We start from the raw sequence: 80771 nt of genomic DNA on the forward strand, positions 1-80771 counted from the left end.
CCGGCCACGACCACGCCTCCGGTACCCGCGACGACCGTCCCGTCCGCGACGACCGTCCCGACCACGACGACCGCCCCGTCCGCGACGACCGTCGCGACCACGGCGCGCTGACCGGGCGAAGGCGGAGACCAGCACGCGGTGACCGACCTGACCTGGGACGCCGAGTTCAGCGACCACTTCGCCCGGAGAGCCGACGCGATGCGCTTCACCGCGTACCTGCTGTGCGGCAACTGGTCCGAAGCCGAGGACGTGATGCAGGCGGCGTTCCTGAAGCTCTACCTGGCCGGACCCCGGATGGCGAACAGGGAGGGGCTCGACGCCTACCTGCGCCAGATCGTGGTCCGCACCTTCCTCGCCGAACGGCGCCGGGTCCGCTGGCGCAGGGAACGGCTGACCGACTCCCCGCCGGAGCTGCCGCAGACGGGGCCGTCGAGCGAGGTCAAGATCGTGCTCTGGCAGGCGCTCGGATCGGTGCCGGCCCGGCAGCGCGCCGTGCTCGTGCTGCGCTTCTGGCACGACCTGAGCGTGGAGGAGACGGCCGAGGCGCTGCGGTGCTCGGTGGGCACGGTCAAGAGCCAGGCCAGCCGCGGCCTCGCTGCGCTGCGGCGACGGCTGGGACCGAACTTCGCCGATCTGCGGATGGAGGTGTGAGGTGGTTCGGGAGGAGGACCTGAGGGAGACCTTCAGCGCGCTGCGCGCGGGGAGGGCGCCCGAGCTGGGGGTCACCGCCGCCGACGTCGTCCGCGCCGGGGGGCGGGTGCGCCGGCGCCGGCGTGCCGCGGCCGTCGCGGGCAGCGGGGTGCTCACGGCCGCTGCGGTGGCCGTCGCGGTGTTCCTCCTGCCGCTCGGGCGCGGAGGGGCGCCGGACACGGTGGGTCCCGCGGGGCCGACGACGGAGACCGGGACCACCACCACGGCTCCGGTCACCACCACTCCGGCCACCACGGCTCCGGCCACCTCAGGTCCGGCCACCACGGCTCCGGCCACCACAGCTCCGGCCACCACGTCGCCGCCCGTGCCGACGAGTTCCGTCGTCCCGCTGAACCCGGTGCCGACCGCGCCCACGACCGCCGGGCCCCCGCCCCGCACGGCTCCCGGCGTCGAGACCTCCGCGGCCAGGACGCCGGTGAACACCACCTCCGGAGACCGCGGTGGCGACCACGACCCGGTGACGACCGGGTGACGACCGCGAGCGTTCGGCCGTTCGAGTGACGTGAGGCGCTCGTTCGAGGTCGTGTCGGGTGGACTTCTACCCTGGTGGGGGACCCGGACGACCGCGAGGTGCTCATGGCGAAGAACGGCGGTGCGCTCGCGCTCGTCGTCGTGGCCGGGGTGGCGTTCGCGGTGGCCGGCACCGACGGCGATCCCGCCCGGCGGGGCGCGGGAGCCGAGGTGGGGGACGCGCGCACCACGGCGTGGCAGGCGGGCGGGACGGCGTTCCGGCGGCAGGCGTCGACGCGGGTGATGACCTGCTTCGACCACTCGTTCGGGCAAGTCCAGCAGTTCTTCGCGTCCACCGAGTGCCGCTCGCTCCACCGGGTGCTGCTGGAGAGCGACGACGAGCACGGCAACACGGCGGTGATCCTGCTGTCCTGGATCGAGATGCCCGACCGGGACGGGGCCGAGGACCTGAAGGCGCTCGTCGACGTCTACGGCACGGGCGACATCACGCCGCCGGACGAGGAGGTCCTGCGGTCCAGCGGCGTGCGGTTCAGCGGCAGGTACTACGGCTCGCGGCTCGACGGGCGGGTGCTCGTCGTCGCCGAGGCCGAGGCGTCGGACGGACCCGTGTCCGGTGAGGCGCTCGACCGCATGGCGGAGACGGCCGCCGAGTTCCCCGCGGGCTGACGGTCGCGCTCAGCGGTTGAACGAGTACCCGAGCACGCCGACGGTGATGACCGCGATGCCGAGCCACGCCAGCGGCCCCGGCGACGCGGTCGCGAGCACGAGCGGCTCGGCGACGGCGACGAACACGACCTCGCCGGCCTGGGTGGCCTCCACGGCCGCGAGGTGCAGCGGGTCGTCGCGCACGCGCCTGGTGGCGGCGAAGAACAGCGCGGTCGCGATCACCCCCGAGCACACGGCGACCACGGCGGTGCTGGCGAGCTGGCCGCCGTCCGGCGGACCGGCCCGCACCCCGCCGACGACCGCCAGCAGCAGCCAGCAGGGCAGGCTCGCGATCGACATGGCGAGCAGGCGCTGGAACGTGTCGAGTCCCTCGCCCGCCAGGTCCATCGTCGCGCGGTTGCCGACCGGGTAGGCCACCGCGGCGACGAGCACGGCCGCGACGCCTCCGGCGACGCTCCAGGTGATCCCGCCGGGGGCCTCCAGGACGGTCAGCGCCACGCCCGCGAGCACGACGCACGACAGCAGCAGGGCGATCCGGGGCACGCGCCGCCGCTCGTCGCGGTACAGCAGCGGAGCCAGGAGCATCCCGCAGACGATCGTCACCTGCCACGCGGACGCCACGACCCAGCCCGGCGCCGACCGCGCCGCGAAGCAGATCGGCGCGTAGAACAGTCCGAAGCCGACCGTGCTCCACAGCACCCACCGGCCCGGTGCCGCGCGCAGCGCGGCGAGCACGGGCCGCACCCCGCCGCGCAGGCCCACGACCACCGCGACGATCGGCAGCGAGATCAGGAACCGCAGCGACGCGCTCCACTCCCACGCGCCGCCGCCGAGCGCCATCCCGTGGTTGACGACGAAGGACACCGAGAAGAACAGCGCCGACAGCACGCCGAGGCCCATCGCCGCCGGGAGCCCGGCGAACGCGGCGGCCACCCGGCGGGGGCCGCGGAGCGCGCCGCGCGGCGCGTCGAGGGCGAACGCGGTCGTCAGGGGGACGGTCATCAGCGCATTCTGCTCGGCGAGGTGCGCCGTGCCACCGGTTGTGTCAGCAGCCCCACACGGTCGCCCTCCAGCTCCTCCTCGCCCGGCGGCGTGCCGGGGCCGGTGCCGGGGTGCCGCTCGCGTCCGGGGAGCCGTGCGGGTGTCTGTCCCGCCACACGTCCCGCGTTCCGGCGGGTACCGCGTGCACACTGTTGTGCTTTGCCGGAGACCGGGGGAGGAGTGGTCGAGTGACGCCGCTGGAAGCGATCGCCGTCGTCGTGGCCGGTGTGTTCGCCGGTGGGATCAACACCGTCGTCGGGTCGGGGACGCTCGTGACGTTCCCCGTGCTGCTCGCCGTCGGCTACCCGCCCGTCGTCGCGAACGTCTCCAACAGCCTGGGGCTCGTGCCCGGCTCCCTCAGCGGCGCCGTCGGCTACCGCGAGGAGCTCAAGGGGCAGGGGCCGCGGATCAAGCGCCTGCTCCCGGCGTCGGTCCTCGGCGCGGTCGTGGGCGCGATCCTGCTGGTCACGCTGCCCGAGGACGCGTTCTCCACGATCGTCCCCATCCTGATCGCGGTCGCGCTGGTGCTGGTGGTCGCCCAGCCGTGGCTCAACCGGAAGCTGTCCGAGCGCCAGGTGCGGCGGCACGAGCACGGCGGTGCGGCGCTGTGGGTCGGCGTGTTCGTCGCCGGGATCTACGGCGGCTACTTCGGCGCGGCGCAGGGCGTGCTCGTGATGGGCCTGATGGGCGTGCTGGTCGTGGAGCAGCTCCAGCGGATGAACGCGCTGAAGAACGTGCTGACCGCGTTCGTGAACCTCGTCGCCGGTGTGCTGTTCATCTTCATCGCCGACGTGGCGTGGCTGGCCGTGCTGCTGCTCGCCGTCGGCTCGGTCGTGGGCGGTCAGCTCGGCGCGAAGGTCGGCCGCAAGCTGCCGCCCGCCGTGCTGCGCGGCGTGATCGTCGTCGTCGGCGTCGCCGCCGTCGTCACGCTGCTGACGGACTGACCGGCCGTCCGGGAGGGGCGGTGGCGTCCCCTCCCGGACGACCCGTCACCTCGCGAAGGACTTCGCGGCGGCGAGGAACGCGTCGTTCTCCGCCGGCTCGCCGACCGTCACCCGCACCCCGTCGCCGGAGAACGCCCGCACCACGACCTTCTGCGCCAGGCAGTGCTCGGTGAACGCGTCGGTCAGCTCGCCCAGCGGCAGCCAGACGAAGTTCGCCTGCGACTCGGGCACGTCGAACCCGGCGGTCAGCAGCTCGCCGCGCACCCGCGTCCGCTCCGCGACGATCGCCCGGCAGCGCGTCATCAGCTCGTCCTCGGCGTCCAGCGACGCCAGCGCGGCGACCTGGGCCAGGGCGTTCACGCTGAACGGCACGTAGACCTTGCGCAGCGCCTCGGCGACCGGGGGCGGCGCGACCGCGTAGCCGACGCGCAGCCCGGCCAGCCCGTACGCCTTGGAGAACGTGCGCAGCACGGCCACGTTGTCGCGGCCCCGCGCCCACTGCGCCTTGGCCAGCTCCACGCCGTCCGGCACGTGCGGGTCGTCGACGAACTCCTTGTACGCCTCGTCGACCACCACGAGCACGTGCGACGGCACGCAGTCGATGAAGCGCTCCAGCTCGTCGGTCCGCACCGCCGTGCCGGTCGGGTTGTTCGGGTTGCACACGAAGACCACGCCCGTGCGCGGGGTGATCGCCGCGGCCATCGCGTCCAGGTCCAGCGCGTGCCCCGCGGTGATCGGCACGCGGACCTGACCCGCGCCCACGACCTGCGTGATGATCGGGTACGCCTCGAAGGAGCGCCAGGGGAACACCACCTGCTCGGCCTCGGTGCAGGTGGCCTGGATGATCTGCTGGCACAGCGTCACCGAGCCGCAGCCGATCGCCAGGTGCTCCGCGGGCACGCCCAGCTTCTCCGCCAGGCGCGCGACCAGCTCGGTCGCACCGGTGTCGGGGTAGCGGTTCATCGTCGTCGCCGCCTCCGCGACGGCGCGCACCACGCTCGGCAGCGGTCCCGCCGACACCTCGTTGCTGGCGAGCTTGATCGCGCCCGTGATGCTCCTGCCCGGAACGTAGGCCGGCAGCGCCTGCAGGTCTGCCCGGGTGCGGACGGTCATCGAGAACTCCTTCCGGCCGGCTCCCTCGCCGGTTCCACCCGCACCGTAGCCGCCGCCGCGTCCCGGCCCCAGCCCCTCGCGGCCACGTCCACTCCCGTTCACGTGGGCGTGCGAGGGTGTGCGCATGACTCCCACCAGGACCGAAACGCTGTCGCTGACCGACGGCCGCGAGCTGCGGTTCACCGTCGCCGAGCCGGAGAACGCGGTCCGCGGCGGGATCGTCGTGCTGCACGAGGCCCGCGGTGTGACCGACACGGTCAGGGGACTGGTCAGCGGGCTGGCCGACGAGGGCTGGCTGGCCGTGGCGCCGCACCTCTACCACGACGCCGACGAGCTGGACAGCGGTGACGGCGACGGCGTGCGGGAGCGGGTCAGCGCGCTGTCCGGCGACGCCGTGCTGGCCGACACCGACGTGGCGTTCGTGTGGCTGGGCCAGCGGGGCGTGCACGGCGACCACATGGGGGTCGTGGGCTTCGACCTCGGCGGCACCGTCGCGATGGTCGTCGCCGCCAGCCGCACGATCGGCGCGGCCGTCAGCATCGGGGCCCCCGGCGTCCTGGAGCCGCTGTCGGACGGGCTGCCCGCGCTGGTGGACATCGCCGAGGAGCTGGCCTGTCCGTGGCTCGGCCTCTACCGGGCCGGCGCGGAGGTCTCCGAGTCCGACGTGGAGAAGCTGCACGACGTCGCCTCCGACGCCTCCGTCGCGACCGACGTCGTCACCGTCGGCGACACCCCCGAGGCGAGCGCGCAGGCGTGGCAGAGGGCGCTGAGCTGGTTCGACTCGCACCTGCGCTGACGATCGTTCGGCGGTTGGAACCGGCTGCGGGGGTAGGTACATCTAAGGGGCTGAGCCGACGCAGCAGGGGGTTCGTGATGCCTGACAACTCGTCCACGTCCAGCGCTGGAGCGCCGCCGGGGACGGCCGTTCCCGCCGACCCGGCGTTCTCCGCGTCCGCCGGGACGGAACTGGTCGCCACCGCGCAGGCCGTGCAGGCCGTCGACGCGGACGTCCGCGACGGCACCGTGCAGCTCGACGAGGGGTCGGCCGAGGCGCTGATCCGGTCGATCGCCGACGCGCAGGCGCTGGTGTGGGAGATGCACGACCAGGTGGCCCCGCAGCTGGAGACCGAGCTGAAGCTCGGCGACAACTGGGTCGCCAGGTCCATCAGCCGCAGGCTCCGCGAGGTCGGCGTCGGCGACGACGGCTCCGCCGTGCACGTCATCCGCGAGTTCCTGCACGTCCTGAAGGACGTGGAGGACGTCGTCCGCCAGGCGGCCGAGCAGATCAGGGACACCGATCAGAACTCCGCGGCGTCCATCTCCGCGGCGGGCAGGGGGCACTGATGAGCGACGAGGCTCCGCCGAGCCCGTACCCGGCGCCGCAGGTGCGGGAGCCGTCCCAGCTCGACGAGAAGGTCGACTGGATGGCCTACACGCACCAGCAGCTCTACGACATGGTCCACACCGGCGTCGACCTGACCACCGCGGCGACCGTCAAGGACAGCTGGAACACCCTCGCCACGACGCTCGCCGAGGTGCGCGAGAACCTGACGCAGGCGATCGAGGCGTCCACCGGCGGCTGGGAGGGCGAGTCCGCGCAGAAGACCCGCGACGCGCTGCTGACCGTCACGAACTGGGCCGACAGCACCAGCGAGCACGCCGAGAACGTCGCCACCTGCATCAACGTCGAGATCGAGCACGTCGAGACCGCGCGCAAGACCATGCCGCCACCCCCGGCCGCCGCGCCGGTGCCGGTGGCCGTGGACCCCGCGGTCGCCGCGCCGCCCGCGGTCGGGGACGCCTTCGGGGTCCGGTCCGAGGACGCCGGGCTCGTCCCGGTCACCGGGAACCCGACGTTCGCCGGGGTCGACACGGTCGCGGCGCCCGCCGTGGACACCGTCGCCGCGGCCGACGCGGGCCACCAGCAGGCCGCCGCCGTCATGGCGATGTTCCAGCAGAGCTCGCTGGCCGTGGACCAGACCGTGCCGCAGTTCGCGCCGCCCACCAACCCGGTGGTCGCGCCCGTGCTGCCCGGCGCCACGCCCACGCCGACCCCCGTGCCCACGCCCGACCCCGGTGCTCCCGTCGTGACGGCGAGCGCCGCGCCCTCCACCACCACGACCGGCCGCGGCACGGGCGTCTCCTCGCCCGCGGCGACTCGCGCCACCGGTGGCCGCGGCGGGTCCACCGGCGGCGGCGACACGGGCGGCACGTTCGCGCACGTGCCCCTCAGCGGTGGCGGCGGTGGCGGCGGCGGTACCGGCGGCGGTGGCGCGTTCGGCGGTGGCGGCGGCTCGTCGCCCGGCCTGCCGGCCGCGGGCGGCTCCAGCGGCGTCGTCGGCTCCCCGGACAACTCCCGTTCCGGCACCCAGTCCCCCGGTGCCGCAGCCGCCGCGCAGTCGGGCAGGTCCGGCGCACCGCACGGCGGCGTGCTGGGCGCGGCCCCGATGGCCGCGCCGATGGGCGCGACCGCCTCCAGCGCCGACGAGCGCGGCCACCAGCGGGCCGGTTACCTGGAGGACGAGGACGACATCTTCGCCCTGGACCGCAAGGCCGCACCGCCGGTGATCGGCCAGTGACCGCGCCGGAGACGACCTTCCGGCTGGCCGCGCCGGAGTTCTTCGTCCTGTGGCAGGCGGTCAACGGCGAGGAGCACCCCGTTCCCCTCGGCACGCCGCACGTCGGCGCGACGCGGGCGGAACGGGCGGAGCTGATCGCCACCTGCTCCCGCACGCTGTCCGCGCGCGGCCTCGGCACGGTGGAGCGTCCCGACGCCGAGCTGGAGGCGCTCGTGCGCGGGCTGCGCCAGCACGAGCGGTGCCTCGACCTGGTGTTCTCCCACCGCGGCGAGACCGCGCGCGCCGTCGCGGCGGCCGGGTGGGGCGGCGTGTTCGCGGCCCGCGTCGGCGCGGAGGTGCACCTGCGGTCGTTCCGCTCCACCGCGCTCGCCTCGGCCACCGTCGAGACCCTGCCGGTCAGCCCGGCCGGGTCCGGCCGGGCGGCCAACGTCCGCTGGGACGACTTCGTGGCGGCCGGTGCGGCGGGGGAGCGCGACGGCGCGCAGGGCTTCCTGGAGGTGCTGCGCGCCGCGGGCGTCCGCGAGCCGGAGGCGAACACGCTGCTGCGCGCCGTGACCACGCGGCGCGGCGGCGGGCAGGTCGGCCTGACCGAGCGCAACCGCGACGGACACCTGCGGCCCACCGGGCGGACCGTGTCGTGGATCGACACCGGAGAGGGCCGCTACCTCGCGCAGCGCTCCGGCGGGTGGCTCGTCCTCGCGCCCACCGACCGGGCGAGGCTGACCGCCGCCGTGGAGGACCTGGTCGTCGGCGCCGGGCGGCGCTGACGACGCGTTCGTCGCGCGGCTGTGGTTCTGCGGCCCGACTTCGGCTAGGAACCACCTATGACCGACACCCCCGCCGGCACCGTCGCCGACGAGCCGGAACTGATCTGGAGCCCCGACCCCGCCGCGGTCGCGAGCAGCCGCACGACCGCCTTCCGCGACTGGCTGCGAGCCGGGCGCGGGCTCGAACTGGACGACTACGACGCACTGTGGTCGTGGTCCACGACGGACCTGGAGGGCTTCTGGAGCGCCGTCGCCGAGTTCTTCGACGTCGCGTTCCACACCGCTCCCACCGCGGTGCTGCCGGAGGAGGTCATGCCGGGCGCGCGCTGGTTCCCCGGCGCGACGCTCAACTACGCCGAGCACGCCCTGCGCCCCGGTCCGGGCAGGGCGGACCACGACGTCGCCGTGGTGTTCCACCGCGAGGACGGCCTGGTCGAGGAGATCGACCACGCGACGCTGCGCCGCCGCGTCGCCGCGATCCGCGCCGGTCTGGTCGAACTGGGCGTCGGACGCGGTGACCGGGTCGTGGCGCTGGTGCCGAACTCGCCGGAGGCGCTGATCGCGTTCCTCGCCGCGGCCAGCCTCGGGGCCACCTGGTCGTCGTGCTCCCCGGACTTCGGCGTCCGCGCCGTCGCCGACCGCTTCACCCAGATCGAGCCGGTCGTGCTCGTCGCGGTCAACGGCTACGGCTACAACGGGCGCACGTTCGACGTGCGGCCCACCGTCGAGCAGCTGCGCGCGGCCACGCCGTCGCTGCGCGGCACCGTGCTCGTGGACCACCTGGGCACCGGCGCGACCCTGCCCGGCGCGGTGGAGTGGGACGCGCTGCTGACCCGGCACGACGGCGCGGAGCCGGCGTTCGAGCCGGTGCCGTTCGACCACCCGCTGTGGATCCTCTACTCCTCCGGCACCACCGGGCTGCCCAAGGGCATCGTGCAGGGCCACGGCGGCATCCTGCTGGAGCACCTGAAGGCGCTGGCGCTGCACTGCGACCTCGGGCCGGGCGACCGGTTCTTCTGGTTCACCACGACCGGCTGGATGATGTGGAACTTCCTCGTCTCCGGCCTGCTCACGGGCAGCACCGTCGTGCTGTACGACGGCAGTCCAGCGCACCCCGACCTGACCGTGCTGTGGCGGCTGGCCGAGCGGCACCGGGTCACCTACTTCGGCACGTCGGCCCCCTACGTGCAGTCCTGCCTGAAGGCGGGGCTGGCGCCGTCCGCGGAGTTCGACCTCTCCGCGCTGCGGGTCGTGGGCTCGACCGGCGCACCGCTGTCGCCGGAGGGCTTCCGCTGGATCGCCTCGGCCGTCGGCGACGTGCAGATCGCCTCGGTGTCCGGCGGCACGGACCTGTGCACGGCGTTCGTCGGCGCGTCGCCCGACGTGCCGGTGTGGCTGGGCGAGCTGTCCTGCCGCGCCCTGGGGGCCGCCGTGGCGGCCTACGACGACGCCGGGCGGCCCGTGGTCGACCAGGTGGGCGAACTGGTGATCACCAGGCCCATGCCGTCGATGCCGGTGTCGTTCTGGAACGACCCGGACGGCAGCCGGCTGCGCGAGGCGTACTTCGAGACCTACGAGGGCGTGTGGCGGCACGGCGACTGGCTCCGGATCACCCCGCGCGGGTCGGCCGTGATCCACGGCCGCAGCGACTCGACGCTGAACCGCGGCGGCGTCCGCATGGGCACCGCCGAGTTCTACCGCGTCGTGGAGGCGCTGCCCGGCGTGGCCGACTCGCTGGTGATCGACACCTCCGGCGCGGCCGATGCCGCCGAGGGCGAACTGCTGTGCTTCCTGGTGCTGGAGCCGGGCGTGGCGCTGTCCGACGTGGAGCCCGCGCTGCGCGCCGAGCTGAGGACGGCCCTGTCGCCGCGGCACGTGCCGAACCGGTTCGCGGAGGTCGAGGAGATCCCCCGGACGCTCAACGGCAAGAAGTGCGAGGTGCCCGTGAAGAAGATCCTCGGAGGCACTCCGCCGGACCGCGCCGTGAGCCGCGACGCCCTGCGGAATCCGGACTCGCTGACCCCGTTCGTGCAGTGGGCGAGATGAAGATCACCCCTGACCCGTCCCGACCCGTTCTTCGGGCGGGTCGGGGGTGTGTGACCTGCGGAAACCCGGTGGAGGGGGGCCGTTTTGCTTCTCGACTGCGGGTGTGTGTAATCTATGCGTCGTAGCCGAGGGGCTCCAGGAGGCTTCGCCTAGTCTGGTCTATGGCGCCGCACTGCTAATGCGGTTTGGGTTTATCGCCCATCCCGGGTTCAAATCCCGGAGCCTCCGCAACACCCCGCCCCGGCGAGGTGATAACTTAATACCGAGCGCTCATAGCTCAACGGATAGAGCACTTGACTACGGATCAAGAGGTTGCAGGTTCGAATCCTGCTGAGCGCACAGAGCCGGAAGCCCCCTCTCGCCAGGGGGTTTCCGGCTTTTTGCGTGTCCGGGCAGGCGTCCCCGGACGCCCGGAGGGGAGCGGACCTCCGGGGAGCGGCGGTCAGGATCATCCGTTCGACGCTGTCACCGGTCGGCCGCTCGTCGTTACGTTCGTCCCATGGCAGCTCTCCGACGTCGTGACGTCCTCGCGGGCACGGCCGCACTGGCGGGCGTCGCCGCCGTCGGGCTCAACCCCGCGTCCGCGCTCGCGGCGACCGCGCCGCGCACCGGCGCGTCCCGCGCCCCGCACCTCCTGTGGAGCGATCTCGCCGTCGCGACCAGGGTGCGGACGCACCGCGCGATGGAGCACCTGCGGGTGCTCAGCGACGACATCGGGCCCCGCGTCGGCGGCACCGGGGCCGAGCACCGCGCCCGCGACCACATCGCCCGCGTCCTGCGCGACCTGCGCTACGACGTGACGCTCCAGCCGTTCCCGGTGGCGGACAAGCACCTGGGCGAGATCCGGACCGGCCGCGCGCGCTGGCAGACCGGCGCGGCCCCGCTGGGCGCGCGCGACGCCTCCGCGCGGGGCGAGGTCGTCGACCTGGGCGCGGGGGAGACGCTGCCGGACGACCTGACGGGCAGGGTCGCGCTGTTCGTCGGCGCCGCCACGTCGGCCGCGGTCGCCGCCGCGGCGCGGGGCGCGGCGGCCGTGCTGCTCGGCCGGATCTCCACGACGGCCACCAGGGCGTCCGCGTTCAGCCCGGTCCTCCCCGAGGCGGTGGCCGTGCCGGTGCTGGGCATCGCGCAGGTCCACGTGGAACGCCTGCGCGCGTCGGCCGCACCGGTTCGGCTCGCGCTGTCCACCACGCACCACGCGAACCTCACGTCCTACAACGTGATCGCGGACCGCCGGGCGACGTTCCCCGGTCCGGACCGGGGTGTGGTGGTGGTGAGCGCCCACTACGACAGCGTGCCCGGCTCGCCCGGCGCGAACGACGACGGCAGCGGCACCGTGCTGTGCCTGGAGCTGGCCCGCGTCCTGCGCCACCTGCCGACCCAGAAGGCGGTCCGCTTCGCCCTGTGGGGCTCGGAGGAGCAGGGCCTCGTCGGGTCGCGGCACTACGTGAACCAGCTCGCGGACGCCGAGGCGGCGCGCATCGCCGGGTGCTTCCAGAACGACATGGTGGCCACCAGCCACGACCCGGCCACGGCCTACTGGCTGCTGTCCGTCGACGGCGGCGACAACACGACGACCTCGGCCGTGGCCGCCGCGGCGGAGCGCTTCGGCTACGCGCCGCGGGTGAAGGGACCGACCGCGCGCGGGTCGAGCGACCACGTGCCGTTCCACGAACGGGGCATCGCGGCGGCGAACTTCAGCTGGCGCGGCGAGGCGGGACCGGCGTCCCTCGAACCGATCTACCACACGCCGGAGGACACGATCGCGGCCAACGTGAGCACCGAGCGGCTGAAGGTCTCGATGGAACTCGTCGGCGCCGCCGCCTACGGAGTCGCGTGCCGCGCGTAGCCGACGTGGCATCGTGATCGCATGGAGAACGACGAGATCATGCAGCGGGCCATCGGCGTGCTCACGCTGATGCACGGCGCCGCGTCGGGCGGGCCCGCCGGCGAGGGCGACGACCTGCGCGTGGCGCTGAAGATGCTCCAGGAGGACGTCTTCAGCTACTCGGTGCCGCTGCCGCAGGGCGAGGACGTGGACCCGGCGGAGTTCCTGCGCCAGGCGCTGGAGCAGATCATGGCGCGCTTCGCGACGTTCACCGCCGGGCTCGCGCTGGGCTTCCAGGCCGTCGCGCACGCCTACGAGGAGGAGTGCCCCGACGCGGACGTGTCGGCCGTCCTGCAGGAGCTGTCGATCCGCATCACGACGCGCGAGAGCTGAGCTCCGCGAGCACGGCGTCGCTGAACGGCGTCCACGCCTCCACCGCCCACGGCCCGAAGCGCCGGTCGGTCAGGGCGACGCAGGCCGCACCGGCCTCCGGGTCGACCCACAGGAACGTGCCGCTCTGGCCGAAGTGGCCGAACGTGCGGGGGGAGTTGCCGGTGCCCGTCCAGTGCGGACTCTTGTGGTCGCGCAGCTCGAAGCCGAGCCCCCAGTCGTTGGGCCTCTGCTGCCCGTAGCCGGGGAGCACGCCGTTGCGACCGGGGAACACCACGGACGTCGCCTCGGCCACCAGCCCGGCCGAGACCAGGCGCGGGGCCTGGAGCTCGGCGGCGAAGCGGGCCAGGTCGGCGCACGTCGACACCGCGCCGGAGCCCGCCGGTCCCCGCAGAGCCGTGCCGCTCATGCCGAGCGGCGTCAGCACGGCCTCGTCCAGGTAGTCGGGGAACGCGATGCCCGACGCCTCCTGCACGGCGTCGGCGAGCACGCCGAACCCGGTGTTGGAGTAGACGCGGCGGTCGCCGGGCGCGGCCTGCACGGTGTCGTCGGAGAACGCCAGCCCCGACGTGTGCGCGATCAGGTGCCGCAGCGTCGAGCCCTCCGGCCCGGCGGGCAGGTCCCACTCGACCGCGCCCTCCTCGACGGCGATCAGCACCGCGTACGCCGTGAGCAGCTTCGTCACCGACGCCAGCTCGTAGGGCCGCTCCTGGTCGCCCGAGGTGCCCAGCACCCGTCCGTCGGCGGCGACCACGGCCACCGACGCGTTGTCCACCGGCCACTGCTCCGCACCGCGCACGCTCTCCACGCCCCAGACGGTAGAGCCGCGTTCCCGAGCCGCGGCGGGGTGGGGCGGGTTACCGTCTGCCGGTGTCGATCCGAGAGCTGGTCGTGCTGGGAACCGCCAGTCAGGTGCCCACCCGGACCCGCAGTCACAACGGGTACCTGCTGCGGTGGGACGACCAGGGGTTCCTGTTCGACCCCGGCGAGGGCTGCCAGCGGCAGATGCTGTTCGCCGGGGTGCCGGTGAGCGACGTGACGCGGGTGTTCGTCACGCACTTCCACGGCGACCACTGCCTCGGCCTGCCCGGCGTCGTGCAGCGCGTCTCGCTCGACCGCGTGCCGCACCCCGTGCACGTCCACTACCCGCGGTCCGGGCAGGAGTTCTACGAGCGGCTGCGGAACGCCAGCTCGTTCCACGACCTGGCCGACGTGCGGGCGGAGCCGGTCGACGCGGACGGGCCGTTCGCCAGCGGGGACTTCGGCGTGCTCGACGCGCGCCGGCTGGACCACTCGCTGGACTGCTTCGGGTACCGGCTCACCGAGCCGGACGGCCGCCGGATGCTGCCCGACGCCCTGCGCCACCACGGGATCAGCGGTCCCGACGTGCGGCGGGTGCAGGCCGAGGGGTCGTGGAACGGCGTCGGCCTGGAGCAGGTGAGCGTGCCCAGGCCGGGGCAGAGCTTCGCCTTCGTCATGGACACCCGGCTCTGCGACGGCGTGTTCGCGCTCGCCGACGGCGTCGACGTGCTGGTGATCGAGTCGACGTTCCTCGCCGAGGACACCGACCTGGCCGTGCGGTTCGGGCACCTCACCGCGGCGCAGGCCGCGCGGGTCGCGGCGGACAGCGGCGTGCGGACGCTGGTCCTCACGCACTTCTCCCAGCGCTACGGCGATCCGGAGCGCTTCCGCGCCGAGGCGGCGGAGGTCTTCGACGGCGAGATCGTCGTGGCGGCGGACCTGGACCGCGTCCCCGTGCCCCCGCGCCGCTAGCGGGTCAGCTCGAACGCCCACTGGTCGGCGACGATCCGGTCCAGGTCCGAGTGCTCCGGCCGCCAGCCGAGGACCTCGCGCAGACGGGTCGTGCCGGCCCGCAGCTCCGGGGCCTCCGCCGGGTTCGCGGGCCGGTGCTCCAGCCGCACCGCCCTGTCGGTGACGCGCTCGGTGGCCGCCACGACGTCGCGCACGGCGGCGGGGGTGGCGCCGACGTTGAACACCTCCTGCTCGCCGGTCCGGCAGTGCTCCAGCGCCAGCACGGCGGCGCTCGCCACGTCGCGGACGTGCACGAAGTCCCGCACGGCCGAGCCGTCGCCGAAGACGCTCATCGACTCCAGCCGCCCCGACGCCACGCCCACGGCCCTGGTGACGACGCGGGAGTCGTCGACGTCGCCCCGCCCGGCCAGCGCGCCCGCGGCGTTGAACACCCGCAGCACGGCCGCGCCGATCCGCCCGGCGTCCGCCGCTTCCCGGACCGCGTCCTCCGCGGCGACCTTCGAGGCGGCGTAGGGGGTGCCCGGCGCGCGCGGGGCGTCCTCGCGGACGGGCTGCGCGGCGGGCGAGCCGTAGACGGCGGCGGTGGAGAAGAGGACCAGCCGCGGCGCGGACGGGGTCGCGGCGAGCGCGTCGAGCAGGTTCAGCGTGCCGCCGGCGTTGACCCGGTGGTACAGCAGCGGTTGCTCCAGCGACGCCCTGATCCCGGTCAGCGCCGCGAGGTGCACGACCCCGTCGACGCCCGCGACGGCCGGGACGAGGCTCGCCGCGTCCAGCACGTCCCCCCGGACCACCTCGACGCCGTCGAGGCCGGTGAACTCGGTCCTGTGCACCAGGACCACGGGCCGGTGCCCGTCGTCGAGCAGTCGCCGGGCGACCGCGAGACCCAGGCAGCCCGCCGCGCCGGTGAGGAGAACTCGCACGGACACATCCCAGCAGAAAGTGCCGAGCAGGTCTCAAGGTGCTCCGCGGGCGGGCCGATAACACCCACGTGAGCTACTCCAGTCGACCCGTGCGCAGAAGCATTTCCGGTGCTCTCGCGGAGCACGCCCGGCAGGAGACCCAGCGCAAGGTCTTCCTGACCAGGGCAGCCGCCCTCGTGGCCGTGGCCACGGTCCCCGCCCTCGTCCTGGACGAGCTGGCCGCTCCGATGACCGGTCTCTCGGGCCCCGAGGGGTTCCTCGCCCGTGCTGACCAGGTGCTGCGCGACGCCGCTCACTGAGCGCCGGCACCACCAGAACCTCCCCGACCGACCCCGTCCACGCGGTTCTCCCCACCCTTCACCGGGCCGTTGCCGGACCGTGCTTCGTCCTGTCCACCGGGTGCATCTACGCTTCGCGTCACCCGGCGCTCGCCGGACTCATTCCGCTTCTCACCAAAGCGAGTTCCCGGTGATGGATACTGTCCTTTCCACGCTCCACGAGCGTCTCGGAAAGCTGTTCGGCAACCGGCCGGTCGTCCTGGCCGGTGGCACGCGGTTGAGCAAGCGCGTCGCGGAGCTGCACCAGCTCGGCGCGCGCCGGTCGCTGGTGCTGACCACCGACGACCACGCCCCCCTGCACGACTCGGAGGTGGCCCGCTGGGTCCCGCTGGGGTTCACGGGCGGGCTGACCGCGTCGGAGCAGCGCAGACTGACGCGCGTGCTCGTCGACCCCGACCGGCGGACGCGCGACCTGCTCGACGACTTCGACCCGGCGGGCGAGGCGCTGGTGATCAGCACGCCGTACGTCGAGACACCGGAGTTCGCCGGGCGGCCGATCCTCAACCACCGCCGTCCGGCGTGGGTCGCGCTGGAGAACAAGACCACCGTGGACGCGCTGTGGGACGACCTGTCCGCGCGCCGCGCGCCCGCCGTCGTCGCGGGCGTCGACGAGGCAGAGCTGTGGCGTGCCACGGAGATGCTCGACCGCGGTGCCGGTGTGGTCTGGTCCGGTGACGGGCCGTCGATCAACGGCGGAGCCAACTTCGTCCGCCGCGTGCGGTCCCGCGAGGAGGCCGACGCCGCGTTCGCCGTGCTCGCCCCGAAGTGCGACTTCATCCGGGTGATGCCGTTCCTGGAGGGCATCCCGGTCAGCGTCCACGGCGTCGTGTTCCCCGACGGCACCGCGGTCCTGCGCCCGGTCGAGATGGTCGTGCCGCGCCGCGCGGGCGCGGCGCGCTTCCTCTACGCGGGGTGCGCCTCCTACTACGACCCGCCCGCGCGGATTCGCGACGAGATGCGCAACCTCGCGCGCCGCGTCGGCGAGGAGCTGCGCGGATCGGTCGGCTACCGCGGCGTGTTCACCCTCGACGGCATCGCCACGGAGGACGGCTTCCTGCCCACCGAGATCAACACCCGCTACGGCGGGGCGATGGTGCTGTTCGAGGACGCGCTGCCGACGCTGCCGATCTCGCTGGTGCAGGCCGCGCTGGTGGCCGGGCACGACGTCGGCGTCTCCTCCCTGGACTTCGAGGCGCTGGTCCTCTCGGCGTCCGACGAGTTCCGCTCCACGTCGGTGGGCGCGAACGTGCGGGCCGTGCGGCAGACGGAGACGTGGGAGCGGGGTGTCGTGTTCACGGAGTGGTCCTGCCGCTGGGCGCACCCCGACGAGGTGGCCCACGGCCTGCTGCGGCTGCGGCCGGCTCCTCTCGGCGGACGCCTGGAGCTGGAGCTGGACCGGACGGTCGTGCCGCCGGGCCGGGCGGTGGTGCCGCTGACGGTCTCCGCGTTCGCGCTCGCCGACCAGGACTGGGGCACCGGCCTCGGTCCGCTGGAACCGGCGGTCCCGGTCGCCGAGCACACCCGCTCCGTCGACGAGGTGGCCGTCACCGCCTGACCGGTCGCGCGAGGGGGGTGCCGCCGCGGCGGCACCCCCCTCACGCGCCGTGGAAGGCGCGGCGGGCGAACGTCATGCCCATGTGCGCGAGCGTCACGTCGTGCGGCTGGTTCTGCGGGCGCGGGGAGTTCTCCAGCCAGTCGAGCACCTGCTCGTCCTCGTGGCCCACGCCGAGCAGCGTGTACTCGCACACCTCGTAGGCCGACACGAGGTGGTCCGCCACCTCGGCGGCGGCGCGCAGCATCCTGGCCGCCGTGTCGCCCGGGTCGAGGTGGTACTCGTTCGTCATCGTGTGCAGGGCGGTCGCCGCGAACGGCGGGACCGTCTCGGGCACGGCGATGGCGAGCGCGACCGTGCAGGCGACCTCCTCGCGCGCCAGCACCTCGAAGATCTTCTGCGCGCTGCGGGCCACGGCGTGCCGCGTCTGCGAGATCCAGTCGGGGGCGAGCCGCGGCAGCTCCCGGCCCGCCGCGTTCCACCTGCGGCGCGTGCGCTTGCCGTCCTCGGTCAGTCCCCAGTCGGCGGCGGCCATCTCCGCCATCAGGAAGATCACCCGGTCCCGCGTGTCGGCGGGAACGCGGTAGCTGGCGCCGAGTTCGGCGAGGAAGCGCACGGAGTGGGCGCTGGCCTCGCACACCGTGCCGTCGGAGAACAGCCGCTTCTCCAGCTCGTCCAGCGCCGACGACCTGACCAGGGGGTCGGGTTCGGTGGCGCACCGCAGCAGCTCGTCCAGACCGGCCCCGCAACCCCGGTGGTCGGTCAGGTCGTCCCACGGCACGTCCTCCAGACCGCGCAAGGGGTCCGGCCGTCGCCACGTACGCGGCAGCTCCATGTCGCGGACGCTACGGGATCGCCGAGCGGGTCGTCCTTCTGAGCGCGGCGTGTTCGCCCGTACGATCATCCCCGTGTCCGCGCCCTCCCTCGTTCGTGGCTCCACCTTCACGGTGGCCGACGTGTTCTCGGGGGCCGGTGGCATGAGCTACGGGTTCCACGCGCACCCGTCGTTCACCGTCGTGGGCGCGGCCGACGCGCAGATCGGCAAGCCGTCGTCCCGGCTGGGGTCGTTGCGCTGCAACGGGACCTACCGCGCCAACATCGGCGTGGACCCGGTCGAGGCCGATCTCGGTCTGGTCGATCCGGCCGACCTGCGCGTGGCGTGGGGGCTGCGGCGCGGCGAGCTGGACGTGCTGGTGGCGTGCCCGCCGTGCACGGGGTTCAGCCGCACCACCGCCGCGAACCACCTGCGCGACGACCCGCGCAACTCCCTCGTGGGCCGGGTCGCGGCGTTCGCCGCCGAGCTGCGGCCGCGGGTGGTGCTCCTGGAGAACGCGCGGGAGCTCGTCAAGGGCAGGCACCGGCACCACCTGGACGGGCTGGCCGAGCGGCTGATCGCCCTGGGCTACCGGGTCCACGCCGACAGCCACCTGCTGTCCCGCTTCGGCCTGCCGCAGCTGCGCGAGCGCGCCGTGGTCGTCGCCGTGGACGCGGGGCTGCCGCTGCTGACCCCGGACGACCTGTGGCGGGGACTGGAGATCCGGCCGTCGGCCATCACCGTGCGCCGCGCGATCGGCCGCCTGCCGGCGGTGCCGGCGGGCCAGGCGCACCCGAAGGACCCCACGCACGTGTCGCCGTCGTTCCGCCGCGACCGGACGCTGCTGCGGATGCGGGCGATCCCGGCCAACGGCGGGTCGTGGGCGGACCTGCTCGGCTCGCAGGAGACCGAGCTGCTGCTCAACCCCGCACAGATCAAGATCATCGAGGCGGGCCGCTGGGGGTCCCACCCGGACGTCTACGGTCGCATGTGGTGGGACGAGCCGGCGCGCACGATCAAGCGCGAGTGCGCGCACGTGGGCAACGGCCGGTACGCCCACCCGCAGCAGGACCGGCTGTGCACGGTCCGGGAGATGGCGCTGCTCCAGGGTTTTCCGCGCACGTTCCGGTTCGACGTGTCCATCCTGGGCAACGCCTACCGGCACGTCGGCGACGCGGTGCCGCCGCTGATCTCCTACCAGCTCGCGAGCCTGGTCGGCTGGATCCTGACCGGTCGCCGCCCCGGCGCGCGCGAGCTGTGCCTGCCGGGGACCTCGCTGCGGGCGGGCGACGTCCGCGCGGTCGCGAGGACCCCCGAACTGGTCGCCTGATCACAGTTCGGTAACAGTGCGTCGTTCTGCGTTTGGCTTGTTGAACTCAGAATCATCTCCGTCGTCCTCTGAGCTGGGGAAACGGCTTGTCCGGTGATGGTCGACACGTCACGCCGACGCCGGAGCGGACACTCCTTCTTCTTTGCAAACGCCCCTCTCCCGCCTCGGTAACCGTCCACCTTTCGTCCACTGTGGATGATCCTTGGGTGTTGTCGCAGGTGGGGCACCGTGTGGCGGTCCGTCGCACCCGTCACTGTTCGGGGGTAACTCGATCGGATAGTGTGCGGTCGCTTCCTGTCGGTTTCCTCTCGAAAATCGGACCCTTTAGTCCGATCGAGCCAACAGGAATCCCCGCCTTTGCCCCATTTGGGCTAATTTTTGCGAGCTTGAAGGAGACCCATGGCATCCCGGATGAACTCGGCGCGCATCGGCGCGGCGATTCTCGGAGCCTCCGTCGCTCTCATGGCCACGGCTGTGCCGGCCTCTGCGGACACGAAGGCGAAGCTCGACCAGTCCGGTGACGAGGCTGGTCTGCACGTCAACCTGAAGAAGGAGGGCGTCACCTACACCGGCCTCATCGGTCTCGGCATCGAGGGCGCCGACACCGTCGCGCACACCTACTGCGTCGAGCTGCCGGAGCCCGTCAAGGGCGATGCGGGCATGGTCGAGGTGCCGTGGGACGCGCACCCGCGTCCCGAGTCCGGTTTCCACCAGAACCGCGACAAGGTCAACTGGATCCTCGCGCACTCCTACCCGTCGATCGAGGTCGACGCGCTGCGCGCCGCCGTGAAGATCGACGACCTGACGGTGCGCGAGGCCATCGCCGGCACCCAGGCGGCGATCTGGCACTTCAGCGACAACGACGAGCTGGACCTCGCCAACCCCCTGCGCGGTGGTGAGACCGACGAGGACGACAAGCCGGTCGACCAGGACCCCGCCGACGTCGTCGCGCTCTACCAGTACCTCACCAGCGACGCGAACACCGGTCTCGGCGAGACCAAGCCGTCCCTGGACGTCGCGCCGCTGCTGCAGAAGGGCAAGGCCGGCGACAAGATCGGTCCCTTCACGATCACCACGACCGCCGGTGAGATCGCCGTCGAGGGCGAGATGCCCGTCGGCGTGCTGCTGACCGACGCCGAGGGCAAGCCGTTCACGCCCGCCGAGGACGGCAGGTTCACCGTCGCGGACGCCAGCGCCAAGACCGTCGACGTCTACGTCACGGTGCCCGCCGACGCCGCCGCCGGTTCGGCCAAGTTCTCCGTCCACGCCGACTCCCGCGTCGACGCCGGTCGCCTGTTCATCCGCGGCGACGAGAACAAGAAGACCCAGTCGCTGATCGTCGCCTCGCCGGTCGACGTGGAGCTCGACGCCGCCGCCGCCGCCGAGTGGGAGGGCGCGCAGGTCGAGGTGCCGCCGACCACCACCACGCCGGTCAGCACGACGCCCGCGCCGGAGACGTCCACCACCACCTCCGCGCCGTCCTCCAGCGACGTCCCCTCCTCCACCACCACCCCGGCTCCGGTCGCCGGTGGCGGCAGCAACGACGACGACGAGCTGGCCAGCACCGGCGCGTCGATCTTCCTGCCGCTGACCATCGGTGTCCTGCTCCTGGCCGCCGGTGCCGCCGCTCTGGTCCTGGTGCGTCGCCGCAAGGCCTCCGCCTGATCGAGTCGGTCGTCCGATCCGGAACGCCCCCGCGAGTCCGCTCGCGGGGGCGTTTCGTCGATACGCAGCGTGTTCGTCACGGTGCACCGATGAGTTGATCACTGGGGCGGCGGAGTCCCTTCCGGTACTCTGCGCACGCGTCACAGTGAAGTGCGGAGGGCGACCATGGACTGCGAGAACCTCGCCGGCAGGGCTGGCGATCTGCTGAACCAGCACGGCGACCGGGTCGGGTTCGTCGTGGAGAAGGCGGGCGCGTGAACTCCTCCAACTCGACCGAGCGCGTCGTCTCCTCCGCGGAGAGCCGCTCGGCCCCGGCACCCCGCCGCCCCGAGATGCTCACCTGGCAGGGCTACGACACCCCCCGGCTGGAGCAGGTCCGCCTGCTGCTGTCCGACCGGCGCCTGCGGGCGTCCGGCCGCCTCGTCGCGGCGGCGGGGGAGACGGAGTCGTTCAGCGCCTCGTTCGAGCTGTCCGCGGGTGAGACGGGAGCCGTGACGCGCCTGCTGCTGCGCACCGCGACCGTCGAGGAGGAGCGGCAGATCTCGCTCAGCCGCACCGAGGACGGCGCGTGGCTGGTCGACCTGGGCCAGGGCGTGGAGCGCACGGACTTCGAGGGCGCGGTGGACGTGGACGTCCAGTTCGTCAGCCTGTTCAACGCGATCCCGATCCGCCGCCTCGGCCTGCACCGCGAGGCGTCCGAGCACGACCTGCCGGTCGTGCGGGTGTCGCTGCCGGACCTGACCGTGCGCGTGGTCCGGCAGAAGTACCGGACCGTGTCGGTCGGCGCCGAGGAGTCCGTCGTGAACTTCAGCAGCGAGGACTTCAGCCAGGACATCACCGTGGACTCCAGGGGCCTCGTCCTGGACTACCCGCGCATCGCGCGCCGCATCTGACCCGTCCGGGCGGTTGTGGCCACCGGTCACGACCGCCCGGACGCTCGTCGGCGACGGCCCCGGCGCCAGCTCCTCCGGACCCGGCTGGTTCGGGGTGCGCGGCGTCGAGTCCCCGCCCGCGGCCCGCGCCCCGCAGGACCGGGGATCACACGCGGACGGCGACGGCGAGGCCCTGGCCGACGCCCACCCCGCTCGCCGCCACCCCCAGGCCACCGCCGCGAGCGCGCAGGTGGCGGCACAGGTCCACGATCACCCGCGGCATCGACGCGCTCAGCGGGTGACCGTAGGCGATGGCCCCGCCGTGCACGTTGACCTGCTCCCGCTGCACCTCCGGCAGGTGGTGCAGCACGGACAGCGCCGTCGCCGCGAACGTCTCGTGGACCTCCCACAGGTCCACGTCCTCCGCCTCCACCCGCAGCCTCCGCAGCAGCTTCCGGATCGCGGTGACCGCGGCGAGCGAGAAGCGGTGCGGCTCGTCGGCCGTCACCGCGCTGCCCAGCACCTCGCCCAGCGGTCGCAGGCCCAGTTCCTCGGCGAGCGTCTCGGTGCCCATCAGCACCGCCACCGCGCCGTCGCTCAGCGGCGAGGAGTTGCCCGCCGTCACCGGGCCGTCCTCGGAGAACGACGAGCGCAGCCTCGCCAGCTTCTCCTCGCTCGTCTCCGGCCGCACCGTCTCGTCGCGCCGCATCGACGAGCCGTCGGCGCGCAGCACGGGGAACGCGAACCCGTCGTGCACGCCCGCGTCCCACGCCGCCGACGCCCTGCGGTGCGAGCGCAGCGCGTAGAGGTCCATCCGCTCGCGGGTGATGCCCAGCTCCACGGCGACCTGCTCGGCCGCGCGCCCCAGCGGCACGGTCCACTCGCCGGGCATCCGCGGGTTCACCAGCCGCCAGCCCAGCGCCGTGCCCGCCGTTTCCACCCGGTCGGGGAACGCCCGATCGGGACGGGCCAGCACGAACGGGGCGCGGCTCGGGCCCTCGACCCCACCGGCCACCAGCAGGTCGGCGTCCCCGGCGGACAGGGCGCGCGCCGCCTGCACGACGGCCTCACCGCCCGAGGCGCACAGCCGGTTCAGCGTCACCCCCGGCACGGTCGGCGGCAGACCGGCGAGCAGCGTCGCCATCCGCGCCACGTTCCGGTTCTCCTCACCGGCGCCGTTGGTGTTGCCGAGGAGCACGTCGTCGACGCGGGCGGGGTCGAGCCGGTCGGCGTGCCGGCGCAGGAGCTCGCGGATCGGCAGGACCGCGAGGTCGTCGACCCTGATGCCGGACAGGCCGCCCCGGTAACGGCCGAACGGCGTGCGGGCGGCGTCGAGGAGCAGTGGACGTGGCATGCGGGTCATCTAACCGCGAGGTCCCCGGTCTCACGCCCTGAGCTGGAACGGCACGAACACGGTGCGCGACAGGGCCGCCGGATCGGTGCTGTGGGCGCGTATCTCGATCGAGTGCGGTCCGGCGGACAGCTGCGACGTGGTCAGCGCGAACCGCCAGCGGCCACCGGCGGCCGGCCCGTCGAGGTCGGTGGGAACGGCGGCGACGCGCTCCTCGTCGATCAGCACCTCGAAGCCCGCGAGCCCGGCCAGCGGCGTCGTCTCGCGCAGCCCGTCGGCGCTGACGTCCAGCACGAGCCGCCCGCGGGTCAGGCCGGAGCCGGGGGGCGGTTCCCCGCCCGAGGCGTCCAGCAGGACGCCCACGGGCTCTCCCAGCGCGGCCCGGCTGCCGTTCAGCGGCTCCAGCGACCGCGCGGGCGGTGGCGGCGCGTCGTGGCCCGGCGCGGGCGTCAGCTCCAGGTCGGCCGCGGTGACCCGCACGCGCGCCGAGGACACCACGGTCGCCTGGAACACCCCGTCGTCGCCGAGCACGACCAGCGTCTCGCCGGACAGGTCGGCGACGTAGGAGTACTCCACGTCCGGCTCCCGCGCGCCGCCCTCGACGGCCGGGCGCAGCGGCACGGCCACACCCCCGACGACGAGGTGCGCGTCCGGGTCCACCGACCCGGCAGAGACGAGGTTGAGCCGGAGCTGCCCCGACTCGGCTCCCGGAACCGGGCGCAGCCCGGCGGTGGACACCTGACCGCCGACGTCGACGGTCGTCCGCGGCGGCTCGACCAGCGGTGGCGTCCGCGTCCGTCCGCCGCTGAACGCGACCAGGTCGACGCCCACCCGCGCCACACCGCCGGCGAGGCCGGCCACGCCGATCAGCGCCGTCGCCTCCCGCCACGCCGGCACGGCGGGGGAGACGGCCACGAGCACGCCGTCGCGCAGCGCCCGCAGCCCGTCGGCGCGCAGCACCAGCTCCCAGCGGGAGCTCAGACCCGTGCGCGGCGGCGGCACCGGCGCCACCTCCCCGGCGACCGGGTGCGCGCGCGGCACGTCCGCGCCGACCAGCAGGTCCGCGGTCGTGGTGCCCCGGACGTCGGTGGCGACCCGCAGCCGCACCGCGCCCGGCGGCAGCGCGTCGCCCTGGAGGCTCACCGGACCGGGCACGAGGTCCAGCAGCAGCTCGCCGGGAACGCTCGCCGCGTCGGTCTCCACGACGAAGCGTCCCAGCTCGGGACCGTCGCCGAGGACGAGAGGAGTGCGCGAGCGCAGGGCCACCGAGGTGCTCGCGCAACTGCTGCTGACGACCAGCCGCCGCACGTCGTCCCCGTCGCCGGGGGTCGCGCGGGCGCAGTCGGAGCGCTTCGCCAGCCGCCACCGCGCCGGGTCCGGCACGGTGGGCCCGTCGAAGCGGTCGACCAGGGAGAAGCGGTCGTCGCCGGACGTGTCGAGCCGGGGGGTGCCCCGCGCCTCGACGGGGTCGGAGCGCTGCCCGAAGGCGTCCACGGCGCGCACCTGCACCCGGTGCTCCACGTCGTCGTCGAGCCCGTCGAGCTGCGCGGAGGGCCGCACCACCAGTTCGGTGCGGGTCAGCTCGTCGCGTCCCCAGCGCACCTCGTAACCGGGCGCGTCGCCCGTCCAGCTCAGCTGCAACCGGTGCGCGCCGGGCACCACGGCGACGTCCTCGGGCGGGGCGGGGCGCTCACCCGCGGTGGGCACCAGCACACCGTCGGCGGCGAAGGCCCGCAGCGTCGTCGTGGCGGGCCTGCGCGTCGGGCCGGACGCCGGATCGCCCAGGCCCTCGGTCCGCAGCACCGCCACGACGCCGCCGAACAGCACCAGCGCGACCACTCCGATCGCGACCCGGCGTCGCCCCAGCTCCATCCACGAGACGCTAGGCGTCTGCGTGACCAGAATCACGGCTCGTTGTGGACCTGATATCAGACGATCACGAAGGTCCGCTCCGAGGAGGTCGTCGCCAGCGCGGGGTCCTCCGGCACGACCTCGACCCGCACCCGGTGCCCACCGCTGCTCAGCGCCGCGGTCGGCAGCCACACCTCGTACCGGCCGGCCACCGCCGGGCCGTCGCGCGTCGTGGGCAGCGCGAGCACCGGTTCGCCGTCCAGCGAGATCCGGACGCCCGCCAGCGGGACCGGCGCGAGCCCGGTCAGCCCGACCTCGGCCACGACGCGCACCTCCCCGCCCGCGGGGAACTCGGCGGGCGCACCGCGGCCGTCCCGGTCGAACAGGACGACGAGCGGACGGGGCGTCTCCTCCCGCGCGGCGCTCTCGGCGAGTCGCGGCAGCGGTTCGCGCGGCGCGTCCGGCCTCCCGGTGAGCACGACGCCGGACGTCGTCACGGCCAGCGCGGAGAGGTCGTCGGCCAGCAGGGCGGCGCGCGCGCTCGGAGGCGGGTCCACGTCGTCGAGGGGGAAGTCCGCGTGCGCCAACCGGACCACCCCGTTCACGTCCGACACCACGGCGGGCGCGGTGCGTCCGGCGAACTCCAGCCGCAGCGGCTGGTCGCTCCTGCTCAGCACGGTCGCCGCGACGCGTGCGGTCAGCGCCGTCCGGAGCCGCTGGCCGCCGACCTCGCCGAGCACCAGCGCGCCGTCCCGCTGCTCGGTCACGTCGAAGCGCACCTCCGACACCGGGTCCGGCTGCTGCCGCCCGCCCCGCACGGCGAGCGTGTCCAGCAGCGTGCCCGCCCCGCCGGAGAACGCCAGCCGCGGCCGGGCGACCCGCCACGGCACCGCGACGGGTGCGCTGGCCACCACCCGCCCGTCGCGCAACCCCACGACGGAGTCCGCCAGCACCCGCAGCTCCCAGCGGTGCCGCACCCCGTCGACCGGCGTGAGGGCGCCCTCGGGGACCGGTGGTCGCGCGGTCGTCGTCGGAAGGCGGCCGAAGCCGATCCGCGCGTCGTCGCTGCGGATCGTCAGCGCGACCGCTCCCGGTGGCAGTGCCGCGTCCGACGGCCCCGGCTGCCCCGTCGTGCCCCGCGCGGCGATGCCCGGTGCGCGCAGCTCCTCGTAGGGCTCTGGCAGCAGCGCCAGCGTGACCGACCCGCCCGGTCCCACCGGACCGTCGGTGGTGAGCACCGCGCGGGCGATCGCCCCGTGCTCGTCCGGCACGCCGACCCGCAGCGGCACGGTCGACTGCATCTCCGCGTACTCGCAGCCGATCTCCACCCGGCGGCGCCCGTCGACCTCCCGCAGACCGAAGCAGCTCTGGTCCACGAGCAGCCGCCAGCGGCGCGGATCGAGCGACTCGGGGCCCTCGAAGCGGTCGACCGGCTCGTCCAGCCCGTCCGCCCAGCGCTCGTCGTCGAGGGCGTCCGGGCTCCGCCCCACCAGCAGCGGCTGCGACCGCAGGCCCGTCGCGCCCACCGCGCGCACCTCGACCCCGAGGACGCGCACCGGATCGAGCCCGCCGATCTCGACCGCCGTCGTCGTCGTGTAGCGGACCGAGTCGTCCCAGCGCACCTCGTAGGCGGGGGCGTCGCCCGACCAGTCGACCCGCAGGCTCTCCCGGTCGAGCGCGTCGACCCCCACCAGTTCCGGCTGCCGCGGCGGCTCCTCCGCGCCGTGCCGCACGCCCTCGGCGGTGAACTCCTCGATCCGCACCGGGCCGGACGCGGGACGGTCGGGCAGCTCCGTCTCCCGGCGCAGCACCGCGACCGCGCCACCGAGCACCACCACGCCCACGACGAGCACGGCGGTCCGGCCGCGCCGCGTCACGACGTCTCGCGTCACGACGTCTCGCGTCACGAGGTCTCGGCGAGCGCGGACGTACCCCGCACGGCGGTGATCCGGCCGCCCCGCGCGCCGAGGGCCAGCAGCGCCTCCAGCGCGCCGGGCGACGTCAGGTCGACGCTGATCCCGGTCCGCTTCACGACGCGCTGCGCGTCGAGCGTGCGCCGCCCGGCGTGCCCGGCCTGGATCGTCTTGGCGAGCCCGCCGGTCGAGGCCAGCGACCCGCGCGCGGCTCCCAGCCTGCCCAGCGCGTCGTCCACGGCGTCCAGCAGCGCCGTCCGGTTCCCCTCGCACATCGCCCGCACCAGCTCGGGATCGCTGCCCGCGACGCGCGTGCCGTCGGTGAACGACCCCGCCGCCAGCGCCATCGCCAGCGGCCCGCCGTCCGCGCCCACCGCCGCGAGCACCGCCGCCAGCACGTGCGGCAGGTGCGAGACCCGCGCCACCGCGGAGTCGTGCTCGGCCGCGGTCGCGGGCACGACGTGCGCGCCGCAGTCCAGCGCCAGGGTGATCACGTCGAGGAGCACCTCGGGCTCCGGGTGGTCCTCGTCGGCGATCACGACCCACGCCGCGTCGCGGAACAGCGCCTCGTCCGACGCCGCCCAGCCGGACCGCGAGGTGCCCGCCATCGGGTGCCCGCCGACGTAGCGGGCCCCCGGCAGCCGGTACCGCACGGCGTCGTCGACCTGCTCCTTCACGCTGACCACGTCGGTCAGCCGGCACGTCGGCGCGACGGCCGCCACCCGCCGCAGCACCTCGTCGACGGCGGGCAGCGGCACCGCGACCACCACGAGCGCGTCGCGCTCCGCCGCTCTGGCCAGTGCGACGTCGACCGTCTCCTCGACGTCGAAGCCGTCGGCCGCTGCCGCCGCCGCGTCCGCGGGCGACGCCGTGGCGCCCCACGCGGTGCGCCCAGCGGCGCTCGCGGCACGCAGCACGGAGCCGCCGATCAGTCCCAGTCCGAGCACGCACACGTCACGCACCCGCCCATCCTGCACCGATCGGGCAGCTCAGTCGATCACCACGGCCCGAGCCGGGGCGGATCAGCGCAGGGCGTCCAGCGCGAACGCGCTGTACAGGGCGACGCCGTGCTCCATCGCGGCCTCGTCGAACAGCACGCGGTTCGAGTGGTTCGGCGCGGCGTCGGCCAGGTCGACGCCGCGCGGGCACGCGCCGAGGAACGCGAGCGCCCCCGGCACCCGCTGGAGCACGTAGGAGAAGTCCTCCGCGCCCATCAGCGGATCGCCCATCGGCTCGGCCCAGCGCGGCCCCAGCGCCGACGCGGCCAGGTCCAGGACGTGCTGACCGACCTCCGCGTCGTTCACCGTCACCGGGTAGCCGGGCACGATCGACACCTCCGCCGCGCAGCCGTGCGCCGCGGCGACGTGCTCGCAGACCTGCCGCAGCTCCCGGTGCACGAACGTCCTGGTCTCCTCCGCCAGCGTGCGGATCGTCCCGTCCAGCCGCGCCGTCTCCGGGATGACGTTGTTGGTCGTGCCGGCCTCGATGCGCCCCACCGTCACCACCGCGGGCCGGTGCACGCTGACCCGGCGGGCCACCATCGTCTGGAGCGCGCCGACCATCGCGGCCGCCGCCGGAACGGGGTCCACGGCGTCGTGCGGCATCCCGCCGTGACCGCCCCTGCCGGTGACGTCCACCCGGAACGTGTCGGCCGACGCCATGATCGTGCCGGGCCGCGACCGCACCGCGCCGGACGTCGCCGTCGAGGTGATGTGCAGGGCGAACGCCCGCTCCACCGGCGTGCCCGCCGCCTCCAGCACGCCCTCCTCGATCATGTGCCGCGCGCCGTGGAAGCCCTCCTCGCCCGGCTGGAACATGAACACGACGCTGCCCGCGAGGACGTCGCGCCGCGTGCTCAGCAGGCGCGCGGCCGACGCGAGCATCGCCACGTGGGTGTCGTGCCCGCAGGCGTGCATCACGCCCGGCACCTCCGAGGCGTGCTCGAGCCCGGTCGCCTCGGTCAGCGGCAGCGCGTCCATGTCGCCGCGCAGCAGCACGGCCGGGCCGGGCCGCCCGCCCCGCAGCACCGCCACGACGGAGTCCGTCGTCGTGCCCGTGGTGATCTCCAGGGGCAGCCCCTCCAGCGCGCGCAGGACGGCGGCCTGCGTCTCCGGCAGGCGCAGCCCCTCCTCCGGGTGGCGGTGGACCCGCCTGCGCAGAGCCACGGTCCTGGGCTGCAGGGCCCGCGCCGCCTCGGGCAGACCCGTGAAACGGGGCTCGGACTGGACGTGTCGCACCGGTGAACTCATGCGCCGATGGTGGCACCGGATCGGCGCCACCGCCCGAGCCGGTGGCCCTCCGCTACCGGGGTGGACCCCGGACCCCTACGGTGTGTGCATGGCAGAGCAGGAGCCGGTCAGCGGCTTCGCTGTCGCGGTCGTCCGGGAGGACGGCCGCTGGCGGTGCGGGAAGATGGACAGCTCCGCGCTGTCCGAGTTGGACGCGGCGATCACTGAGCTGCGCGGGATGCGGTCCACGGGGGCGGTCTTCGGGCTGCTGGCCGTGGACGACGAGTTCTTCGTCATCTGCAGGCCCGTCCCCGGCGGTGTGTCGCTGCTGCTGTCCGACGCGGCGGCTGCGCTCGACTACGACATCGCCGCCGACGTCCTCGACCTCCTGCGGGTGGAACCGCCGGACGAGGAGGACGAGGAGCTGTGGCCGGAGGGCGACCTCGGGGTCCTGACGGACCTCGGGATGCCCGAGCACGAGATGCAGATCGTCGTGGACGAGGTCGACCTCTACCCCGACGAGCAGCTCCAGATGATCGCCCAGCGGTGCGGGTTCGGCGACGAGTTCACCAAGCTCCTGGACACGATCCAGGCGTGAGCCGGGACGAGGACCTGGTCCGAGCGGCCCTCCGCGCGGCCGGACGCGCTCCCGAGACCGGCGACGTGCCGATCGGCGCCGTCGTCTTCGACCCCGACGGCCACGAGCTGGCCGGTGCCTGCAACGCCCGCGAGGCCACCGGCGACCCCACGGCGCACGCCGAGGTCCTGGCGATCAGGGCCGCCGCGGCCCGCTTCGGCGACGGCTGGCGGCTGGAGGGCTGCACGCTGGCCGTGACGGTCGAGCCGTGCACGATGTGCGCAGGCGCGCTGGTGCTCGCCAGGGTGTCCCGAGTGGTCTTCGGCGCGTGGGAGCCGCGCACCGGGGCCGTGGGCTCGCTGTGGGACGTGGTGCGCGACCGCCGCCTGAACCACCGCCCCGAGGTGGTCGGCGGCGTGCTGGCCGACGAGTGCGCGGCCGTGGTGGAGGAGTTCTTCGACGGTCACCGCTTTCGCTGAGACCCCCCGGTGCGGGGCCCCGGAGGGGGTCTTGTATTGTTCTCGGCGGTGGCGTGTCCGAGCGGCCGAAGGAGCACGCCTCGAAAGCGTGTGAAGTGAAAGCTTCCGTGGGTTCAAATCCCACCGCCACCGCAGATCAGAGCCCCGGTGACCAGAGATGGTCACCGGGGCTCTGTCGCGTGGTCGCACTTCTGGTGGCAGTTGCCCGCACGCGCCCGGTGGCCGGACACGCGATCACCGGCGTGCGGGCCGTGCTAGCTTCGGCGCCGGTCCAAGCCGGTGGTGGGTGACGGGAGGCCGCAGTGGAGTGGTTCACCGCGATCAGCGGACTCCTGGTCGACCTGGCCTGGCCGATCGTGGCCCTCACCGCGATCGTGCTGTTCCGCAGGCCCCTGGGCGAGGTGATCGGCCGCGTCAGGTCGGTGGAGGTCCCCGGCGGCGCGATCACCTTCGGCGACGAGCTGGAGCAGGTGGAGCGGCAGTTGCAGGACGCGTCCGAGCGGCTGGCGGAGCTCCCGTTCGGCCGGGGGCACGAACAGCCGTGGGACCTCCAGCCCGATCCGCCGTCGCAGGCGGGGACGCACGGGTCGGTGCCGCCGCCCACGTTCGGCGAGCCGGGGTACGGCGGGGAACCGGCCGACCGGTCGCCGCCCGCCGCCCGCGGCACCGGCGGTGATCGGAGCGCTGTCGACCCGGACCCGGTCGGGACGGTCGTGCGGTCGTGGTCCGCCGTGGAGGAGAAGGTGGTGGACCTCTACGGCGCCGTCACCGGCGACCCGTCCCGGCAGTTCTACGGCGACGTCGTGCTGATGCGGCTGGCCGGTGTGCTGCCGGTCGAGCTGGCCGGGGCGATCCGGTCGTTGCGCCGGTCGCGCGATCTGGCCGTGCGGGGGAGCGGTGAGGTCTCCGCCGGTGAAGCCGTCGCCTACGCGAGCAGCGCCGACACCGCGATCGAGATGCTGGAGGCCGTCGCGAGGACTTCTGGACGCTCCGGGAGGCCGTGACCGGTCCCGCACGCCGAAGGGGCCCCCGCTCGTCAGCGGGGGCCCCTTCGGCGTCTGAGCGATCCGTCGGCGTCCGGTGCCTGGGAGGGGTCTCACCGTCCGCCGTCGTGAACCTAACCCTACCCCATCGTCGAACACCTGTTCGACCGCGGTGGACATCTCCCGGCTGCTCCGTACGGGTCAACCGTTGAACGCGCGGTCTTCCTGAATTCACCCGACGCGGGGAGGATCACCCGATCTGCTGACATCGGAGGACGCGTTGAGATCACTGCCCAGACTCGGCCTGGCGGCCACCGCCGCCACCGCCGTGACACTCGCGCTGACCGTGCCGAGTTCGGCCGCCCCGAGCCAGGACGCGCTGATCGCCGAGGTCTACGGCGGAGGCGGCAACTCGGGGGCGACCCTGACCAGCGACTTCGTGGAGCTGGCCAACCGCGGTGCGGCTCCCGTGAGCGTGAGCGGCTGGAGCGTGCAGTACCTCTCCGCGTCGCCCGGCCCGACGAGCAGGTGGCAGGTCACGCCGCTCACCGGCTCCGTCGCGCCCGGCGGGCGCTTCCTCGTCGGCGAGGCCACGGGCACCGGCGGCACGGTCGCCCTGCCGACGCCCGACGCCACCGGCACGATCGCCATGTCGGGCACCAGCGGCACGATCGCCCTGGTGGCCGGCGCCGAGGCGCTCACCTGCCTCACCGCCGCTGACTGCGCGGCCGACCCGCGCGTGCGCGACCTCGTCGGCTACGGCAGCGCCGTCGTGCGCGAGGGCGGGAACGCGCCCGCCGCGTCCAGCGCCAGCGCCGTCGCCCGCGGCAGCGCGCTCACCGACACCGACGACAACGCCACCGACTTCACCGCCGGTGCGCCCACGCCGACCAACGCGGCCGGGGACACCGCCGGCGGTCCCGGCCCGGACCCGGACCCGGAGCCCGATCCGGACCCGCAGCCGGGCGACAAGCGCGTCCGCGACGTCCAGGGGACGGGCCGGGTGTCGCCGCTGCTCGGCCAGCTGGTCACCGGGGTGCCGGGCACCGTCACCGCCGTGCGCAACAGCGGTGACGAGGGGTTCTGGATCCAGGACACCGCGGCGGACGGCGACCCGCGCACCAGCGAGGGCGTGTTCGTCTACACCAACGCGCCGGTCACCGGCGTCGCCCCCGGCGACGCGGTGCTGGTCACCGGCACCGTCGCCGAGTACCGGCCCGGCGGCGCGACCAGCGGCAACCAGACGCTGACCGAGCTGACCGCCGCGAGGTGGACCGTGTCGTCCAGGGGCAACCCGCTGCCCGCCGCCGAGGTGCTCGACCGCACCACCGTGCCCGACTCCTACGCGCCCGACGCGAACGGCGGCAGCGTCGAGGGGCTCCCGCTCGACCCCGCCGCGCACGCCCTGGACTTCTACGAGTCCCGCGAGGGCATGCTGCTGCGGGTGGACGACGCGCGCGTGGTCGGCGCGAGCAACTCCTTCGGCGAGACCTGGATCACCGTCCGGCCCGAGCAGAACCCCAGCAGCAGGGGCGGCACCGTCTACACCGGCTACGACCAGCCGAACAGCGGCCGACTGAAGATCAACACCACGGGTGCTCCGCTGCCGGTGTCGAACGTGGGCGACGTCCTGCGCGGCACCACCACCGGCGCGCTGGAGTACACGAACTTCGGCGGCTACACGCTGTCGGTGATCACGCCCGGCGAGCACGTCTCCGGCGGCATCCAGCCCGAGACCACCAGGGCGGCGAGGCAGAGCGAGCTGTCCGTCGCCACCTACAACGTGGAGAACCTGGCCGCCACCAACGACCGGGCGAAGTTCGACCGGCTCGGCGCGGCCGTCGTGCGCAACCTGAGCAGCCCGGACGTGGTGGTGCTGGAGGAGATCCAGGACGACAACGGCGCGGTCGACGACGGCACGGTCGCCGCCGGTGGCACGCTCGCGAAGTTCGTGGACGCGATCGTCGCGGCGGGCGGGCCGCGCTACTCGGCGCGCCAGATCGACCCGCAGAACAAGACCGACGGCGGTGAGCCGGGCGGCAACATCCGGGTGGCGTTCCTGTTCAACCCGGCGCGGGTGTCCTTCGTGGACCGCCCCGGCGGCGACGCGACCACGCCCGTGTCGGTCGTCGAGCAGCGCGGTCGTGCCGCGCTGTCCGTCTCACCGGGACGGATCGACCCCGCCAACCCGGCGTGGGCCAACAGCCGCAAGCCGCTCGCCGGTGAGTTCGTCTTCCGCGGGCGCACGGTGTTCGTGGTGGGCAACCACTTCAACTCCAAGGGCGGCGACCAGCCGATGCACGGCGTCGTCCAGCCGCCGGTGCGCAGCTCCGAGGTGCAGCGGCAGCAGCAGGCGGCGACGCTGCGCGCGTTCGTGGACTCCGTGCAGAAGATCGACCGGGGCGCGAACGTCGTGCTCGCCGGTGACGTCAACGACTACCAGTTCTCGCCCGCGGTGCGGACGCTGACGGCGGGTGGCGCGGTGGTCGACCTGATCGACACCCTGCCCGAGAACGAGCGGTACGGCTACGTCTTCGAGGGCAACTCGCAGGTGCTGGACCACATCTTCCTGAGCCGCAACGTCACGCGGTTCGACTACGACGTGGTGCACGTCAACGCCGAGTTCGCCGACCAGGCCAGCGATCACGACCCCCAGGTGCTGCGGATGCGTCCGAGCACGGGCAACGCCCACCTGGACGAGCTGGTCTTCTGCCTGGAGGACCTGACCGACCGCCTGCCCCGCCCCTGACCGGACCGCACGGGGGTCACCGCGGTGACCCCCGTGCGCGGCGACACGGCCCCGGAACGCGGCAGAGGCCCCGGCACACGCGGTGCCGGGGCCTCTGATCTGCGGAGGATACGGGATTTGAACCCGTGAGGGGGTTAACCCAACACGATTTCCAGTCGTGCGCACTAGGCCACTATGCGAATCCTCCGTCGCCGAGACTACCGGAGGGGGTGGCGCTGCTCCAAAACGGGTGGCCGCCCGTCTGTCCCGCCCGCCCCCCGCGCCGGGAGTCCGCACGGACTCGCTACACTGGACTCGGACCTCGTGCGGCACACATCTCGCGAACCTCCCCAGGGCCGGAAGGCAGCAAGGATAAGCGGGCTCTGGTGGGTGCACGGGGTCCCCTTTCGTCGTCGGGGCCTGCCGGTACTGTCTCCCGCGTGGCGCTGGCCCTCTACCGCAAGTACCGACCGGCCTCCTTCTCCGAGGTGGTCGGGCAGGAGCACGTCACCGAGCCGTTGCGCACGGCGCTGGCGTCGGGGCGGGTGAACCACGCCTACCTGTTCTCCGGGCCGCGCGGCTGCGGCAAGACGTCCAGCGCGCGCATCATGGCGCGCTCGCTGAACTGCGTGCAGGGCCCCACGCCGGACCCGTGCGGCGAGTGCAACTCGTGCGTCGGTCTCGCGCCCAACGGCCCCGGCAGCGTCGACGTCGTCGAGCTGGACGCGGCGAGCCACGGTGGTGTGGACGACGCCCGCGAGCTGCGCGACAAGGCGTTCTTCGCCCCGGCCGAGTCCCGCTACCGGGTGTTCATCATCGACGAGGCCCACATGGTCACGACGCAGGGCTTCAACGCCCTGCTCAAGATCGTGGAGGAGCCGCCGGAGCACCTGATCTTCGTCTTCGCGACGACGGAGCCGGAGAAGGTCCTGCCGACGATCCGCTCGCGCACGCACCACTACCCCTTCCGGCTGATCCCGCCCGGCGCGATGCGCTCCCTGCTGGAGCGGAACTGCGCGGCCGAGGGCGTGCAGGTCGCCGCGCCGGTGTTCCCGCTGGTCATCCGGGCCGGTGGCGGCTCGGCCCGCGACACCCAGTCCGTCATGGACCAGCTGCTGTCGGGCGCCGGGCCCGAGGGAGTGACCTACGACCGCGCCGTGTCGCTGCTCGGCGTCACGGACGTGGCGCTGATCGACGACGTGGTCAACGGCCTCGCGACGGGTGACGGGGCCGCGGTCTTCGGCACGGTCGACCGTCTCGTGGAGGCCGGTCACGACCCGCGCCGCTTCGCCTCCGACCTGCTCGACCGGCTGCGCGACCTCGTGCTGATCAGGGCCGTGCCGGACGCCGCCGAACGCGGGCTGGTGTCCGCGCCGGAGGACGAGGTGGCGACGATGGTGGCGCAGGCCGAGCAGATCGGCCCCGCGACGCTGTCCCGCTACGCCGAGATCGTCCACCAGGGCCTCACCGACATGCGGGGGGCCACGGCCGCCCGCCTGGTGCTGGAGCTGGTCTGCGCCCGCATGATGCTGCCGGCGGCCGACGAGTCGGAGGCAGCGCTGCTCCAGCGCGTCGAGCGGCTGGAGCGCCGGACGACGTCGGCCCAGATGGCTCCCGGCGACGTCGCCGCCGAGTCGCGGCCCGCGTTCCAGCGACCCTCCCGGCGCGGCCCGGAGCCCGAGCCGGTCGCGCCCGTGCGGGAGGCTCCCGCGCAGGTCCCGGAACCCGCGCGGCCCGCGCCCGTCGCACCGCCGCCGGTCGCCGCGCCAGCACCGGTCGTGCCAGCGCCCGTCGCGGCCGCACCCGCGGTGTCTGCCGTGCCCGCGGTGTCTGCCGTGCCCGCGGTGCCCGCCGCGCCCGTGTCCGCCGCACCCGTCGCCGAGCCCGTCGCCGACGCGGCGACCGGGGCCCTCGACGCGGCCGGTCTGCGCCGCAGGTGGTCGGAGCTGCTGGGCGCGGTGCGCGCCAGCAGCCGCAGCACCGAGGCGATGCTGACCAACGCCACCGTCACCGCGGTCGACGGCACCACCGTCACGATCGGTCACACCTCGGCCCCGCTGGCCCGCCGGCTCGCCGAGCCGCGCAACGCCGAGGCCATCTCCAAGGCGCTGACGGCGGTGTTCGGCGGCACCTGGCAGGTCCTGTGCGTGCACGCCGAGCCGGGGTCGGCCGGAGCGCGGCCCGCGGCACCGGTGAAGCAGCGCGCCGCCGCCCCCACCAGGCCCAGCCAGGCCGGGCGGGCGGCGCAGGAGCCGCAGTCGTCGTCGCAGCGCCCGCGCTCGGCGGCCGACGACGTGCCCCCGCCGCCGGAGCCGCCCGAGCCCGACGACCCCCTCCCGCCGGAGCCGGTGGACGAGGAGGAGATGCTCGCCGAGGCCGCGCGCCCGACCGAACCGGGCGACGAGGGGGAGAAGCACGACCCCGAGGCCGTGATGCTGAAGCTGCTCGCCGACGAACTGGGCGCCAGGCCGATCAAGTCGAAGTGACGGCCGTCGCGCCCCGGTGCCGCGCGGGACGACCGCGTGCCCGGCGCGACTACGCTGGAGCCGGCGGCAGAACCGACGAGAGGAACCGCGGTGCAACCCGGTCAGCCCAACATGCAGCAGATCCTCCAGCAGGCGCAGAAGATGCAGCAGCAGCTAGCTGAGGCACAGCAGGCGCTCGCGGACGCCGAGGTCACGGGCACGGCCGGTGGCGGTCTGGTGACGGCGGTGGTGTCCGGCGGCGGCGAGCTGAAGACTCTCACCATCGACCCGAAGGTCGTGGACCCCGACGACACGGAGACCCTCGCGGACCTCGTCGTCGCCGCGGTGCGCGACGCCAACCGCGCGGCGCAGGAGCTGGCGGCGCAGAAGATGGGCCCGCTCGCGGGCGGGCTGGGCGACATGGGCGGCCTCGGCGGCCTGCTCGGCTGATCCCCGCTCCGGTCACCGGCGGCCCGCGGCACGCGCCGCGGGCCGCCGGTGCGACCGACCACTCCGATCACAGACGGGACGCGGATGTACGAGGGTCCGGTACAGGACTTGATCGACGAGCTCGGCCGGTTGCCGGGCGTCGGTCCCAAGAGCGCGCAGCGCATCGCCTTCCACCTGCTGGCGGCCGACCCGGCCGACATCGGGAAGTTGCAGGACGCCCTGCAGAAGGTGAAGGACGGCGTGGTGTTCTGCGACGTCTGCGGCAACGTCTCGGCCGAGACGACCTGCCGGATCTGCCGCGACCCGCGCCGCGACCCGTCGGTGGTGTGCGTGGTGGAGGAGCCGAAGGACGTCCTCGCGGTGGAGCGCACCCGCGAGTTCAAGGGCCGCTACCACGTGCTGGGCGGCGCGCTGGACCCGCTGTCCGGCGTCGGCCCCGACCAGCTCCGCATCCGCCAGCTGCTGACCCGGATGTCGACCCGCACCGACGGCCAGGACATCACCGAGATCATCATCGCCACCGACCCGAACACCGAGGGCGAGGCGACTGCGACCTACCTCGTGCGGATGCTGCGCGACTTCCCCGGCCTCGCGGTGACCCGGCTCGCGTCGGGCCTGCCGATGGGCGGAGACCTGGAGTTCGCCGACGAGCTGACGCTGGGCCGCGCGCTGTCCGGCCGCCGCTCGATGTGACCGACCTCGTCGCGGCGGTGCTCGCCGCACCACCGAGGCTGGGCGCGGTGCGGCTGGTCGCCGTGGACGGGCCGTCCGGCGCCGGCAAGAGCACGGTCGCCGCGAGGCTCGCGGCCGACCTGCCGGTGCGCACGGTGCTCGTCCCCACCGACCACTTCGCCACCTGGGACGACCCGGTGTCGTGGTGGCCGACGCTGCGCGACGGCGTCCTGGAGCCCCTGTCCCGCGGGGAGGCGGGCCGCTACCAGCGCGTGGTGTGGCCGAACGGCTTCCCGGAGCCCGGTGAGCACATCACCGTGGAGCCGCCCGAGGTGCTCGTCGTCGAGGGCGTGTCCGCCGCCCGCCGGTCGATCGCCGAGAAGCTGTCGCTCGCGGTGTTCGTGGAGCTGGACGACCCGCTGGTGCGACTGGAGCGGGCCGTGCGGCGCGACGGCGAGGGCAGCCGCGAGCACCTGCGGCGCTGGCAGGACTTCGAGCGGGGCTGGTTCGCGGTGGACGACCCGCGCTCGCGCGCCGACGTCGTGGTCACCGCCTGACGCCGGTCAGCGCCGGTTGCCCGTCACACCCTCGACCGTGCCGCGCAGCACGTGCGCGTCGGGCGTGCCGACCTCGGTGAACACCTCCAGCGCGCCCGACCAGGCGCGCAGCGCCGCCTCCCGGTCCCCGGCGGCCAGCAGCGCGTCCCCGGCCAGCCACGCCGCCTGCGCGTGCACGAGCCGCTGGCCGCTGCGCTCGCTGAGCTCCTCGGCGCGGCGCGCGCGGTCCAGCGCCTCGTCGACGTCGCCCAGTTCGAGCCGCACGCGCCCGAGCAGCACCAGCACGTCCGTCTCGGCGAGCCGCAACCGGGCCCGGCCGGTCGCCTCCCACGCCTGCGTGGCCAGCAGCAGCGCCTCCTCCGGGTCACCCGCCGCGAGCCGGGTCCACGCCAGGCCGCGCCGGGCGTTGCACGCGCCGAACGCGTAGCTCGACTCCTCGGCCAGCCGCAGCGCCTCCCCGTGGCACGTCGCGGCCTCGTCGCCGCGCCCGGCCAGGGTCAGCGCCTCGCCGAGCACGTTGTTCGCGTCGCACACGCCCTTCTGGTTGCCGATGTCGGCGGCGATGGTCCTGGCACGGGTGGCCTCGGTGATCGCCTCGTCGTAGTCGCCGCGCATGATGTGCACGACCGCCATGCCCTCGTGCGGCAGGTGGCTGAAGATCCGCGCCGACGCGCGCTCGTAGAGGGCGCCCGCGCGGCGGAACATCTCCGCGGCCTCGGCCGGTCGCCCGCGCAGCGCGTGCACCTCGCCCAGCGCGCGCACGCTGTTGGCCTGCGTCACCCACACCCCGAGCCGCGTGCCGACCGCCAGCGACCCCTCGAACGCCCCGGCCGCCCGGTCGAGCTGACCGAGCTGGAGGTACACGCCGCCGAGGTTGAACAGGGCGACCGCCTCGCGCTGGTGCGCGCCGATCCGGCGGGTGATCACCAGCGCGTGCTCCAGGTGCTCCGCCGCCTGCTCCAGCTCGCCCAGGTCGATGTGGACCGTGCCGAGGTTGGACAGCAGCGCGGCCTCCGCCTCGGGCACCCCGGCGCGCTCCAGCAGCGGCACGGCCCTGCGGTAGTGCTCCAGGGCGGTGAGCTGGCGGCCGATGGCCCAGAACAGCGTGCCCAGCGAGCTGAGCATCGCGACCTGTCCCACCGGGTCGTCGACGTCCTGCGCCGCGCGCAGCCCCGCCTTGGCGGTCGTCAGCCACTCCGCTGGCAGGCCCTGCGTGTAGAAGTAGCCGCGCAGGGCGTCGGCGAGCTGCCAGGACCCCCGCTGGTCGCTCTGGGCGGCTTCCCCGACGAGCGCCACGAGGTTCGCCCGCTCGGCGTCGAGCCACGCCTTGGCCTCCAGGTGGGAGCTGAACGTGCGCGGCGCCAGCCCCTCGGACTCCGGCGGGCGCGGCAGCCGCAGCATGGTCGTCTTCATCGCGGTCGTCGCGTTGTCCACCGACCGCACGCTCCACTGCACCAGCCGCTCGAACGCCGCGGCGGCCTCCTGCGCGGTCCGCTCGGCGTGCAGCCGCGCGGCGGCGTACTCGCGCAGCAGGTCGTGGAACTGGTAGCGGTTCGGCGCGTGGTCGTCGACGAGGTTCGCCGCCGCGAGCCGGTCCAGCCCGCGCCGGGCCTGCTGGGTGGTGAGCCGGGTGATGGCCGCCGCCACGTCGGGCGTGATGTCCGTGCCCGGCACGACGCTGAGCAGCCGGAACAGGTGCGCCAGCTCGGGAGGCAGCGCCGCGTAGGACAGGTCGAACGCCACGTGCACCGCGATCCGCTCGTCGCCGTCCACGGCCAGCGCGGCGAGCCGGTTGCCCGCGCGCAGCTCCTCGGCGTACTCGGCGATCGTCGTGTCGGGGCGGCTCATCAGGTTGGCGGCGGCGATGCGCAGCGCCAGCGGCAGGTGGGCGCACAGCTCGGCGAGGGCGTCGGCGGCCTCGGGCTGCGCCTCCACCAGGTCGCGGCCGAGCATCCCGGCCAGCAGCGCCCGCGCCTCCCGCACGTCGAGCACGTCGAGCCGCACGTTGCTGGCCGCGTGGCTCACGGCGAGCTCGCGCAGGGTGTCGCGGCTGGTCACCAGCACCGCGCAGCCCTGCGAGCCGGGCAGCCGGGTCAGAGCGGACACGGCCTGCGGACCGGGCAGCAGCGGACGGATCTGCTCGGCCGTCGCGGCGTTGTCCAGGACGAGCAGCACGCGGCGCCCGGTGAGCCGCTCCCGGAACATCGCCTCCTGCTCGTCCTGGTCCAGCGGGATCGACTCGGCGGCCACGCCCAGCGCCCGCAGGAACCTCGGCAGCACGTCGACGGCGCTCAGCGGCGGGCCGGGCGCGTACCCGCGCAGGTTCACGTAGAGCTGGCCGTCGGGGAACCGCGCCCGCAGGCGGTGCGCGCAGTGCACGGCCAGCGCCGTCTTGCCCACACCGGGCGGCCCGGCGAGCGCCACCACGGGCACGTTCTGCGCCGTGAGCAGCAGCGCCTCGACCAGCCGCGCGGCCCGGTCGCGGCCGACGAAGTCCCCGATGTCGGCCGGCAGCTGCGACGGCACCGCCCGTTCCGGTCCCGCGACCCGCGCGACGACGGCGGCGCGTTCCAGGAACGGCTCACCGCGCAGGACCTGCGCGTGCGCGGCGCGCAGCTCGTCGCCGGGGTCGATGCCCAGGTCGTCGGCCAGCAGCCGGGACACCCGGTCGAACGCCGTCAGCGCCTCGTCCCGCCTGCCGCTGCGGTGCAGGGCCAGCACGAGCTGCGCCCAGAACCGCTCGCGCAGCGGGTGCTGGGAGGTCAGGGCGGTCAGCTCGGGCACGAGCAGCGCGTGCAGGCCGAGCTCCAGGTCGACGCCGATGCGGCGCTCCAGGGCGTGCAGCCGCCGCTCGTCCAGGCGCGGCACCTCGTCGCGGTGCAGCACCTGCGACGGCACGTCGACCATCGCGGGGCCGCGCCACAGGCCGAGCGCCGCGCTGAACGCGGCCGCCGCCGCCGTGAGGTTGCCCGCGGCGAGGTCCTGCTCGCCCTGCTCGACCAGCGGACCGAAGCGGGCGAGGTCGAGGGTGCGCTCGTCCACGTCGACCAGGTAGCCGTCGGGCACCGTGCGGATCGGCACGGCGGGACCGAGCGCCTGGCGCAGCCGCATCACGTAGGTCTGGAGGGTGCCGCGGTACCTGGCGGGCGGGTCGTCGCCCCACACGTGGACCGCCAGCTCGTCCACGGACACCGCCGCGCCGGCCCGCAGGAGCAGGGAGACGAGCAGCGCGCGGTGCCGTCCTGCCCGGACGGGCAGCTCCTCGCCGTTCACCAGCACCTGGAGCGGGCCCAGGACCCCGAACTCCAGCTGCGTGCTCATCTCGCCGAAACCTCCTGTCCGGGCGTACGAGTTCCGTTCTACATGTTGTCCGGCGGGCCGCTTGACAGAGCCTGGTCACGGTGGGTCAGCGGTCGGGTGCGCGACGTAGGAGAATGTTCGTTCCAGTGGCCGGATCGTGACCTCACGGACCCCGGAAGGCGTAGTCGAACCGGTTAGGGTCCGTGACCACACCGTGAGATCCCGGACTGTTTCCCTAGGGGTGTTTGATGGTTCATCTGCGAACGGCCCGGCGCCGTGCGTCCGCGGCGATCGGCATGACCGCGGTCGCCGCGCTCTCCCTGTCCGCCTGCGCCCAGTCCGACCGGGGCGGCGACTCGGGGTCCGGCGCGGTCGGCGGCACGATGATCTTCGGTGCTGCTGGTGAGCCGAAGAACTTCGACCCGATCTTCAACGACGACGGCGAGAGCTTCCGCCCGATCCGCCAGATGTACGAGACGCTGATCACGTACAAGCGCGGCACGGCGGACCTCGCCCCCGGCCTGGCCGAGAAGTGGGAGGCGAGCGAGGACGGCAAGTCCTGGACGTTCACCCTCCGCTCCGGAGTGAAGTTCCACGACGGCAGCGAGTTCAACGCCGAGGCCGTGTGCTTCAACTTCGACCGCTGGTTCAACATGAAGGGCGCTGCCGCCCAGAGCCAGATGATCTACTACGGCGACGTGTTCGGCGGCTTCGCGGCCAACGAGGGCGACGCCGCCGGCGAGCCGCTCTACCAGGGCTGCGAGGCCAAGGACGCCACCACCGCGGTCCTGAACCTCTCGACCTACAAGGGCGCGTTCCCCGCGGCCTTCGGCCTCACGTCGTTCTCGATCTCCAGCCCCGACGCGCTGAAGAAGTACGACGCCGACAAGGTCGAGCAGTCCGGTGACTCGTTCAGCTACCCGGCCTACGCCACCGAGCACCCGACGGGCACCGGCCCGTTCAAGTTCGAGGGCTTCGACAAGGCCAACGGCACGATCACCCTGGTCCGCAACGACGCCTACCACGGTGAGAAGACCAAGCTCGACAAGCTGATCTTCAAGATCATCCCGGACGAGCAGGCGCGCAAGCAGGAGCTCCAGGCCGGTTCGATCGACGGCTACGACCTGCCCAGCCCGGCCGACTTCGAGTCGCTCAAGTCCAGCGGCTTCCAGGTCACCCCGCGCCCGGCGTTCAACATCCTCTACCTGGGCATCAACCAGGCGAACAACCCGGCGCTGAAGGACGTCCGCGTCCGCCAGGCCATCGCCTACGCCGTCAACCGCGAGCAGCTGGTCAAGACCAAGCTGCCCGAGGGCGCCGAGGTCGCGACGCAGTTCATGCCGGACACCGTCGCCGGTTACGCCGACGACGTCCAGCAGTACCCGTACGACCTGGAGAAGGCGAAGTCGCTGCTGACCGAGGCCGGCGCGGCGAACCTGACGCTGAAGTTCTTCGTGCCCACCGAGGTCACCCGCCCGTACATGCCGAACCCCTCCGAGCTCGCGGCCGTCATCGCCGACGACCTCAAGAAGGCCGGCGTCACCGTCGAGCTGGTGTCCCGCCCGTGGAACGGCGGCTACAAGGACGACGTGCAGAAGGCGGGCAAGCACGACCTGCACCTGCTCGGCTGGACCGGTGACTACAACGACGCCGGCAACTTCGTCGGCACGTTCTTCGGTCGCGAGAAGGCCGAGTTCGGCTTCAACGACCCCGCCCTGTTCGACGCGCTCGCCGCGGCCGACGCCACCGTCGACCCGACCGCGCACGCCGACGCCTACAAGCAGGTCAACAAGGACGTCATGTCCAAGTTCCTGCCCGCCGTGCCGGTGTCCCACTCGCCGCCCGCCATCGTCGTGAGCGGCAAGATCTCCGGTCTCGTCGCGAGCCCGCTCACCGACGAGCGCTTCGACACGGTCAGCAAGAACTGAGCCGACCGGTCCCACGAGTGGTGGGGGCCCCCCCCCGGGGCCCCCCCCCCGGCGGGGCCGCCGCCAGACCACCAAGCAGCGCTAGAGCCGCCCGAGCCGCCAGGCGGCGGGTAGCACCCCGCCGTGGGGGCGGGCTTTGCTGGGGGGGGCGCGGGGGGGGGGGGGGGGCCGGCCGCGCCGGGGGGCGCCCCCCCCCCCGGCCCCTGAACCCCCCACGCACGCGGTCCCCCCTCGGCCCGCGCTTCCTGCATCCCCCCGAGGAGCCGTCCCCCTGCCGGACGTCCGGCGCACGAGGCGCCGGTATCCCCTCGCAGAGTAAGGAGCCGGTCCGGGCCCCCTGGATACGTCCGGCGGAAAAACTTTTCCCCGGAGTTCTCGGGCGGGGAAAGCACTGGTCAGGCGCACCGGCTACGGTCGAGTCGTGTCACGTGTCGTGCTCGTCACCGGAGCCTCCCGCGGGATCGGCGCCGCCACCGCGGACCTCGCCGCCCGGCGCGGCCACCGCCTCGTCCTCGTCGCGCGCGACGCCGGGCCGCTGCGCGAGCGCGCCGACCCCGGCAGGGTCTGGACCGAGTCGTGCGACGTGACCGACTTCGCAGCGCTCGCGTCCCTGGTCGCGCGCGTCGAGCGGGAGTGGGGACGCCTCGACGTGGTGTTCGCGAACGCGGGCACCAGCGTCTCCACCTCGTTCCTGACCGACGGGGGAGCACCGCCCGAGCGGTGGGCCGACATGGTCCTGACCAACGTCTGCGGCCCGGCGTTCACCGCGAAGGCCGCGCTGCCCGCGCTCGTCCGCAGCCGCGGCCACCTCGTGTTCACCGGCTCCGCCGCCGGTCGGGGCGTCCGGCCGGGCAACCTGTACTCGGCGACGAAGTGGGCCGTCACCGGCCTCGCGGAGAACGTCCGCGCCGAGTGCGCGGGCACCGGCGTGCGCGTCACGCTGCTGCAACCCGGCCTGGTGGACACCGGCGGCATCCCGCCCGAGCGCGCGGCGGACCCCAAGCTGGCTCCGTCCGACGTGGCGGAGGCGTTCCTCCACGCGATCTCCCAGCCCCCGCACGTGGACGTGAACGAGATCCTGCTCCGCCCGGTCTGACCGCCGCCCGGAACGCTCGACTCAAGCCACCCGAACGCTCAACTCACCATGCCCGAACGCTCAACTCACCATGCCCGAAAGCTCAATTCGAGGTGCGTGGGGTGCGACCGGACTCCGAGCACCCGAACCGCCGAATCAACGCCGCGCCACCTCGGGCGTCTCGTGCACCACCACCATGCCCTTGCCCAGGCGCTTGGCCGAGTACATCGCCGCGTCGGCGCGGCCCAGCACGTCGTCCGCGCTGCAACCGGGCTCGTAGGCCGTCTGCTCGCAGACGCCGATGCTCGCGCACACCCGGTGCTCGCGGCCCCCGATGCGGTGCGGCACGCGCAGCGCGGCCAGCACCCGCTCGCCGATCTGCTCGGCCGCGCCCCGGTGCCCGTCGACGAGCACGCCGAACTCGTCGCCGCCGAGCCGCGCCACCACGTCCTCCGGGCGCACGCACCCGAGGAGCCGCTCGGCGACGTTGCGCAGCACCGCGTCGCCCTCGGCGTGGCCGAAGTCGTCGTTGATCTTCTTGAACCCGTCGACGTCGATGAACAGCAGCACCAGCCGCTGGTCCACCCGGTCCTGCCGGGCCAGGGCGGCGGTGAGCCGGTCCCGCAGCAGCGCCCGGTTCGCCACGCCGGTCAGCGAGTCGTGGAACGCCAGGTGCCGCAACTGCTCGCGGCTGTGGCTGAGCTGCTCCACCAGGCGCACGTTGTCGATCATCGTCAGCAGTTGCCGCACGATCACCAGCAGCACCACGGCGAGCCCCGCGTAGATCTCCACCGGGTCGAACCGCACACCGCTCGCCGTGCCGAACGCGATGAACAGCCCGGTCACCACCAGCGGCAGGTACGGCACGAGCAGGTACAGCGTCTCGCCGGCGGCGGACGAGCGCCGGCCGCGGACGGGAGCGAGGGCGGCGAGCAGGAACAGCACCGGGCCCGCCAGGAACCCGGCGTCGGCGATCGTGGGCACGGCCGTGGCGCCCTGGCTGATCAGGTAGGCGAAGACCCAGCCGGACGCGGACTGCGCGAGACCGCCCAGCGCGATGAACAGCATCGGCAGCCGCCGGACCGAGTCGTGGTTCCACGACAGCACCAGCAGCACCACGACCAGCACGAGGTACCCGGCCGGGTGAACGACGACGGGGGTGAAGGCGGGACCGGAGCTGGCCCACTCGCGGACCACCGACTCCAGCGCGGACACCCACGTCAGGACGAACACCGAGCCCGCGACGACCAGCCCGTCGAGCACCAGCACCGCCCGGCCGCGCGGTCGCCGGACCGGGCGGTCGGCGGGGTGGGCGTGGTCGTGGTCGTCGCCGCGAGCCACGGCCAGCACCGCGCCCAGCACCAGGAGCGGCACGAGCACGAAGCACACCGGCGAGAGCATCGACGTGGGCAGCCAGACCCCGAAGAACACCTGGCCCCAGATCCACACCGCCAGGCCGACCGCGAGGCTGCCGGTCGCGGCGACCATCCACGACCGCCAGCGGCGGGCCACCCCCGCGCGGTGGCGCGCGGTGCGGGAGAAGGCCACGACGGCGGCGGCCGAGCCGGTGAACTGGAAGACCTTGTCGATCACGAGCGACGCCTCGCGGCCGAGCGCGTCGGTGCCCACCAGCGCCACCACCGCGACCAGGACGGTCGTCGCCGCCGCGGCCACGACGCTGAACCGCTTGGCGGTCATCGCACCCCACACTGGTAGCGGCTCGGCGGACTCGGTCACTGTAGTAATCCGGTGACGCTCTGTCGACCGTTCGTCTCCACAAGTCACCTCAGCGTGTCGGTTCCGCCGGTGTCGGCCGCACCCTCTAGGGTCTCGAACGAGTGTTCGGCTGCGAAGGGAACGACGTGCGCGTGCTGGGTGTCGACCCCGGCCTGACCCGGTGCGGGTTCGGCGTGGTCGACGGAGGTCCGGGGCGCACCGTGCGGTGCGTCGCGGTGGACGTCGTGCGCACGCCGGTGGACGTGGACCTCGCGCTGCGGCTGCTCCAGCTCTCCGAGGCCGTCGAGGTGTGGCTCGACCGCTACTCGCCCGAGGTCGTGGCGATCGAGCGGGTGTTCAGCCAGCACAACGTCCGCACGGCCATGGGCACCGCCCAGGCCGGTGGCGTGGTGGCGCTGGGAGCCGCGCGGCGGAACCTGCCGGTCGTGTTCCACACGCCCAGCGAGGTCAAGGCGGCGGTCACCGGCTCGGGCCGGGCCGACAAGGCCCAGGTCACGACGATGGTGACGAGGCTGCTCGGTCTCGCCGAGGCGCCGAAGCCCGCCGACGCCGCCGACGCGCTCGCGCTGGCGATCTGCCACCTGTGGCGGGCGCCGATGCGGTCGAGGCTGGCCGACGCCCAGGCGAGGGCGGCCGAGCTCGCGCGCAACCACCGAGCCAGACTGGCGCAGGCGGCGAACGACAAGACGGGCAGAGCAGGAGGCGTGCGGTGATCTCGTCGGTGCGCGGTCCGGTCCAGCACATCGGTCTCGACCACGCGGTGGTCGAGGTGGGTGGCGTCGGGCTCGCGGTGCAGGCCACCCCGGCGACCCTGGCGACGCTGCGCCGGGGCCAGGAGGTGCAGCTCGCGACGGCGCTGGTCGTCCGCGAGGACTCGCTGACCCTGTTCGGGTTCGCCGACGCCGACGCGCGCGAGCTGTTCGGCCTGCTCCAGACCGTCTCCGGCATCGGCCCGCGCCTCGCCCTGGCGACGCTCGCCGTCCTGGAGCCGGACAAGCTGCGGGCCGCGGTGGCCGACGGCAACATCACCGTCCTCACCCAGGTGCCGGGCATCGGCCGCAAGGGCGCCGAGCGGCTGATCGTCGAGCTGCGCGACAAGGTGGGCCCGCTGACCGCCGCAGACGGCCCGTCCACGCGCGTCGACGCCGAGCGCGTCCGCGGTCAGGTCACCGAGGCGCTGCTGGGCCTGGGCTTCCCGGCCAAGCAGGCCGAGCAGACCGTCGAGGCGGTCCTGGCCGACGACGCCTCGATCGACACCTCGACCGCGCTGCGCCGCTCGCTGGCCGCGCTGGGTCGCAAGAAGTGACGGGCGAGCCGTGAACGACACCTCCTGGAACGACGGCGACGCCGACGCGGACCCGCTCGTGTCACCCCTGCCGCAGACCGCGGAGCGGGACGTCGAGACGACGTTGCGACCGAAGGACCTGCACGAGTTCGTGGGTCAGCCGCGCGTGCGCGAGCAGCTCGAACTGGTGCTGCACGGAGCGATGCGCCGGGGCGCCCCGCCGGACCACGTGCTGCTGTCCGGCCCGCCCGGCCTGGGCAAGACCAGCCTCGCGATGATCATCGCGGCGGAGCTGGGCGCGGCCATCCGGATCACCTCGGGGCCCGCGCTGGAGCGCGCGGGCGACCTCGCGGCGATGCTGTCGAACCTCGTCGAGGGCGACGTGCTGTTCATCGACGAGATCCACCGCATCGCCCGTCCCGCCGAGGAGATGCTCTACCTCGCGATGGAGGACTTCCGGGTGGACGTCGTGGTGGGCAAGGGGCCCGGCGCGACGAGCATCCCGCTGGACATCGCCCCGTTCACGCTGGTCGGAGCCACCACGAGGTCCGGGGCGCTGACCGGCCCGCTGCGCGACCGCTTCGGCTTCACCGCCCACATGGAGTTCTACACGCCGGGCGAGCTGGAGCTGATCGTCCGGCGCTCGGCCGACATCCTCGGCGTCGACCTGCGCGACGACGGCGCGCGGGAGATCGCCGGGCGCTCCCGCGGCACGCCCCGCATCGCCAACCGGCTGCTGCGCCGGGTGCGCGACTTCGCCGAGGTCAGGGCCGACGGCGTGGTGGACCTGGAGATCGCCCGCGCCGCGCTCGCCGTGTACGACGTGGACGAGCTGGGGCTGGACCGGCTGGACCGCGCGGTGCTGCACGCGCTGGTGCGCTCCTTCGGCGGCGGCCCGGTGGGCGTGTCCACCCTGGCGGTGGCCGTGGGGGAGGAGCCCACCACCGTCGAGGAGGTGTGCGAGCCCTACCTGGTGCGGGCCGGGATGCTGGCGCGCACGCCGAGGGGACGGGTGGCCACCGCCGCGGCGTGGGCGCACCTCGGGCTCGACGCCCCCGACCACGCTCCCGGTGAAACCGCTCCCACACTGTTCGACGACGCCACCGGCTGATCGGCGCGAACCGACCTGGCACAATCTCCGGTGCACCCAGCGAAGTGGGCACTCCGGTACGAATCGGGCGCCCGATCGAACGGAGAATGATGGAACTCTCGTCCCTGCTGTTCCCGATGCTGCTCGTGCTGCTCGCCGTGCCGCTGTTCCTCAGCGCTCGCAAGCAGAAGCGCGCCCTCGCGGAGCAGCAGCAACTGCTCAGCTCCCTGGAGCCCGGTGACCGGGTGATGACCACCTCCGGCCTCTACGGCACGGTCGCGGACACCTCCGACGAGACCACGATCGACATCGAGATCGCCGACGGCGTCGTGACGACCTGGCTGCGCCAGGCCGTCCGCGAGAAGATCGTCGCGACCGACGAGGTCGACGAGGTCGAGGACGAGGACGAGTACGACGAGGTCGTCGAGACCGAGCCGACCACGACCACCGGGTCCACGGCGACGACCGCGTCCGCGGCCGAGGTCGCTCCTCCGCTGGAGCACAACACCAAGAAGTGATCCGGGCAGGCGCCCCGGCCCCGGAGTTGGCAACGGTCAAGACGTCAACTCCGGGCAGTGACGTTCAGCTCACACGCAGCGGGGTACGCTGCGCCCTCGCCCGAACTGACAACGCCTCGGGTGAGTGTGCGCTGCTGCGGAACCGATCCGGGCCCCGGTCGCGCGCCTACAACATCATCCAGTTCGAGGAGACGGACGGACCGTGGCACCTCCGGCCGGGCAGATCCGCCCAGCGAAGTACCTGGGCGCATTTGTCCTCATCGTGGTCGCGCTCTACGCCCTGGTGTTTCTCACCGGCGGTGGCAGCGCGATCCCCAAGCTCGGCATCGACCTGCAGGGCGGCACGCGCGTCACGCTGACGGCGCGCACCCCCGACGGTGGCACGCCGTCCGACGAATCGCTCGACCAGGCGCGCGGACTCATCGAGACCCGCGTCAACGGACTCGGCGTGTCCGGTGCGGAGGTCGTCCGCGACGGCACCAACCTGGTCATCACGGTTCCGGGTGACAACAGCGAGGGTGCCAAGAGCCTGGGCCAGACGGCCAAGCTCGCGTTCCGCAAGGTCGTCGGCTCGCCGATGCCGGTGCAGCCGCAGGCGCCCAGCACGACGCCCGCTCCGTCGGGCAGCGCCGACCCCGGCGCCGCGCCCACCTCGGGCAGCGCCGCGCCGAGCGAGTCGGTCGCGCCGAGCGAGTCCGCCTCCTCCCCGTCGTCGCCCGCGCCGCAGGGCCGCCCGGCACCGGCCCAGCAGGGCCAGCCGGCGCCGACGACGGAGCCCGCTCCGGCCTCGGAGACCCCGGCGCCCGAGGGCGACGCCGCCGCTCAGCCGCAGGTCGACTGCCAGAAGGTCTTCAACGGCGAGTACTCCAGCGACGGCTCGCAGGCCATCCAGGAGGCCAAGACCTGCCGCCAGGACCCGCAGCTCGCGCAGCTCGACGCGCAGACCGTCCAGCAGGCCCTCGCCGCGTTCACCTGCCCCGTGGTCGACCCGCTGCTCGGCAACGACGACCCGAGCCTGCCGCTGATCACCTGCGACCAGGACCGCGTCACGAACTACCTGCTCGCCCCCGTGCAGCCGGCCGACCCGAACGAGACGCCGGACGACTACAGCACCTACACCCGCCTCACCGGTGAGGACATCAGCGACGCGAACGCGGGCAGCGACCCGCAGGGCGCCGGCTTCATCGTCAGCCTGAACTTCGAGGGCGACGGCGGCGCGAAGTGGGGCAAGTTCACCTCGGCCAACGTCGGCCAGCAGGTCGCCGTGGTGCTCGACACGCAGGTCGTGTCGGCACCGAGCATCAACGAGGCGATCCTGGGCGGCCAGACCCAGATCTCGGGTCAGTTCACCCAGAGCGAGGCCACGAACCTCGCGAACGTCCTGAAGTACGGCTCGCTGCCCCTGTCGTTCTCCGCCTCCGAGGCCGAGACCGTGTCCGCCACGCTCGGCCTGGCGTCGCTGGAGGCCGGCCTGATCGCCGGTGGCATCGGCCTGCTGCTGGTCTTCGTCTACTGCCTGTTCTACTACCGGATGCTCGGCCTGCTGACGATCCTGTCGCTGGTGCTGTCCGGTGTGATCGTCTACGGCGTGCTGGTGCTGCTCGGCCGCTGGATCGGGTTCACGCTCGACCTCGCGGGCATCGCCGGTTTCATCGTCGCGATCGGCATCACGGCTGACTCGTTCGTGGTGTTCTTCGAGCGGTTGAAGGACGAGGTCCGCGAGGGCCGCTCGTTCCGCTCCGCCGTGCCGCGCGCGTGGGTCCGCTCCCGCCGCACGATCCTGTCCGCCGACGCGGTCAGCTTCCTGGCCTCCGCGATCCTCTACGTGATCGCCGTCGGCCAGGTGAAGGGCTTCGCGTTCACGCTGGGCATGTCGACGGTCCTCGACCTGATCGTGGTGTTCCTGGTGACGCACCCGCTCGTCGCGATGGTGTCGAAGTCCAAGAAGCTCTCCCACCCGAAGCTCACCGGCCTGGGCGCGGCACAGCGCGCCGGCGCCGACGAGCGGGCCGTGGCCGCCAAGAGCACCGCCGTGAAGGAGGCCTGACGTGTCCAAGCCCGACAGCAGCAAGCCGGACACCACCGAGCCGACCCGCCGCAACGGCGTCCTGCACCGGCTCTACGTCGGTACCGGCGCGTTCGACATCGTCGGCAAGCGCAAGCGCTGGTACCTCCTGTTCGGGACGCTGGTCCTGATCTGCCTCGCCTCCCTGGTGTTCCGCGGCTTCAACCTCGGCATCGACTTCGAGGGCGGCACGCGCATCCAGCTCCCGGCGGCGAGCACGCAGGCCACCATCACCACCGAGGCCGTCGAGGACTCCTTCAGCAAGGCGGTCGGGCGCGACGCGGGCGTCGTCCAGCAGGTCGGCACCGGCGACACCGCCAGCATCCAGATCCGCACCGAGACGCTGGACCAGCAGCAGATCGCGCAGCTCAAGACCACGCTGAACGACGACCTGAAGCCGCGGGGCGGCATCGAGACGATCAGCGACAGCGCCGTGAGCGCGTCGTGGGGCGGTGAGATCACCCAGCAGGCCCTGATCGCGCTGCTGGTCTTCCTCGTCGCCGTCGTGCTCTTCCTGGTGCTGTACTTCGAGTTCGCCATGGCGATCGGCGCGCTCGTCGCGGTGCTGCACGACGTGGTGATCACCGCGGGCGTCTACTCGCTCGTCGGCTTCGAGGTCACCCCGGCCACGGTCGTCGGCCTGCTCACGATCCTCGGCTTCTCCCTGTACGACACCGTCGTGGTGTTCGACAAGGTCAAGGAGAACACCCGCGGCATCCTGGGCCTGACCAGGCGCACCTACGGCGAGGCGGCGAACCTCGCGGTCAACCAGACCCTGATGCGGTCGATCAACACCACGCTGATCGCGCTGCTCCCGGTCATCGGCCTGCTGGTCATCGGCGTCGGCCTGCTCGGCGTCGGCACGCTGAAGGACCTCGCGCTGGTGCAGCTCACCGGCATGTTCGTCGGTGCCCTGTCGTCGATCTTCCTGGCCGCCCCCATCGCGGTGGACCTGAAGATGCGCAACCCGAAGTACCAGGCGCAGGCGCAGCGCGTCCGGGCCCGCCGGGACAACCTCGCCCGCAAGACGGCCCTCGCGGGCCGGGTGGTCACCGAGGACGACGAGGTCGAGTCGACCGACGACGAGGCGCTGTCCGCCGAGCTGCGCAGGGAGAGGGCGATGTCCGCGGCCGCGAGCACGCCCGCGCGCACCGCCAGGGCGACCGACGCCCGTCGTGGCCGTCCTACCGGCAAGAGGAACCGTTGAAGCTCGACCGCGCCCTGGCGCTGATGCGCGAGGTCCCGGACTTCCCCTCACCGGGAGTGCTGTTCCGGGACCTCACGCCGGTCCTCGCCGATCCGGACGCGCTCCGGGCCGTCGTGGACGCCCTGCAGGACCACATCCACCCCGACACCCGGCTCGTGGCGGCGATCGAGTCGCGGGGCTTCCTGCTGGGAGCCCCGCTGGGGTACGGGTGGCACTACGGCGTGGTGCCGCTGCGCAAGCCGGGCAAGCTGCCGGCCGTCGCGGACCGGGTCTCCTACGACCTGGAGTACGGCACCGCCGAGCTGGAGCTGCCCTCCGGCGCCGTCCAGCCCGGTCAGCACGTCGTCGTCCTGGACGACGTGCTGGCCACCGGTGGCACCGCGGAGGCGGCGTGCACGCTCGTCGAGCGCGCGGGCGGCATCGTGACCGGCGTCTCGGTGGTCCTGGAGATCTCCTCTCTGGGCGGTCGTGCTCGACTAGCGGGACGGAACGTGAACGCGCTGCTCGCCGTGTGAGACCGCGCGCTCGTCGCTCCCGAGAACGGTGTCCGCGCTCGCCGGGGTTATTCTCGGAGTCCGGGTCGTAGACAGCACCGACTCGGACCCTCGTTACCGGCGGGACCCCTCCCGGCCGGTGCCCGAGACCGAGGAGCGTGGTTGAGCCAGGACACCGAACCGGCAGCGCCGACTCCCGCCGCCACCGAGCGGCAGGTCCCGTCGGCGACGCGTCGCGTGCGCGCCCGCCTCGCGCGCCGCATCACCGCCCAGCGAGCGGCGCCGGTCAAGCAGGTCCTCGAACCGCTGGCCGCCGTTCACCGCGACCTGCACCCGAAGGCCGACCTGGCGCTGCTCCAGCACGCGTACGACGTGGCCGAGGAGAAGCACCGGCCGCAGCGCCGCAAGTCGGGCGACCCCTACATCACCCACCCGCTCGCCGTGGCGACGATCCTCGGCGAGCTGGGCATGGACACCACGACGCTCGTCGCGGCGCTGCTGCACGACACCGTCGAGGACACGGACTACTCGCTGGAGCAGCTCAAGGCCGACTTCGGCGAGGAGGTCGCGCGCCTGGTCGACGGCGTCACCAAGCTCGACAAGGTCAAGCTGGGCGCGGCGGCCGAGGCGGAGACCATCCGCAAGATGGTCATCGCGATGGCCCGCGACCCGCGGGTGCTGGTGATCAAGCTGGCCGACCGGCTGCACAACATGCGCACCATGCGCTTCCTGCCGCCGGAGAAGCAGGCCCGCAAGGCCCGCGAGACGCTGGAGGTGCTGGCCCCGCTGGCGCACCGGCTGGGCATGGCCACGGTGAAGTGGGAGCTGGAGGACCTCGCGTTCGCGATCCTCCAGCCGAAGAAGTACGACGAGATCGTGCGGCTGGTCGCCAACCGCGCGCCGTCGCGCGACACGTACCTCAGCGGCGTGATCACGGAGCTGTCCGGCCAGCTGGAGACCGCGCGGATCACCGCGAAGGTCGAGGGCAGGCCCAAGCACTACTACTCGATCAACCAGAAGATGATCGTCCGCGGCCGGGAGTTCGACGACATCCACGACCTCGTGGGCGTGCGCATCCAGGTCGACGAGGTGCGCGACTGCTACGCCGCGATGGGCGTCGTGCACGCCCTGTGGCAGCCGATGCCCGGTCGTTTCAAGGACTACATCGCCCAGCCGCGCTTCGGCGTGTACCGCTCGCTGCACACGACCGTCATCGGGCCGGACGGCAAGCCGCTGGAGGTGCAGATCCGCACCTACGAGATGCACCGCACCGCCGAGTACGGCATCGCGGCGCACTGGCGGTACAAGGAGACGCGCGGCACGCACAGCGGCAAGGGCGTCGAGGTCGACGAGATGGCGTGGATGCGCCAGCTGCTCGACTGGCAGCGCGAGGCCGCCGACCCCGGCGAGTTCCTGGAGTCGCTGCGCTACGACCTCGCGACCCGCGAGATCTTCGTGTTCACCCCCAAGGGCGACGTGCACACGCTGCCCGTGGGGTCCACGCCGGTCGACTTCGCCTACGCGGTGCACACCGAGGTGGGGCACCGCTGCATCGGAGCCCGCGTCAACGGCCGGCTCGTCGCCCTGGAGCGCAAGCTCGAGAACGGCGAGGTCGTCGAGATCTTCACCTCCAAGGCGGAGGGCGCCGGTCCCACCAGGGACTGGCTGTCGTTCGCCGCGTCTCCCCGCGCCAAGGCCAAGATCAAGCAGTGGTTCGCGAAGGAGCGCAAGGAAGAAGCGATCGAGATCGGCAAGGACGCGATCACCAAGGAGGTCCGCCGCGTCGGTCTGCCGCTCCAGCGGCTCGTGTCCGCCGACTCGATGAACGCCCTGTCGAAGGAGCTGCACTACCCCGACATGTCGTCGCTGTACGCGGCGGTGGGGGAGGGGCACACCTCGGCCAGGCACGTCGTGCAGCGGCTCGTGGCGCTGCTCGGCGGCGTCGACCACGCCGAGGAGGAGCTGGCCGAGCGGTCCACGCCGTCCACGGTCACCCGTCGCAGGGTCACCGGCGACGCCGGTGTGGTGGTCAAGGACGCCGGTGACGTGTGGGTCAAGCTCGCCCGGTGCTGCACGCCCGTGCCCGGTGACGACATCCTCGGGTTCGTCACCCGCGGTGGCGGGGTCAGCGTGCACCGCACCGACTGCACGAACGCCGACGACCTCATGGGCTCGCCCGAGCGGCTGCTGGACGTGGAGTGGGCGCCGTCGTCGTCCTCGGTGTTCCTCGTCGCCATCCAGGTGGAGGCGCTGGACCGGCACCGGCTGCTGTCCGACGTGACGAAGGTGCTCGCCGACGAGAAGGTGAACATCCTGTCGGCGTCGGTGACGACGTCCCGCGACCGGGTGGCCGTCAGCCGGTTCACCTTCGAGATGGGCGACCCCAAGCACCTCGGGCACGTGCTCAAGGCCGTGCGCAGCATCGAGGGCGTGTACGACGTGTACCGCGTGACGTCTGCCTCGTGACGTCACGCGGTGTGACGTCTGCGGCGTGACGTCAGCGGCGTGACAGCGGGGAGCGGCAGACTTCCCGGCAACCGGCTCGTGGGGGAACTCTCCACGACGGGGAAGCACGAGGGGCCCGGCGCATCGCGCGCGCCGGGCCCCTCGTGTCGTCTGGTCGTGCTAGGCCAGGACGGTGGCCGAGGTGATCTGCACCGGGGTCTTCGGCGAGCCGTCGCCCTCCTGGGTGGCGCGGATCGTGCCCGCGTTGGCCACCTCGTCGACCAGCTTCAGGCTCTCCGGGTCCACCGAGCCGAACACCGTGTAGCTCGCGGGGAGCTGCGCGTTGCCGTAGACGACGAAGAACTGGCTGCCGTTGGTGTCGGGGCCCGAGTTCGCCATCGCCAGCATGCCGCGGCCGTAGGTCAGCTCCGGGAACACCTCGTCCTTGAAGCTGTAGCCGGGACCGCCGCTGCCCTGCGCGGTCGGGTCACCGCACTGGAGGACCTGGAGGCCCTCGGACGTGGTGAGCCGGTGGCACGAGGTGTCGTTGAAGTAGTTCTGCTGCGCCAGCGACACGAAGCTGTTCACGGCGCACGGCGCGAGCGCGCGGTCCAGCGTGAACTTCAGGTCGCCGACCGAGGTGCCCAGCGTGACACCGACGGTTCCCTCGGCGGGGACCTGCCCGGCGGCGGGTGCGTTGACCTGCTTGCTGGCCGGTTCGGCGCCCGCCGGGTACTCGCAGCTCGCCGGCGAGGGCAGGGGGGTGGGCCGCTTGGGCATCGCGGCGATCTCGGTCGGGATCGCCGCGGGCTTGTCCACGACCTCCGAGGGCTCGGCGGTGCTGCTCGCCGCAGCCTCGGCGTCGCCGCTGCCCCAGTCGCGCGTCGCCAGGAAGTAGACGCCGCCGGCGACCACCAGCACGGCGACCGAGGTCAGTGCGACAGCGGTGATGCGACGGCGCTTCTGCCTCTCCGCTCGGCGGACGAGTTGACGCTCCAGCTTCCGCTTTGCCTGCTCGCGGCGCTGCTCGTTGGTCGGCACCTGCTCCCTCCCCGGGGATTCGTGCTGCTCGTGGGTGGTCGTCGGCTGGCATCCTATTGCCATCACCTGTGAGGTCCGTGTGCTGGTCGTCGCGCGCGCCCCTCCCGCTACGCTGGTCCTGCGGTTCCGCTGGAATTCGTTGTCGTTCTGTTGCCTCCGGAGGTCTGCCAGTGCTCGTCATCGGGTTCCCGACCGGGGCCCTGCAGGCCAACTGCTACCTGCTGGCCCCCGAGAAGGGCGGGCCGTGCGTGGTGGTCGACCCTGGGCAGGACGCCGTCGAGCCGATCGCGGAGGCCCTGCGCGAGCACCGGCTGTCGCCGGTCGCCGTGCTGCTCACCCACGGGCACTTCGACCACTCGTTCTCCGTCGCGCCCGTCTGCGACGGCAACGACGTCCCCGCCTGGATCCACCCGGACGACGAGGCGATGCTGGCGGACCCGATGCTCGGCCTCAGCGCGGAGTCGCGGGCGTTCTTCGGCGGTCAGCTGGAGATGCGCGCGCCCCGCGAGGTGCGCTCGCTGGCCGACGGCGCCGAACTGGACCTCGCCGGGTTGACGATGACCGTCGACCACACGCCGGGCCATACCGGCGGGTCGGTGATGTTCCGCGCCGGCACGCAGGAGGGCGGACGGCTCGTGCTGTCCGGGGACACCCTCTTCGCCGGCTCCGTCGGACGCACCGACCTGCCGGGCGGAGATCACCGGAGGATGCTGGCGTCACTGCGCGACAAGGTGCTGACGCTGCACGACGACACGGTGGTGCTGCCCGGCCACGGGCCCACGACGACCATCGGCCGCGAGCGCGCGAGCAACCCGTTCCTGCTGGAACTGGGCGCGGACGCACCGGCCACCCCGCACCGAGGACTGTAGAAGTGACTTCATCCGGCATCACCCCCTTCCAGGCGCCCAAGGGCGTCCCCGACTACTTCCCGCCGGTCTCGGCGTCGTTCGCCGCCGTGCGCGACACCCTGGTCGAGTCGGCCCGGCGTGCCGGGTACGGCCACGTCGAGCTGCCGGTCTTCGAGGAGACCGCGCTGTTCGCGCGCGGCGTCGGCGAGTCGACCGACGTCGTGAGCAAGGAGATGTACACCTTCGCCGACCGCGGCGACCGCTCGGTGACGCTGCGTCCCGAGGGCACGGCCGGCGTGATGCGCGCTGTCGTCGAGCACGGCCTGGACCGCGGTTCGCTGCCGGTGAAGCTGTGCTACGCCGGGCCGTTCTTCCGCTACGAGCGCCCGCAGGCGGGCCGCTACCGCCAGCTCCAGCAGGTCGGCGTCGAGGCGATCGGCGTGGACGACCCCGCGCTCGACGCCGAGGTCATCGCCGTCGCCGACGCCGGTTTCCGCGCGCTGGGCCTGACCGGCTACCGGCTGGAGATGACGTCGCTGGGCGACTCCACCTGCCGCCCGCAGTACCGGGAGAAGCTCCAGGCGTTCCTCGCCGCCCTGCCGCTGGACGAGGAGACCCGCCGCCGCGCGGAGATCAACCCGCTGCGCGTGCTGGACGACAAGCGTCCCGAGGTGCGGGAGATGGTCGCCGACGCGCCGCTGATGGTGGACAACCTGTCGCCGGAGACGCGGGAGCACTACGAGCAGGTCAAGGGGTACTTGAGCGCGCTGGGCGTGAAGTACGTCGAGAACCCGCGGATGGTGCGCGGCCTGGACTACTACACGAAGACGACGTTCGAGTTCGTGCACGACGGCCTGGGCGCGCAGTCCGGCATCGGCGGCGGCGGGCACTACGACGGGCTCATGGAGCAGCTCGGCGGGCAGCCGCTGGCCGGTGTCGGCTTCGGGCTGGGCGTGGACCGCACGTTGCTGGCGTGCCGGGCCGAGGGCATCACGCCCGGTGACGTGACGCGCTGCGACGTCTTCGGCGTGCCGCTGGGCGACGCGGCCAAGGGCCGGGTGGTGGCGCTCGCGGGTGAGCTGCGCGCCGCGGGCGTGCGGACCGACCTCGCCTACGGCGGTCGCGGCCTCAAGGGCGCGATGAAGGCCGCGGACAAGTCGGGCGCGCGGTTCGCCCTGGTGCTCGGCGACCGGGACATCGAGGCCGGTGCGGCGCAGCTCAAGGAACTGGCCACGGGTGAGCAGCGGCAGATCCCGCTGGACGGGGCCGTGGCCGCCGTGCTGGAGGCGCTGGGCCGGTGAGCGACGAGACCGAGGGCTCCGCACAGCCGTCGACCGCGGAGGAGCGCGTACCGCTGGACCTGCTCGACCCGGCCACGGTGCGCAAGCGCGCCCGCATGGTCGGCATCGGCGCGGTGCTGATCGCCGGTGCGATCGGTGGTCTCGTGGGGCTGATCGGCGGGCGCACCGCCGGTCTGGTCGCCGCGGCGATCGTGGGCCTGCCCCTGCTGATGCTCGCGTGGAGCGAGGCGCGGCGGCGGGTGTGGCTCCAGGGCACCGTCCTGTCCGTGCGGGCCTTCGGGACGCGCTCGGTCGACCTGCACGGCGCGGAGAAGATCGACCTGCTGGTGACGGACGTGCGCGGCAGCAGGACGATGGGGCTCCTCGTCAGCGGTGGCCGCAAGGCGATCAACCTGGCGCTCGCGATCTACGCGGGCACGGGCGGGCGCGAGCTGGGCGTGTTCCCGCTGCGCCGCCTCGCCGACGTCCTCGCGGGCCGCGGCGACGCCAGGGGACTCGTGTACTCGGGCCTGCTGGTGGCGCAGCTGCGGGCGGAGGCGCGCGGCGAGGCGGCGGCCGACCGGCCGCTGTACCGCCTGGGGTCGCTCGCGCCGCAGGGCCGGATCGCGCAGAAGCTCCACCCGGACGCCGTGTCGCGCTTCGTGACCACGCTGGACTGACGCGGCGGCTCAGCCGGACGAGCCGCTCGGCGGCTCAGCCGAACGAGCCGCTCGGCGGCTCAGCCGAACAAGCCGCTCGGCGGCTCAGCCGAACAAGCCGCTCGGCGGCGTCGGGGACGGCGCCGCCGTCGCGTCGGTCACCGGCTTGCGACCGCTGGTGAAGCGGGTGAGGGCCGCGCCCTCCAGCAGTCGGCCCTGGAACACGTCGCCCGCCGCGTGCCTGGTGAGCGCGGCGATCGGCAGCGGCTGGTGGCTGCCGACGATCACGACGTTGCCGAAGCGGCGCCCGTTCAGCGTCCCCGGATCGCTGATCGCGCACACGTGCTCGAACACGGCGGTGGCGTTGGCGATCTGGGAGCGGGCGTACTCCAGCGGCCACGTGTCGCCGACGTTGGCCACGAACACCCCGCCGGAGCGCAGCACCCGGTCGGCGTCGCGCACGTACTCCCGCGTGGTCAGGTGCGCCGGTGTCGTGGCGCGGGCGAACACGTCGCTGATCACCACGTCGAAGGCGTCGTCCGGCGCCCGCGACATGACCTCGCGGGCGTCGCCGTGCCGGATGCGGATGCGCGACCCGCGGTCGACCGGCAGCTCGCGGCGCACCAGTTCGACGAGCGCGGCGTCGGCCTCGACGACCTGCTGGCTCGATCCAGGCCGCGTGGCGGCGACGTAGCGCGGCAGCGTCAGCGCCCCGCCGCCCAGGTGCAGCACCCGCAGCGACTCGCCGCGCGGCGCGGTGTGGTCGAGGACGTGGCCGATCCGCCGGGTGTACTCGAACAGCAGGTACGACGGGTCGTCGAGGTCCACGTGCGACTGCGGGGTGCCGTCCACGGTGAGCTCCCACGCGCGCTGCCGGTGCTCGTCGGGCACGAGCCTGGCCACGCCGAAGTCGACCTGTGCCGTGATCGTGCCGGGAATCTCGCGCTGTCGTCCCACGAAGACCAGTGTCCCACCGGGAAGCGCGCGCCCCGCGCCGAGTAGGTTGTCGAGTCGGGCCGATCTTCGTCCCGGTCACTCCGAGGGGAAACGCGTGCAGATCGTCGCGAACGTCCTGGTCGTGCTCGTCGCGATCATCCACGTCTACATCGTCGTGCTGGAGATGTTCCTGTGGCGCACGCCGCGCGCCAGGGCCGCGTTCGGCACGACGGAGGCGTTCGCGGAGGAGTCGGCGTCGCTGGCGGCGAACCAGGGGCTCTACAACGGTTTCCTCGCCGCCGGTCTGCTGTGGTCGCTGTTCGCCGGTGGCGCGGGATTCCAGTTCGCCGTGTTCTTCCTGCTGTGCGTGATCGTCGCGGGCGTCTACGGAGCGATCACGGTCAGCCGCCGCATCCTGTTCGTCCAGGTGCTGCCCGCCGCTCTCGCGCTGGTCTTCGTGCTGCTGGCTCGCTAGAGCACGTCCGACCGCGCCGCGTCGAGCGCTGCCAGCAGCGCCTCGACGTGGCGCTCCTCGGTGCCGAAGTTGCTGATCGCCGCCCGCAGGAACACCCGGCCGTCCGGCCGGCAGGTCGTCACGAAGAACTCCCCGGAGTCGGCCAGCCGCTGCTGGAGGCGCTCGTTGAGGGCGTCGGCGTCCACCGCGGGGTCCGCGGGCAGCACCCGGAAGCAGCAGATCGCGACGGTGGGCTCGCCGAACAGCTCGAAGCCCTCCCGCGCACGCACCCGGTCGGCGAGGTGGCGTGCCACGCCCAGGTTGCGCGCCAGCAGGTCGGCGTAGCCCTCGCTGCCGAGCTGGCTCATCGCGAGCCACAGTCCGAGCGACTTCCACGGCCGCGCGCCCTCGACGGCCATGAAGACGGTGTCGACGTCCTCCTCGACCTGCCAGTAGTGCGCCCCGCCGCGGAAGCTCCTGGCCAGTTCGGCGCTGTCCCGGACCAGGAGGCAGCCGAGCCCGTAGGGCGTGAACAACCACTTGTGCGGGTCCACCGTCAGCGAGTCGGCGCGGTCGAGCCCGGCGAACGCAGCCCCGGTCTCCGGCAGGCCGGCGTAGGGCGCTCCGCCCGCGCCGTCGACGTGGAACCACATGTCGTGCTCCGCGGCGACGTCGGCCAGCTCCGTCAGCGGGTCCACCGCCCCCGTGGCGGTCGCGCAGGCCAGTCCGACCACGCAGGCCGGTGTGCGGCCCGCTGCGACGTCGCGGGCGATCAGGTCCCGCAGCGCGGGGAGCGAGATCCGGCCGTGCTCGTCCACCGGGACCACGCGCAGCGCGTCCCGGCCCACTCCCAGCACGTCGAGCGCGCGGGGGATCGAGTAGTGCGTCTCGGACGAGGCGTAGAACGTCAGCCGCCGGGGGGAGTCGGCGAGCCCCGCGTCCTGGACCTCCCGCCCCAGCGTCACGTCGCGCGCGAGCTTCAATCCGGCGAGGTTCGCCGTGGACCCGCCCGAGGTGAACACTCCCGGCAGGCGGTCCGGGCCGCCGCGGGGGTAACCGACGAAGTCGGCGAGCCAGGCCAGGGTCTCGTACTCCAGGGCGGTGGCCGCCGGTCCCATCCGCCACGCCGCGGGACTCTGGTTCAGCAGGGAGGCGATGGCGTCCCCGAGGACGGTCACGGGCAGGGGGCGGGGGTGGAAGTAGCCGTGGTACTGCGGGTGCGCGCCGTTGCAGTAGCCCTGCTGGAGCACGAGGTCCAGCACCTCCGGCAGCAGCTCCGCCAGCGGCCGTCCGGTCTTCGGCAGGGGGCCGGGGGTCTGCGCGCGGACGCGGAGCGAGGGGGCGTCGCTGGACACCGGCAGCTGGGTCGGGTCCTCCTGGACCCGGAACAGCCTCTCCAGGTGCGGGGTGGCGGTGGACACGAGGTCGTCCCAGTCCGCGAGTGCGTGGCGAAGCGGTTCCATCCCGCGAAGGCTACGGCGGCGTGCGGCGGACGCGCAACGGGTACGAAGAGGACGGTCGCCGTGACCCTGACCTGCTGTGACGCAGAAGACTGATGCCTTGTAGCCGTAGTCGTCGGCGACCTGCGCTGCGGCCGCCGCTCGTCCTCCCCCGCCCGGAGGGGTCGCACGTTCATGACCTCCGACGCCGCGACACGGTCCCCCTGCGAGCGCTGCACCAGGTACCCGCTGCTGAGATCCACCTGGGACACCGGTCCGGAGTGGACCGGTGGCGTCGTCGTCACCGCCGGGTACCAGGCCGCGGAGCTGTGCCTGTGGCTGATCGACGACGCCCTGCACGACGAGCGGCCCGCGGTGCTGACCGATCGCGGGCTGCGTCGGCTCGCCCACCTCCTGATCACGGGCCTGGAGACCCTGCACGAGTTCCTCGCGGACGAGCGGGTGACCCCGCCGGAGTCCTTCCCGCGGGAGGACTCCGGCGACGCCGGGTCGGTGTCGGCGTTCCGCGTCCTGCTCGCGCTGGGGGCGCACGAGGTGTCCGGGGTGGCGCGGGCGTTCACCTCGCGTCCCCCGCCGTTCCGCACCGGCGTCGAGTCGCACGTCGCGGCGGCCTGCGACCGCCACGGGCTGCCCCGTCCCGTCGCGGACCCCGACCTGCCGCTGCTGGACCACCTCCGGGTCGTCCGGCCGGACGTGGTGCGCCGCCTGCGCGCGACCACGCCGTCCGGGCCGGAGGACCACCTGTTCCGCAGCGCCCACCAGATCACCGAGTGCTGGCTGCGCATCGCCGAGCACTACGTGGACCTGGCCGAACGGCTGGCCGGGGAGAAGCGGTGGGCGTCGGCCGCCGGGCACGCAGAACGCGCCGCGCGGGCCGTGGACCGGGCGGTGGACGCCGGACAGGCGCTGGACCTGGTGAACCTGGCGGACTTCTACCCCCTGAGCGTGCGGCTGCGCGACGCCAGCGGCGCTCAGTCGGTCGCCGCGCGCCGCCTGTCGGCCGTTCCGCGTCGACTGCTCCAGCCGCTGCTGACCGAGCTCGGGGAGCGGGGCCGCACGGTGGCGACCCCGCTGGACGCGCCGGAGAGCGCGCTGGACGAGTACCGCTACCCGATCGCGGTCAAGACGATCGGCAAGACCTGCCAGAGCTTCCTGTTCCAGCACTACCTGCTGGCGCTGAACGTCCACGGGGCCGACGACGAGGGCGGTCTCGGCCACGGCATCCACCAGCTCGCCCGGCGCTCGGGGGGTCACCCACGAGCTGGGCGCCACCACCGAGTTCGAGGGCACCGCGCGGTTCCGCTTCGACGGGAACGGTCTGATCACCCTCGCCGAGACGTTCTGGGACCCGGAGGCGGTCGCGCGGCGGGTGTGGCCCCGGGCGACCTAACCGCCGGTGCGGCGCTGCGGTGGCGGACGTCGCCACGGACCCCTGTCGGGGGAGTAGCCGTACAGCTCGCCCTCCATGCGCGTCACCGCGCGCGGGCGCTCGGGCTCCGGCTCCGGTTCCGGCTCGGGGTCGGGGTCCGGTGGGGCTGCGGGCGTCTCCCGGCTCGCGACGAACGCCGCGAGCGCCGTCGTGATCGGGATCGCCGCCACGAGGCCGATGCTGCCCACCAGCGTGCGCACGATCTCCTGCGCGACCTGCTGCGCGGTGAGGATCTCGCCCAGCGTGCGCCCCGACACCGAGAACGCCAGCAGCACCGGCAGCGCCGCGCCCGCGTAGGCCATGACCAGCGTGTTGACCACCGAGGACATGTGGTCGCGGCCGATCCGCAGACCGGCCGCGTTGAGCTGCCGCCAGGTCAGCGACGCGTTCGCCCGGCGCAGTTCCCACACCGCGCTGGTCTGCGTGACCGTCACGTCGTCCAGCACGCCCAGCGCGCCGATCAGGGCTCCCGCCAGGAGCAGGCCGCGCGTGTCGATGCCGTGGCCCAGCAGCGTGACCAGGTTCGCGGTGTCCTCGTCCAGGCCGGTCAGGTCGCTCGCCCAGGAGAACAGCGAGCCCAGCACGCCGATCAGCGCGAGGCTCACCAGCGTGCCGATCACCGCCGTCGTGGTGCGCGCCGACCACCCGTGCGTCAGGTACAGCACCACGAACATGATCAGTCCCGCGCCGACGACCGCGACCGTCAGCGGGTTCTCCCCGGCGAGGATCGCGGGCAGCACGAACACGACCAGCACCACGAGGCTCAGCACCAGCGCGCCCAGCGCCGCCAGACCCTGCCAGCGCCCCAGCAGCAGCACGGCCAGCGCGAACAGCGCGCCCAGCACCAGCAGCGGTGTCCCGCGCTGGAAGTCCACGAGCTGGTAGGACTGGCTGTTGGCCGGGTCGGAGCCGGAGTACTGGAGCACCACGGCGTCGCCCACCGCGAACCGCGGGGTGCTCGGCTCGACCGGCACCGGCAGGACGATGCTGCCGCCCGGTGTCGGCCCGTCCTCCATCAGCACCGTCACCAGCAGGCACCCGGCGTCCGCCGGCTGGTCCTGCGGCACGCCGACCTGCACCCGCGACCCGTCGCACGGCCCCCGCACCGCCGCGGTGATGTCGCCGCGCACCGGCACCTGGGTCAGACCGATGTCCGCGCCGGTGGCCTGGTCCTTCCCGAACGGGTAGAGCACGAGCGCGCCCACGACCGTGGCCAGCACCAGCGGGAGCGTGAGGATCAGCAGCAGTCTGCGCACCCGCGCCGACGCCGGCCCGGCGGGGGAGTGCCCGTGGCCGTGGCCGTGCCCCCGCGGTGCGGCGACGGCTCCGCGCCGCACCGGCTCCGCGCGTCTGCGTCGGCGCCGCGGGGCGGCGGGGTCGCCGGAGTCGTCGTCGCGCACGGGTCCATCCTGCCGGGGGAGGTGGCCGATGGGCCAATCCGGTGACCGGAGGGCGGGGTGAGGCGTTCCAGGAGGTCCGGGCCGGGTGCGTGCTCGGCCGACGACCGGCGTCGTCCAGCCGGGGCGCGGCCGTGGCCGATCAGCAGCTCCGCGGCACCGGCCCGCCGCCGCGCGTCGAGCGGCCGGAGGACCTGCGCCCGCGCGGTGACGTCGAGCGCCGTGGTCGGCCCGTCCGCAGCTCCAGCACTCGTCCGTCCACTCGGGACGGTGGCGGAACCTGGTGCGTGCGCGGGGGTTCCGCGACCTCGGCACCGACGCGGCGGCCGCGGACGCCGCCCTCGTCCGCCGCGACCTGCTGGCAGGAGGGGACCTGCCCGTAGAACGCAACTGGCCCGCGGTGACGTCGCGGACGGTGGCGAGGTCGTCGGCGACCACGGCGGGCAGCACCACCAACACTCGCGGGGCCGGTCGTCCGGCGGCCTCGGCGGCCCTGGTGATCGCCGGGACGATCCGGGTGGACGGCGTGCGCGGACCGGCGGGGAGCGGCACGGTGCCGTCCGCAGCTCCCCGTCGACGAGGTTCGGCGCGTTTCCGGTGTCCCCGGAAGGCGCGTCGACTCCGACGGGCACGACTTTCACGCTGGTCGCGCCCTGTGCCCGCTACGAGCGGGCCAGGCGATTCCCGCGGGTTCCCCCGGTGCTGCCCAGAATTCGCGTGGTGCGGTCAAGAAAAAAGAGCCGTGTCGCCGACGCGGCTCTTTTTTGCGAACTGTCCCGAGAAAGTCCCGCTCACCGGTGGGCGTCGGCCCAGGTGCGCTTCAGCGCGCCGTGCAGCTCGTCGGTCGAGCAGGCGCCGGCGGCCAGGTGGGCCCCGCCGAACAGGAACGTGGGAACGCTCGTGACGCCGATCCGCCTGGCGTCGGCGACGTCCTGCGCCACCTCCGCCGCGTGGGCGTCGCTCCGGAGGACCTCGGCGACCTCGGCCCGGTCGAGCCCGACCTGCTCTGCGAGCGAGAGCAGCGTCTCGTGGTCGCCGATGTTCACGCCCTCGCCGCAGTAGGCGCTGCTGAGACGTTCCCGCAGCTCGTCGCCCTTGCCGTTGGCCGTGGCGAAGTGCAGCAGCCGGTGCGCGTCCCCGCTGTTGACCGGACGGGCGTCGCACAGGTGGTAGTCCAGGCCGACCTCCTCGGCGAGGCCGGTGATGTAGGTGATCCCGTACTCCGCCTCCCCCGGCGGCAGCCCGAGCACGTTCAGCATGCGCTCGGGCAGGGTCGGCGGATCGGTCCTCGGGGCGCTCGGGTCCAGTTCGAAGCTGCGCCAGCGCACCTCGACGTGCTCGCGGTGCTCGAATCGTTCGAGCGCCTGTTCGAACCGTCGTTTGCCGAGGTAGCACCACGGGCAGACGGGATCCGACCAGACGTCCACGGCAATCTTCTCAGTCATCTTCAGACCTTGCCCGTGATTGACTCGTGTCGTCAGGAAACGTCTTCGATCACCCTAGCAGCGCTTCACCCGCGGCGTCGATGAAAGAGCCGCTGATCCAGTGCGATTGGTCCGAAGCGATGAACGCCACCGCACAGGCGATGTCCGCCGCCTTCCCGACCCGCTCGAACGCCGAGAGCTGCGCCGTCTGCTCCACCGCCTCGGAGATGTCCAGCAGCGGGCTGCCGTCGTCGGTGATCCGGGCGTGCGTCGCCTCGTCGTGCGGCGGTACCGGCACCTCCTCCCGCACGTGCGGTTCGCGGGCGGCCGAGCGCGTTCAGCCGGGGGGAGCGCTGAACGTGAAGTGCTCGCGCAGCAGCTCCTCGCACAGCTCGACGGCCCGCGCCACCCGCGCCTCCAGCGACCCCGACAGCAGCGCCCACGGCACGCCCCGCTCGCGCAGGCGCTCGGTGAACAGGCCGGTCATCCACGGCCGCAGGTGCTCGCCGTCGCGCCAGCCGTCCTGCTCGAACGGCACACCCGCGTCGTCGGTCAGCAGGTAGAGGTGCGGACGGCGGTTCCCCACCGCCGCCGCCACGTCCGGGTGGGGTGCGCCCAGGTAGCGGTGCGCCCAGACCGTCGCGGCCCACGCGTCGTTGTCGCACACCAGCAGCGGGCCGCCGACCGCCGCGGCGGCGTCCTCGTCGGCCTGCTGCCCCCGCGCCACGTCCACGAAGTCCCCGACCGTCCACACCAGCCCGGCCGCGTCGGGCCGCTCCCGGCCGGCCGCGTCGGCCAGCGCGTGCGCCGCGAGGAGCTTGTCCCCGGTGTGCGCCCGCCCGCGCTCGGGCACCCACCCCGCGCCGAAGTGCTCGGCCAGCAGGCGGGAGACGGTGGTCGTGCCGGTGCTCTCCGCGCCCACGACGACCACTCGCGCGGCGAGCCCGGCGCGCGTGGCCGGGGCGAGGTGGTGCCACGTGCCGCGCGGATCGGCCCGGACCGCCGTGCCCGAGACCGGGTGCGCGACGCGGCCGGGGTCCACCGGCACGTGCCGCGCCCCCAGCCGCTTCGCGAGCTCCTCGCCGTAGTCCTCGCTGGAGAACACCGCGTCCACGGTCGCCGCGCCCGGCGTCCCGTCGGCGATGGCCCGCCGTGCCAGGACCGAGCGCGCGACACCGACGTGCAGTTCCCAGACGTCGTCGTCGAGGAGGTCCATCGGGTGGTCGTCCACGTCGCCGACGATCGCCACGCCGGGGGTGTCCGCGTGCTCGGCGGCGAGCCACGCCACCCGGTCGGCCAGCGGGATCGACTCGGCGCTCGACGCCAGCACCGCGACCGTCGTGCGCTCGCAGGCCGCCGCGGCGGTGCGGATCAGGTGGTGGTGCCCGGCGTGCGGCGGGTAGAACTTGCCCAGCACCAGGGAGTGCGCGAAGCGGCTCACGCGGCCACCCGCTCGGCCCGGTCGACGCGCAGCGCGGACGTCCACGCCCGCAGGCCCACGACGCACAGCCCGAGGAAGCCGAGGTAGAGGATCGCGGTCAGCCACAGGTCCTTGTGCGCGTAGAGCGGCACGTAGATCACGTCGGCGGCGATCCACAGCCACCAGCACTCGACCTTCTTGCGGGTCTGGCCCCAGGTCGCGAGCAGCGACAGGACGGTGGTGACGGCGTCGGCGAGTGGCACCGTCGACGGGGTCCACGTGCTGAGGACCCAGGTCAGCAGCGCCGTGCCCGCGACCCCCGCGGCCAGCAGGCCGAGCCACTGCGGCCGGGTCGTGGTGCTCACCGGGAGCGGCGAGCGCCGGTCGCCGCCGCGCAGCCACGCCCACCAGCCGTAGAGCGCGAGCACGACGTACACGACCTGGAGCCCGGAGTCGGCGTAGAGGCCGCTGGCGAGGAAGAGGACGAAGAACGCCAGGTTGTTGAGGATGCCGATGCCCCAGTTCCAGGGGTTCTGCCTGGCGACCAGCCACACGCAGAGCGCGCCGGTCACGAAGCCGACCACCTCGCCCCAGCTCGTGGACGCGCCGAAGGCCACGACGGCCGTGGTGTGGAAGGGGGTCAGGACGAGGTCCACCGCTGACAAGGAGCACTCCGTGGTGTGATCGACGGGTCTTCGAACGCGTGTTCGAGCGGGCGGTACGAGGTGGAACGGGCCGAGGGGCGGGGTGTCGGGGCAGCGGGTCCTGCCGGGTCTGGTGTGCAGCGTACGAACTCCCGAGTGCGCCGACGTGGTGTTTCACGAGGTCCGGGCCAGATCGGTGCTGAACCGGTGCCCGGCGGCGGCCTGTCGTTCGCCCCGGCGGTGGACCCGCACCGGGGTCGTCCGCGCCGCCGCGTCCACTGCTTCGCCCGCACCTGGCCCACCCGTTCGGACCTCGACGTGCCCGAGGTGCTGGCCGAGCGGTTCCGCGGCCGTGTCACGGTCTCGCGTCGCGAACGCTCAACTCGCGGTGTTCGAACGCTCAACTCATGGTGCCTGAGCGCTCAACTCGTGGTTACATGCAGGCTTGACTGTTTGTTTGTGACGCGCGACACTCGGTGGGTGATCGAGGTGCGGCAGCGGCAGGTGGACCGGAGCCGGGAGACCCGGCGCAAGCTCATGGAGGCGACCGTCGCGTGCCTGGTCGAGCGGGGGTGGTCGGGCACGACCACGACGCTCGTCGCCGAGCGGGCCGGGGTGTCGCGGGGCGCGCAGCTGCACCACTTCCGCACGCGCGGCGAACTCGTCGCGGCGGCCGTGGAGCACCTCGGCGCGGAGAGCGTGCAGCAGCTCGAAGAGCGGGCGCGAGCGGTGGACGGCGGCACCGAGGCGGTGGTCCGGCTCATCGCCGACTTCTACGCCAGCGAGCTGTTCACCGCCGCGCTGGAGCTGTGGGTCGCGGCGCGCACCGACCCCGAGCTGAAGCGGGTCGTGATCCCGCTGCAGACGCGCATCGGCCGCGAGACGCACCGGCTGGCCGTCGAGCTGCTCGGCGCGGACGAGAGCAGGCCCGGTGTGCGCGAGGCGGTGCAGGCGACGCTCGACCTGGTCCGCGGTCTCGCCCTGGCCAACCAGCTCACCGACGACGGCAAGCGCCGCGCGCACGTCGTGCGCGGCTGGGCGGCCCTGCTCGACCGAGCGCTCGGGGAGGACGCGTGAGCACGCGCACGGACCTGCTCGACGACCTGCGCGCGGAGAGCGCCGACCTCGACGCCCTCGTGGCGGCGCACGAGGACTGGACGACGGTCACGCCCGCCGCGGGCTGGACGATCGCCCACCAGGTCGCGCACCTCGCGTGGACCGACGAGGTGGCCCTGCTCGCGGTGACCGACGAGGCCGCCTTCACGGCCGCCGTGCGGGAGGCGCTGGACGAGGGGGCCGGTGCCGTCGACGTGGCCGCCGGGCGCGGGGCCGCGCGACCGCGCGCGGAACTGCTCGCCCGGTGGCGGACCGGGCGGGACGCGCTGTCCCGCGCGCTCGCCGCCGTGCCCGACGGGCGGAAGCTGGCCTGGTTCGGGCCGCCGATGAGCCCGGCGTCGATGGCGACGGCGCGGTTGATGGAGACGTGGGCGCACGGCCAGGACGTCGCCGACGCGCTGGGCGCGGCGCGCGAGCCGACCGCGCGGCTGCGGCACGTCGCCCACCTCGGCGTGCGCACGCTGGGCTTCTCCTTCGCCGTGCGCGGTCTGCCGGTGCCCGACGAGCAGGTGCGGGTGGAGCTGACCGGGCCGCGCGGCGAGCTGTGGACGTGGGGCGAGCCGGACGCCGCGAACCGGGTGACCGGGTCCGCGCTGGACTTCTGCCTGCTGGTGACCCAGCGGCGTCACCGCGACGACCTCGGCCTCACCGCGACCGGGCGCGTCGCCGCGTCCTGGCTGGGCGTCGCGCAGGCGTTCGCGGGCGCCCCCGGCCCCGGCCGGGACAGGGCGCGGTCGTGATCCGCGTCGGCAACGCCTCCGGCTTCTACGGCGACCGCTTCTCCGCCGTGCGGGAGATGCTCCAGGGCGGCGACCTGGACTTCCTCACCGGCGACTACCTCGCCGAACTCACCATGCTGATCCTCGGCCGCGACCGGGCGCGCGACGCGGGTCTCGGCTACGCCAGGACGTTCCTGCGGCAGATGGAGGACGCGCTCGGCCTCGCGCTGGAGCGCGGCACCCGGATCGTCGTCAACGCCGGTGGTCTCAACCCGGCGGGACTCGCGCGGGCCCTGGACGAGCTGGCCGACCGGCTCGGCCTGCACCCGCGCGTGGCGCACGTGACCGGTGACGACCTCCTGGACCGGGCGGCGGAGTTCGGCTTCGGCGACCCCCTCACGGCCAACGCCTACCTCGGGGCCCACGGCATCGCCGACTGCCTGCGCTCCGGCGCCGACGTCGTGGTGACGGGCCGGGTGACCGACGCGGCCCTCGTCGTCGGTCCCGCCGTCGCCCACTTCGGCTGGCGGCCCGACGACTGGGACGCGCTGGCGGGCGCGGTCGTCGCCGGGCACGTGCTGGAGTGCGGCGCGCAGGCCACCGGCGGCAACTTCTCCTTCTTCGGCGAGGTCCCCGGCCTCGACCGGCCCGGCTTCCCGATCGCCGAGCTGCACGCGGACGGATCGGCCGTGATCACCAAGCACGACGGCACCGGCGGAGCCGTCACGACCGGCACGGTCACCGCGCAGCTGCTCTACGAGATCGGGAATCCCGCCTACCTCGGGCCGGACGTCGTCGCGCACGTCGACACGGCGGTGCTGGAGCAGGTCGGCCCGGACCGGGTGCGGATCAGCGGTGTCGTCGGCTCGCCGCCGCCGCCGGAGCTGAAGGTGTGCCTCAACACCCTCGGCGGGTTCCGCAACGGCACGACGTTCGTCCTCACCGGACTGGACGTGGACGAGAAGGCGGATCTGGTGCGGCGGCAGCTCGACGCCGCGATCGGCTCCGACGGTCTGGAGTGGACGCTCGCGCGCGTCGACCGGCCGGACGCCGACACGCAGGAGACGGCGAGCGCGCTGCTGCACGCCACGATCCGCACGCGCGATCCCGCACGCGCCAAAGGTTTCGCCCGCGCTGCGGTGGAGCTGGCGCTCGCCTCCTACCCCGGTTTCCACGTGACCGCGCCGCCGTCGGACGGCACGCCGTTCGGCGTGTGCTCGGCGGCGTTCGTGCCGCAGAGCGCCGTGCGGCACACCGCCGTGCTGCCCGGTGGCGCCCGCGTCGCGGTCGCGCCGCCACCCTCGGGACCACGCCGTCACGTGCCGCCGGAGCGGGTGCCGGACGCGCCCGCTCCCGGCTCGACCCGGCGCGTCCCGCTGGGCGCGGTGGTGGGCGCGCGCTCCGGGGACAAGGGCGGGGACGCGAACCTGGGCGTGTGGGTGCGCTCGGACGCGGCGTACCGGTGGCTCGCGCACGAGCTGACCACCGCTCGCCTGCGCGAGCTGCTGCCCGAGACGCGGGACCTGGTCGTGGACCGCTACGAGCTGCCGAACCTGCGCGCGCTGAACTTCGTGCTGCACGGCCTGCTCGGTGCCGGTGTCGCCTCCTCGGCCCGCTTCGACCCGCAGGCCAAGGCGCTGGGCGAGTGGCTGCGCTGCCGGCACGCGGACGTTCCGGAGGAACTGTTGTGACCGTTCCGGAGGAGCTGTTGTGACCGTCCGGGAGGAGCTGTTGTGACGATCACCGGGGAGCTGTTCGAGACGCCGGAGCGCGTCGAGCTGCGGGCCACGACGCGCCGGTTCGCCGAGCGGGAGGTCGTGCCGCACCTCGACGGCTGGGAGCGCGCCGGTGAGCTGCCGCGCGAGCTGCACCGCAGGACCGCCGAGGTGGGGCTGCTGGGCGTCGGGTTCGCCGAGGAGGTCGGCGGCTGCGGCGGCGACCTCCTCGACACGGTGGTGCTCACCGAGGAGCTGATCCACGCGGGCGCCTCCTCCGGGCTCGTCGCCGGGCTGTTCACGCACGGCATCGCGCTGCCGCACGTGGTCGACGCGGGCGATCCCGGCCAGATCGAGCGGTTCGTCCGGCCGACGCTCGCCGGAGAGCTGATCGGCGCGCTCGCGATCACCGAGCCCGACGGCGGCTCCGACGTGGCCGCGTTGCGCACCAGGGCCGTGCGCGACGGCGACCACTACGTCGTGGACGGCAGCAAGACGTTCATCACCTCCGGCAGCCGCGCCGACTTCGTCACCACCGCCGTGCGCACCGGCGGTGAGGGGCACGGCGGGATCAGCCTGCTCGTGGTCGAGCGCGGCACGCCCGGCTTCACGGTGACCCGCGGGCTGGAGAAGATGGGGTGGCACTGCTCGGACACCGCCGAGCTGTCCTTCGCGCGGGCCAGGGTCCCGGTGGGCAACCTCGTCGGCGCGGAGAACGCCGGCTTCGCGCTGATCGCGCGGCAGTTCCAGGCCGAGCGGATCTCGCTGGCCGTGCAGGCGTGCGCGACGGCCCAGCGCTGCCTGGACCTGACGCTGGCGTGGGTCCGCGCGCGGGAGACGTTCGGCCGGCCGCTGATCTCCCGGCAGCTCGTGCGGCACCGGCTGGTGGAGATGGCGCAGCGCACCGCCCTGGCGCGCACGTTCACCCGCGAGGTCGCCGCGACGGTCGCCGCGGGCCGCGAGTGCGTCGACCGGGTGTGCCTGGCGAAGAACGCCGCGGTGGAGGCGTGCTCGCACGTCGTGGACCAGGCGGTGCAGCTGCACGGCGGTTTCGGCTACCTGCGCGACGCCGAGGTGGAGCGGCACTACCGCGACGCGCGGGTTCTCGGCATCGGAGGAGGGACCAGCGAGGTGCTGGCGGAACTGGCGGCGAGGCGAATGGGGTTCACCCGATGACCGTGCTCAGAACCGGCGTCGACACCGGCTCGCCGGAGTACGCGGCCAACCGCGCCGCGCTGCTGGAGTCCCTCGCCGCGCTGGACGCCGAGCACGCGAAGGCCGTCGCCGGTGGCGGCCCGAAGTACACCGAGCGGCACCACCGGCGCGGCAAGCTGCTGGCCCGCGAGCGGGTGGAGCTGCTGCTGGACCGGGACGCGCCGTTCCTGGAGCTGTCGCCGCTGGCGGCGTGGGGAACCGACCACGCGGTCGGCGCGAGCGTCGTCACCGGGATCGGCGTGGTCGAGGGCGTCGAGTGCGTGATCGTCGCCAACGACCCGACCGTGCGGGGCGGCGCGAGCAACCCGTGGTCGTTGCGCAAGACGTTCCGCGCGGCCGACATCGCGCTGGCCAACCGGTTGCCGCTGATCAGCCTGGTCGAGTCCGGCGGTGCCGACCTGCAGAGCCAGAGCGAGATCTTCATCCCCGGCGGCCGGGCGTTCCGCGACCTGACGCGGCTGTCCGCGGCGGGCGTGCCGACGGTGACCGCCGTGTTCGGCAACGCCACGGCGGGCGGCGCGTACGTGCCGGGCCTGTCCGACCACGTGATCATGGTCGCCGACCGCGCCAAGGTGTTCCTCGGCGGTCCGCCGCTGGTCAAGATGGCCACCGGCGAGGAGGCGCGGGACGAGGAGCTGGGCGGCGCGCGGATGCACGGCTCCGTCTCCGGACTGGCCGACTTCGTCGCGGAGGACGAGACCGACGCGATCCGGCTGACCCGCCGCGTCGTCGCGCGGCTCAACCACCGCAAGCAGGGACCGCCGCCCGCGCACGAGGTGGAGGAGCCGCTGCTCGACGCCGACGAGCTGCTGGGAGTCGTGCCAGCGGACCTGCGGGTGCCGTTCGACCCGCGCGAGGTGATCGGGCGCGTCGTCGACGGGTCCCGCTTCGACGAGTTCAAGCCCGCCTACGGCACGAGCCTGGTGACGGGCTGGGCGTCGCTGCACGGCTACCCGGTCGGCGTCCTCGCCAACGCGCGGGGCGTGCTGTTCAGCGAGGAGTCGCAGAAGGCCGCGCAGTTCGTCCAGCTCGCGAACTCCGCGGCCACACCGCTGATCTTCCTGCAGAACACCACCGGCTACATGGTCGGCACCCGCTACGAGCAGGGCGGGATCGTCAAGCACGGCGCCATGATGATCAACGCGGTGTCCAACAGCCGCGTGCCGCACCTGACGGTCGTGATGGGCGCGTCCTACGGCGCGGGCAACTACGGCATGTGCGGTCGCGCCTTCGACCCGCGGTTCCTGTTCACCTGGCCGAACGCCAAGTCCGCCGTGATGGGGCCGAAGCAGCTCGCCGGGGTCCTGTCGATCGTGGCGCGGCAGGCCGCCGCCGCGAAGGGCCGGGAGTACGCCGAGGAGCACGACGCGGCGATGCGGGAGCTGGTGGAGGGGCAGATCGAGCAGCAGTCGCTCGCGCCGTTCCTGTCCGGCCGCCTCTACGACGACGGCGTGATCGACCCCCGCGACACCAGAACGGTGCTCGGCCTGTGCCTGTCCGCCGTCCACAGTGGACCTGTCGAGGGCGCCGCCGGCTACGGCGTCTTCAGGATGTGAGCCCCGTGATCACCCGACTGCTCGTCGCCAACCGCGGCGAGATCGCCCGCAGGATCGTCCGGACGTGTCGCGAGCTCGGCGTGGGGACCGTCGCGGTGTTCTCCGACCCCGACGAGCACGAGCCGTTCGTCGCCGAGGCCGACCTGGCGGTGCGGCTGCCCGGCGCGACCCCCGCCGAGACCTACCTGCGCGGGGACGCGATCGTCGCCGCGGCGACGGCGGCGGGCGCGGACGCCGTGCACCCCGGTTACGGGTTCCTGTCGGAGAACGCCGACTTCGCCCGCGCCGTCCTCGCCGCAGGGCTCACCTGGGTCGGCCCGCCGCCCGACGTGGTCGAGGGCATGGGCTCCAAGATCGCTGCGAAGCAGCGGATGGCCGCCGCCGGCGTGCCCGTGCTGCCCGAGCTGGCGCCGCAGGACGTCACGGCGGCCGACCTCCCGCTGCTGGTCAAGGCGTCCGCGGGTGGCGGCGGCCGGGGGATGCGAATCGTGCGGTCCCTCGGCGAGCTGGCCGATCAGCTCGCCGGTGCCCGCCGCGAGGCGGAGTCGGCCTTCGGCGACGGCACGGTGTTCTGCGAACCGCTGCTCACCGCCGCGCGCCACGTCGAGGTGCAGGTCCTCGCCGACGAGCACGGCACCGTCTGGGCGCTGGGCGAGCGCGAGTGCTCGATCCAGCGCCGCCACCAGAAGATCGTGGAGGAGACGCCGAGCCCCGCCGTGGACGAGGCGCTGCGCGCCCGGCTGTGCGACGCGGCCGTCACCGCCGCCCGCGCCGTCGGCTACGTCGGCGCGGGCACCGTGGAGTTCCTCCTCGACGAGCGCGGCGCGTTCCACTTCCTGGAGGTCAACACCCGGCTTCAGGTCGAGCACCCGGTGACCGAGCTGGTGTTCGGCCTCGACCTGGTGGCGTGGCAGCTCGCCGTCGCCGAGGGCGCGGCGCTGCCGCCGGAGCCGCCCGAGCCCTCCGGGCACGCGATCGAGGTCCGCCTGTGCGCCGAGGACCCCGCCTGCGACTGGCGTCCCTCCACCGGCACCCTGCTGCGCTTCGACGTCCCCCTCGTGCCGGGCGTCCGGCTGGACAGCGGCGTGGAGACCGGCTCCGAGGTCGGGGTGCACTACGACCCGATGCTCGCGAAGGTGATCGCGTGGGCCCCGCACCGGCACGCGGCGGCCCGCACGCTGGCCGCCGTCCTGCGCGGGACGCGCGTGCACGGTCTGGTCACCAACCGGGACCTGCTCGCCGACGTGCTGAGCCACCCGGCGTTCCTCGCCGGGGACACGCACACCGGCTTCCTCGACGAGCACGGTCTCGCCGGACCGCGTCCGGCGCACGACCCGCGGATCAGCGCGCTGGCCGCCGCGCTCGCGCAGGCCGCCGGGCGCCGCCGCGGCAGCCACCTGCCGAGCGGCTGGCGCAACGTCGTGTCCCAGCCGCAGCGGGTCTCCTACCTGGTCGGCGACGACACCGTGCGCGTCGAGTACCGGCACACCCGCGACGGCGTGCTCACCGACGTGCCCGCGCACGTCGTGTCGGTGCGGTCCGCCGGTCCGCAGGAGCACGAGGTCGTGCTGGAGCTGGCCGGGGTGCGGCACCGCTTCGCCGTCGCCCTGCACGGCGACCGCGCCGAGGTCGACTCCCCCCTCGGGGCGGTCTCGCTGCTGACCGCGCCGCGCTTCCCCGACCCCGCCGAGCGCGTGCTGCCGGGAGCTGCGGTCGCGGTCGTGCCCGGCACGGTCGTCCGGATCGGCGTCGGCGAGGGCGACCGCGTCGCGGCCGGGACCGAGCTGCTGGTGCTGGAGGCGATGAAGATGGAGCACCGGGTGCTCGCGACGACGGACGGCACCGTCGCGGAGGTCCGGGTGCGGCGGGGGGACCAGGTCGACGCCGGAGACGTGCTGATCGTCGTGGAGGAACAGTGAACGCGTTCATCGAGACCGAGGAACGGCGGGCGCTGCGCGCGGCCGTCGCCGCCCTGGGCGCCCGCTACGGGCACGAGTACTTCACCGCGAAGGCCCGCGCGGGGGAGAAGACCGCGGAGCTGTGGGCGGAGGCCGGTGCGCTGGGCTACCTCGGCGTGTCCGTCCCCGAGTCCTACGGCGGCGGTGGCGGCGGCATCGGGGACCTGGCCGCCGTGTGCGAGGAGCTGGCCGCCGCGGGTGCGCCGATGCTGCTGATGGTGGTGTCCCCGGCGATCTGCGCGACGGTCATCGCCCGCTTCGGCACCGACGCGCAGCGCGCGCGCTGGCTGCCGGGGTTCGCCGACGGCACCACGAAGATGGCGTTCGCGATCACCGAGCCCGACGCGGGCTCCAACTCGCACCGCCTCGCCACGGCCGTGCGCCGCGACGGCGACGAGTGGGTGCTCGACGGCGGCAAGCACTACATCTCCGGCGTCGACGAGGTGGAGGCGGTGCTGGTCGTGGCCAGGCACGTCTCCGCGACCGGTGAGCGGCTCGCGCCGTCGCTGCTGATCGTCCCGACCGACGCGCCCGGCTTCACCTTCCGGCCCGTCGAGATGGACCTCGTGTCCCCGGAACGGCAGTTCACCTGCTTCTTCGACGGTGTGCGGCTGCCCGCGGACGCGCTCGTGGGCAGCGAGGACGCCGGTCTCGCGCAGCTCTTCGCCGGGCTCAACCCCGAGCGGATCATGGCGGCCGCGTTCGCCACGGGCGTCGCGCGCCGCGCGCTGGCGCAGGCGGCGGACTACGCCCGCACCCGCGAGGTGTGGGGCACGCCCATCGGCGCGCACCAGGGCCTGGCGCACCCGCTGGCGGCGTGCGCGATCCAGATCGAGCTGGCCAGGCTCATGACGCAGAAGGCCGCCGCGCTCTACGACTCCGGGCAGGACGGGGCGGCGGGGGAGGCGGCGAACATGGCCAAGTACGCCGCGGCGGAGGCGTGCGTCGCGACCGTGGACCAGGCCGTCCAGGTGCACGGCGGCAACGGTCTCGCCACCGAGTACGGGCTGGGCTCGCTGCTCGGCGCGTCCCGCGTCATGCGCATCGCCCCGGTGAGCCGAGAAATGATCTTGAATTTCGTCGCTCAGAACACGCTGAAACTGCCGCGCTCCTACTGACGGCGTGTCTCGAAATGCGTTCCACACACGACCGGGGAGATCGTCAACATCTCTCACCGGCCGGGAAGTCGCAGGTCAAACGTACTTTTAACATTCAAACCAAACTGGCAATTCTTCCTGCTTTCACCCGTTCGTGTCCTCTGTTTAGCTCAGTGACAGCAAGCGAGGGTGCAGTTGCCCTGGGTGATCATCGTCCACGTCTCCACTCCCGCTCCCGAGCCCTGCAAGGCGTCACGGGGAGCGGGCGGAACTGTTCGAGAACAGGAAGCACGCATGGGACAGTCACGCAAGATCCGATTCCTGGCCGGCGCCGCGGTGGCCTCCACCGCCACCATGTCCCTGATGGCCGGGACGGCACAGGCGGCCGAGGGTGAGATCCGGGCGGCCGACGCGACCGAGAAGGTCGCGGACAGCTTCATCGTGAAGTTCAAGGAGAACACCGGCGCCGTCACCTCGGCCGCCGACACCAGCAGCAGGGCCACCGGGCTCGCCAGCCGCTTCGGCGGCCGGGTCGACCGCGTGTTCCCCAGCGTGCGCGGCTTCAGCGTCACCCTGTCGGAGAAGCAGGCCAAGCGCCTGGCCGCCGACCCCGCCGTGGAGTACGTCGAGCAGAACCAGGTGTTCCGCACGACCGCCACGCAGACCAACCCGCCGTCGTGGGGTCTGGACCGCGTCGACCAGGTGAGCCTGCCGCTCAACCAGTCCTACAGCTACACCACGACCGGCTCCGGCGTGAACGCCTACGTCATCGACACCGGCGTGCGCATCAGCCACTCCACCTTCGGCGGCCGGGCCCGCAACGGCTACGACTTCGTCGACAACGACGCCGTCGCCCAGGACGGCAACGGCCACGGCACCCACGTCGCCGGCACCATCGCGGGCAGCCAGTACGGCGTCGCGAAGGCCGCCACGGTCTACGGCGTCCGCGTGCTGAACAACTCCGGCAGCGGCACCACCGCCGGTGTGGTCGCGGGCATCGACTGGGTCACCGCCAACGCCGTCAAGCCCGCCGTGGCCAACATGAGCCTCGGCGGCGGCGCGTCCACGACGATCGACGCCGCCGTGCGCCGCTCGATCGCCGCGGGCGTGACCTACGCGGTGGCCGCGGGCAACAGCAGCACCAACGCCTCCAGCACCTCCCCGGCCAGGGTGACCGAGGCCATCACCGTCGGCGCCACCACCAGCACCGACGCCCGCGCCAGCTACTCCAACTACGGCTCGGTGCTCGACATCTTCGCGCCCGGCTCGTCGATCACCTCGTCCTGGAGCACCAGCGACTCGGCGACCAGCAGCATCTCCGGCACGTCGATGGCGACCCCGCACGTGGCCGGTGCGGCGGCGCGCTACCTGCAGTCCAACCCGTCCGCCACGCCGGCCCAGGTCTCCAGCGCCCTGGTGAGCGGTGCGACGAGCGGCAAGGTGACCAGCCCCGGCAGCGGTTCCCCGAACCGCCTGCTGCACCTGGCCCCCTCGGCCTGATCCCCGCCCGTTCGACGCGACGGCCCCGGCCACCAGGCCGGGGCCGTTCCGCGTCGAGGGGGTCAGCTGCCGCCCACGACCAGCACCGCGCCGGTCATCATCGCCACGGTCACCACCAGGCCCACGTACGGCCACGCCACCCGCGGGCCGCGCCGCGCGCCCACCCACGTCGCGAGCACGCTCACCAGCGCCACCGCCGGGATCGCGACGAACGCGACCACCGTCCCCGCCCGCCCGTAGGCGCACGCCCCGGACGTCGCGCCGGGCTCGCAGGCGCCCATCGGTGTGAAGCCCAGGATGCCGAAGAACACGCACAGGGCCGTCACGATGCCCAGCAGCAGACAGCCGACGAGTGCGACGGCGTTCCTCAACGAAGTCCTCCCGGTGCTCGTCGGGCGGGGCGCCGGGAACGAGCGCGACAGCGCTCGGAACGTCCGGTCCCGCACCTCCGGGCGATCGTAGCGGGATCGTCCCCCGTGCTCCGACGTCCGTCGTGTGGGCGATTTGTCCGGACCAGCGATGATCTAGGCTCGCGCTCGTCCGACCATCCGGTCTCGACAGCAGAGTGGGAGAAGGACCAAGCATGGTCTTCAAGAAGTTGCTCGGTGCGCTGGGCGTGGGCGGCCCCTCCGTGGACACCGTCCTCGCCACCCCGCGGGTGCAGCCCGGCGGCGTGGTCACCGGCGAGGTGCGCGTCACCGGCGGAACGCAGGACGTGGAGATCGAGCACGCCGCCCTGGGCCTGCTCACCAGGGTCGGCGTCGAGCACGGCGACCACGAGGGCGACCGCACCGTGGAGTTCCACCGCGCCGTCGTCGCCGGTCGCTTCCGCCTCGCCGCGGGACAGGACCAGGTGATCCCGTTCTCCCTGCCACTGCCGTGGGAAGCGCCCGTGACCGAGGTGCTGGGACAGCACCTGCACGGCATGAACCTCGGCGTGCGCACGGAGCTGGCGGTGGCGAAGGCCGTCGACAAGGGCGACCTGGACCCGCTCGCCGTCGTGCCCCTGCCGTCGCAGCAGCGCGTGCTGGAGGCGTTCTCCCAGCTCGGCTTCCAGTTCCGCAAGGCCGACCTGGAGCAGGGCCGCATCCACGGCGTGCACCAGGAGCTGCCGTTCTACCAGGAGATCGAGTTCTACCCGCCCCCGCAGTTCGCCGGGTCGCTCAACGAGGTCGAGCTGACCTTCGTCACCAGCCCGCACGAGCTGGTCGTGGTGCTGGAGGCCGACAAGCGCGGCGGCTTCTTCAGCTCCGGTCAGGACGCGTTCGGCCGCTTCCACGTCCCGCACGCCGAGGCGATGAGCACCGACTGGGCCTCGCTGATCGGCGGCTGGCTCCAGCAGGTCGGCCAGCGCCGTCAGCAGTTCGGCGGCGGCCACGGCGGGCACCGCGGCGGCCACGGCTACGGCGGCCACGGCGGGCACCACGGCGGCGTGGGCGGCATGGCCGCCGGCGCGGCGGCCGGGTTCGTCGGCGGCATGGTGCTGGGCGAGGTGTTCGAGGAGGCCGGCGAGGAGTTCTTCGGCGAGGAGGAGTAGCGCCGGTCGAGCGGGCGCGGGGGGGGGGGCCGCCCCCCCCCCCCCCCCCCCCCCCCCCCCCACAAAAGAAGGCCCCCCCCCCGCAAGGCAAGAAAGGGCGCCGGCCCCACCCAACCCCGGGGGCAGCCCACGGGGCACCAACCCCACA

Annotated in this window: 70 protein-coding genes, 4 tRNA genes and 1 other RNA gene (1 of these 75 cut by a window edge); 53 read left to right on the forward strand and 22 right to left on the reverse strand. The window is 73.6% G+C overall.

What is annotated here, in order from left to right; translation table 11 throughout:
• The 4 genes from IMZ35_RS10375 to IMZ35_RS10390 all read left to right on the forward strand — a co-directional run.
• A protein-coding gene (locus IMZ35_RS10375) for a hypothetical protein (RefSeq protein ID WP_199440760.1) crosses the window boundary here: on the forward strand, positions 1–111 show its final stretch. Its footprint begins 336 nt before the window's first position; the window shows 111 of its 447 coding nt (coding positions 337–447); its start codon lies beyond the left edge, outside the window; it ends in the stop codon at positions 109–111.
• Between the two features lie 36 nt (positions 112–147).
• Entirely contained in the window at positions 148–651 is a 504-nt protein-coding gene (locus tag IMZ35_RS10380) for a SigE family RNA polymerase sigma factor (RefSeq protein WP_199441015.1), read from the forward strand.
• A gap of 1 nt (position 652) precedes the next feature.
• The gene (locus IMZ35_RS10385) at positions 653–1183 is read left to right on the forward strand and encodes a hypothetical protein (RefSeq protein WP_199440761.1); all 531 of its coding nucleotides are present in this window, start codon (positions 653–655) and stop codon (positions 1181–1183) included.
• Between the two features lie 74 nt (positions 1184–1257).
• Positions 1258–1848, forward strand: a complete 591-nt coding sequence (locus IMZ35_RS10390) for a hypothetical protein (protein ID WP_199440762.1) — start codon at positions 1258–1260, stop codon at positions 1846–1848.
• A 9-nt stretch (positions 1849–1857) separates the two neighbouring features.
• On the opposite strand, the gene IMZ35_RS10395 is transcribed toward IMZ35_RS10390, so the two are convergent.
• On the reverse strand, positions 1858–2850 hold the full coding sequence (locus tag IMZ35_RS10395; protein WP_199440763.1) for a DMT family transporter: 993 nt from the start codon (positions 2848–2850) through the stop codon (positions 1858–1860).
• Between the two features lie 227 nt (positions 2851–3077).
• Between IMZ35_RS10395 and IMZ35_RS10400 the strand changes: the two genes are divergently transcribed.
• Complete coding sequence (locus tag IMZ35_RS10400) at positions 3078–3833, forward strand: sulfite exporter TauE/SafE family protein (RefSeq protein ID WP_199440764.1); 756 nt, start codon at positions 3078–3080, stop codon at positions 3831–3833.
• 45 nt (positions 3834–3878) lie between these two features.
• Here the strand turns inward: IMZ35_RS10400 and hisC are convergent, their stop codons facing one another.
• A complete protein-coding gene (hisC, locus tag IMZ35_RS10405; protein WP_199440765.1) occupies positions 3879–4946 on the reverse strand; it encodes a histidinol-phosphate transaminase in 1068 nt (355 codons plus the stop codon).
• Positions 4947–5070: 124 nt separating this feature from the next.
• On the opposite strand from hisC, the gene IMZ35_RS10410 reads away from it, so the two are divergent.
• The 9 genes from IMZ35_RS10410 (at position 5071) to IMZ35_RS10450 (ending at position 12559) form a co-directional block, all read left to right on the forward strand.
• Positions 5071–5742, forward strand: a complete 672-nt coding sequence (locus tag IMZ35_RS10410; RefSeq protein WP_199440766.1) for a dienelactone hydrolase family protein — start codon at positions 5071–5073, stop codon at positions 5740–5742.
• A 77-nt stretch (positions 5743–5819) separates the two neighbouring features.
• Positions 5820–6290, forward strand: coding sequence for a hypothetical protein (locus IMZ35_RS10415; RefSeq protein ID WP_199440767.1), 471 nt, complete (start codon positions 5820–5822; stop codon positions 6288–6290).
• Positions 6290–7525, forward strand: coding sequence for a PPE domain-containing protein (locus IMZ35_RS10420; protein ID WP_199440768.1), 1236 nt, complete (start codon positions 6290–6292; stop codon positions 7523–7525). The genes IMZ35_RS10415 and IMZ35_RS10420 overlap by 1 nt, the downstream gene beginning before the upstream one ends.
• A complete protein-coding gene (locus tag IMZ35_RS10425; protein WP_199440769.1) occupies positions 7522–8292 on the forward strand; it encodes an ESX secretion-associated protein EspG in 771 nt (256 codons plus the stop codon). The genes IMZ35_RS10420 and IMZ35_RS10425 overlap by 4 nt, the downstream gene beginning before the upstream one ends.
• A gap of 57 nt (positions 8293–8349) precedes the next feature.
• Complete coding sequence (locus tag IMZ35_RS10430) at positions 8350–10338, forward strand: acetoacetate--CoA ligase (RefSeq protein WP_199440770.1); 1989 nt, start codon at positions 8350–8352, stop codon at positions 10336–10338.
• Between the two features lie 138 nt (positions 10339–10476).
• A tRNA-Ser gene (locus tag IMZ35_RS10435) sits at positions 10477–10566 on the forward strand.
• A gap of 38 nt (positions 10567–10604) precedes the next feature.
• Positions 10605–10677: transfer RNA gene (locus IMZ35_RS10440), tRNA-Arg, on the forward strand.
• Between the two features lie 160 nt (positions 10678–10837).
• Positions 10838–12187 (forward strand): M28 family peptidase, encoded by a 1350-nt coding sequence (locus IMZ35_RS10445; protein ID WP_199440771.1) that lies wholly within the window; start codon positions 10838–10840, stop codon positions 12185–12187.
• A 21-nt stretch (positions 12188–12208) separates the two neighbouring features.
• Positions 12209–12559 (forward strand): hypothetical protein, encoded by a 351-nt coding sequence (locus tag IMZ35_RS10450; protein ID WP_199440772.1) that lies wholly within the window; start codon positions 12209–12211, stop codon positions 12557–12559.
• On the opposite strand, the gene IMZ35_RS10455 is transcribed toward IMZ35_RS10450, so the two are convergent.
• A complete protein-coding gene (locus IMZ35_RS10455) occupies positions 12540–13364 on the reverse strand; it encodes a serine hydrolase domain-containing protein (protein WP_199440773.1) in 825 nt (274 codons plus the stop codon). The two genes, IMZ35_RS10450 and IMZ35_RS10455, sit on opposite strands and share 20 nt — an antisense overlap.
• Positions 13365–13426: 62 nt before the next feature.
• Between IMZ35_RS10455 and IMZ35_RS10460 the strand changes: the two genes are divergently transcribed.
• Entirely contained in the window at positions 13427–14329 is a 903-nt protein-coding gene (locus tag IMZ35_RS10460; protein WP_199440774.1) for a ribonuclease Z, read from the forward strand.
• Here the strand turns inward: IMZ35_RS10460 and IMZ35_RS10465 are convergent.
• Positions 14326–15249: an NAD-dependent epimerase/dehydratase family protein gene (locus IMZ35_RS10465; protein WP_199440775.1), complete on the reverse strand. Its 924-nt coding sequence runs from the start codon at positions 15247–15249 to the stop codon at positions 14326–14328. The two genes, IMZ35_RS10460 and IMZ35_RS10465, sit on opposite strands and share 4 nt — an antisense overlap.
• A gap of 89 nt (positions 15250–15338) precedes the next feature.
• Between IMZ35_RS10465 and IMZ35_RS10470 the strand changes: the two genes are divergently transcribed.
• Both IMZ35_RS10470 and IMZ35_RS10475 read left to right on the forward strand, forming a co-directional pair.
• Positions 15339–15548, forward strand: coding sequence for a hypothetical protein (locus IMZ35_RS10470; protein ID WP_199440776.1), 210 nt, complete (start codon positions 15339–15341; stop codon positions 15546–15548).
• A 172-nt stretch (positions 15549–15720) separates the two neighbouring features.
• The gene (locus tag IMZ35_RS10475; protein WP_199440777.1) at positions 15721–17142 is read left to right on the forward strand and encodes an ATP-grasp domain-containing protein; all 1422 of its coding nucleotides are present in this window, start codon (positions 15721–15723) and stop codon (positions 17140–17142) included.
• A 40-nt stretch (positions 17143–17182) separates the two neighbouring features.
• Here IMZ35_RS10475 and IMZ35_RS10480 read toward each other — a convergent pair whose 3' ends face one another.
• Positions 17183–17974 carry a hypothetical protein gene (locus IMZ35_RS10480; RefSeq protein WP_199440778.1) on the reverse strand — a complete coding sequence of 264 codons (792 nt, stop codon included), beginning with the start codon at positions 17972–17974 and terminating at the stop codon, positions 17183–17185.
• 73 nt (positions 17975–18047) lie between these two features.
• Between IMZ35_RS10480 and IMZ35_RS10485 the strand changes: the two genes are divergently transcribed.
• The 3 genes from IMZ35_RS10485 (at position 18048) to IMZ35_RS10495 (ending at position 21841) form a co-directional block, all read left to right on the forward strand.
• Positions 18048–19283, forward strand: coding sequence for a DNA cytosine methyltransferase (locus IMZ35_RS10485; protein WP_307867904.1), 1236 nt, complete (start codon positions 18048–18050; stop codon positions 19281–19283).
• A 399-nt stretch (positions 19284–19682) separates the two neighbouring features.
• Positions 19683–20948, forward strand: coding sequence for a thioester domain-containing protein (locus IMZ35_RS10490; protein ID WP_199440780.1), 1266 nt, complete (start codon positions 19683–19685; stop codon positions 20946–20948).
• Between the two features lie 254 nt (positions 20949–21202).
• On the forward strand, positions 21203–21841 hold the full coding sequence (locus tag IMZ35_RS10495) for a putative glycolipid-binding domain-containing protein (RefSeq protein ID WP_199440781.1): 639 nt from the start codon (positions 21203–21205) through the stop codon (positions 21839–21841).
• Between the two features lie 145 nt (positions 21842–21986).
• Here IMZ35_RS10495 and IMZ35_RS10500 read toward each other — a convergent pair whose 3' ends face one another.
• The 5 genes from IMZ35_RS10500 to IMZ35_RS10520 are packed head-to-tail and all read right to left on the reverse strand — an operon-like array spanning position 21987 to position 29184.
• A complete protein-coding gene (locus IMZ35_RS10500; protein ID WP_199440782.1) occupies positions 21987–23174 on the reverse strand; it encodes a thiolase family protein in 1188 nt (395 codons plus the stop codon).
• Positions 23175–23204: 30 nt separating this feature from the next.
• Entirely contained in the window at positions 23205–25043 is a 1839-nt protein-coding gene (locus IMZ35_RS10505) for a fibronectin type III domain-containing protein (protein ID WP_199440783.1), read from the reverse strand.
• 56 nt (positions 25044–25099) lie between these two features.
• Complete coding sequence (locus IMZ35_RS10510) at positions 25100–26914, reverse strand: hypothetical protein (RefSeq protein WP_199440784.1); 1815 nt, start codon at positions 26912–26914, stop codon at positions 25100–25102.
• An 11-nt stretch (positions 26915–26925) separates the two neighbouring features.
• Positions 26926–27897 (reverse strand): prephenate dehydrogenase, encoded by a 972-nt coding sequence (locus IMZ35_RS10515; protein ID WP_199440785.1) that lies wholly within the window; start codon positions 27895–27897, stop codon positions 26926–26928.
• Positions 27898–27957: 60 nt separating this feature from the next.
• Entirely contained in the window at positions 27958–29184 is a 1227-nt protein-coding gene (locus tag IMZ35_RS10520) for a M20 metallopeptidase family protein (protein ID WP_199440786.1), read from the reverse strand.
• 88 nt (positions 29185–29272) lie between these two features.
• On the opposite strand from IMZ35_RS10520, the gene IMZ35_RS10525 reads away from it, so the two are divergent.
• The 5 genes from IMZ35_RS10525 to IMZ35_RS10545 all read left to right on the forward strand — a co-directional run bounded on the left by IMZ35_RS10525 (position 29273) and on the right by IMZ35_RS10545 (position 33951).
• Positions 29273–29761 (forward strand): tRNA adenosine deaminase-associated protein, encoded by a 489-nt coding sequence (locus IMZ35_RS10525; RefSeq protein WP_199440787.1) that lies wholly within the window; start codon positions 29273–29275, stop codon positions 29759–29761.
• The gene (locus tag IMZ35_RS10530; RefSeq protein ID WP_307867906.1) at positions 29758–30219 is read left to right on the forward strand and encodes a nucleoside deaminase; all 462 of its coding nucleotides are present in this window, start codon (positions 29758–29760) and stop codon (positions 30217–30219) included. Before IMZ35_RS10525 ends, IMZ35_RS10530 begins: the two co-directional genes overlap by 4 nt.
• A 47-nt stretch (positions 30220–30266) precedes the next feature.
• A tRNA-Ser gene (locus tag IMZ35_RS10535) sits at positions 30267–30351 on the forward strand.
• 170 nt (positions 30352–30521) lie between these two features.
• Positions 30522–31223, forward strand: a complete 702-nt coding sequence (locus IMZ35_RS10540) for a hypothetical protein (RefSeq protein WP_199440789.1) — start codon at positions 30522–30524, stop codon at positions 31221–31223.
• A gap of 259 nt (positions 31224–31482) precedes the next feature.
• Complete coding sequence (locus IMZ35_RS10545; RefSeq protein ID WP_199440790.1) at positions 31483–33951, forward strand: DUF8508 domain-containing protein; 2469 nt, start codon at positions 31483–31485, stop codon at positions 33949–33951.
• A 102-nt stretch (positions 33952–34053) separates the two neighbouring features.
• On the opposite strand, the gene IMZ35_RS10550 is transcribed toward IMZ35_RS10545, so the two are convergent.
• A tRNA-Ser gene (locus IMZ35_RS10550) sits at positions 34054–34138 on the reverse strand.
• 106 nt (positions 34139–34244) lie between these two features.
• On the opposite strand from IMZ35_RS10550, the gene ffs reads away from it, so the two are divergent.
• The 5 genes from ffs (at position 34245) to IMZ35_RS10575 (ending at position 38074) form a co-directional block, all read left to right on the forward strand.
• Positions 34245–34339: signal recognition particle sRNA small type (gene ffs, locus IMZ35_RS10555), an RNA gene on the forward strand.
• A 31-nt stretch (positions 34340–34370) separates the two neighbouring features.
• Positions 34371–36416: a DNA polymerase III subunit gamma and tau gene (locus IMZ35_RS10560; protein WP_199440791.1), complete on the forward strand. Its 2046-nt coding sequence runs from the start codon at positions 34371–34373 to the stop codon at positions 36414–36416.
• A gap of 90 nt (positions 36417–36506) precedes the next feature.
• On the forward strand, positions 36507–36845 hold the full coding sequence (locus tag IMZ35_RS10565) for a YbaB/EbfC family nucleoid-associated protein (RefSeq protein ID WP_307867907.1): 339 nt from the start codon (positions 36507–36509) through the stop codon (positions 36843–36845).
• An 84-nt stretch (positions 36846–36929) separates the two neighbouring features.
• Entirely contained in the window at positions 36930–37538 is a 609-nt protein-coding gene (recR, locus tag IMZ35_RS10570) for a recombination mediator RecR (protein WP_199440792.1), read from the forward strand.
• Entirely contained in the window at positions 37535–38074 is a 540-nt protein-coding gene (locus IMZ35_RS10575; protein WP_307867908.1) for a uridine kinase family protein, read from the forward strand. Before recR ends, IMZ35_RS10575 begins: the two co-directional genes overlap by 4 nt.
• A 6-nt stretch (positions 38075–38080) precedes the next feature.
• On the opposite strand, the gene IMZ35_RS10580 is transcribed toward IMZ35_RS10575, so the two are convergent.
• Complete coding sequence (locus IMZ35_RS10580) at positions 38081–41395, reverse strand: AfsR/SARP family transcriptional regulator (RefSeq protein WP_199440793.1); 3315 nt, start codon at positions 41393–41395, stop codon at positions 38081–38083.
• A 227-nt stretch (positions 41396–41622) separates the two neighbouring features.
• Here IMZ35_RS10580 and IMZ35_RS10585 point away from each other — a divergent pair, with 227 nt between their 5' ends.
• Both IMZ35_RS10585 and IMZ35_RS10590 read left to right on the forward strand, forming a co-directional pair.
• Positions 41623–43302, forward strand: a complete 1680-nt coding sequence (locus tag IMZ35_RS10585) for an ABC transporter substrate-binding protein (protein ID WP_199440794.1) — start codon at positions 41623–41625, stop codon at positions 43300–43302.
• A 421-nt stretch (positions 43303–43723) separates the two neighbouring features.
• The gene (locus tag IMZ35_RS10590) at positions 43724–44398 is read left to right on the forward strand and encodes an SDR family oxidoreductase (protein ID WP_307867909.1); all 675 of its coding nucleotides are present in this window, start codon (positions 43724–43726) and stop codon (positions 44396–44398) included.
• Between the two features lie 135 nt (positions 44399–44533).
• Here the strand turns inward: IMZ35_RS10590 and IMZ35_RS10595 are convergent, their stop codons facing one another.
• A complete protein-coding gene (locus IMZ35_RS10595) occupies positions 44534–46075 on the reverse strand; it encodes a GGDEF domain-containing protein (RefSeq protein ID WP_199440795.1) in 1542 nt (513 codons plus the stop codon).
• 164 nt (positions 46076–46239) lie between these two features.
• On the opposite strand from IMZ35_RS10595, the gene ruvC reads away from it, so the two are divergent.
• The 8 genes from ruvC to IMZ35_RS10635 all read left to right on the forward strand — a co-directional run bounded on the left by ruvC (position 46240) and on the right by IMZ35_RS10635 (position 55239).
• The gene (gene ruvC / locus IMZ35_RS10600) at positions 46240–46827 is read left to right on the forward strand and encodes a crossover junction endodeoxyribonuclease RuvC (RefSeq protein ID WP_199440796.1); all 588 of its coding nucleotides are present in this window, start codon (positions 46240–46242) and stop codon (positions 46825–46827) included.
• On the forward strand, positions 46824–47420 hold the full coding sequence (gene ruvA, locus IMZ35_RS10605; RefSeq protein WP_199440797.1) for a Holliday junction branch migration protein RuvA: 597 nt from the start codon (positions 46824–46826) through the stop codon (positions 47418–47420). Before ruvC ends, ruvA begins: the two co-directional genes overlap by 4 nt.
• A gap of 58 nt (positions 47421–47478) precedes the next feature.
• Positions 47479–48510 carry a Holliday junction branch migration DNA helicase RuvB gene (gene ruvB, locus IMZ35_RS10610; protein ID WP_199441019.1) on the forward strand — a complete coding sequence of 344 codons (1032 nt, stop codon included), beginning with the start codon at positions 47479–47481 and terminating at the stop codon, positions 48508–48510.
• An 89-nt stretch (positions 48511–48599) separates the two neighbouring features.
• Positions 48600–49007: a preprotein translocase subunit YajC gene (gene yajC / locus IMZ35_RS10615; protein WP_229371363.1), complete on the forward strand. Its 408-nt coding sequence runs from the start codon at positions 48600–48602 to the stop codon at positions 49005–49007.
• A gap of 202 nt (positions 49008–49209) precedes the next feature.
• Positions 49210–51054, forward strand: a complete 1845-nt coding sequence (gene secD, locus IMZ35_RS10620; RefSeq protein ID WP_199440799.1) for a protein translocase subunit SecD — start codon at positions 49210–49212, stop codon at positions 51052–51054.
• Between the two features lies 1 nt (position 51055).
• Positions 51056–52279 (forward strand): protein translocase subunit SecF, encoded by a 1224-nt coding sequence (gene secF, locus IMZ35_RS10625; protein ID WP_199440800.1) that lies wholly within the window; start codon positions 51056–51058, stop codon positions 52277–52279.
• Positions 52276–52794, forward strand: a complete 519-nt coding sequence (locus IMZ35_RS10630; protein WP_199440801.1) for an adenine phosphoribosyltransferase — start codon at positions 52276–52278, stop codon at positions 52792–52794. Before secF ends, IMZ35_RS10630 begins: the two co-directional genes overlap by 4 nt.
• A gap of 141 nt (positions 52795–52935) precedes the next feature.
• Complete coding sequence (locus tag IMZ35_RS10635; protein WP_199440802.1) at positions 52936–55239, forward strand: RelA/SpoT family protein; 2304 nt, start codon at positions 52936–52938, stop codon at positions 55237–55239.
• A gap of 159 nt (positions 55240–55398) precedes the next feature.
• Here the strand turns inward: IMZ35_RS10635 and IMZ35_RS10640 are convergent, their stop codons facing one another.
• Complete coding sequence (locus IMZ35_RS10640) at positions 55399–56259, reverse strand: peptidylprolyl isomerase (protein WP_199440803.1); 861 nt, start codon at positions 56257–56259, stop codon at positions 55399–55401.
• Positions 56260–56429: 170 nt separating this feature from the next.
• Here IMZ35_RS10640 and IMZ35_RS10645 point away from each other — a divergent pair, with 170 nt between their 5' ends.
• Genes IMZ35_RS10645 through IMZ35_RS10655 form a run of 3 tightly spaced genes read left to right on the forward strand, consistent with a single transcriptional unit; the run spans position 56430 to position 59067 of the window.
• Positions 56430–57128, forward strand: a complete 699-nt coding sequence (locus IMZ35_RS10645) for an MBL fold metallo-hydrolase (RefSeq protein WP_199440804.1) — start codon at positions 56430–56432, stop codon at positions 57126–57128.
• A gap of 17 nt (positions 57129–57145) precedes the next feature.
• Complete coding sequence (gene hisS / locus IMZ35_RS10650; RefSeq protein ID WP_199441020.1) at positions 57146–58408, forward strand: histidine--tRNA ligase; 1263 nt, start codon at positions 57146–57148, stop codon at positions 58406–58408.
• Positions 58405–59067 (forward strand): hypothetical protein, encoded by a 663-nt coding sequence (locus tag IMZ35_RS10655; protein WP_199440805.1) that lies wholly within the window; start codon positions 58405–58407, stop codon positions 59065–59067. The genes hisS and IMZ35_RS10655 overlap by 4 nt, the downstream gene beginning before the upstream one ends.
• An 84-nt stretch (positions 59068–59151) precedes the next feature.
• On the opposite strand, the gene IMZ35_RS10660 is transcribed toward IMZ35_RS10655, so the two are convergent.
• Positions 59152–60003, reverse strand: a complete 852-nt coding sequence (locus IMZ35_RS10660) for a spermidine synthase (RefSeq protein WP_199440806.1) — start codon at positions 60001–60003, stop codon at positions 59152–59154.
• 94 nt (positions 60004–60097) lie between these two features.
• Here IMZ35_RS10660 and IMZ35_RS10665 point away from each other — a divergent pair, with 94 nt between their 5' ends.
• Positions 60098–60457, forward strand: coding sequence for a DUF1304 domain-containing protein (locus IMZ35_RS10665; RefSeq protein WP_199440807.1), 360 nt, complete (start codon positions 60098–60100; stop codon positions 60455–60457).
• Here the strand turns inward: IMZ35_RS10665 and IMZ35_RS10670 are convergent.
• The 6 genes from IMZ35_RS10670 to pnuC form a co-directional block, all read right to left on the reverse strand.
• Positions 60454–61899 carry a pyridoxal phosphate-dependent decarboxylase family protein gene (locus IMZ35_RS10670; RefSeq protein WP_199440808.1) on the reverse strand — a complete coding sequence of 482 codons (1446 nt, stop codon included), beginning with the start codon at positions 61897–61899 and terminating at the stop codon, positions 60454–60456. The genes IMZ35_RS10665 and IMZ35_RS10670 overlap by 4 nt on opposite strands.
• A gap of 1383 nt (positions 61900–63282) precedes the next feature.
• Positions 63283–64725 (reverse strand): YibE/F family protein, encoded by a 1443-nt coding sequence (locus tag IMZ35_RS31360; protein ID WP_307867911.1) that lies wholly within the window; start codon positions 64723–64725, stop codon positions 63283–63285.
• 788 nt (positions 64726–65513) lie between these two features.
• The gene (locus IMZ35_RS10680) at positions 65514–66167 is read right to left on the reverse strand and encodes a DsbA family oxidoreductase (RefSeq protein ID WP_199440809.1); all 654 of its coding nucleotides are present in this window, start codon (positions 66165–66167) and stop codon (positions 65514–65516) included.
• A gap of 49 nt (positions 66168–66216) precedes the next feature.
• Positions 66217–66444, reverse strand: coding sequence for a hypothetical protein (locus IMZ35_RS10685; protein ID WP_199440810.1), 228 nt, complete (start codon positions 66442–66444; stop codon positions 66217–66219).
• Between the two features lie 39 nt (positions 66445–66483).
• A complete protein-coding gene (locus IMZ35_RS10690) occupies positions 66484–67587 on the reverse strand; it encodes an AAA family ATPase (protein WP_199440811.1) in 1104 nt (367 codons plus the stop codon).
• Positions 67584–68222 carry a nicotinamide riboside transporter PnuC gene (pnuC, locus tag IMZ35_RS10695; protein ID WP_307867956.1) on the reverse strand — a complete coding sequence of 213 codons (639 nt, stop codon included), beginning with the start codon at positions 68220–68222 and terminating at the stop codon, positions 67584–67586. The genes IMZ35_RS10690 and pnuC overlap by 4 nt, the downstream gene beginning before the upstream one ends.
• Positions 68223–68747: 525 nt before the next feature.
• Between pnuC and IMZ35_RS10700 the strand changes: the two genes are divergently transcribed.
• From IMZ35_RS10700 to IMZ35_RS10735, 8 genes are all read left to right on the forward strand, one after another.
• Complete coding sequence (locus IMZ35_RS10700) at positions 68748–69287, forward strand: TetR/AcrR family transcriptional regulator (RefSeq protein WP_199441022.1); 540 nt, start codon at positions 68748–68750, stop codon at positions 69285–69287.
• Positions 69284–70066: a TIGR03084 family metal-binding protein gene (locus tag IMZ35_RS10705; RefSeq protein WP_199440813.1), complete on the forward strand. Its 783-nt coding sequence runs from the start codon at positions 69284–69286 to the stop codon at positions 70064–70066. The genes IMZ35_RS10700 and IMZ35_RS10705 overlap by 4 nt, the downstream gene beginning before the upstream one ends.
• Complete coding sequence (locus IMZ35_RS10710) at positions 70063–71736, forward strand: acyclic terpene utilization AtuA family protein (protein WP_199440814.1); 1674 nt, start codon at positions 70063–70065, stop codon at positions 71734–71736. The genes IMZ35_RS10705 and IMZ35_RS10710 overlap by 4 nt, the downstream gene beginning before the upstream one ends.
• Positions 71737–71784: 48 nt before the next feature.
• On the forward strand, positions 71785–72936 hold the full coding sequence (locus IMZ35_RS10715; RefSeq protein WP_438816862.1) for an acyl-CoA dehydrogenase family protein: 1152 nt from the start codon (positions 71785–71787) through the stop codon (positions 72934–72936).
• A complete protein-coding gene (locus IMZ35_RS10720; protein ID WP_199440816.1) occupies positions 72933–74531 on the forward strand; it encodes an acyl-CoA carboxylase subunit beta in 1599 nt (532 codons plus the stop codon). The genes IMZ35_RS10715 and IMZ35_RS10720 overlap by 4 nt, the downstream gene beginning before the upstream one ends.
• A gap of 5 nt (positions 74532–74536) precedes the next feature.
• Entirely contained in the window at positions 74537–76450 is a 1914-nt protein-coding gene (locus IMZ35_RS10725) for an ATP-binding protein (RefSeq protein ID WP_199440817.1), read from the forward strand.
• Positions 76447–77607, forward strand: coding sequence for an acyl-CoA dehydrogenase family protein (locus IMZ35_RS10730; RefSeq protein ID WP_199440818.1), 1161 nt, complete (start codon positions 76447–76449; stop codon positions 77605–77607). Before IMZ35_RS10725 ends, IMZ35_RS10730 begins: the two co-directional genes overlap by 4 nt.
• A 273-nt stretch (positions 77608–77880) precedes the next feature.
• Positions 77881–79086 (forward strand): S8 family peptidase, encoded by a 1206-nt coding sequence (locus IMZ35_RS10735; RefSeq protein WP_199440819.1) that lies wholly within the window; start codon positions 77881–77883, stop codon positions 79084–79086.
• A 62-nt stretch (positions 79087–79148) separates the two neighbouring features.
• Here IMZ35_RS10735 and IMZ35_RS10740 read toward each other — a convergent pair whose 3' ends face one another.
• Positions 79149–79457 carry a hypothetical protein gene (locus tag IMZ35_RS10740; protein WP_199440820.1) on the reverse strand — a complete coding sequence of 103 codons (309 nt, stop codon included), beginning with the start codon at positions 79455–79457 and terminating at the stop codon, positions 79149–79151.
• Positions 79458–79669: 212 nt separating this feature from the next.
• On the opposite strand from IMZ35_RS10740, the gene IMZ35_RS10745 reads away from it, so the two are divergent.
• Complete coding sequence (locus IMZ35_RS10745; protein ID WP_199440821.1) at positions 79670–80623, forward strand: sporulation protein; 954 nt, start codon at positions 79670–79672, stop codon at positions 80621–80623.
• The last annotated feature ends 148 nt before the right edge of the window (positions 80624–80771 follow it).

Origin of the sequence: Umezawaea beigongshangensis (assembly GCF_016464305.1) — a bacterium.
In the GTDB taxonomy this organism is placed as follows: Bacteria; Actinomycetota; Actinomycetes; order Mycobacteriales; family Pseudonocardiaceae; genus Umezawaea_A; species Umezawaea_A beigongshangensis.

Bases quoted from the DNA above. Each gene is read 5' to 3' on its own strand.
- IMZ35_RS10395 (WP_199440763.1), bottom strand. From the start codon at position 2,850: ATGACCGTCCCCCTGACGACCGCGTTCGCCCTCGACGCGCCGCGCGGC.
- hisC (WP_199440765.1), bottom strand. From the start codon at position 4,946: ATGACCGTCCGCACCCGGGCAGACCTGCAGGCGCTGCCGGCCTACGTT.
- IMZ35_RS10410 (WP_199440766.1), top strand. From the start codon at position 5,071: ATGACTCCCACCAGGACCGAAACGCTGTCGCTGACCGACGGCCGCGAG.
- IMZ35_RS10415 (WP_199440767.1), top strand. From the start codon at position 5,820: ATGCCTGACAACTCGTCCACGTCCAGCGCTGGAGCGCCGCCGGGGACG.
- IMZ35_RS10420 (WP_199440768.1), top strand. From the start codon at position 6,290: ATGAGCGACGAGGCTCCGCCGAGCCCGTACCCGGCGCCGCAGGTGCGG.
- IMZ35_RS10430 (WP_199440770.1), top strand. From the start codon at position 8,350: ATGACCGACACCCCCGCCGGCACCGTCGCCGACGAGCCGGAACTGATC.
- IMZ35_RS10445 (WP_199440771.1), top strand. From the start codon at position 10,838: ATGGCAGCTCTCCGACGTCGTGACGTCCTCGCGGGCACGGCCGCACTG.
- IMZ35_RS10450 (WP_199440772.1), top strand. From the start codon at position 12,209: ATGGAGAACGACGAGATCATGCAGCGGGCCATCGGCGTGCTCACGCTG.
- IMZ35_RS10475 (WP_199440777.1), top strand. From the start codon at position 15,721: ATGGATACTGTCCTTTCCACGCTCCACGAGCGTCTCGGAAAGCTGTTC.
- IMZ35_RS10480 (WP_199440778.1), bottom strand. From the start codon at position 17,974: ATGGAGCTGCCGCGTACGTGGCGACGGCCGGACCCCTTGCGCGGTCTG.
- IMZ35_RS10490 (WP_199440780.1), top strand. From the start codon at position 19,683: ATGGCATCCCGGATGAACTCGGCGCGCATCGGCGCGGCGATTCTCGGA.
- IMZ35_RS10500 (WP_199440782.1), bottom strand. From the start codon at position 23,174: ATGCCACGTCCACTGCTCCTCGACGCCGCCCGCACGCCGTTCGGCCGT.
- IMZ35_RS10505 (WP_199440783.1), bottom strand. From the start codon at position 25,043: ATGGAGCTGGGGCGACGCCGGGTCGCGATCGGAGTGGTCGCGCTGGTG.
- IMZ35_RS10520 (WP_199440786.1), bottom strand. From the start codon at position 29,184: ATGAGTTCACCGGTGCGACACGTCCAGTCCGAGCCCCGTTTCACGGGT.
- IMZ35_RS10525 (WP_199440787.1), top strand. From the start codon at position 29,273: ATGGCAGAGCAGGAGCCGGTCAGCGGCTTCGCTGTCGCGGTCGTCCGG.
- recR (WP_199440792.1), top strand. From the start codon at position 36,930: ATGTACGAGGGTCCGGTACAGGACTTGATCGACGAGCTCGGCCGGTTG.
- IMZ35_RS10580 (WP_199440793.1), bottom strand. From the start codon at position 41,395: ATGAGCACGCAGCTGGAGTTCGGGGTCCTGGGCCCGCTCCAGGTGCTG.
- IMZ35_RS10585 (WP_199440794.1), top strand. From the start codon at position 41,623: ATGGTTCATCTGCGAACGGCCCGGCGCCGTGCGTCCGCGGCGATCGGC.
- IMZ35_RS10595 (WP_199440795.1), bottom strand. From the start codon at position 46,075: ATGACCGCCAAGCGGTTCAGCGTCGTGGCCGCGGCGGCGACGACCGTC.
- yajC (WP_229371363.1), top strand. From the start codon at position 48,600: ATGGAACTCTCGTCCCTGCTGTTCCCGATGCTGCTCGTGCTGCTCGCC.
- IMZ35_RS10670 (WP_199440808.1), bottom strand. From the start codon at position 61,899: ATGGAACCGCTTCGCCACGCACTCGCGGACTGGGACGACCTCGTGTCC.
- IMZ35_RS10680 (WP_199440809.1), bottom strand. From the start codon at position 66,167: ATGACTGAGAAGATTGCCGTGGACGTCTGGTCGGATCCCGTCTGCCCG.
- IMZ35_RS10700 (WP_199441022.1), top strand. From the start codon at position 68,748: ATGGAGGCGACCGTCGCGTGCCTGGTCGAGCGGGGGTGGTCGGGCACG.
- IMZ35_RS10720 (WP_199440816.1), top strand. From the start codon at position 72,933: ATGACCGTGCTCAGAACCGGCGTCGACACCGGCTCGCCGGAGTACGCG.
- IMZ35_RS10735 (WP_199440819.1), top strand. From the start codon at position 77,881: ATGGGACAGTCACGCAAGATCCGATTCCTGGCCGGCGCCGCGGTGGCC.
- IMZ35_RS10745 (WP_199440821.1), top strand. From the start codon at position 79,670: ATGGTCTTCAAGAAGTTGCTCGGTGCGCTGGGCGTGGGCGGCCCCTCC.